The sequence below is a fragment of the Desulfosarcina variabilis str. Montpellier genome, from assembly GCF_048565275.1.
Lineage (GTDB): Bacteria > Desulfobacterota > Desulfobacteria > Desulfobacterales > Desulfosarcinaceae > Desulfosarcina > Desulfosarcina variabilis.
The window spans coordinates 8,532,359-8,647,701 of record NZ_CP159846.1; the positions used below are offsets into that span (position 1 = coordinate 8,532,359).

Sequence of the window (115,343 nt, forward strand, 5' to 3'; positions counted from 1 at the left end):
GGCGGCATCTGCTGGCGGGGGGCAAACAAGAGGGGGGCCGGCCTGGCCTTGGCCAGTGGGTTTGCCATCTGGTTTTACACCCTGCTTGTCCCGTCGATGATCAAAAGCGGACTTTTGAACTCAGACGTTTTGTCCACGGGTCTGTTTGGGATAGGCTTTTTGAAGCCTGAAGCCCTTTTCGGCATGGCGGTATTCGAACCGTTGACCCACAGTGTCTTCTGGAGCCTGCTGTTCAACATGGGCTTTTTTATTTTCGGTTCCTTGATTTTCAAACAAAGCGCCCAGGAAGAAAGCCTCGCCGAAGAATTCGTCGGCAGTCTCACGGCCGTTTCCAGCCTGCGACGCTCGCTTTCCCAGGATGCCTACATCGATCTGCCGGCCAAAGAACAACAGATCGAGGCACTGTTGACCCAGTATCTGCCCGAAGCGGAGGTCAGATCGAATCTTTGCGGCTGTTTCAAGCGACTGGGCATGGAAGGCAAATCCCGAATCACCATCCATGAACTGCTGATGCTCTATCAGGCCGTGGAAAAATTTCTGGCCGGTTCCATCGGCGCACCGGCAGCGCACAAGGCCATGACCCACAGCAATATTTTCAGTACCAGGGAAACCAATGATCTGATGGAAGTGTATCGACGGGTCCTGGCCGATTTTCGTGTTACCCCCCAGGAATTGAAGGACAAGATAGACTACTATCAGGAAAAGGAGGCCCTGCTGACCACCCATGCCAAAGAGCTGCAGGAACTCAACAGAGCCCTGGAATTGCGGATTGTCGAGCAGCACGAAATTGAAATGGCGCTGGCCCGCTCAGAGGAAAAATACCGCAGCATTTTTGAAAACGCCCCCGAAGGGATTTTCCAGTCCTCACCCGATGAGCGCTTCCTCAATGCCAGCCCGTCCATGGCACAGATTCTGGGCTACGATTCACCCAAAGCGTTGATGGAAACAGTGACCAACATCCGCAAGCAGCTGTATGTACATTCCCATGAGTGGCAAACCTTGGTCACACTCCTGGAACGTGACAATTCGGTCACCGATTTCGAATGCCAGTGTTATCGTAAAAATGGCACCGTCATTTGGGTTTCCATCAGGGCCCGGGTCATTCGCGACGAAGCAGGCCATATCCAGTATATCGAAGGGTTTGTCCAGGACATTGCCAAGCGCAAGAAAGCGGAGAGTGCCCTTCAACAGGCTTACCGCGATTTGGAAAAACGGGTTGAAGACCGAACAGCGGCGTTGCGTAAGGCCAATGAAGCCCTGCGCATCACCACGGAAGCAGCCGAAGCGGCCACACGGGCAAAAAGCGAGTTTCTGGCCAACATGAGCCATGAGATCCGCACCCCCATGAACGGCGTCATTGGTGCAGCAGAGCTGGCGCTCGGCGAGGAAATGCCACCCAAGGTCGCCAACTACATGAAAATTATTCATTCGTCAGCCTACTCACTGCTCAGCATCATCAACGACATTTTGGATTTCTCCAAAATCGAAGCCGGAAAACTCGAACTGGAAACTCGCTCCTTCCAATTGGATGAAGCACTGGACAAGGTGACCGATGTGTTTGTCAACAAGTCTGGGAAAAAACACATCGAACTGCTGGTGGAGATAGATGAGCAAGTGCCGCTCGCCCTGGTCGGCGACCCGTTCCGGCTTCAGCAGGTGATTAAAAATCTGATTGATAACGCCATTAAATTCACTCCCAGCGGGGGCGTTATTCTGTTGGGAGTCAAACCGGAATGGCTAAAGGCCGAGAAGGTCGTGCTTGCGTTTTCAGTCAAGGACACCGGACAGGGCATCGATCCCGAGCACAAACGGATTCTGTTCCAACCGTTTACCCAGGCGGATGCGTCCACCACCCGCAAATACGGTGGCACCGGTCTGGGGTTGACGATCTGCAAACAGCTTGTGGAGATGATGGGCGGCCGCATCAATGTGGAAAGTGAGTTGGAAAGGGGCAGCACATTCACCTTTACCGCTCGTCTGGGCCGTCAGCCCGTCGATCAGGAAGAGCGCTTCGTGGCGCCGATGGCCGTCCGCGGCCTGCGTGCATTGGTGGTGGATGATTGCGACGAAAACCGCAGGATCATCCAGAAAACGCTGGCCTCGTTTGGCCTGCGCGTTGAAACGGCATTGTCGGGGGTAGCAGCGCTGGAACGGCTGAAAAGTTCCGCAATGAAGGAAAAACCAATCAATCTGATTATCCTGGACTGGCTGATGCCGGGTTTGGATGGCATTGAAACGACCCGGAAGATTCGTGATGACCTGCATCTTAAAATTCCGATCATTCTGATGACGGCTTTCGGCCGTGAGATGAAACAACGCGATGCCGAAAAGGTCGGAGTTAATGGTTTACTGATCAAACCGATCTATCCGTCGGCCCTGTTCAACGCCATTTTGGATGCGTTTGGCGAACAAGCCCTGACAACCGGTGTACGGAAAGACAAGCTGGCCACCCGGGCCTCGATTTACAAAAAGCGCCTCAACGGTGCCCGCATTCTGGTGGTCGAGGACAACCCCACCAACCAGCAAATCGCCCTCGCGATTCTGGAGGATGCCGGTATCATCCCTGAAATCGCCAACAATGGCAAGGAAGCACTCGAGATTCTGCACAAACGATCGTTCGATGCAGTCCTGATGGACATCCAAATGCCTGAAATGGACGGCTACGACGCCACCCACTGCATTCGTGAGGATCCGCGCCTGGCTGACCTACCGGTTATCGCCATGACGGCGCACGCCATGAAAGGCGACGAGGAGAAGTGTCTGCGGGCCGGGATGGACGGGTACGTATCCAAACCCATCAACAGTGATATGATGTTCCACACGCTTTGGAAAGCCATTCGCCCATTCAGACGAGAGTATGCGCTGGAAAACGGGGAATCGATCAGCACGACAAAGCCGGAGGCTCCCGGAGCGGAAGATGTGATTTTGCCGGACGCGCTGCCGGGTTTCAATATCAGGGACACCCTGGCGACCCTCAATATCGATCCGGCCACGTTCAAACGCATCCTGCAGGGGTTTTACCGCAACAATCGCGATACCATGGCCCGGATCAAAATGGCCGTCGAGCAGGCGCAGTGGGATAAACTGCGCAAGATGGCGCATAGCCTCAAAGGCAGTGCGGCCAATATCGGTGCCGACACACTGCATTTGGCGGCCAAAACGCTTGAACGCACCTGTGCCGACGAAACCCTGTGCCCGCCGGAAGCCAAGTTGATCGACGACCTGGAAAGCGCCATGAATGAAATCCTTGAATCGCTCGGCGCTTTAGTGCCCCCTGATAGTGACATGATCGGGGTCGATCCAATGCCGACCATGGATCCTGCTCTGACCCTGCCGGCCATCCATCGGCTATCCGAAGCGTTGGGAATTGCAAACCCTGAAGAAATCGATCAGGCCATGCACTCGGTGCGGCAGTATCTGGGCAACGCTATTCTGCAGCCACTTGAGAATTACATCAACGATTATGAGTATGACAAGGCACTAGAAGAATTAAAAAAAATCAGAGAACAATGCCAAACCCCGCCGCTTGACAGCGGCAAAAGCAGTGGATGAGCCTTTTTATTCGATCCAAGAAAAAGCCTCCAACAAGTATCTTGGAGGCTTTTTGAGTCTACAATTAATAATTTACCGGTCAACGTTCCAGCTCAGTTTCCGAATAGTCCTCCACCCGCATGTGCTGGGTCTGCCAGACATTGTTTTCGTTCATATATGACGCTAAGTTGCGGTTTCCCAGATGGGTCACCATTTGGATGTCTTCCTGGGCCTTGTCCGTATCATACAGTTTTGTGTGCAGGGTTGCCCGGCTGTAATAGGCGGCACCGTATTCCGGGGCCAGTTCAATGGCACGGTCGAAGTCCGCAAGAGCGGCTGAAGTATCACCTTTTTTTTCGTTGACCAGTCCGCGCATGTGATAGGCACGGGCATAATCGGGATTGACGGCAATGGCGCGACTGAAATCATTCCATGCAAAATCGAGCATGTCCAGTTTCAGGTAAGCCGCACCACGACTGATCCTGGCCAGGATGTTGGCGGCGTCATCACTTAGCGTCTGGGTAAACAGTTCAATGGATTTTTCGTAGTCATTATCGGCAAAAGCCAGCATTGCCGTTTCGAACAATTCCTTGGGCTGATCTTTGGTTTTCGTCATTGGAGTAACCTCCTTTTATCGTTACACAACCTTGAGGTGATGGTTGGTACGATTGTGTATGCATAGCAATTAACTAGCGCACCACCCAATTCACAAGGCTGAGGCCAAATACGTGTGTTTTTTTGTGGTTATCGAAAAATTAATGCCTTGCGCCCGATTTTCAACCGTTGGCGAAGGTAGGCAACAGGTAGGAAAATAATAGTCTAGTGCCCGTCCAGAAATGGCTAATTTGCCCGATATCGGCGTTGCGCGAAAAATTTAATCCTCGGAATATCAACTATATGCCTGTGGTTAAATTTTTCGGGCGCCTTGATCTCGACCAAATTTTCCTATTTCTGGATGGACACTATTATAGTTCAACTTTCCGTGGATAGCGCGTACCCACGGAAAATTGAATGGAATCCGAGGTGAGGCCTAAAAAGCAAAGGATTAGAACGGCCAGAAGCCGCTATCGTTCCAAATGCGTTCCTTTAGTTCTGCATCGATGGCGGCCAAAAATGCCAGATGCTCCTTCTCCCAGTCGGCCAACCACTGGTATAGTTTCTTTTCCTCAGGATCCTCGCTTTCGTCGGCACGGCCGGTATACAGTGCAATGGCGCGCTCTTCCATCAGCATGGCGGCTGAAATGGCCGCCGCCTCAAAATCCGCCGCGGCAATGCGCGCCTTGACCTCCGGGGTCAACACATTCTGAGCGATGGTCCCCATTTTGGAAGTGTCCGATGCGTTGAACTGACCCGTCTGTTTAAAGGCTTTAAATTGGTCGGAGAGAATTTTTACGTGTTCGACCTCTTCGGCCGCCATGGTTTCAAAGAATTCCTTAACATCGGCGTGGGTCGATTGGCTGGCCGCTGTTTGATAAAAGGCCTGGCCTCGTTTTTCCAATAGGATGGCACTCTTCAGAATATCCAGCGAACGATTTTTTGTCATCAATTCCTCCTTGGTCGATTAGCCCTACTGAAGGTACGGTTCCGGCAACTTTTGTGGTGACGCTATGTATTTTAGGATTTCCAAAAATATCTTGACTTGGTTTTATCAGCCCAGTTACTATCCCTTTCAAAAATGTGTGATGGCGATCCTTTGGTTATGGGGATCGGTGATGTTGACGTCGATCAAATCCGATCCGACACGCTTGATTATGCAGTCAGGCCCGTTGGATTAACTTTCAACAGAGTTTGAACATAAGAGATGCCATGGCGAAAAGCAAGCCACTGAGCGCCAGCATGGAAGATTACCTGGAAACAATTTACCATATTGTTTCTGAAAAAAAAGCCGCTCGCGCAAAAGACATTGCCGTACGGATGAGCGTCAACAGTGCATCGGTTACCGGTGCCCTGCGGCTGTTGGCCGAAAAAGGCCACATCAATTACGCCCCTTACGACGTTATTACACTCACGCCAAGCGGTGAAATCCTGGCCCGGGACATCGTGCGCCGCCATGAAATCCTGAAGGATTTTTTCACCAAGGTGCTGGATGTGGAGGAGCATATTGCCGAGGATAACGCCTGCCGAATGGAGCATGCCGTTTCACCGGTAATCATCGACCGGTTGGTACGCTTCGTTGAATTTGTTCAAATCTGTCCCCGCGGCGGAGAGGAATGGATCAGCGGCTTCCGTCAGTTTTGTGTTAAAAACGATGCCCTTGCCGGATGTGAAAATGCCATTTCCAAATGTCTGGATGATTTGAAAAAACGTCAAAAACAGTTTCAACAGTCCAGCCGGGAGATCATCACGCTGGAAAGTCTCACCCCCGGTCAAGTCGCACGACTGATTCGGGTCAAAGGCAAAGGCTCACTGGTGGACAAACTCAAGGAGCTGGACATCACCCCTGGCAGCATCATTGAACTCGAGGAGGTGGATCCCGATAGCTGCAGAATCGGCATCAAGGTACGAGGCTACCATCTGTCCCTGCGCAAGGACGATTTTTCAAAGATAGAACTGGAAATCATTCCCCCCACCTGACGCCAATCTGCAGGATCGAGCCCCCCTTTTTTGGAATGAGAGGCTCAAGACAGATTTTTGTTTTGTTTTTCCTTAATCCGTCGATTTCTCAAAGGGTTGTAAAACAGCCTAAAGCTTTTAGCAATTAGCTGTTAGCCGTTCGGATGCCTGGATTCTGCTAATAAAAGCTAACAACTAAATGCTAATAGCGGCTCATCGTGATCTTCCACACAATTCCACGATGAGCCGAATGGAATTTCAGGACTTGCTCCGCTTTTTCCCATTCAGTCGCGAACGCAGCCGTTCTGAACATTTGAAAGTCACAACCCGTCTTGCCGGTAGAATCGTGCTTTCTCCCGTTGCCGGATTGCGTCCTTTGCGGGGCTGTTTTTCCTTCACGCAGAATTTCCCGAATCCGCTGACCAGAACATCATCGCCGGATGCCAGAGAGCCTTTCACGCTTTCTATGAGCGATTCGATGACCTGGAATGATTTGTCCTTGGGAAAACCCAATTGCGAATACACTTTCTCGACGATATCGGCTTTTGTCAGTGCCATGGTACCCTTTCACAGATCTTTTTGGGGATGACTTTCAATTGACCCCATGATTTTTTGTCGACACCTTACTTGACGACGTTTTGCGTTGTTCAGGCAAAAGCCTATCGCCGCGATTCAATCGCCATGCGATCCGATAGCTGAAGGAAAACGAAAAGCTACCCGTTAACAACAATTAAGCCATGGAAATTCGATACTGTCACACCCGATTGATAAAAAATAAGGGGCCGGGCGTTGAGACGGTCAATTGCTCTGAACTTTTTGGCAGGAGTTCCGCGCCGACCCCGGCGGACATATTGGAGGTGCCATAGGCATATTCCGCTCTCCATTTATACAATGGGAAATGGATCCGTGCAATACCACATCCCATTAAAAACCTTGTCGCATTTTTGGTGATGTCACGTTCGGAGGAGATAAAGATGAGAAATAATATCTGATATATCCGTCCCATTTATTTTTACGTCGACCCTGTTGGTTTGTCGAATGCGCACGATTACCACTCACTATGCAGTTGCCGTTCCACATCCGACCACCGGGCCTTCAGGTTGGCAACGGCGTCCAGGGCAATGTCCAGGTGGAGCGGCATGTATTTCTCATAAATTTCGTCGTGCAGTTTCTTGTCTTTGATGCCGCGGCGTTGCAGCGGCATATCCGACACCAGCATGATGGAACCAATGGGGACTTCATACCGATAGGCCACGGAAAAAAGCGTGGCCAGTTCCATCTCGATGGCCAAAATCCGCTGACAACGCAGATAATCCACAAAATTTTCGTCAAATTCCCACAACCGACGATCCGTGGTATAGACGATCCCGCATCGGGGTATGATTTTGTGCGCCTTGACCGCGCCGATACACCGCAGGTTCACGGACATGGCCGGCTGAGCGGGAAATTCAATGGGCAGGTAATGTCGACTGGTCCCTTCTCCGCGAATGGCGGCCGTGGGCACCACGAAGTCGCCGACCTCCAGAATATCGTCAATACCGCCACACATCCCGACCATGACCACGGTTTTCAGATTGTCCAGATAGGCCAAGCCGTTGACAACCAGGGCGGCCTGGGGTGATCCGATACCAAAATCGATCATGGTGCAGTCCAGGTCCGGCGCATTGACAATCCGGAAATTGTTTTCCAGTATCGGGCAGTCGGTGCGTTCGGCAAACGCCTTGATATATTGACGGAAATTGGTGATCAATATGTGACTGCAAATATCTTCGAGCTTGCAGTTGGTATAGCGCTCCAGGGTTTGGCGGATGTACTCGTGTTCTTTAAGTCCCATAACTCCCCAATTTGCGGATCACATCAAACGTAGCAAGATGAAAAAGCAACCCATTTATTAGGCATGGGTTGTAAAAAAATGTCAAATGACAAATTCAAAATAGCAAATGAATGGATTCCAGTTTTTTAAATCAGGCGCAGCGCTCAAGGAAGCTTAACGGATTCCACCAGATCCATCGACAGGTGGTAGGCATGCCGACTGCTACCGGCGTCAATGCCCATGCGGGAAGCGATTCCCTGGGAATTAACGGCATCGGCGACTGCACGGCGCAGCAGTTTACCATGCGCATCATATTGATGCATGGCCCATCCGCCGCCGTTTACTTCCATCAGATCCACGATGGTTCGGCCCTGGCCCTGATAACGGCATGTCCGTGTGCCGTCATTGATGGCACCAGCGGTAATCAAGCCCCCTTCAGGCATGAAAAACAAGAAACGGATATCGGCCATCACCCCTTGGGCGAAGTCCGGGTTCTCAAAGGGGCCAAAGGCTCGTTTAACGGTAATCGAGTGCCTGTCATCGACAGCTTCGAAAAGGACCATGCCCTCCAATGTCATCAACACGCAGTGGATGGATTCATTGTGAGTTGAGAGGACCACTACGCCAGTGAAAGTGGCCTGCCTGCCACCGTAAAACCGTGCACGAATGGTGTGCACCAACTGCCAGCGTCCCTGGGGGAAATGGGACCGGCAGTCCATTTCAATCGCAGGAATCCTGTTCGCCTCCATGGGCTCGATGGTCGGCAGCTGGGCACATGCGCCCATCAGCAATAACATGCCCGCCAGGAGCCACTTCATCGCGCATCCTGAAAGAGCCGGTCATCCAGGTCAGGATTGACATGGGTATCGCTGAAAACCATGCGGGTGAACGCCTTTTCACTTTCAAAAATCAGCACCTCCTGAATGACGCCCGGTGTGCCGGCCATGACCAGTTCAATACGCTGAATAAACCGCTGCATGCCCTCATCCTTGGGTACCATCAATATCCGGTTCCCTTCGCAGAGACTGGCATCGAAAAGGGGATTGTCCTGAAAACGGCCGCTGAGCCAGCCGCTGATCTCGGGCATTACCACCTGCATGGCCTGCATCCGGGCACTGGCATCTTCCACCAGTCGTCCCCCTTGCTCGGATTCAACGAACCGTCTGGTCTCACCATCGTGCATGATCAGCACGCTTTTAACCGGAGCGGTGTACTCCCATCTCAGGGCATCCGGACGCCGGTAGTAAAGACGCCCGGTGGACACCAGTGGTTTGGCCAGAATCGGCAGATGCTTTTCCTGAACAAAGTCGGCCTGTACAGCCATAACGTTGGCCGCCGCGCCCCGGATGCCGTCAAAGGAATCCGCCCAGCCCAGGCACAGTCCGGCGGCCAGGAGCATTATGATGGCCAGCCAGGCGTGTATCCCTCGTTTTCGGCCACGAACAATGAATTGCGCTGAAAAAAGCTTATGGAAGGAGGATCGTTGTAGCATGGATGGTATCGAGCGAAGCCTTTGGTTTCATGGATGTCAAATCAAACCGCCTGAGTATTGCAAGCATTGCAGGTTGGGTTGAGGCACGAACCCCAACAGATTGCTTTATTTGGTCCTTTTGTCTGGACCGTTTGGGGTCAGAAAGGGTAGCTCGGGGTTCAGGACAAGGCCGCAGGGAGGTCGAGACCGCAGGCGTAGCCTTCGCTACGTTGAGGATCTCGGCCGAGCGAGAACGCCGGCCTGGGCCTCGAGATGCCCTTTCTGACCCCGAACGGATTAGCACATGCCGCCGTTTACGCATATGGTCTGCCCACAAATATAGGAAGCATCCGCCGAACACAAAAAACGAACCACCCGGGCCACCTCCTCGGCTTTACCCACCCGGGCCATGGGAATCATGTTCTTGATGTTGGGCATGGGGATATCCTTGATCATATCGGTTTCGATAAACCCTGGCGCCACAACATTGACCCGGATTCCCATTCGGGCGACTTCGGCGGCCAGGCTGCGACTGGCGCCGATCAGGCCGGCTTTGGCGGCGCTGTAGTTGGCCTGCCCCCGGTTGGGCATCAACCCGGCCACCGAGGCGATGGAAACCACGCTGCCGCGACGCTGGCGGACCATTTTCTCGATCACCGGCCGGGTAACATTGTAAAATCCGTCCAGGGTCGTGTCCACCACCCGTTTCCAGTCGTCCCGGGACATCATCATAAACAGGCCATCGGCAGTGACCCCGGCATTGTTGACCAACACATCAAGGCGTTCCACCGTCTCCAGAAGGCCTTGGATGGCACTGGCACTCTGCTTGGCATCACGCACGTCAAAGCCCAGAATCCGGCCCCCGCCCCCTTGGGCGTTCACCTGTTGCAACGTTTCAAGGGCCCCTTTTTCATCCGAGTGAAAGTTGACCACCACATCAAAACCACTACGGCCCAGCTCCACGCAAATGGCCCGTCCGATGCCCTTGGACCCACCGGTTACCAGGGCTATGGGGCGATTGTTATTATCGTTCATTTAGCCTAATCCCCTTTTCCTGTCAGCTTTCGGCGATCTCCTCCGGTTGCGCTTCAACGATCTGCAGCACCACATCGGCCGCCAGCTGCCCACCAATGGTTGCCGTGCCCCGGATTTCACGTAAGTTGTCGAATACGAATGCGTTGGTGGTGGTCGTGGTAATGGTTTCACCGGAAGCGATGGACGCCACGTGGAACTGAGCGGATTTGACCCCCACCAGCCATCCTCGGGTAGGCTCCCCCTGGCCGTGTGGGTCGATCCGCTTCAGGCTGTTGTGGACGCCGGCGGCCTGGGCAACCAGTTCCACCAGAATCAACGGATTGATCGTCCCGTTGTCGTACATCGGCCACTGGTCGTGGGTCACGGACAATACCGTGGCCTGATCATCGGTGATGGAAAGAATCTCGTCCACCAACAGCATTCGACCGCGATGGGGGATGAGGGATTCAACATTCAATATATCGGTTGTAGACATGGTATGCGCAAAAAGGCTTGAAAAGAATATCGATCATTATTATGATAACTGTTTTCGGTAACAGGATACTACACGAATTAACAAGGCCTGTAAAGGAAATGCCCCATGGAAGACTTGATCAATGAACTTCGCCATAAAATCGTTGAAGCGTTGAACCTTCAGGATGTCTCACCGTCCGACATTGATGCCGACGAGCAATTGGTGGGTGGACGTTTGGGTATCGACTCCATCGACGTGCTCGAGATGGTGATGCTGGTGGAAAAAGACTACGGCCTGTCCATCGACAACCGCGACCTGGGCGCCAAGGTATTCGCCTCGGTGCGGGCGCTTGCTGATTTCATCAACAATCCGTCCTCTCAGCCGGCCAACTGACACCATCCATTCGTTTGTTCTCTCGATCATTGATGATAACAAAATGAAGATCCTGCTGGTCTCTGCAAATACATTGAAGGAACCCTATCCGGTTTATCCCCTCGGCCTGGACCATGTCGCTGCATCCATTCATGCCAGGCACCAGGTGTGTATCGAAGATCTCAATGCGTTGCCGGACACAGGCAGTCTTGCCCAACGGATTCGACAGTTCGAACCACAGCTGATCGGCATCTCGCTGCGCAACATCGATAACACCGATACAACGGACCCCGTCGGATTCATTGGCGGGTACCGGGAAGTGATCAAGGTCATTCGGCAGGTATCGCGTGTCCCCATCGTGCTGGGCGGCAGTGGGTTCACCCTTTTCCCCCATCGGGTCATGTCGGAACTGGCGGCTGATTTCGGTACTATTGGTGAGGGAGAGCGGTTTAACCTGCTGATCGATGCGTTGGAAGCGGGCATGGATCCAAGGGGCCTGCCCGGCATCATCCTGCCTGACGAAAAGGATGTTGCCTTTCCGGCCCCCTGGGCCGGCAGCCGCACCCCCAGACCCGACCAACAGGTGGCGCATCTTACGTGGTATATCGAGCATGGTGCCATGCTGAACCTGCAAACCAAACGCGGTTGCCCCTTTCGGTGCATCTATTGTACCTACCCGTTGATCGAAGGGCGCAAACTGCGCTTGGTGGCTCCCGACGAAGCGGCGCAGACAGCCCTGGCCCTTGAAACCGCCGGTGCCCGATACATTTATATCACCGATTCTTCCTTCAATGCCGACATCGACCATTCCCTGGCCGTGGCCCGGGCATTTAAAAATGCAGGGGTAACCGTTCCCTGGGGGACGTTTTTCACGCCCATGCATTTGCCGGAAGGGTATTTTGAGACACTGGCCGAGGCAGGGCTAAAGCATGTGGAGTTTGGTACCGATACGCTATCCGATACAGTGCTCAAATCCTACTGCAAGCCGTTTACGGTCGAACAGGTGTTCACGGCCCATGAGGCGGCGCTTGGCGCCGGTTGCCACGTGGCCCATTATTTCCTGCTGGGTGGGCCGGGAGAAACCGTATCGACATTGCAGGAAACGCTGGATCATATTGACACGCTTCGGAAAACAATACTATTTTTTTTCTGCGGGATGCGCGTCTATCCCCATACGGCGTTGTTTGACCGCTGCCTGGCAGACGGGCAGCTGGAGCATGGTGCCGATTTGTTGGCACCGTTTTTTTATCAAACCGATGCCATCGATAAAGAAACGATCATGCAGCAGGTCAGCCAAAAGGCTGCCGGTCGATTCAATTGGGTGTTTGGCGGGGGGGGAGACGTGACGGCGTCCATCATCCGGCGCATGTATGCCAAGGGGTTTTCCGGCCCGCTGTGGGAATATCTGGCCCGCTGAAACCTTGCAGGACTCCGCGGGTTTCAGCAATCGACTGAGCCACACCCCAAACAGACGTCCATGGGCCTCAAAGACATCGATAGAATGATTTATTTAACCTTAGCTTTGTTAAAAGTAGATTAGAAAAACAAATGCGTATGTGGTATAAGTATATGTCTGATAACCAGGGTGGGAAGGATGAAATCAGGGCCCGTATCCAGGTTCCGCCGGATTCGCCGTGGTTTGATGGCCATTTCCCTGAAGCGCCGTTGCTTCCCGGTGTCGCACAGCTGGGAATGGTTCATGACCTTTTGATCCGCATATTCAAGGAAAAGCGCCCCGTCACCCAAGTCAGCCGCGTGCGCTTCAAGCAGATGATCCGTCCCCATCAATCCCTGGTACTGACTGTAAAAATCGGCGCCGACGATGCAAGCCACAGCTTTCGCATCACTGGTGACGAGGGATTGATCTGTAGCGGTCAAATGCGGCTGGGTGCACAAAAAGGTATTCCGCATTCCTAAAAAATGGGGAATAATTTTCGTGTTCGATTTTTTTCCAAAGGAGACCTTGATACCATGGTAGTGGAAACCGATAAGATCATTCTGCGCATCGCAGAAATCATGATCAATGAGCTTAAACTGGAGGACGTCACCCCGCAAACCTTTGATCCGGACATTGATCTGGTGGACGAGGTGGGCATTGACAGTATGGATCTGGCCACCGTGGCCCTGGTACTACGTGATGAGTATGCAGTGCGGATCGATGAAGACGATTATCCAAAGCTGACCACGGTACGACTGATCGGTGAATATATCCAGGACAAGCTGGCCGCTTAGTTTGATAAACCACAGCAACCTTTAAGCGTAATGGTTTTTTCCATGGATGCCAAACCAACCTGGAAGTTCTCAGACCTGATTGATGATCCCGACGTCGGGAAGCGCTGGGAAAAAGTGCGCCGATATTTCTTTTTGCGCGAATCCACCTATGACATGACCCGGCGCTGTAACATCCGCTGCAACGGATGTTATTTTTACGAAGGTGACAAACAGCACACCACGGACAATACCAATCCCGAGGATTGGCGACAGTTGATGCAGGCGGAGAAAGCACGCGGCATCACCTTCGTGGTGCTGGCCGGCGCCGAACCGTCGCTGGTGCCGGACCTTTGCCAGGTCTGTTATGATGAAATACCGATGGGCTGCATTGCCACCAACGGTCTCAAACGGATTCCCGAAAAGGTGGGCTACCGTATCCATATTTCGGCATGGGGCAATGATGAAACCAGTTTGCGAACCCGCAACGCCAAACAGATGCTGGTTCGTCAGCTGGACAACTACGCCAGGGATCCGCGGGCGGTCTTTGTCTACACCTTTACCCGACATAACATCGACCAGGCCGAATCCGTGGTCCGCACCCTGGCCACGCATGGCGCCAAGGTGACCTTCAACATGTTCAGCGCACCGGTCGGCTACACCGGTAATCTGCGTCACACACCGTTAAGTCTGGCCGACACGCGCAGGACCATGATCGACCTTTTGCAGAGCTATCCGGATACGGTTCTTTTTTCCTGGTACAGTGCCATGGCCCATACCCATGAAAAGGGACTCCACGATCTGTTTAAATGCTCCTATCCCCGGTGCAATCCTTCCACGGACGTGGGGCTGGGACGTTCTTTTCGCCAATATCGAACCGACCTGACCTGGGATCGAAAAGCGGCCTGCTGCGTCCCCGATACGGACTGCGCGGATTGTCGTCACTACGCCGCGGCCAGTGCCGTGGTCACGGCCAGGCTGTTCCGCCATGCTGTGGATCCGCTCACATTCCGGTCATGGCTTGACTTTGTGGATACCTACCTGGCCGTGTGGGTAAAAGGGTACGTCAAGGGAAAGAACCTGTGCAATTCGGTTGTTTATCCGCCCGGTGCGAAGCAGACCGCCAACTGAAGGATCTTGATTTATGAAAACCGTCAGCTCTCTGCTGGACGACCAATGGTACGCCCGGTACAAGCGCATTTCCAAGCTCAATATCCGCAGCTCCATCTATGATGTGACCAACCGTTGCAACCTGCGTTGTAAAGGATGTTTTTTCTTCTCCTCCGGTGAGCACAAGGTGGCCGAAGAAGAGATGGACCTGTCCCGCTGGGAAGCCTTTGTGGACAAAGAAAAGGACCGCGGGGTCAATTTGGCCATTCTCATCGGCGGCGAACCGACCCTGTGCCTGGATCGAGTGGAAGCCTTCTACAAACGACTGCCCACGTTTTGCGCCAGCAATGGGATCATCAAGGTGCCCCGTGATCGCTTTCCGGACATGATGGTCGGTATCAGTCTGTGGGGCGATGAAGAAGACGAAAAACTCCTGCGCGGCAAGGATGCCTTTTCCATCTCCAGCAAGCATTATGAGGGTGATCCGTACACGTACTATCTTTATACCATTACCCCCAAACAATTGGGCAAAACCGAACGGATCATAAAGAAAATCCGTGACGTGGGGCTCAAGGTGCACATGCAGCTGCTCTCCAACGACGAGGGGGTGGATGGCTTCCACTGGCAACCCGAGGAACTGGTCCAAATCCGTGATGAAATGGACGAGGTGCTGGATCACTATCCGGACACGGTGATTTCTTCTAAATACTATCATGAGATCATCACCACCGGAAAAATGTTGGGCCGAACCTTTGGCTGGATGGAGTGCCCCTCGGTCACCGATCCGCTGGACAAACGTGATCCCAAACCCCGCCGGCTGACCAATTTTATCCGCTGGGCCTCGGATCTTCATACCATGCACCGCTGCTGCACATCGGAGACCCGCGACTGCAGTACCTGCAAAGACGGCGCGGCCCATATGAGCTGGGTGATGGTCAACAAACGGGCCCACATGCAAAGTAGCCAGGATTTACAAAACTGGATCGAAGTCTACGAAATGTTCGCCAAACTCTATCAATTCATTCCCTGGTAGGGGTAGTCGATTTTTAGGTTTTTCTCATGCCCAACGACCCCGTGGTAATTCTCGGATTTGACGCGGTCTCACCTTTGGGGATCGAATTTGAAAGCCAATGGCAAAGAGCGCTCGCCGGTCAAAGCGGTGTCGGTCCCTTGACCCGTTTTCGCATAAGCGACGACTTTCCCGTGCGCATTGCCGGTCAAGCACCGTCCATCGACCACCTGCCCTATGATTTTTTAACGCCCCGGCAGCAGGCCCGCTGGCCCTCCCCGATTTTCAAATACGCCTTGCTCACCGCCTCCCGGGCCCTGGATCACAGTGGATTGTCCATCACACCGGAGCTGGCCCCACGCACGGCTATCACCTTCAGCAGCGCCATCGGCGGCATGGATGCCGTTCTGGCGGCGGATCGCAAACTCATGGGCCAGGGTAAGCTACCGCCCCCTTTCGTCAATCCCAATGCCTGTATCAACATGGTCGGCGGCAAGGTGTCCATGCACACCGGTGCCACGGGACCGATCACCACGACCATCACCGCCTGCGCCACGGGGCTGACCTCCATGATCATGGGGGCCATGCTGATCAATGACGACCGGGCCGACGTGGCTATTTGCGGCGCGGTGGATTTCCCCCTGGTCGAACCCATCGTGGCCGGGTTCGGCACCATGGGCGGGGCGTTCATGCCCAAGGAAGGCGAGGATGCCGTGCCCCCCGAAAAAGCCAGCCGACCTTTCTCCCCAGGCCGCCGCGGGTTCGTGATCTCCGAAGGCGCGGGATGCATCATCATCGCAAGGCAATCCTTTGCCCGGGCCCACGGCCTTGCCGTGGCCGCTCAAATCGCCGGGTGGTCCATGACCGCCGACGCCTATCATCATGTCGCCCCCAATCTCAAGACCGTGCAGCGCTGTATTGCCGAGAGCATTACCAGGGCCGGCATTACGCCCGATCGCATCAGCGCCGTCAATGCCCACGCAGCCTCCACACGGGTAGGTGACCAGGTGGAAGCGGAGGCCTTGCAACAGGTATTCGGCAGTCGTATCCCGCCCATCACGGCCAACAAATCCATGATCGGCCACGCCATGGGGGCCGCCAGTGCCATTGAATCCATTTTTGCGATCCAGGGCCTTAAGGACGGCCTGTTGCCGCCCACGATCAACTATACCCCGGATCCGGCGCTTGGCCTTACCCGTGTGGTAACGTCGCAGCAGACGCTGGACCAGGAATATGTGTTGAAAAACGCCTTTGGGTTTGGCGGATGCAATGCGTGTATGGTAATTAGAAAAACATGAAACCACCCCTTAACCGACGCGTATTCGTGGTGGGTTACGATGCCGTGACCTGCCTGGGCAATACCTTTGAACACACCTGGCAGCGGGCCTTACGCGGGGAGGCGGGTTTTCGCCGTCTGACCCGTTGCGAAACCACGTCCCGCAGTAACGTGGTCGGAGAGATCCCCGACTGGCATCCCCAGGATTTTCCCTATATCGACAAAATGGACGGCCGCAATTGGAACGCAGCTTACGTACTGCTCACCATGGTGGGCTGCAAGCGGGCCCTGGAACATGCGGGGCTGGTCATGGACGATAGCATTGGCCTGCGCACCGCGTGTCTGGTCGGTTCGGCGCTAAACGGCACCGATGCCTACCGGATTGCCATGGATAATTACATTCATCATGGCCCGACCAAGGTCAGTCCCTACCTTTTGCCCAATCTGTGCGCCAACCTGCCGGCCAGCAAGGCCGGCATGCTGTTGGGCTTTACCGGCCCCATCTTCTCGCCCCAGGGCGCCTGCGCATCGGGCAACCATGCCATCGGCATCGGTGCCCGCATGATCCGGGATGGAGACTGCGACTTTGTTCTGGCCGGTGGTGTGGAAACCTGCCTGACCCCGGAAATCGTCCAGGGATTCGCCAACATGTGGGCCACCATCAAGGTGGGGGAAAGTGATCGGGCCTTTGCCGACCCGACCCAGGCCTCCCGTCCCTTTTCCGTGGATCGTCGGGGTATCGTACTGGGGGAAGGCTGCGGCGTGCTGGTGCTGGCCGCCGAGGAAGCGATCAAGGCCCACGGCCTGACCCCCCGGGCCGAGGTCCTGGGCGTCGGGTGGACCTCCGATGCCCATCATTTCACACTGCCCAACCAGGCCACCATTGTACGGGCCATCCGCCAGGCCCTGGACGATGCCGGCATTCCCCCGTCGGCGGTGGGATACGTCAATGCCCACGGCACATCCACCCAAAAAGGCGATGCCGTGGAGATCGAAAGCCTGCGCGAGGTGTTCGGATCGCATCTTGCGGGCATTCCAGTATCATCCAACAAATCCCAGATCGGCCATACCCTGGGTGCGGCCGCAGCCATTGAGGCGGCCCTGTCCATTGAAGGCATGCAGCAGGGCATCCTTTTGCCCACGGCCAATCATATCCCCGACCCTGCATTCGCCGACGTGGACGTGGTGCCCAATGCGGCCCGCCGCCACAGCTATGACACCATCCTGTCCAACGCCTTCGGGTTTGGCGGGACCAACTGCTGCATTGTTTTCCGGGGAGTACGAAATGCGGCCTAAGCCCTTTGTACCGGCGCCCCTTGACGACAACCCATCCTATGTCAAGGATCTGACCAGCGAGTTGGTCTGGCACTGCTGCGAAACACGGCCCTTATATGCCGACACCGACCGCAGCCAGGTCGTCTATCACGCCAACTATTTGAGATACTTTGAATTCGGACGTGCCTCGCTGATGCGCGAAGCCGCTTATCCGTACAAGGAAGTGGAGGAAAGCGGTTATGTCTATCCCATCATCAAAGTGGATATCGACTATTACCGCCCCCTGCATTACGACGAGGCCATGTGGGTATATACCCGGCCGTCGACATTGGAGCGCGTGCGTCTGCAGTTCGACTATGTGATCACTCACCAGGAATCGGGCGACATCGTATGCAAGGGTTTCACCCGCCACTGCGCGGTCAACCCCTCGGGCATCCCGGTGGAGGTGGACCCCAAAACCATTTACCTGTGGAATATCTTTCCAAAATCGTGAATGCCGACCCGACTGCCATATCTTTCGCCCTGCCACCGTTTTTCAAGGATCATCATGTGCAGGGCCGCCCGGTATTAGCAGCCGTGGAAGCCATGGAACTGCTCGTGGCCCATGCCGGGCGTCATTTTTCGGCAAGCACGGTCATAAATTTAACGAACATCCGCTTCGACAAATTCCTGTTTCTGGATACGCCCGAGCCACCGCCGACCTTTGCCCGCATCACCAGCAGCAACGACGGCACCCACCGCGCTGTACTGACATCACGCTTTAAACGACCCGGGGCTGCCATCACACGCACCCTGACCCATGTGTCGCTGACCATCGATCAGGAGTTGCCGCCGATTGATCCGCCGCCCGTGGATACGATTGCCTGTCTGACCGGCAGGCTCACCCGCGTGGATGTGGATCGAATTTACCAGGACATGGTGCCCTTTGGCCCGGCGTACCGCAACATCCGCCGACTGCTGATCTCGCCGGACGGCGCCCTGGCCCGGGTGGGATCGCCTGATCCACTTGACCCGCGGTCAGCACTTTGCCTGGGGTCCGGTTACGTGCTGGATGCGGCCTTTCACGCCGCCTGCGTCTGGTGCCAGCGGTATGGCAACACGGTGGCGTTTCCCGTGACCATCAAACGCCGCAGCATCGTTCGCCCCACCCGGCTGGATGAACCGTACACAGCCCGCATCGTGCCCATCCACAACGATGCGCCGCCATTTGTGTTCGATATTTTCATCTATGACAATACCGGCAGACTGTGCGAGGCCGTCCATCACATCGAAATGCGCGATGTCAGCGGCGGGCGCCGCAAGCCGCCGGCAGGATTCTGGCAGCCGGTCACGGGTGATCCCCTGTCCGCATTCAGTGGCCGCGTCAGCGGCATCGTCCTGCTTGAGCGTGAATCCATGGCCGAATTTGCCGCACTGGCCCTTTCGGACAAGGAAAAGCAGCGCTTGTCCCCTATGACCGCCACCCGCAGCAGGGGATATCTTTCGGCCCGACTGGCCCTCAAGCAGCTTAGCCGCAGCCTGGCAGACAGTGCGGACCGGCGCCCGGCCCAAACCATCGAAACCGTGGCCCCGGATGGGCAGCGTCCCCAATGCCCTTTGGCAGACGGGAGCATGCCTTATTGCAGCGTGGCCCATGACCATCGCTTTACCGTGGCCGTGGCCAGCCGTCATCCGGTGGGTGTGGATGTTGAACCCTTATCGGACAAGGCTAGCCGTGCCCCGGATCTTTTTATGACCCCCACGGAACAGGCCCTGGTCAAGCAAACATCTGTGGATGACGCGGCGGCAGCACTGCGGGTATGGAGCGCCAAGGAAGCCGTTGCCAAGGCAACAGGGCATGATCTGGCCGAGGTCTGGCAGCGGGTTCGGGTGACCCGGATCGTCACAGCGGAAAGCCGGCTGGTCATGGACGGGTGCACCGTGCTGATCGCCTGGCATATCCTGGTGGACAACCATCTGTTCACCCTATTGACCATGGAGGCACAGCCATGACCCATCCGGCCGTCTTTATCGGTGTCTTTGCAGCGGCCTACGTGGCTGGATCGGTGAATTTTTCCATCCTGGTGTTCCGGTTTACCAAACGCGAGGACCCGCGCCAACATGGCAGTGGTAATCCCGGCGCCACCAATGTGTATCGTCAGGCCGGCCTTGCCTGGGCGGCAGGTGTGCTGCTATTGGACATGGGCCGGGCCATGGCCGTGGCGTTTTTGGCCACTGCCCTGCTGCCCGTATGGCAGGTTCCCTGGGTGGGGCTGGGATTGATCATGGGTAATCACTGGCCCTTGTTTCATGGGTTGCGGGGTGGCAAGGGCGTGGCCAACTATCTGGGGTTTACGGTCATCGTCGCGCCGGTGTGGGCGCTGATCGGTGTATTGGCCTGGGGCGCGGCGCACCTGGTGTGGCGAACGCCTTTTTTGTCATCCTTTACCATGGTCCTGTGCCTGGCCGTCGGCACAGCCCTGGTTCAAGGAATGGGCGCTTGGGGAGGACTGGGTGTAGCAACCACCGTAGTGTTCATCGTGGTCTGCCACCATGCCAACATCCGTGGACGGTGGGGCAGTCGCAGCGGGAAGCGGTAAGTGGTAACGCCGAAGCAAGCGGATCATGCCCCGGGCCACAGCCCAGCGCATAAAAACATGGCTGTACTTGGCGCCGGCCAGGTACATCCCCAGCATGAACACCAGGTGAGAAAGGCCGTAGGCCACCGGCCCGCCGACCGCCACAATGACGGCATTGCCATAATACGCCGCGGCAATCCCCAGCAGGGAAATCAGCGGCCAACCAATTACATAGCTAAGGGCGATGGCCGACACCCCGGAAATCACCCTGAGGTCGGGGCGCTGGCGAAAGGCGCTCAAATCAGCCCGATCGACAATGGCCGATTGGACAAAACGAATCCGGGACAATTGCAGCACGATCTTTTTTATCGGCGTTTCGAAAAATTTCACGGGGACTTCAAACTCCTGGTGAATGAGGTGTATCTAAATCGTAACAACATAAATTAACCATCGAGAACCAACGGATCAAGGCAATTCCGAAACATTAATGATAATGAATAAAAAACGATCAACCCCACCATTGTCCGCCATCTGGCAGCGTATCGATCGGATTTACTGCATCACGCTCAAGGATCGAGGGGACCGTCAGGCCAGTGCAAAGGCGCAGTTTGCCCGTGTCGGACTGGATGGACAGGTTGATTTTTTCCTTGCTGAGCGGCACCCGAACAACTGTGAGCAGGGCATCTTTGAGTCCCATCTGGCCTGTCTGGCCATGGGATTGGAAGCTGGTGCCCGCCATGTTCTGGTTTTTGAGGATGATGTGATTTTTGGCCCCATTGATTACCGGCGGTTTCAGGCAGGCATCGACTTTTTCATGCAGCAGACCGATCAGGCCATGTTTTTTCTCGGCTGCTTAGTTGGCAAGAGTCGGCCCACCCACGCGCCGGGGGTACGCAAGGTTCGCTACCGGTGCCTCTCCCATGCATATCTGGTCAACGCCGCCCTGGCAGGACAAATTGTTCAAACGCCCTGGCAGGGTATTGCCTATGATGCCTTTTTGCGGGACTGCACCCGCCATCATTTTGCCCTTTACCCGTCGATTGCCTTTCAAAGCAATTCACCAACGGACAACGACCGCCAGCGCACCCTAGACATGATCCGCCGTCTGTTCGGCGGGCTGCGGATCATCCAGCTGGTCAACGAGCGCTACCACCGTTATCCAATCATCATCATCGCGGCGCATGTGTTGATCATCAGCGCCTTGATTCTTCTGTGGACCCTGATCCGATGACAACCCACTTTCATCATACCGGCCGACGCCGTCCGGAATATCCATTGCCATGCAACTGAAAACATCCATCAACCCGTTTACCCTTCTGGCAGTTGTGATCGTTGGTGCGGCTCTTCTGGCCATCACCCTTGCCCGTCTGACCATCGACACGGATATTGTCAGTTCTCTGCCCACAGGCGACCCGGTGATCGCCGACGGCGTACGATTGTTTGAAAAGAATCCCATCAAGGATAAGCTGGCCATCGATATCGGCTCGGCCGGCGGGGATTCATCCCGGTTGCTCCTATCCGCCGAAAAGGTGGAAGCTGCCCTGAAAAAAAGCGGCCTGTTCACAACGGTGGGCAACGCGTCCATGCAGACGGGCCTGACCGAACTGGCCGAACAGGTGGTCAGTCACCTGCCGCTACTTTTCACTGCCGAGGAACTTGAAAAGCAAGTGGCCCCCCGCCTGACCACTGATCAAATCCATAAGGCCTTGGTCCAGGTCAGGCAGGATTTGCTTCAAATGGACGGTATCGGCCAAGCCGCCACCATGGCCGCGGATCCGCTTGGGTTGCGGGCGATCGTCCTGGCCCGACTGGCCGCCTTGAATCCGGCACCCGGCGCCACCGTTCGTCGCGGCCGCATCTTTTCAGCAGACGGCCATCATCTGCTGGTACTGGCCACCCCCAAAGGGTCCGGCACCGACACCACCGTGGCCCGCAACCTGAACCAGTGCTTTGCCGACCTTGAAAAGATGTTGCAGGACGATTTCGGCGGCGACATCACCCTCACCCCCACCGGCGCGTACCGGGCCGCCCTGGACAACGAAACCATCATCAAGGGCGATGTACACCGGGCCATCCTTTGGGCCACCATCGGCATCGGCGTGCTGCTGCTGGCCGCTTTCAACCGCCCCCTGATGGGGCTCATGGCCCTGTTGCCGGCTTTGGCCGGAACGGTCACGGCCCTGTTCGTCTTCTCGCTGATCCATCGCAGCATTTCCGTCATGGTACTGGGATTTGGCGGGGCGATCATTTCCATCACCGTGGACCACGGCATCGCCTATCTCCTGTTCGTGGAGGACGGCAGCGGTAAGGCGTCAAGGGAAATCCGTGCCGTGGGCCTTCTGGCGGTGCTGACCTCCATCGGCGCCTTTGGCGTGCTGGCCTTCAGCGGGTTTGCCGTCTTCGAGCAACTGGGTTTGTTTACCGCCCTGGGCATCGGCTTTGCCTTTGTGTTCGTCCATACGGTGTTTCCCAGACTTTTAAAGGAAGGCATGCACCGTCAGCCTGGACCCAGGCGGCGGTTTTCGCACCTGGTGGACCGTCTGGCATCGACGGGCACCCCCGGATTGGTCCTGGCCCTTTTGGCCGGTCTGGTACTGGCTTTTTTCATCCGGCCCCAGTTCAACACCGAGCTGACCGCCATGAACAGCGTCAGCGAATCCACCCGGGCGGCCGACCAACTGATGACCACCGTGTGGGGTGACATCTTCTCCAGTGTCTACCTGATGACCGAGGCCGACGATCTGGCCGGGTTGCAGGCCAAAAACGACCGGTTGCTGGAACAGATCAACATGCAGGTACGCGCCAAGGCCATCGAACAACCGGTGACCCCGTCCCTGTTTTTTCCCGGCCCGGACCGCAGCGCACAAAATCTTGCAGCCTGGAAAACGTTCTGGACCACCGATCGCATCCAAACCGTTGCTACCGCCCTGAACCGTGAAGGTGAGGCACTGGGCTTTGCCGCCGGCGCGTTTAGCGGTTTCATCGACCTTCTTGCCGCACCGTCCATGCAGCCGGTCCCCATTGGCCCCGCCGTTCAGCCCCTTTTTGGAATCTCAAAGGATCAAACCGATGGCACCTGGCGACAAATGACGCGTATCAACCGTGGTCCCCAATTCGACGGCGAGCAATTTTTCCAGCGCGTCGCGCCTCTGGCCACGGTGTTCGACCCGGCCCTTTTTTCCCAACATATGGGCGATCTTTTGTTTGGCACGTTCATGCGCATGCTGGTGATCATCGGGATCAGCCTGGTGGTGCTGCTGATCATCTTTTTTGTCGATGTGCGGCTGCTGATCATCGCCCTGCTGCCCCTGGTTTTTGCCTTTGTCTGTACCCTGGGTACATTGGGAATCCTGGGGCGGCCACTGGATATCCCGGCCCTGATGCTGTCGGTAATCATCCTGGGCATGGGCGTGGACTACACCTTGTTGATGGTCCGGGGATACCAGCGCTATCAACGCTTTGATCATCCTTTTTTCGCCGTGGTGCGCACGGCCGTGGTCATGGCCGCCGCGTCGACCCTGGTGGGCTTTGCGGTTCTTCTGACTGCCGACCACAACCTGCTCAAAAGCGCCGGATTGATCTCGTTTCTGGGCATCGGTTACTGTTTGGTCGGAGCGCTGCTTATCCTTCCGCCACTGTTAAAGCACCGTTTCAAAAGGCCAACGTCTTCGTTCGCCAGCATCGAAGACCGTTATAGCCATCTGGAACCCTACCCACGCCTGTTTGCCCACTTCAAACTGCGCCTGGATCCTCTGTTTGCCGAACTGCCGGCCCTGCTTCCTGAAAAAGCCGACCTGGCCAATATCCTGGATGTGGGCTGCGGATACGGGGTGCCGGCCTCCTGGATGGCCAGACGCTATCCCAAGGCATTTGTTTACGGTATCGAGCCCCAGGCTGAACAGGTTCGCGTGGCCAGCCTGGTTTTGGGTGACCGTGGCAAAATTGTCCAAGGGGGCGCACCGACGCTGCCCTCAACCGATGTGCTCTTGGACCTGGCAACGCTTTTGGATATGAGTCACTATCTTCAGGATTGGGAATTGGAAAAAACCCTGGTACAAATCCATGCCCGTTTGATACCCGGCGGCCGGTTGATCATGCGATCGGTCCTGCCCCGGTCGGATGCCCCCCACTGGACCTGGCATCTGGAGGACCTCAAACTCAGATTCAGGGGAATAACGGTGTGCTACCGCGATCCGCAAACCATCGAAACCATCCTGTGCCAATGCGGATTCGAAGTACTGGACAGCCGGGCTTCGGGTGACCGAGAGGATATGTGGTGGCATGTGGCGGAAGCGAAGTAGGGTAAGGGACGGCCCTTGCCTTTCATCCCCTGTCCGTATACTCTTTGGTTCCTGGTCTTTGGTTCCTTCAAATTCTGACATTGCAAGCTCGACGTCGACAATCGCCTCATTTACCTTCATTTCATACTATCATTGTATCAGGCATAGATGAAGCACTTGACTTACCTGGCTAACAAAGTCATCCACATACTTTTTAGAGCAAGATAAGCAAAAGCAGCTTTTACAGTTGACAGGGGGCGGGTTACCGAACCGAGAAGGGATCCGTCTGACCAGTGACGAGCGCATCCTCGGCAGCAGCGAGTTTTTCGAACCTACGAGACAATGAAACAATGTCACGGAATCACTCGAAATCCCCGATTTATCTCTTGATTTTCTCTAACGCTATTGTTATTGAAATACTCAAACTTATACAATTCTAAAATTTATTAAATTACATTTATCTCATTGTTATTTTGGGCGAAAGATTTGTTTACTCGGAGGCCTAAAAAATTATGATAAGACGATTTTACAAGAAAAACTGTTTTTTTTACATTTCGCACTATTGTTTGTTACTTTGTTTTTTTATCCAACTAAATGGCTGCTTCAGCATGGCCCCAACTACCCCAACGCTTATTGCTGCAATTTCTTCAAATAATACTGAACAAGCTAAAAATTTGATAGAAAAAAACTACGATTTAAATACTTTTGATGAAAATGGGAATGCAGCTTTACACCATACCGCAGCAAAAAAATGTTCAATTGAAATTACGAAAAAGTTAATAGCTAATGGCGCAGATGTTAATATCAAAAACCTAAAGGGTTTGTCTCCATTATCGATCGCTATAAAATCCCATAACACTGAGACATTTAGTTGGCTCATTGAAAATGGAGCCGATATCAACTCTGTTGACTATCAAGGACATACGCCGATATTTTATGCTGCGTACTCAGGCTTCTCAGATATGGTGGCTCAACTTATCAACAATGGAGCTGATGTCAATGCAGCCGCCAAGGATGGGAGAACACCTTTACACGCGGCCGCTATCGGTGAACAAGTAGATTGTCTTAAATTATGTTTGCAAGCAGGTGCAATTCCCAGGCAAAGCGACAAAAGTGAGGAAGCTATCCTTGCGACTGCAATGCTATACAAATTAACAGCTGATTATCATTTAGAAAATTCTAATATCAAAAAGGCAAAGGAAGAACTTAATGTATCAGTATGTTTTTTTGAAAATGCTTCATCATTATTTGCCGATAGGGCCAGTTCAATTAAAACAAAACTATTTGTTGGCTATGCTTTGAGTGGGATTTGTCTTTTCCTATCAGCAACAAGTGCCAGTTTACAGGCTACAACGAATATGGTGCCAACTCCATCTGGAAATTTGGTGGGAATAGGTACGTCAGCTGTTTATTTGCCTGATTCATCAAATACGTCAAAAAACTGGAATGCATCTGATTTTTATAATTTACTTTCAACCAATAGTGAGAAAAAACTAAACGAATGTAGAAATCTTCAATTATGTCTTAACCAACTTTCTTTGAACGAAGATCCCAAGCAATGTTTAAATTAGAAAATAGCCTCTATAGAGATAGGAAAAAATGCAGCCTAATAAATCATCGATCTTTGTTGGATTAATCCTTACGTATTTAATCTTAAGTGGGTGTGCAAAACCAGTACAGTTAGCTTCTTTGGAAGCGGATAATGCTGCAAAAAAATTTTGTTCTGCGAAGGAATTCGGTGTTCTGTATATATATCGCCCCCATCATTTCGGCGACACGATACTCAACACAGTCCTATATTTGGATGATCAGGGCGTTGGTCGTCTAAAGCCTGATACCTTCATAAAGTTGCCCCTTGAGGAAGGAACACATTATGTTCGGACACTACTGGAAGAAGCAAACGGTGATATATACGAAAAGAGTGTAAAAACCAACCACAGGCTTGAAGTTAAAAAAGAGGAAATTTATTATTTAGAGATTGAGAATCGTGCTTACTGGACACAACATGGTTTTCTTATACATCAAAAAAGTGATAAAGTTGCTCAAAAAGAGATCTTAAAATTAAAACTTGTTGAGCAGGAGGAATTCGGCTATATAGCTCCGAAACTATTAGCTGACTAAAAGATAGTATTATATGTCCCAGGAATTAACACGCGAGCAACGACCAAAGACATTCTTGATGCAGTTAAAGAGTCAAGATCAAGAAGCTGATCATGCCGAACCATGCCTTGTGGGCATTGGGGTCACCCATTAAAGTTACATGAGTATTTCGAATGGTCAAGCCATAAAGGCTATTTTTCCAAGGCCAGGAAATGGGATTGGCTGCACAAGCAGTTCATCTTGTTCATACTTGTCAAGGCCCCCAAAGGTAGATATTTTTGCCGTGAGTCTGGTGAAACCCGGAATCTGTAAGTTTTCTCTGTCACAAATTCCGGGTTAATTTTCTCTGGCCGTGGGTCAGAAAGGAGCCGTCACTCCCAAATTAAAGCCGGATGTAATGTCATTTTGGGCACCGGCGGGATAATTATAGTCAAGATCCACTCGCTGAAATCGATATCCCAGGTTTAGGATAACGGCTGAAACCATCTTCTGGGTTAGGGGGAATACGTAATTTATTCCCAATTCTCCCAGATAATAATATCCATCGGCATCTCCATTAATGAAGCCATATGCGAAATTACTGTATAAATTCAATTTTCCTTTTATGGGAAAAACAGCCGAAAGACCTAAAATGGGTGCACTTAAAGATTCATCGAGCGGCGCTATGTCTATGTCTTCGTCCTCGAAACCAGCAGCACTAAAACTTGCCTGTGCGTCATAAGAACGGCTAAGACTTTTGTATCCAATGCTTAAAGCAATGTTGGGCGTTATCATATAGCCAAGATTCAGATCCCATTCCTTTCTTTCCGCAGACACATCAATATTCAAATCTTCTTTTATTTCTCTCCCATAGATATTATATCTGCTCGAAGGGACAGATTGCATCGAAAATTCATACTCTGTTTTCGGCATATAACTGCCACCAATGAAAAATTTGCGATACCGGACCATGAACGTCGGGATAAAGGTAAATTCAGAATCCGACTCAAACTGTAATATGGCAGAACCGTCAGTATTGTAACTTCCCAGCTTCATGGGGAGACTCCATTCGTTCATCCAAGTCTTCAACCCCAGGGCATATCCCCAATCCGCTCCGGAACGGTTTGAGCTCGCCAGCGTTTGCATTTTTCCCACGGGCGATACCTCCTCGCCCTTCTCATCAGCAGCATGAGCAACCACACATATTCCCAACGACAATAGACATGCCAACAAAACGAACATTTTTCCTGATTTCACACGAACTCTCCTTTCCCATTGGTTTGAATTTCCTGTCTCTGACTTTTTCCGGCATAACACCCGTGTTCCCGGGTTCCGGGATTGAACGATTAGCTGTTAGCTGTTAGCAAAATAATTACATTACAAAGAACGGTTGCACTTGTTCATTTCATTTAACCGGTGGCCGGCATCGAGTAAATGCCAAATGCCAAGCCGTTATGAGCGAACAGATGAATGCTAACCACTCACCTGGGGTACTTAATAACTCAACCGGCCCGCAACAGCAGCTTGAAAAACATCTCAAACAAAAGGTATCGATTTTTTCTTGGATTTCTCAACCTTCATAATGCGATGGGTTAACACTACAGACGGAGAAAAAATTATTTTTGTCGCTTTTTTGAGAAAAAAGTTGAGTTTTTAATTGCCGAAGACAAACGTGGGTTGATACGCAGGCGCTTGCGTATTCCGGGGGTTGGGTTCTTTCTCTGGTGGCTGCGGTTTAGCGAACCTTCTTTTTTGGGTCTCGACCTCGTAGTCACTCAACAGGCTGCTGTCTATCTCGCTCAAAAGCACTTTGGCGTTGGAGCTGGCAACGACTTCTCCGGTAACGATGTCGATCATCTTTGCTCGAATCTTCAAATATCTGCTGAGCTTATTCACCGATCCGGTGATAATGAAGCCGGCTCCCAGTTTCTTGAACATTTTCTTGTCCCATGTCATCTCTCCGCCGCTGTCAAAGGTGGCCTCCTTCTCCAGGGCCTGTATCCGATCTCTTTCCAGAACGACGATATTCCGATTTACTCGAAATGTTTCGATTACGATATCGACAAGTGTGTTTTCTACCTCACGGCATATCTTTTTGGGTTCTCGAGAATAACTATCAATAAACGAATGCACTACGATATAGTGCTTTGTGTTGGGGAAAGCCATACCGACATGGCGCTCGAAATCCTGTATAATCTCGGTAAGCTCTTCTTCCAATTCATCGGCGAAACATTCGCCCGAGACGAGTACGCTGAGCGGCATGATAAGAACAGCACACAGAATCAATGATAAATTTCGCAAAGGACGAAGCCAGGAAACAACCCAATCCGTGTTAATCATTATCCTCTCCAGTGGCCTGAGAAACCGGTGTGAATGGTTGTCCCGAAGATCGGCCGTGTCTTTGCGCTCGCAAAAACGGTGATACCGGATTGTACACCGCAATTCCCTTTCTTCCCCTCAGAAAAATAATCAGCAACAGCGTGAACCGTTTAGGCGTTATCATACGCCTTTCCCTCTGATTCGGGGGCGATCGATAAATGCGCCTTAGCCGCCTTTATCCGCCGTGTTGAGTCGGCCTCAATGCGTTTTCCGTCGAACCGCACCACCGTTCCAGCCGTTTACCACGCACTGCCCTTTTCGGAGCGGCGCTGCCGGGCACCGGCCACCTTGACGACCTTTACCTCGTTGCCGGACATGTAGAGTTGCCCCTCAAGGTTGAGCTCCTGAAGCATCTTATAGACGTTTCTCTGAAGCTTGGCCGAATTGATGGCGGACTTGTACAGGTACTCGTGATGCGTAGGCGTGTTCAGGCCGTTGGGTTTGGGGCGGTGGCTGTCGTACCCCGAAAAAAGGACCCAGTATGGCTCCATGTTCAGTATATCGTCTGCTGTGAACCCGTCGAACACGAAAATCCACTCGAGCAGACGCCCTCCGGCCTGGTCCACATAGCCAGCCAGCCGCTGCGCCAGTACAGCGCCCACGTCCATGCCTGTAACCCTTGATAAATCACCCACGGTCTCAAGAATATCGTTCCTCGTAAAGGGTCTCGGAACAAGCTTGGATTGCTGCGTCTCATACTCGAAATTGCCCATGCGCGAGCCGGAATGCACATCCAGAAGCCGGCCATCGGCTCTGGCCGTGACCCGTGCGCTGTTTTGCTCGATCTTTCCATTGGGGTATATGGAAAAAATGACGAGCACGTCGACGCCCACGTCCTTGCCGATCTGAATGAGCTCATCGTCGGCCCTGCGCACCCTGCCCTGCACATGGGTTTCATACGTATGAGCAGTTTCATCCTTAACGTCGAAGCCTTGATTGAGAAGCTGGTTAGATATGGCGTTCAGAACCCTCTTGAACACCCGCGAATCCCGAGGAATCGTGTTCGGGTCCACATCTTCTCCAACGATCATGATGCGCGGCAGATCCGTCGCAAACACAGCACCGCAGAAAGCGAAAACACAAAGAGCGGCACCCAGAGAGATGAACATCGATTTCCAGGCCACGTTATCTCCTCCTTCGGTCTTGGCTTCCAAACCGGCAAACGTTTCCCATTCAAGCCTTGGTGGTACCGCACTATGGTGGTGACAATGAGTCTGGGCAAAGCGTTGCTTCCCCATAATACGAAAAAATATTCGAGGGGACCACGACGGAAAGGTTACTAGAGAACTCCAGACACACAACGCACCTAACAAGCGCGTCCTTTTCCTATCCCAAATCACATGTTTTTTCAAGTCCAAGGGCCTCAATCCCCAGGGCAACCGCATTTGGAACCGAACCCTGCAAAAAGAGGGTCGCAGGCATGGCCAGCTCCTACAAAAAACCGCCTATGATTAATCTGTTGACGGTTGTAAAAAAGGATCTTTACGGCAACGATTGCCGTAAAGATCCTTTTTTAAAGTGACGACCGCATATGGAGTCTACCACTGCTCATCGGATGGTTGAGAACGATCCTTGGGCAGGCCCACTTTTTTCACGTTATATGTTCTTCCGTCAATGGTGATTTGCCCCTTCATATTTAATTTACTCAAGGCCTTATGAAGATTTCGTTCAAGTTTTGCAGCGCCAATCCGGGAGTTGTAGATGAATTCATGATGCGTCGCAGTGTTCATCGCGGCTGGGTCGGGGCGATATGATATATAACCTGAAAATATTTCCAGGTATTCTTCAAGTCCCATCATATCATCCTTGGAGAAGTTATCGAAAACCAGGTTGTATTCGTTGGCCATTCCACCTTGCGCACCGGTACCGTCGGCTCCATCAACGCGGTATGCCAGGTTGTCTTTCAAGGCCTGCCCAACGTCACTGGCCAATGTGGATGCCATTTCGCCCACTTTCTCTATAAAACATTCCCGGTTGCAATCCGCAGGAAGTCTTTCCTGCCTTGGTGCTTGAACATCAAAATTGCCCAGACGTTTACTGGCGTGAACATCCAGCATCCGGCCTTCCACTCTGCAGGTGTATTTTTTTGTATATCCCTTATCGATGACGTTATAGTAAATAGTAAACAAAACAGCAACATCCGCGCCTGCATCCTTGGCATTATCGACCAGGTGTTCCAGTGTTCGACGTCCTCGCCGACCAACACCGTCCAGCTTGGCCCGTTCTTCATAAACATCGAAGCCCTCATTGATCAGCGCGTTTGCAAAAGCATTCATAGCGCGTTTATGAACCCGGGTGCCTCGAGGAATTGTGTCTTTATCTTCATCTTCTCCCATGAGCATCAGACGCGGCAAATCTCCTGCCAATACCGGATTGTAAAAACACCCCACCAACAAAACCATAAACAAAACCCATCCGATCTTTTTCATGTCATTCTCCTTTTTATATAAGTTAATCTACTCAAAATGTGGGTGTACCCACTTGAATTTCAGGCTACGGCCCTCCAGCTTTGGCTTATATTTCCAATCCATTTCATCCAGAGCTTTTTTGATTTGTTTGAAGAGTTCATCGTCAGAGAGAAGTGACCAGTAGGAAACATTTAATCGTTTATCGGTATCTTTTTCCACTTTATGCCGCACATGACCGCTTAATACACTGACTTTTTCCTTGAAAAAGCGCTCAACGTTTCCTTTTGGAAAATCGATAAATGTAATGGAATATCTCATTCCCTTTTGTGCTTCAACTTCCCGCTGTAATCCCTCCACCATTTTTCGTGATAGAGACACAGAAATACCGAACACTTTTTCCTTTGCCTCATTGATGGTTAAAACAATTCTTTCATTTTCTTTTTTAGGGAGATAAGATGTTTTAAAGGCAGCAACTTCCTTACCGAGATAAAAGGCATCTGAGAGTCGAACAGCCTCGAGCGAAACCTCTCCTTCGATAATCTCATTTTTCGGTTTTGCGTTCAGCTTAACCATGACAGCCAACTCCGCGCCCACCCGCTTTGCAAACAATATAGCCGCTTTTTTGTTCAATTTACCACTTACATTCGGGTGTTTTGCGCGTAAGGTTGCCCAGTCCATTACATCAAACCGGAATTTTTCATGAAACACCTGGGTTACGGTTTTTTTCAGTGGTGCGAATTCATCGATGATACTGGATATGGACTGCATGTCATCATCTATTCCAAAAATGACGACCTTCGGATGTCCGGTCATTGTCATTAAAATTTCTAGGGCTTCAACATGTTGATTGATAAGGCCATTTTCCACGGTCGCATCGATCTCTGTAAAATACGTGCGGTCTGACTCCTTTTTTTCATTTAAAATTTTATAACCACTCACATATCCTCTGGCATAGGAAACTATTTCATCCTTGATTAATTCACCGTATTTCACATCAGTCCGTGTTTCGATAAAAACACCGGCCGCTTCCGCAACAGCCTGTCGGAATGCGTTGGTCAGCGCATTGGTACGAGATATACCAATCCCCTGAACGATAACGGCTTGGCTGATGGCGGGTATAAAAACAATATTACAGAAAAAATAGAGGAACAGATAGCTTCGTTTCATCATGACTTTTCCTCTTAGAGCTTGTTTGAGAATTATGGATCAGGCCCGATAACAAGGCGGAAAGCGTCTCAAAAGCGGAGCATATATGTAATATGTGAGCATTTTGAGACACTTTCCAACGCCGTTAGCAGGCCTGATCCATTATTCTCAAACAGGCTCTTATGCAATGAGAGCTTATGCCATCGAGCACTCACATAATAATCGTCATATTCTTTACTCGAAAACCTTAATTGTTCGTCAGTTTGTTTACCGTGAGCTACTCTTTCGGCCTGCTGGATTTCTTAGACGGAAAGGAAATGAGGATTTGTCGCAAAAAATTTGTACTTATTTTGTGTGGATTATGTTCGACAGGCTATAATGAGTCAAGGGCAGACTTGCCCCCTTTTTCTCTTTTTCTTTTTTTCTTTTTTTTCTGAAAATAAGATTTACTTACACCGCTTCTTTAGTAGATATCCAAAAGCATTTGAAATCGTTACGGTCATCCCTCCCAGAACAGTCTTTGTGATTCCCCGTACTTTTTCAACATAAAACTTCGCGTCCTGAGGATTGTCCATGTCCTGCAGCAGATAGCCCAGGTTGCTCAGACTTTTGGCTGTATCCGGATGGTTTTCACCCAGCACCTTCCTGTTGATCTCCAGGGCCTTTTCATAATACGGCTTTGCGGCTTGGTGGTCGCCCATGTCCTGTAGCAGATAGCCCAGGTTGCTCAGACTGTTGGCCGTCTCCGGATGGTTTTCACCCAGCACCTTCTTGTTGATCTCCAAGGCCTTTTCATAATACGGCCTTGCGGCCTGGTGGTCGCCCATGTCCTGTAGCAGATAGCCCAGGTTGTTCAGATTGTTGGCCGTATCCGGATGGTCTTCGCCCAGCACCTTCTTGTTGATCTCCAGGGCCTTTTCCAAATATGGCTTTGCGGCCTGATGATCTCTCATGTCCTGCAGCAGATAGCCCAGGTTGTTCAGGCTGTTGGCCGTATCCGGATGGTCTTCGCCCAGCACCTTCTTGTTGATCTCCAGGGCCTTTTCCAAATATGGCTTTGCGGCCTGATGATCTCTCATGTCCTGCAGCAGAGATCCCAGGTTGTTCAGACTGTTGGCCGTATCCGGATGGTCTTCGCCCAGCACCTTCTTGTTGATCTCCAGGGCCTTTTCCAAATATGGCTTTGCGGCCTGATGGTCTCTCATGTCCTGCAGCAGGGACCCCAGGTTGTTCAGACTGTTGGCCGTCTCCGAATGATCTTCGCCAAGTACCTTTATTCTGATCTCCAGAGCTTTTTCCAAATACGGCTTTGCACCCTGGTGGTCACCCATGGCATTCAGCAGGGCCCCCAGGTTGTTCAGGCTCCTGGTCGTATCCGGATGGTCTTCGCCCAGCACTTTCTTGTTGATCTCCAGGGCTTTTTCATAATACGGCTTTGCGGCCTGGTGGTCACCCACGGCATTCAGCAGATAGCCCAGGTTGTTCAGACTGTTGGCTGTATCCGGATGGTCTTCGCCCAGCACCTTCATTCTGATCTCCAAGGCTTTTTCATAATACCTGAATGTTGACTCAAACTTGGCAGTATTTGTTGCAACCACTTTTTTCATGGACGTTTAAGAGCACTTTCCTTTGTAATGCTAAGGGTTCGCGCAAAAATAGATTCACAAATTGTCAGTGTTCAGGCGCCCGCTCAGCAAGGCGCGAAGACAAAGGAATATCAGGCATATTCCGTGTTTTCGCAACGCCGCTGAGCGGGATGGATGGGCGCTGAAAATGTGAAGTTATTTTTGCGCGAGCCCTTAGATATAGGCTTTGACGGACACCTGAAAAGGGTCTCACCGCTGTTGGATATCCACCCAGACTTCTCTAATCGTTAATCTAATCTCAAAATCAGCGAGAATATTTTGCGAATTTCTCAATTAAGAAAGAAGCATCCTGTAATTTAGCTATTTTCTAAAACAAAAACAACTGAAGAGAAAGGAACATTTCGAGTGAAAAGGACTTTTGGCGGGCCACGCCAACCAACTGTAATCGATGTTAAAATATGTCAATACCAGGCGAACCAAGCCAAAATGCTGAAATAAAAGCAGGAAATGGTTAAAAGAGCAGGGCTGTTTGGGGGCAATATCGCAATTTTCGGCCAAAAGGACGGTTTAAGAATCATCCGGAAAAGTTTTCGAAACTGGGGAGATCGAGTTCCTCCAATTCAGTTCTTGACAATAAGATCTGGTCTGGTCAGACTATATTTAGTGCCCATCCAGAAATGACTAATTTGCCCCATATCGGCGTTGCGCGAAAAATTTTATCCTCGGAATATCAACCATATGCCTGTGGTAAAATTTTTCGGGCGCCTTGATCTCGACCAAATTAGCCTATTTCTGGACGGACACTATCTAATCGTTTTAAGCGAACAGAAGGGGTGATGACATGCAAATCGCCAATATATCAGAGGCTAAAGCACAATTATCCCCGCTTATCGAAAAAGTGATGGCTTAGGAAATTAAACATGTCATTGAAGTTGTTGTGGAATTCATTGAGGCTGATGATCTGCCTGCTGCTTTTGGGAGGGTGTGCGACAAACCAACTTGTCAAAAACATGGAGGTTACCGCCTACTGTGGATGCGGAGAATGCTGCAACTGGGAGAGAGGAAGCTGGAAATATCTGAAACTTAATTTCTGGAATCGCTATATCAATGCCGGGCCCCAAAAAGGCCAGCCCTACTCCGGTCTTACGGCAAGTGGCACCAAACCCCATGAACCCCAGCCGGGTCTTTTTTCGTTGGATAGTCTCAAAAAACCATGGATGATCCCTATTCGCATTATTTTCTTTCCATGGCTTTTATTGCCCGAAGACGGAACCCTCGCGGCAGATACCCGCTACTATCCATTTGGAACCCGCATATATGTTCCCGGTTATGGCTATGGTGTGGTTGAAGATCGTGGGGGCGCCATCAAAGGCCAATATCGTTTGGATGCCTATTTTAATTCTCATGGCAAAGCGCTGAAATGGGGGCGACAAAAACTAACTGTTGAAATTGAGAGGTAAGGGCGCAGGAAAAAAATAAGGCTCATGTTGTGTTTCAGGGTCTTATTTGACCAGCAACTCAATTAAGGAATGGAGCAGCGCTTTTCCGCGTTTGCCGACGTTATGAACAAACTCAAAGAATCCAAGATAAACAGGTAGCTTCTCTTGTGAGATCCCACGGTGGGGAGGCAGCCAGCTTCTCAACAAGGACCAAAATCCTTCCATCGTGTTAACATGAACTTCACAAAAGCCATCGCCATCATCATCTCTGGCATATTCGCCGGCGGCGTGATTCACGCTTCGTGCCCATAGCCCCATTCATCCAGACGGTTGTAAATGGCATACTCACTGGCGCACCTCTTAAACGATAGTCTCGGCGGTTTAAACAAGTAGAATTCCGTCACCCCCTCACCCCCTTCAGCCTTCGGCCTAAACCGCTTTTTTGGGGTGTTACTTTCCAACACCCTCGATAAAATGCCACACATTGGATTTTGAAGCATTGACTCGCGGACCGGGCTGCAAACATTTCAATGCGGCGCATGCAGTGGCAAACGTCATCGATGTTCGCTGATCGCGTTTTTCGAGAAACATGGCATGGATGAATCCAGCGATAAATGCATCTCCGGCCCCGGTCGTATCCCTTGCTTCAACACAAAAGGCAGGTACGGACAAGCCGTCATTTCCGTCAACCCATACTGCTCCGCCCTTGCCCAGGGTGACAATGATCCCCAACTCGGGCCGGTAGCGGTCATACAAGGATGCCGCCGCCGTCATGAGATCACCATTTCCGGTCTGTTGGATCACTCCCTCTTTGAACGTGACCAGCAGACTGCATAAAGACAGCATTTCCTCAAAAAGCGGCGTGGTAATTCCGCATTGATTCAGAAAAGCGGGCTCCACCTGGAGATTATAGATAACGGGGATTTCTCTTTCTCGACAAAGGCGGGCCAGTTTCAGGGCCGGTGCGGCAAGCTGCATGTCGGTGTAAAAGACCTTTACACCATCGAGCATTGCAGCATGGACATCCGTTTCACTCAGGGTCAGCAGACTGTCGCCCATATTGCAAAAAATGGTTTTCTCTCCGTTGCGGTCCACCGCGACATAGGTGTGCATGGAAATACCGCCATTTTTGATGGATACATACCGGGTCTCCACATCGCAGGACTGCAGATCATCGAGCAGTTTCCGCCCCACCGTATCGTTTCCCAGTTGAGATACCAATCCCGGTTTTGCTCCCAATCCGGACAAGGTCACGAGAACATTGGCGCAACTGCCACCGGGCATGAGGGTTTCCGTTTGAATGACCGCATAACCGTCTTCATTGGGCAGGTGATCACAGGTCAAGACCATGTCCATTGCCACCGCTCCCAGACCGAGCACATCGATGCTCATGGGGTATCTCCTTTACCGGTTAAATTCCGGCGGGCGATCCGTTCCAAACCCGAAGCGATTTTCTTCAGTTCGATATCATTGGCCTTTTTTATTGCCTGGAAAAGGTCCGCTGGGACCCTGTCGAAACCGTTCAGCGCGCCGGCCAGGGCACCGGCCATGGACGCGATGGTATCCGTATCGTACCCTACATTGGCGCCGGCGATGACGCAGCCCCGTGGATCGCCACCCGCCGCGACGAATATTCCGATGGCGGTGGGAATGGATTCGTAAGCCGGAAGCCCGGTCCCGATGATGTTGGCAAAAAAGCGATTGGCGGCGGCAGTGTCCTCGGCCTTCAAGGCCAGGGATACGGCAAGTTCAATTCGATCGGCCACGCAAGGCAAGGGAACGGTCCTTGATTTCTGCATGCCGACCACCTCTCCTTTTCGCGCACCGGCCAGCGCCGCCCGGACTACGGAAAACACATCGGCGTCGCTTCTCAATGCTTCGGCCACGCCGGCTGCCATGGCACAGGCCGACCCGATGGCGGTCTGAGTACAATGGGATGGCAGACAAACGTCTACCGCATCCTGGATGGCGGCATCGATGTTTCCGGGATGGGCCAGACCCACAGGCGCAATCTTCATGGCACCGCCATTGGAAGCACCGGACATGGGGTGGTTTTCCCTCAGGCAATTTTTCACAGGGTCTTTCCCGTCCGCGATATTTTCCATAGCCTTGCGCGTGCTGGGGCCGAACATGGTCTGGTTTCCGGCATGGACAGCGCGGTTGTACGCTTTGAGCAAAGCTGCCGCGATCAGGGACGGCGTGATGTGTCCATCGTTTTCAATATAGGCCTCGGCTACCGCCAGGGTCAGGATCGTATCGTCCGTGATTTGGCCTGCGCAAAGCCCCCGGTGAACCCGGGTGTCGGCAAAAGGCGGATGAAATGCTTCGACCGGACCTTCGAACCGCTCGCGGATTTCATCAATAGTCATGTCGTGACAGGGCATCCCCAGCGCGTCACCGATGGCGACCATGCTCAAGCAGCCCAGAATTTTCTTGTATAAGTCGTTTTCCATATGTTTCCTTTTTTACGCTTTCCCGAGAAACATCATTCGGGCCAGTTCATCCGGAGTCGTGTCTTTGAGGATTCCCTGCCAGATGGTTCGCCCTTCCTTTAGAACCGCCGCCCGGTCGGCCACCTGAAACAGCTCCCGGAGGTTGTGGGTCACCATGATGACCGATTTTCCCCGGTCTTTGAGCGATCGAATCAGGTCCAGTATCTTTTTTTGTTCCCATGCCGCCATACTGGCTGTGGGCTCATCCAGAAGAACGATTCTGGATTGGAACAGCAGGCATCGGCATATGGCCACCGCCTGGCGCTGCCCCCCGGAAAGATGTCGCACCGGCGTGTTGATATCGGTCAGGGTAATCCCCAATTCCGTCAAAACGTGGGCCGCCTGCCGGGCCATTTTGCGTTTATCGAGAATCGAAACCAACGGTTTGAGTAGCTTTCGGGTTTCATAGCGTCCCAGATAAGCGTTCTCCCAGACCGACAGGCTTTCGCAAAGCGACAGGTCCTGGTAGACCATTTCGATGCCCAGGTCTCTGGAGTGGGTAGGCGCGTCGATACGAACCGGCTTGCCGCCGATGATGATTTTTCCGGCATCCCGTCGAAGAACGCCGGAAAGAATTTTCAACAGGGTGGATTTGCCGGCGCCGTTATCCCCGACCAGTCCCAGGATTTCTTGCCGATGAAGAAACAATTCAGCACTGTTCAGGGCAATTTTGCCGGCGAACTGCTTTTGAATATCTTTCATATGAACAATCGTATCGGACGTTTCACCCGAACCATTCCAGGGCTTTGATTGGGCAAGCGACGGCATTTGCGCTACTTCCAGTCTTCGAGCAGATGAATATTCTCTTTGTTGGCCAGTACGCTGATCACCCGTAAGTTTTCCGGTATGCGTTTGCCCTGGGACGCTGCAATGGCCGTGCGGGTGACGATTTCTCCAATCACGAACGGACTGAAGGCCACTGAACAGGCCAGTCGTCCGCTGGCTATGGCCTCCTTGGCCTGGCCGATCAAATCGATGCCCCCGACCAGGATCTGTCCGGTTTTCCCGGCAGCGTCAATGGCTTCCAGCGCGGCCAGCGCCATGATGTCATTGGCGCACATGATGCCCTTAAGGTCCGGGTGGGCCTGGAGCAGATTGGATGTCACCTCGAACGCTTTGTTGCGGTCCCAGTTTCCCGGCTGCACGGCAACGAGTTCAATGGAGGACTCGGTCTGAAATCCTACCCTGGCACCGTCTCTTCTCCCTTCGGATTGAGGCGCGCCCGGCAGTCCTTCGATGATGGCGACTTTTCCCCCGCCGTTTTTGGCAAGTTGCCCTGCGATGTATTGCGCGCCGATTTTACCCTGGACATAATATTCCACAAGCCCCAGTGTAATGGGATTGGCGCCGGCTTCCTGGGCGGCCTTCATGTCCACCCGCCAGTCTGTCACGGTCGTTATGCCTTTTTTCTCCGCTTTTACGAATCCGGGAATCAGGTTATGGGCGGTGATCGTGTGCGCAGCGATGGCATCATATCCCTTGGCCACCATGTTTTCCAGGATGTTCAATTGCGCGGTGGTGCTGTTCTCCTGGGGTGCGGCCTGAATATCAATGGTGATGCCGAATTCTTTGGCCGCTTTCTCATACCCGTTTTTCATGGACACCCAATACGGATTCGACAGCGTAATCAGCACAACCCCCATGCGGAATCCGGGTTTGGGTTTAGGGACGTCTCCCAGCATGGCAAAGGACTCGGATCGAGATTTTTCAAACAGTGTTGTTTGCACTTGCACAGCCGATAACGCGGTGCCGGCAAGCATAGCCATGGCAAGACAGATAACTACCGGTTTCAAAGCGAGTTTCATAGTCAACAATTCTCCTTTTAGAATGTATTATTTTCACGCCGCTTCATTCTGTCAGCCAGAACCGCCAGAATGAAAACGATGCCGATAACCAGTTGCTGGTAATAGGACGGCACGTTGATGATGGTCAGCCCGTTGGCCAATGTTCCGATAATGAGTGCGCCCAGAAATGTGCCGCGGATACTCGCTTCACCGCCGAAAAAGGATGTTCCCCCCATGACCACGGCGGCAATGGCTTCAAGCTCCAGACCGAGTCCGGCGATGGCCTCCGCCGTGTTCAGTCGCGCCGTGACCACGACGCTTGCCAGTGCCGCCGCGGCACCGGAAAGCATGTAAACGGCGATTAATACCCGCCGGACGGGAATGCCCATGCGAAAGGCCCCTTCCGGATTGTCTCCCACCGCTCGTACATTGATGCCGAATCGGGTCCAGGAAATCATCAGATAAGCCAGGCACACGACGGTAAACGCAAGAATCGCCGACAGTGGCAAGGAACCGAGACGACCGGTTCCGATGGTGCGAAACGCCATGGGCAAACCGTAGATGGGCCGGGCGTCGGTCAAGATGAGTGACAGGGCACGATAAATGCCCGCAGTTCCTAAAGTTACGATAAATGGAGAGATGCCGAAGGTTGCCGACCCGAGGCCGTTGAACAGTCCCATTAACGCCCCGGAAAGGATACCCAGCACCGCGCCTGCCGGCACGCCGAATCCGGCCTTCATGGCGGCCGCCATGACGATCCCACTGAGCGCCAGGATGGAGCCGACGGACAGGTCTATTCCGGCGGTGGCAATGACCAGGGTCATACCGGTACCGGCGATGATGAGCACGGCCGACTGCACCAGGATGTTCGTAAAATTTTCCCAGGTGAAAAAATACGGCGACATGAGGCTGAAAAAAATACCCAGCAGCAGAAGGAACACCGTAAGCCCGAAGCGCTGAAACCGGTCAATTCGCATCATGTAACAACGTCGCTCAATATTGATAGGGATTAAATTGATTTCTCAATTAAAACAGAAACTTCTACTCCAACACAGTTTAGTATGTCAAATATTAATTATCGATATCATCATAAACCGTTATTGGTACTAACTCTGTTGGTCAGAACTTCGAGGTTCCCGCTCCCGCTCCCGTTCCAGAACCTGCAACAATGGTCTTGCTTGGCGTTGGATTGGTTGGCATGGCAGGTGTTTCGCGAAAAAGATTTTTGAAAAAGCAACAATAGCTTGTCAATAGGCTTTACCGATTAGAAAGTAACCGCCCTACCAGTAGTAATGTTAGGGCGGTTCTTTTTTCATTTGGGCGAAGCCCATACAATCTATTGTTTCTCTCTGTAAACTCCGCGACTCTGAAATAACGGAATCGATATATCAATGCCGGCCCCTATTTTTGTTCATTCAGCCGTATCAATGTGGAGTTATACACACTGCCGAGAGGCACCGCATCGCCTTCTTAGGACACGGTTCTGACAGGCATATAATTCAGCTCATCATTCAATGAGACCTCATCTTCCATAATCGCGTACATATTCAATGTGGGACTTTTCATCAGCACCCGCATCCACAAAATACCCTGCCTCAACGCCATGGCCTGGATGGTATAGATCCAGTATTTGGCTGTTTTTGCGTTCAGTGCAATCCGGCCCTTGAGACTGCCGTTTTCCAAAAACAAATGCAGCGTCCCTGTAGCGCTACCGCCCATGACAGATGCATAGCGGCCCACCAGTCTCTCTTCAACGGGTCGTGTGTCCGGCGGCGGCGCCTGGGCATCGATGATAAAACGGAAAGTATCCCTGGCCTCCATATTGCCGCATTCGAATAAAGCGAAAATCTGGTACTCGCCTTCCTCCCTCGCCGCAAGCAGGTCCACACGTCGCTGCTTGTCTTCACCGGACGCCACAACAATTTTGGCGGGACGGGAGCTGAACAGGACCTGCCCTTCCTTTTCAATGGAATAGGAAAATAAAAGCGGTGAACCGGCGTATTGCGGATCCTCGACGACACGATAATCCACCAGAAAACGAAAGGCATCCCCCGGCCGGACCCGCTTGGGATAACAGCGGGTCTCCAATATCTCAAGGCTGGGCTTCAGAGCAGCCTGCTTCAAATGCGCCAGTTCTCGATGATAATCCTCTGGAAAATCCAGCTTGATCACCGTCAGAACCACATCCTTGACTTCAGAGCGCATCAGCACCTGTGTGTCTGAAATTGTTGTGACACTAATTGGATAGGGTGGTTTTCCAAAATAATACATCGTGGATGTTGAAATAAATATGATGCGACTTCCCAATCTTTTTCATTATAGCAGAACAGGGTTTTGAACAGGCCAAAAAAAATTTGACTATGCAAAAATACTGTCAGATCTGATTTTGACTCTGCACAACATACTGTATTCATATATGTATTGACACAAAAGCGCCGGGCGGGCATACTCGATTCCACAAAAAACAAATGCTAACCTTTTAATGTTTCAACACCCTGACCATTCCCATATAATATGAAAACGGCCCATGCTGATGAGAAACCCATGATCGCAGGTGCGACCAGAGCTCACAGGCACCGGAAGTGACGACTTAAAATGTTTTTTATCAAACCTTATCGAATCGTTGCATGGCTTTTGCTTTGTGTTTCATGGTCATTCACAACGGCCCATGCCGAGCTGCCCAACTCGGCAGACAGACCCTTCTGGACGCAGAAAACCTGTTACCGGATGGATGACATCGTTTTTGGCGTGGGGCTTTCCATAGGACAACGCTCCCTGGAAAAGGCCCGTAAGGAATCCTTCCGAGCCGCTTTGTGGGAAATCTCCAACTATGCCCAGATTAAAGACACCACCCTTTTGCTGGTGGAAACCCAAATGACCTATGAAGAACAGCGCCCGGATGGCGCATACTCGGTCTGGAGGCTGGTCAAAACCCCCTTGGCCCAGATCATTAAAGCCAAAGAACTGATGGCTCAAAACAGTGCTGATACCCAAAAACACGTCACCCGGATTCGAAAACTGGAACATGAAAACAGGGAGGGCCTGGCGGATGAAATTCGCCGGGCCCTGCTCGAGGGCGAGGATGTCAACCGGACATGGTCTCCCCCCACACCTGTTGATAAAACCTTTCCCACAGGATGGATCAAAAGCGTAAAAGATACATACCGAACCGACGAGACGATCGATTTATCCATCAGGGCCAACGACAACCATGCACTCAAAACCCTTGTATTTTCCATCAAGCACTCCTCAATAAAAAAACGATGGTCCATCAACGGCAACACGTTCGAGAGACGGATTTCCTTTCCCGCCGCGGTCCTTTCAACCGGTAAACAAGTCTATTCCATAACCATCACCGATGCGGCTGGGAACACGGCATTGAAACAAGGGGTATTCCGCATCATTGACCTTCATGATGAGCTTTATGATATATTGTCAGGCGATTAGTTCAGACAAGGAGAAACCCGATGAAAAGATGCGTCTATGCAAGTATTGTATTCTTGGTTTTCGGATGCTGCACCGTCTTAAACGCCCAGGCCGGCGAGGTGGTGGGCATGGTCACGGGAGCCAAAACCGGCACGTACATCCAGTTTGGGAAAGATATCGCCAGGGCAGCCGCTAAACACGGCCTGAATATCGAGGTCAAGGAATCCCAAGGCAGCCTGGATAACATCAAACGGTTGAACAGTAAGGAAAACGCAGCCTTCGGCATTGTTCAATCCGATGTACTGGGTATTTTGTACGCCAACAAACCCGAGGTGGCCAGACGCCTGCGCATGGTGTACCCCCTGTACAATGAAGAAGTGCATCTTCTGGCCCGCAAATCCATCCGCAGCATTTCCGATCTTGAAGGAAAAACCGTGGCCACGGGGACCAAGGGCAGCGGCAACTGGCTGACCCTGGCCAATCTGCTGCATCAGACCGACATCAAACCATCCCGTAAAATCACGGACTTGAAACCCATCGATGCCGTCATTGCCGTCCTTGAAGGAAAAATCGATGCCATGATCTATGTTTCCGGAAAACCAGTGAAATTGTTTTCAAAACTTGAACAACTCAAGAAAAATCCGAAGTTCCAAGATCTTATGGGCACGATTCATTTTGTCCCCTTGAATGATCCCAAACTTCTTGAAGAATATTATGTGGCCTCGACCATCGGTCCTGGCGATTATGCCTGGCTTTCCGAAAAGGTCCCCACCCTTGCCGTCAAGGCCCTTTTGATCTCCTTTGATTTTTCGAGCCGGCATACGGCCTATTACCGGTCCCGATGCGGCAGTTTAAACATCTTAGGGAACGCCATTCGTGAAAACATCAACGATCTCAAGAGAAACGGCCATCCCAAATGGCAGTCCGTGGATCTCAATGCCGCTGTCGGGCGCTGGAAATGGGATACCTGCTCCCACCCTGAATCCTCGAAGCCTTCCTCCAACGACCTGTATGATGAACTTCAGGACCTGTTTAACAACGACTGACCCAAACGACTTTTTCAATGTTGACGGCTGCTAAGACGCAAAAAGTGTAACGCTATCTTTCCCGTTACTTGAGGCTTCACACAAGGAATAATCATAAAATTTTAGTACCTTAATGCGCCCGAACCATTTTTTAGGCGTGGTAAAATAATGTCACGTTTCCATCGTATTTCATTATTTTAAATCACTTTATGCCGTTGCGCCGTTAGTGGTTATTAGAAAAACGATGCATCGTTACGTAATCGGCTACGCGAACGCGTTTAACAAAAGGTAAGATGTCGGTTTGATAGGTTTTGGGGGAAGGCTAATATGCCGCAGAGTGAAGGAAGAGATTATTTTTTGGAGCCTACATGGGATGAAGATTGGCGAGAAAGTCGACCACCAGATTTAAATCGACGAAGCTATGGCCCAGTTCTTTGGCTTTGTCGCGGCAATCCGTGCAAATCTCCTTGAACTTTCTCATATCTCCCCTGGTGGCAACGTAAATCTGTTCGATGGCTTCAGATTCAAAATCTTTATATTCCAGAATGAAATCCTCGACAACGATGGGATAGAGAATCAAGGTTTTCAATCGGCTGAGGATATCCGGATGCTGGCTGGTTAAATAGGTTCTCACCTTTGGCAGTCCGGCCAGAACGATGGGTACATGCGCGTCCATGATTCGCTTCAGGTAAGGCCAAACCCTTTTGCCGATGTCATTGGCCTCGTCGATGACGATGTAATAGTCGGTCAGGCTTCTGATCAGTTTCAAATGGTGGTGGGTGCGTTGGTAAGTAGCCACCGCTTCGTAGTTCAGCCCTTGAAGGATGGAAGCCAAAATTTCATGCACATTGCAAAGCGACTCGACCCATACGCCTTGAAGCTTTTTGGGTTTGAGCAGTTCAAGAAAACGGGTTTTCCCGACGCCATATTCGCCCTCGATCAATACGCTCTGTCCCCGGTAGATCCGGTTGTATACCGCGGACAGATAGGATACTCGGCGCTTGTCATTTATAAAACTTTGTTTTCGCTGCATGGGGCATACTCAACCAAAGGGTTGTTTGACAATTGTCTTTCGCAATCCAAAATGAACGCATTGAAAAGCGCCTTGCCGGTGATGGCGTCAGGCTGGCGTAGTTTGATCGCGTAAGCGATATATCGTTTTCGATTCTGTCGGTAGATGGCTTTGGCGGCATCGAGGGTCAAGCCCCGAAGGTGGATGTCAATCAATCGTGGCCTATCCACCGCCATCTTTTTCTCCTGCAGATAAGCGCTGATCAATTCGACCGCGTTGGGTTCGGCAACTGCCTGGTTGACCGGCTTTTCGTAGGGTTCCCGTCGCAGCGCTTCACCCAGCAAGATACCGTTTTCTTTATGCTCGAAGATGAACAGCTTGTCGCCAAGATCGGAGATATACACCTTGGTACTCTTGTGGCGGCTGAAGTGTTGTGCACCAACGGCCACATGGTAGGTCTGATTATTGAAGGTGATGATGCCTTTCGCTCCCACGGTGGCCTTGATCTTGTCATAGCCGTATTTGGCGAAATGGCGTACGTCATCCGCACCGAACGTTAACCGTTCGCACTGGGCAAGGCCGGCGTCAAATTTTTCCTTCGGCACCCAGGCCGATGTTTTACCGTTCACAGAATAATAGTGCTTTTGCTCATTGTGCTGCCGGCGATAGGATTCGAGCAGGTCGCTTTGGCGCAGCGTTTCAAGATCGATGTCAAGATAGGTGACGGTGATTTTTTCCTTCTTGCCGTTTCTGTAGATATAGCCCGGTTCCGTCTTGGCGATGCGATCTTCAAAATGCTTGATGATCCGCATTTCAAAATGATGAATGCTGCGATGGGATGACTCCAGATGTGCTTTGTCCTTGGGCGCATGGATGCGTGAGAAGTCCGGTTGCAGATAAAACCCGCCTGGCAATGAAAACTTGATGTTCAGTTCGTTGATGGGGCGTTTCAGGTTGACAAAACCCTTTGCATTGTCCGGTCTCAGCCGTATCTTTTTTTGCGGGAAAGGGGTGCTCACCAAAAATTTCTCGAACAGGTCCACCGCGTTTAGACTGCTTTCGCTAAAATAGGCTTCAAGCACGAGCATGAAGCGTGATCCGGTGTCAAAAAACTCGATCACCTGGGGCTTGGCCCAGGCGCCCTTGCCCCAGCGAATCTTTAAATAGCGAAATTTGCACCCGTCCATCTGAATCAAGTCGAAAACCGGTTCGTCCTGAAAGCAGACGCCGGGATCCGCCTCTTCCTCGAAGTCCGGTTTTTCCAGATAGACCTTGAGGTGGGCTTGCCTGGCAAAACGCCTTAAAGCGCCAAGTGAAATTTTGCGGTTGAACTCTTGTTCGAGCCAGGCGTGGTAATTTTTGATGGTTCGTCCATGGCGGGTGATAAATACAAAACGATCGTCCAATGGATCGCTGGAGGCCTTGACCATCTCGATGAAGCGTTTTTGGATTTTTTCGGTTAAGACCCGGCGGCGGCCGCTGCACTTTCTGCCTTCCATGATGCCTTGGCTGGCAAGCAGCAGTGGTTTGGGAATGACGCCGGTCTTACGGTACTGATCCATGTAATATTTTTTGGCCCTGCGTTTGGCGCTGCCGGTCTTGTCCATGATCTTTTTGTGCAGCAAGATCAGAAAACGTTCGTCCATGGGCAGCCGTTCAAAGTCTTTGTCTTTCATGATGTATGATTTTCTCTTTCATCACTTTCAGCCAGAATAAAGCAGTTTGTCTGGAGGTCGTTTGCCAATCGTCGTTTTGCGCCGACCGAATCTGTTCCAGCATGGCCATTACAGCCGCTTTATAGTCAGCGCTGATGATATCGACCATGGGCGCATTCGCTTTTTTGACGGGCTTGTTTTTTGAGGCTTGGTAGGCCAACTTTCGAATATTTTTGGCCGTAAGCGCCATGCCGGATGCGATAAATGCACGCCAAATATTGCGTTGATCCTCTTTTGTAAAACGCGCTAAGACCCTGGCTTGGTATTCATTTTCCGGAAGGATGCCGTCGCCAATTGGGGACAAATTGTCGATGACATTTGCGGCCTTAATCAGGCGATATGCCTGGGATCGGGCCATATCCCATCGTTGTTTGACATAGGCTTCAAACGACTCGAACAGCAAATCGCGAAATAATCGATCGTCACGAATCTGCTTTAATGCCTTACCGGTTTGGTAAAAATGGTGTTGATTGGCAGCGATGATATCTTCCAATTGGATGAGTCGATTATCAGCCATCTGTTTACCCGATGCTCATCCGTTTCCCGATATCGCCCAGCAGTTGATTCAATTTTAGCCGCTGGTCTGTAGGTGTATCCGGTGTGTCAGGCAAAAGGGTATGCAAATATTTAACGCTGTCAACGAATCCAAGACCTTTCACGGTCATGACCAAATCAATCGGGTTGAAGTTTTTCTCGCAAAGAAAGCACCTGGCAAGATTGGTCTTGGGGTTGGTCGCGGTTTGAAATTCATTGCACAGCGGGCATAGGAACCGGAAAATACCTTCGATCACTTTAGATGGAATATGAAGCTGTTCTTTGATCAGCCAGTCAACCGGGATTCGATTGCGCAGTTGAAACAGCTCTCCCCCTGTAAACCGTCGTTTCATGATAATGCCTCCTTATCTGCGTGAAAAATTCTGTGAAAAAGATCTTACCCATAGCCACGGCGAGGAAAATGGCTGACAATTTCACCTGTTCGACCGCAAAAATGGCAGCGGCATCGAGAACCTATGCGAAAATGTACTGGATTTTCTTCCCGTGACAGGACCGTACCCCATTGCCAAGGGCCTGTAGTAGTATGATCATCCATATTTTTTGAAGGTGGATTGATTTTCCGATGCCGCCGGCGGTTTTCGGCCAAACAGTGGGTCTTTTTGCCTTTTGGGGTTTGACGGTAGCGTCGCTGCGCTTTTCGGCGGGACTGGAGACGACCGGCGATGCGGCATGCATCGCAACAATAAGCATGCCCACGAAAGCAGCGCCGGCACATACAAAAAACGTTTTTGCACCAACGACAGGATATTTGGATCAACTTTAACATCCGGCCTTGAACGTCGCCGGAGTTTAAAGTAATTTACATATTGAACATCCGGCCTTGATACGGAGTTCACCTTGAAAGCCCGGAAGGGATAGTTCCGGGCTTTCTCTTCATTTTCCTGGACCATACGAATGCCCCATTACGGTTTACAATAGAACTGCAGAAAAGACGATTGCCAACGGGAGCTTTTACAGCGGGGTAGGCGGGGTACGTTTATTCATTTTTGGGGCGGGGTATCGCTGCGGGATAGTAGAACCAACCGTTACACTTTTGCCGCATAGGCGAGGTAGGCCGTTACACTATTTTTGTCTTAGCAGACGGCACTTCACGATCCTTATAAAAGTGCCACCATCGCTCAGGCCGAACCCCATAGATGGAATGTTAACATGAAAATTCTTTTTGTTTCTCCGGAAATTACCCCCTTTGCCAAAACCGGAGGCCTTGCCGATGTGGCTCAGTCGCTTCCCGAGGCCATAAAGGCGGCCGGGCATGATGTGCGCACGATCATGCCCAAATATCTCAGCGTGTTGAAAGAAAAGCCGGCCATGAAGCGGGTTGCCGCTTATACGGTCCAGACCCATAATGGACTCCACAGCGCGGTTTTGTGGCAAACGGAGAACAATGGCGTCCCCACTTATTTTGTGGACAACGAGGCATTCTTCAACCGTGAAGACTTTTACGCTATCGGGGATTGGAACTATCCGGACAACCTGGAACGGTTTGTTTTTTTCTGTAAAGCGGCCCTGGAGTGCTGTAAAGCGCTTGATTTCCTGCCTGATGTGATCCACTGCAACGACTGGCAGACGGCCGTTTTGCCGGTGATGCTCAAAGCCATATACGCGGGGTATCGCCAGGACGCGTTTTTCCATCCGATTCCGAAATGTGTGTACACGATTCATAATATCTCGTATCAGGGCCGGTTCCCGGAAGACCACTGGCCGATCCTGTCCCTGCCCCGCGGCTATTACACCAACGATTTTGAATTTTTCGGCCAGATCAACCTGACCAAAAGCGCGATTCACCTGTCCGACGCCGTCACAACGGTCAGCAAAACCTACGCGCAAGAGATTCGGAAGACCGATTTCGGATTCGGATTGCAGGATATCCTTCAGCGCAACAGCGCAAAATTGACCGGGATTCTCAATGGTGTGGATTATCGCAGTTGGAGCCCAGACACGGATCCCGATACATACGGCATCCACTACTCAGCGGATGATCGGTCGGGCAAATACCGGATAAGAACCCGGCTGCGTGAGGAATATGGCCTGCCGGACAAGGGCGATGTCCCTTTAATCGGTGTGATCAGCCGTTTGGTCGAGCAAAAAGGGATCGATCTGATCAAAGCCTGTGCGGAGCAGATTCTACAGCTGGACACACAGATGATCGTGCTTGGATCCGGGGATTCGATGTACCATGAATTTTTTGAATGGCTGCGTCGCAGCTACCCGGACCGCGTTGGCGTTTACATCGGCTTCAACAACGCGTTGGCCCACCGAATCGAAGCCGGGGCGGACATGTTTCTCATGCCGTCCTTGTTTGAACCCTGCGGATTGAATCAAATTTACAGCCTGAAGTACGGCACCCTGCCCATTGTTCGGCAGACCGGCGGCCTGGCCGACACGATCCAGGACGGCGTCAACGGATTTACCTTCTTTGATTTCAATGCGCATTTTTTCTTTGATGCAGTAAACCGTGCCGTTGATGTTTACCGAAACCGCCCCGAAAAATGGGAAGAGATGATGGTGACGGCGATGGCCCAGGATTTCTCATGGAACCGGTCGGCTGAGAAATACATCACTGTTTACAAGCAGTTGGTAGGAAACTTTTCGTCTCTTACTTGAGCTTTGTGGGGAGCCGCAAAACAAATATCTTATAGGAATCACAAAATGATACAAAATCAAACACTGACATTCATCCTGGCCGGCGGCGAAGGCTCCCGGTTATACCCGCTGACGGCAAGACGCTCGAAACCATCCGTTCCTTTCGGAGGCAAATACCGGATTATAGATTTCACCCTGACCAATTGCCTCCACTCCGGCTTACGCAGGGTTCTGGTCTTAACGCAGTACAAGTCCCACTCCCTGAACAAACACCTCCGCGACGGCTGGTCTGTCTTCAATCCGGAACTTGGAGAATACATCACGCCTGTTCCGGCGCAGATGAACCGGGGCGAGCACTGGTACGAAGGCACGGCCGATGCGATCTTTCAGAATCTGAATCTGATTGAACGCAGCAATTCAAAGTACACCATGATCCTTTCCGGCGACCACATTTATCGGATGGACTATGAGGCAATGCTCATCGCTCATGAAGATTCGGGAGCCGACGTCACCATCGCCTGCATGGAGGTTACCAGAGAAGAAGCCAGGGCATTTGGCGTGGTCGTTATCAATGAAAATCAGCAGATCATCGCCTTTGAGGAGAAGCCCGAGCAGCCAACCCCTATTCCTTCAGATCCTCAAAAAGCGCTGGTCTCCATGGGCCTGTATGTGTTTTCCACGGAGCTTTTGACAGAAGCCCTGATGCACGATCAGCAGATGAAAGCGTCGAGCCACGACTTTGGAAAAGACGTTCTGCCGCGACTGGTGCAGGGTAAAAAGGTGTACGCCTATCAATTCGGCGGTGAACGGGGCCGGGTCACCCCTGATCGATACTGGAGAGATGTCGGCACCATCGACGCCTACTACAAGGCAAACATCGATCTGCTCGCGCCCGTTCCGCCCCTGGATCTTTATCAGAAAAACTGGCCCGTCAGAACCTATCAGCCCCAAACCCCGCCGGCCAGAACCATTCCCGGAACATCGGGAACCGAGGGTGTTTTCATCAACTCCATTTTATCCAGCGGCGTGGTCATCTCCGGCGGAAACATCAGGGATTCTATTTTGTTTGCCGGTATCTATGTGGATGATAAAGCGACTATAGAAAAATCCATATTATTTAATGACGTTCAGGTTGGCGCCGGCGCCAGATTGAAAAACTGTATCATCGACAAAAGTGTTAACATTCCCCCTGGAGAAGAAATTGGTCACGATTTAGCCAAAGACCGGCAACGGTTTACGGTTACCGAAACTGGAATCGTTGTCGTTCCGCATGGTTTTGTTTTTTCCGGTTATCTGGAAAGCTCCAGTTGATATCTGCTCCGGCATAGTAGCATGAATTTAACTGATCTATGGGGCAGTGTTAAGTGTTAAGTTGAAAGTGTTAAGGGAAGGAATCCTATCGATTCCTATATAAAATTAGATCCGATCCACGACTTAACACTTAACACTTGAAACTTAACACTGTTAGAAAACAACCTTGTCGGGAGCTCTTCGTCTCCAACTTGAGCTTTCTGGAGAACCACGTTGTTTTTTAATATGGCTATGCTCAGGCAAGTCGGCAAAGGGGCATTATTTAAGGGCGCAGAAAAGAAATAATGCCCCTGGTTGATCACACCTTTTTTACAACACCGAGGATCGACCGGGCGTCGTCGGGCGTTGCAATTTCCCGGCTGGCCTCATGGGCGATCCGTTTGACCTGCTCGATGAATTCCACGTTGGACTGGGCCAGCACGTCCTTGCGCAGGAAAATGTTATCCTCCATGCCCACCCGTACGTGGCCGCCCAGGGCGATGGCGGCCAGCATGATCGGCACGGCCCCTTTGCCCACACCAAAAGTACTCCAAGTAGCATCGGCCGGAATCAGACTTTTCAGATGCAACAGGTTCTCAACGGTGGCTGCCGTACCGCCGGGAACCCCCAGGCAGAACTGGAAGTGCAGCGGCGCTTTGAGGATTCCCCGCTTCAGATAGTACAGGGCATTGTAGATCATACCGGCATCGAACACCTCGATTTCCGGTTTGACGTTTACTGCCTGCATCTTCAGTCCGAGATTTTCCAGAAACTGGGGCCGGTTCTCAAATACAGTGGTGTGGGCCCAGTTCATGGTACCGCAGTCGTAAGAGGCCATCTCGGGCAACAGTTCCGCAAAAGGTTTCATGCGCTCCTCATCCTTCAGCCCGATGCCGCCCGAGGTGGTCAGGTTGATGGCGATGTCACAGTCGCTCGCCCGGACGCGTTCGACCGTTTCCCTGAACTTGTCGAAGTTCATGGATGCCTTGTCCTCATCGTCGCGGACGTGAATGTGGGCCATGGCCGCACCGGCCTCCCAGCAGTCGTAGATTTCCTCGGCGATCTCCTTGGGCTGCAGGGGCACGTAGGGCGTCTCGTTTTTGGTCGGCCAGGCCCCGGTGGTGGCCACGGTGATGATGAGTTTGTTTTTTGGATTGGTCGTCATAATGGGTAGATCCTTTCTCTAAGAGCCTGATTTAGACTTCTCAAACAGGCGCTAACATTATCAGTCACGGGACATTGCTTACCATCAGGCCCTTCCGATCACGTACCCGTATGGGTCGACCTCTTCCCGCAGGATTTTCAGCTCCTCCCGTGTCGGCGGTTTGGTCTCTTCGAGTTTTTCGGCCTGGAGAAGTTCGAACCCGCAGTTCTCTTGAATGTCCTTCATTGTATAGCCGGGATTGACGGAAATCACCCGCATGCGTTTGGATGTCTCTTCAAAATCCATGATGGCCATGTTGGTAATGATTTTATAGGGCCCGGCACCAAGCGGCAACCCGGACTCCGCCCGCGACGTGCCCCCTTTGAGCCAGCCGGGGGTGGTGACAAAGTCGACATTTTCAACAAACCGGCGCTTGTCCTGGGGCGTCATCACCATCATGCGCCAGCACAGGGATCCGAAATCATTTGCCCCGCCGCTGCCGGGAAGCCGCACTTTGGGGTTATGGTAATCCCCTCCGATGATGGTGGAATTGAGGTTCCCGTACATGTCGATTTGCGCCCCGCCTAAAAAGGTGTAGTCCACAAATCCTCTGGCGCAGGCATCCATGATATTGGCCATGCTGCCCGCCATGGCGGCCTCGTTAAAGGAACGCGAGTCGCCCACGGAGATGGGCATCTCAGGAAGCCGGGGATCCACGCCGCCGGCCTCGAACAAAATCATCAGATTGGGGGCGTACAGCTTCTGGGCCAGCATCGCCGCAGCGCACGGGGCGCCGGTGCCCACCGCAATACTCACACCGTCTTCCAGTTCCCTTGACGCCGCGGCGATCATCAGTTCCATTGAATTGTACTCGGTCATGCGTTGCCCTCCCTGTGCAATAGCAGCTCCATTTTGCGGAGTTGTTTGACTTTTTCCATCCCCCCGTTGCAGTCGATGTATGCCTGGTGATCCTTGCACCCGTATATGTTCCTATCGATGAAGGCCTTGAATGTGTCCGGGTCTTTTTCCGCATCCAGCCAATCTTTCAGATGGTCCTCATCGGAAAAGTACTCTCCTGGCATGGTTCCCGGGTAACCGCCATAGGGCACATGGCAGACCGCATCCACGAGATAGTAGGGAATATGGGTCTGGTGAGGATTTTTGCGGATCTCCTTGTTGCTGATCAATCGTTCGGCCGTGATGATGACCCGTTTGGAAGCGCCGGCAAGCTCAAGGTCCGCAACCGAAATACCGGAAAAGCGTGCATTGCCGTAAACATCGGCTTCATGCACATGGATGACGGCCACATCCGGATACAACGCGGGAACGATGACCGTTTTTTTGCCCGTATAGGGACAGGCCACAATCTTGGCGGCACTGTATTTGAACGTGTCGGTGCCCATGGAAACCCGTGCCGTGAGAAAAGGTACATTACGCGCTGCCGCCTGCAGACGGATCGCCAGCAGATAGTTGGTCCATTCGGTCAGCTGGACTTTTCCGCTCTCGATATATTTTCGGGAGCATTTGGACAATCCCCTGGCCTCCAGGCCGACAACGTAGGCGATATCCAGTCGGTTGTATACTTCTCCGGCACTTAAAATCTGCATGTCATGGGTGGCGGTATGGCCGGCAAAGCCCATGTTCTTGCGTCCCTGGCGGACAATTTCATGACAGGCGGCGATCGGGGTGCGGTTGGCGCCGAAGCCGCCGATTCCCAGGTAGTCCCCGTCGTGTACATGGGCGGCAATGGCATCTTTCAGCGCCATTTCCTTGTTGGTCTGACGTCGGGATTTGGTGCGGAAGTATTCCCGCGCATGATCCGGATCGGGGCAGGTAAACAGCCGTCCGTTTCCCTCTTCTAGTACTTTCACTTTCAAAGCCCTCTTCTACAATGATAGATGACGCTCCCCGGAAAGTGCGCCGGGCGCGCAAGGCCTGCACCGGCGCCGACCCGGGGATAATGACGCCCTGTATTGGTCTATGCCTCGGGCGGATAAGGCATCACCAGCAGCATCGTGGCCACGGCATTGGTTTCGTTGCGCACTTCACGGGTGACATCGGGGCCGATCCAGATGGAGTCGCCCTTGGCCAGCGTCTCGATGGTGCCGTCACTGAATTCGACCGTCAGTTCCCCCTCAAGCATCACATAGACCTTATCCAGGCCGATGGCACTCATCTCGGCTTTGGCCCCGGGCAGATAATACGAAGATCCCACCCAGTAGGGTGCCTGGCAACCATGATCCTTGTGCTGCAGATGCATGGCGTGGACGGTTTGGTCGTGCTTGGGCGGAAAATACTGTTTACATTCGTTAAAACGGGTTACCTTTACTTTCATTGGTCGCTCCTTGGGGTTAGGCTTGTTCCTTTTCGCTGGCCGTGGTTTGTTTGACAATGGTCATAAGATGCGTCTGCAGGTTGCGGTGACTGGCCGCCACCTGATCCTCGGACCAGGCCTGAAAGCCCCGACCGGACTTGAATCCCAGGTCGCCGGCGGCAACCAGCTGCTTCAACAGCGGCGAGGGCGCCGGTGCGCTTTCGATGTGCCTGAGAATGTAGTCGTGAATCGCCAGGGTCAGATCCGTACCCACCAGATCGGCATTTTCCATGGGGCCCAGCACCGGCAGGCGCAGGCCGAATCCGAACTTGACGCACTCGTCCACCGTGGCGGCATCGGCAATACCGTTCTCGACAATGGAGATGGCCTCCCGCCACAGGGCGTGCTGAAGCCGGTTGGCCACAAATCCGGGAACATCTCTTTTCACCTTGACGGGATGCTTTCCAACCCGGTTGAGCAGTTGCCAGGTGGTCTCAACAGTCTCCAAATCGGTGTTGTCCCCCGGCACCACCTCCACCAGGGGGATCAGATAAGGCGGATTCCAGAAATGGGTGCCCACGATGCGATCCTGACCCTTGGATTTGGCCGCGATCTCGGTAATGCTCATGACCGAGGTGTTGGATGCCAGAATTGTCGACGACGGACACACGGCATCCAGCTTGCTGAATAGCGTCTGTTTCAACTCGAGTTTCTCGACGACCGCCTCCATGACAAAATCGGCGCCGGCCACGCCTTCCGCCATGCGGGTAGTGGTGGCGATGCGGTCCAGGATGACATCGATGTCGTCCCTGGAACCGATGCCGTTGTCCGCCATTAGCGAAAGGTTCTGGCGAATGCCGTCCAGCGCATGGTCTAAAACCGTCTGGTCCAGATCAACCAGCGTGACCGCATGGCCGCTTCCGGCAAAGATTTGAGCAATGCCATGGCCCATGAGCCCGGCACCGATGACTGCAATTTTTTCCATTGCCAACTCCTGTGTTTATCCGGCGGTATAGCCGCCATCCACCGCGATTACAGCGCCGGTCATAAAGTCGGAAGCCTTGGAGGACAGATAAATCACCGTGCCGATAAAATCCTCCGGCTCGCCCAACCGTCCGATGGGAATGCGCTTTAAAAAATTCTTGTAAAAGGCGTCGTCATCGAACATCCACTGGGTGAGATTGCTTCTGAATACGGTGGGCGCAATCACATTGACGTTGATTCCATACCCGCCCCACTCACAGCCTAAATTTTTGGCCAAGAGATGAACCGCGCCCTTGGAGGTGCTGTAGGCCGAGTAGTTGGCCAGGCCCAGTTCACCGCGGGCCGACCCCAGCAGGATCACCTTGCCGCCGCGGCCCTGTTCGATCATCACCTGTCCGGCCGCCTTGCAGAAATGCCAACTGCCATGAACATTGGCCCGCTGCACGCGATCGAATTCTTCTTCCGTCATTTCGGTAATCGGCTTGACAATGCTCAGCCCGGCAGCGGTGACAAGAATATCGATGCCGCCGAATATCAGTTTCGTGTCGTCGACAACCTTTACCACTTCCTCGTAAACCGCCGGGTCGGCGGCTTTATAGGCGGCATCGCCACCCTCTGCCTGAATCTTTTCGACCAAGGGCTTCAAGGTTTCATCCGTTCTGCCGGTGGCCATCACTTTTACGCCGGCCCTGGCAAGCCCGAGGGAAACGGCCCGGCCAAAACTACCCGTGGCGCCGGTGATCAAGGCAACTTTTCCGCTGACATCGAAAATCGAAGATACATCCGTCATTTAAGGTTCTCCTTTCAAACGCTTTTATTTCTCAACTTCTTATCCATCACCTGCAAGCATCTCTTTCGGCAATCGGGCCGCCGATCACAGACTATCGTTCGCAGGCCGGGCCGTACCCCGTGCCGCAGTAGGTGTAGGTCCGTTCCGGCACGTCGTTGATGTCAGCTTCGTCAATCTCCGCCACGCAGCGCACCATGGAGCCGTCACCCATGTACCAGCGGATCGGGAAACAGTAGAACCGGAAACGCTTGCCGGACACCTTGTCCAGGTCTCCGCCAAGGTTCTCGACGCCGACGATGCCGTGACCCAGCATCTCTTTGTGGCAGGGTTCCCAGGTTCCTTCACATCCAATCTCTTCCAGGTCACCGAATTTGGCGTCATACGCGGCTTGACCATGCAGATTGATGTAGGCGTCTTTCTCGAATTCGGCATAGGCCGCTTCACCGAACTGCTCGGCGTATTCTACCGTGATCGGCTTTCCCGAATTGCCGATCAGATTCATCTTGGGCGGGCCGTTCAGCCCCATTGCCGTATGCAGCGGATGATCCAGCGCCTGCATGTCCATGGCCACGCACTTGACGTGGTGCTTGACGAACCACTTGCCGGCCTCGACACCGGTACCGCAAGAATAATGATAGTACTCCTTGGAGTCGTCGAACTTGCGATGCATGCCGGTGTTCAGGCAGACCACCATACCCTTGAGCGCTTCCGGCTCGATATTCGCCCGCTGGCAGGCATCCTCAAGATGCTCGGGCATGATCAGGCCCCAGCGGTGGATATTGATCTCCAGGCAGATGGCATCGCCCGTGTAGGCGTCGACAGGCATTTCATGGGTATAACGTGCTCTTTTACCGTCGAATTCGCGTTCCATGACATGACGCGGCGCATCGGCATGGGTGCCGGTGTGCTGAACACAATCGATGCGCTGGGTAAGGACGCCGCCCTTGGCCATGGTGTGCATGGAATCGATGACCGGTTTCACGAAATAAGGCCAACGGGGAATCTCCGCACTAAAAGGATGCGTCAAGTCAACAAATACTTTCTTTCCCATAATAATTACCTCCTGGTTTGCTTCTATTAAAATGATGGTCACTCAGGGTTGACACCCGCCAACGCCAAGGTCAGTCCTGTTTGAAAACATCGGGGGTCGCTTTTGCCCCGTAACAATGCAGTTCTCAACGGCTGATCACGAAATTCTTCTATTTCCAATATCGTGCCAAAAAACAGAGTCATCGGATTCATCGGTGTGTCTGATTGATCGGAAGCCATTATCCTGCCCACGGCAAGACGCCTTCATGATCTTACCCACCGTAATTGCAACTCTTTTTCTATTTCTCTGCCATCAACCTGAACATCGGCTGAGCACCGGCAGAAAGACCCGTCGCGGGCCCTGCTTTGCCTCTAACACATGCGATTGGGAATTTGACGGTTTAGCGGCCCCGGCATATTGGGATTTTCCCAATTTTTCGGGAAATCACAATTCAGCCGGCCTTCATGACGGGGTCACGGGGCCCCCAAGGTTGCAGAAAAAGGTAGAGAAATTATTTTTCAAGAAAGGGATCGGTCGATGAAGGGGACGGGAGGTTGGCTATACCGGATGGAATGTTTATGATGCCCTAGTCAAAGCACTCACCACCATATAATTTTTGTTTGTTGCGGCACAGTTCTTCGACCATGTCGACGCCGGAGGTCTTTGATACCTGTTGGAAGAGCAGTTCAGGGGGCGCGGTGGAAAAATCCATGATTTCAATCAGCTGGTGAAAAATGGGAGAAAGAATATGTCTCTCCATATTCTCTTTTGTGTCCCATCTTTCAATCAACAGGATTTCATCATCACCTTCAGGCATACTGATATTGCTGTAGACCTTGCAAAACCGGCATCCGGCAAGAACAGACGTCTGACTGCACAGGGCGGTTAAAACCGTTATTGTATCGGCCATTTTTTCAGGCTGAACGCTGAACCTCAATGTGGCCACATACATAGGTATTCTCCCCATCAACTAGTTAGTGTCAAACAATCATGAAGGCCGTTTAATACCCAGCTTTTTCATCCTGGCTTCCAGTGTGGTGGGCTTGAGCCCCAGGATCAGGGCGGCGCCGCTTTTTCCGCTCACCCGCCACCCCGTATCCTTCAAAACCGCCAGGATGTGATTTTTTTCGACCGCTTCCAGGGTGGCCTTCATCCTACCCGGTCCATCGGCACCCGGCTTATCGGCAGCGGTCGCTGCCCCATGCGGCGTTGTCCGCTCGTTGCTATCGAGGGTCATGGCCTGTTCGATCACCCGTTTCAATTCACGCACATTTGCAGGCCAGGAGGCGTCGTTTGCAGGGCTGGTATTGGTTTTCTCGCTATCCGCACGCAAGCCGATATCATCTGCGCCCGACTCCAGCCCGTGAATCTCCAATCGATCGCCGTTGCTGATAATCATGGCCCGTTCAATCACGTTTTTCAATTCCCGCACGTTTCCCGGCCAGGGGTAGCTCACCAACTGGTCCATGGTTGGTTTGGAGATGTGGGAGACCTGTTTGCCCATGCTTTTGGAAAATTCACTGACAAAGGCCCAGACCAAAAGGGGGATATCCGTTTGACGACTTCTTAAGGGCGGCACATTGAGCGGGAACACATTCAACCGGTAATACAGGTCCTTGCGAAACTTGCCGTCACCGATCATCTCACTAAGATTCTGGTTGGTGGCGGCCACCACGCGAACATCAACATCGATGGTTTGTGAACTCCCCAGCCGTTCAAACTGCCCTTCCTGCAAAACCCTGAGCAGTTTGGCCTGCAACTCAAGGGGCAGATCGCCGATTTCATCCAGAAAAATGGTCGAATTGTGCGCGGCTTCAAAGCGTCCGGTTCGGCGTGACAAGGCGCCGGTGAACGCGCCCTTTTCCCGTCCGAAAAGCTCACTTTCGATCAGTGTGGCGGGAAGGGCGGCGCAGTTGACTTTGATCATCGGACGGTTGTTGCGATCGCTCATGTTGTGGATCGCATGGGCAAGCAACTCTTTTCCCGTGCCTGTTTCACCGGTAATCAGCACGCACGTATTTTGGCGGGCCACCTTTTCCGCCAGATTCAGGATCTGTTTGATCGAGTCGCTTTCCCCGATAATCTGCTCGTGGCGGTAATTCAGCTCGATCTTTTTCCGCAGATAGGTATTTTCCTGTTCCAGCTGATCCTTGAGCGTTTTTATCTCGTTAAAGGCACGTTGCAGTTCTTCGTCCTTTTTTAGCCGCTCGCTGATATCCCGGACAAAAGAGAGCAGAACAGGACCTTCGTCTAAATCGACGCGGCCCAGCCGCACCTCCACGGGAAACGTGCCGCCATCCTTGCGCCGGTGTCTGCCCTCAAAGGTAATATAGTCGTAAGGCGCCAGCTTTTTCCAGTATTTCAGCCGGTGTTTTTTGTCACGAATTTCAATATCGATATCCGTCAGATTCAGTTCAAGCAGTTCTTCGCGGCTGAAGCCCAGGCTCACACAGGCCTGACGGTTGACGTCGATAATCTTTCCTTTGTAGTCGTGTAAAAAAAAAGCCTCACTGGCCTGGGTCACCAGTTGTCTGAAACGGGTTTCACTTTCACGCAGGGCATTGAGCGCTATTTTTCTATCGGTGATATCGGAAAGGAAACCTTCATAGGCTTTTCTCCCGTTCTGATCAACAGATTCTCTTCCACGAATATTGACCCATATCATCTGGCCGTCGGGCTTCTTGAAGGCCACTTCCGCATTTTCAATAAAGCCGTTCTGATCAATGTGTTGAATCAAATTGCGGCGGTCGTTGATGTCCGCGTACAGCATTTCGATCGTCGGCACGGCATCGATAAACGCCTGGGGTGAAGAAAATCCAAAAATAGTCGCGATTTTTTTATTGGCATAGATAAACGCCCCCTTCGGATCGGTTTTGTAAACGCCCAGATGCGCATTTTCGACAAATTCGATAAAATTGGTCATTCGATCCAACTTGCGACACAAGCTTTCCCGGCTGTCTGCCTGGTCATAGGATTCGAGCAGGGCGTCATCAATATTCGATGAAGCGTTGATGCGGGTACTTTTCTTTCTCATTCTGGTGCCTCCCAAGCCTTGCGATGGAGCCCCTCCGTTAAACGGAAGGCGCTGGGATTGTACGCTGCCCTTTTCATCAGACACGGATATCATTTGAAACCTTGAGAAATATAAAGTTGGCACCATTTTGTCAAACACCGGCATGTTTACCACCAGTTACCCCACTGTTGCATCCAGTGGGGGATTATACTTGAGCCAAAATCGGCGGGCGCGGTGTATCTGTTTGTCCAACCGCAATCCCGCCCGACTTTAGCGCCTGTTTGAAAAAAATCGATTGATCCTGGCCACAGGCCGTGCCTTGCTCAGCGTTTGGCCTTCTTGAGAAGACCAACCAGCATAATTGCACCATAGACAAGCATTACCCCCATAATCATAGCCATCCAAGCTTCAGCAACAATCATTTTTCACCTCTCACTTCTCTTTAGCCTGCTCTGGTTATTAATCATCGACAACCACTGTCCCAGGGCAACAATGATGAAGATAAATGCGGCGGACTGCAAAAATAACTTCCAGAAAAGCATATTAGACCTCCTTTGCTAAGTGTTTACTCTGAAGGCATGGGCACTAACTGGTTACGGTGACCGTTGCCATCCCGCGGCCCTCCCCCTTGATCCTTAACAGCCCGGGTTTTCCCTTTGTTATCGCAGTGAGCACCACGCCCAAAGCGATGCCCGAGGCCAGTGTGACATACACGTTCGGAATGCCCTCCAGTCCCACGATTCCTGGAAGGGATGTAAAAGACCACAGCCCGTTGAGTATCCAGGAAACAACCATGGTCCATACGGCGGCCGTGTTGGATCGTTTCCAGAACAGTCCAAAAATGATCAGCCAGAAAACCGGGGCCATCCAGGCAAAGAGCCAATTGATGGCCGATACAATGGGAGGCAGATAACCGGCAACGGCCACAGCGAGAACCCCCAGAATCCATATGGCGATGCGGGTGACTCTTTTTTCGTCATTCTCGGTGGCTGCGGGATTGAAAAGATTCTTGTAGATATCGATGGTAAATATGGTTGCCGGCGCCATCACCGCCATGGCAAAGCTGGAAAGTACCGCTGCCAGCAGTGAAGCAAACAGCCAGGCCACCAGCCAGGGAGGCAGACTTTTGAGAAGCATTGTGGTTCCCGCCATTTTGGGACCCAGCGGGTTGAATTCCGGGTTGGCCTTGGCGGCCAGTCCCAGGCAAACGATAAAAATGCCGAAAAGACCGTTCACCGGGGCGGCGATCCAGAGCGCCTTCTTGATCGTACCTTCGCTTTTGGCCGCCATGGCCGGCTGCATGAGTTGCTGGCTAATGGACTGGCAAAAGACCACCGACAGCACCGTACCGAGCGCAAACGTAAAAAGCAGCTCCGGCGTTCCGATCAGCGAGAGCATGTATGCCTGGTCCTGATGGGTGTAGAATTCGGCCACGCCGGCCCACCCGCCCCCGGGCAATTGGAGGGTCATAAAAATCATAGCGATGATCAGCCCGACATACATGATGAAGCAGTTGATCAGATTGACCCACCCGATTTCCTTCATGCCCGCCAGGCAGACATATAAAATTCCCAGCACGCCGCCGATAATCGCGCCTTTTTGAATCGAAATCCCCGTGACCGTGGCAAAAACAATCCCGATGCCCTGGCTCTCCAGCGTCAGGATGCCCCATATCAGGCCGGCCATGACACAGGCGACCAGCAGTCTGGGGGTCTCGCCAAAAATCTTGGCGATCATCTCAGGCATGGAGGTAATGTTGAGCCGCCGGGCCCACAAACCGGTGGTGGTGCAGGCAACGACCAAAAGCACTACATGGGCCAGCCCGAACCAGATACTGGTGGCACCGATGTGCCAGGACATTTCAAACAACCCGAAAATGTGCGGGGTTCCCAGCACGGTCAAGGCCAGGGTTACAGCGACCACCGCAACCGGCAAATCCCGGTTGGACAATAAAAAGCCCCCGTCCGCCTCTTTTTTTTGCTTTTTGGCAAAATACAGACCAAGCCCAACGATAACGATAATTTCATAGGCCAATACCGCAGTTAAAATTCCCCAGTTCATCAATCCTCCTCTATTTATCCTCATTCAGCATTATGGGGTTAAGTGATTGACGCTTCCTTTGCCAGATGAAAAAAGCGGTTCCCTTGGTTCAGACATCGCAAATAGGCATAACAAATAATGTGCCAAATTAAAGAAAAACCAATCTATAAGACAATATGCTGGTTTTATGGAAAATCGTTCATTAGCAACGCAAAAGAAGCGTCTCAATTTCGCACAGTTCGATCCCCGATATATTGGGAATTTCCTAAAATGGTAGGTTTTTCAAAGACTGGTTACACCGCCTTGGGTAAAAAGGGGTCGATTTGATCAAAGCATCTGATGCGCACGCTTGGATTTGGATTTTTTAATACTGCACAACATGCTGTATCCATATATATTGACACACAAGTACCTGGCGGGCATACTCGATTGCTCAAAAACAGGGTCTTGTTTTTAGATCATCTTCACTTCATGAGTTCAAAAAGGCACGGATCAGACGGACACACAGATAATTGTAAGCGGAGCGGAAAGGAGAGAACAAATGCTTGAAGGTGAGAAAATATGAAAATTCACAAAATCGGTTGGCTTTTTTGCGGGCTTATCCTTTGCCTGCCATTTTTTCTGCTCACCGCCAGGGGGTGGGCCCAAGATGAGGAAGATTACATTTATCAACTCACCCAATCCACTGGAAGTTACACATTTTGGACAACCCTGCCGGCGCAGCGGGTTTTTAAAAACGATGCCGTGCCGGCCGATACCGGGTCGAGTGTACTGGTGTATGCGGCCAAAAATGAATTCGAGCCTTTCCAAATCGTTGTCAGGCCCGCATCTTCAGGCAGTGTCACGGTAAGTGCGGATGATTTCGGCTCAGGGATCGACGTTGAGATCTACCAGGTCAAGTATGTCAATATCACCCAGGCCACCGATAGCCTCGGCAAAACCGGCGATTACCCGGACCCCTTGTGGCCGATAGAAGCAGGGGATTCGGTAGACGTGGTATCGGGTGAGAATACGGCTTTCTGGTTCGATGTGCATGTGTCTGAAACTACCACTGCAGGTGATTACAGCGCCACAGTAACCATTGGCGGGGTCGATATTCCGGTTACCTTGCACGTGTTTAATTTCTCCATCCCGGAAGCGCTGCATGTGAAATCACAGATGAATTTCTCCCATCAGCGTTTTCTCGATCAGTACAGCGTCGATTGTTGCGGCAATGCATACTGGATGGTTGTGGATAAGATTAAACAGTACTTCATCGACCATCGCTTGACGCCCAAAAGTGTGCTCTGGTCTGGCGGGCTGACATCCAGCGGCGCAGGACCCTACATTGACTATGATTGTTCGGGGACGCTGACGGACAATGACGGTATTTGGGGATTCGAGGCGCCGGCTGAAAGGTACATAGACGGAACCGGCCTGATGCAGGGAAAATTTTCCCAACGCTTCAACGCCGGCACCGGATTTCCATCCTTTATGGCCGCCACATTCAGGAACAACGATGCGTCTGCCGATCAACGACCGTCGACCTTCTGCGGACAAACTAGAAGCGCAGCCGATTGGGTCGCCGGGGATAATCCCAGTACACCATACAACCAAAGCTGGTTTCAGTATATGACAACGGTCCAGGACTATCTGGATTCAATGGGATACCTGGACAAGGCCTATTATTATTTTGCCAATGAGCCCCAGGATCAGGCCGATTACGATGCGGTGGCCTGGTATTCCAGGCACATGAAAAACGCCGCCCCCGCTTTCAAGCTGATGGTCTCCGAGGAACCCAAACCCGAAATCTTCGATCACCCCGATTATGTTCAGGACGGCCAGGTGGATATCTGGTTGCCGGTTTTGAATAATTATGATCCTGCCATCTCCCATGATCGCAAAAAAAACCATGGCGAAGACACCTGGATCTATTTCCTGCATGGCACCCGTCCCCCCTATTTCAACCCGATCACTCTGGACCATCCCGGTATCGAGAGCAAATTGACCGGCTGGTTCCTCTGGAAATACCGGCTGGGCGGCATCGCCTATTACTCATTGAACAACTGGAGCCAGAATCCCTGGACCGATCCCCTGAATTCCAACCATAACGGGGATCTGTTCATGCTCTATCCACCATCACCATCAAACACGCCCATTGCCTACGGATCCAACAACCACCGCTTTGTTCCCTCCATCCGCTTCGAGCTGATGCGCGACAGCCTGGAGGATTATGAGTATTTCTATGTCATGAACGGCCAGACCCAGCCTCAGGTGGATGTTGCCAATGCGCCTGATGCCCAGGTGGACAAGATCATCAAAGGCGTAGCCAGTTATACCCGGGACAGTGGGTTCATGTACAACCTGCGGCGCTTGATCGGACTGTATCTTGGCGGGGAAATTGCCAGCATTCCTGACATAACGCCACCGCTGGAACATCCGCGGGCAGACGGCACCCCGGGCAATTACTATATCAATTTCCAGGACCCCGATGGCATTCCAGCGACAACCTATACCGAGGAAACCTATGCTAACGGTTATGCATACCGCTACCTGACCTATGCGGGGCATGATTACCTGCAGGTGGGTACCGACGAGTATGATCAGACTGCCGGTTTCGGTTGGCTCGACGACACGGACCATTTTTTGGCTGGACGGGACCCGTGGGGCGATGAACAGGATGAACGTAAAATCACCTGTGTGTATGATGATTATGCCCACCATCCGAGTATTTTCGAGTTCGACCTGCCTAACGGCACCTACACTGTGGAAGCATCGGTGGGCACTCCCAGAAGGGTCCGCGCCCATAACCGCCTGGTGATCGAAGGGGTCACCTTTATCGATGACGAAGCATCCGATTATTATACCGTTCGCACAGATACGGTCACGGTCACCGACAACAAGTTAACCCTTGATATCGGTATTTGGGACGAATACACCATGATCAACTACATCGACATCCAGGCGGAGCTTTCGGGCGGGTGCCAGGGCGACCTGGACCAGGATGGTCTGGTAAACCAGGCCGATCTGGCACTGCTTACCGACGTTTTTGGTACGGCGTGTGAGACGGAACCGTATTGCATGGGCGATTTTGACGGAAACGCTTACATCGATGGTGCTGATCTGGCTGTCTTTGTAGAAAATTTCAGCAATCCTGAGTGTTATTAAGTGCCAATGCCCAAAATAGGTTTATTGGGTTTGCTGGTTGAATTGGTTAGTTAGTTGGTTTGTTGGGTTGGTTGGGTTGGTTGAGTTGGTTGGCCAGAAAACGATAGAATTCCGTTAACCCTAAAATCCTTCAACCTTCAGCCTAAATCGCTAACCTCTGGTTTGGAAAAATGACTGTTCACAAGAACAGAAAGATATTCATTACGCGCGTCCTTTCCCCGGCCGAACGTATCGGGTTAATCGCCTTTGCCGTGGCTGTCCTGCTGGGCGCCGTGGACCTTCGTCTGGCCACGGTACCGCTGACCCTGTTCGTAATCCTTTGCGCCATGGCGCCTTTTTTTCCCGGCACCGGTTTTTTCTTTCCCGTGACAAGCAGGGGAAATACAGGGAACCCAGTGGTTTCGCTGACCTTTGACGACGGGCCGGATTCGCTGACCACGCCGCACTTGCTGAAACTGCTGGCCCGCTATGACACACCGGCCACGTTTTTTGTCACCGGCCAGCGGGCAAGCCGGTATCCGCATTTGATTAGCATGATTATCGCCAACGGCCACAGCGTGGGCAATCACACCTTCAATCACGACTGTTTCCGGATTTTCTGGCAGCCCTCACGCCTGGCCCGGGAAATCGATGACACCCAAAACGCTCTTTCGCGTTTGGGCGTGGTGCCCCGGGTATTTCGACCACCGGTTGGTATCATTACCCCGGTGATGGGCAAGCTGCTGGCCAGACGGGACCTGACCCTGGTCAATTTCAGTTGCCGGGCACGGGATTGGGGTAACCGTCGCGTCAATGGCATGGCCCATCGGATTCTTGAAAAAGCTCGGCCGGATGACATTATCCTGCTGCACGATACCCCAGGTGGTGATCCCGCGCATGTGGATCCATGGCTTCGGGAAGTAGAGGCTGTTCTGAAAGGGTTGCGGCATAAAGGGTTGACTGTGGTGCCCCTTGAAAGGCTCATCGGGCGGCCGGTGATGAACAATACGCGCCTGCCCTGAAAACTCCAAATCAGACCCGATAAAGTCGATATCGGCCAAAGCTAATATTGGCTTGGCCACTTCTGGATGGACACGAACGCTACCGTCCTTTACGAATGGCCAGTACTACATTAGCCCCAAAAATCAACAGCGCCCCCACCCAGCCGGTCGGGCCCAGCCGCGGATCAGACGCCAGAACAGGCCCCAGCAAGGCCGCCAGAAGGATCCTTGAGGAAGAAACTACGCTGCCTTCCACGGCGGTGACATAGCGAAATCCCAGGGTGATAAGAAACTGGCCCACAATCCCTGCCCCGCCGCAAAGGGCCAGGTAGTAGAATTCTGTTGGGTTGGGCCAGAATATGCTGGTGCGGAAAAAAGCGTACATCAGTATTGTGCCCAGACCAAACATGTAAAACAGCACCGTATTGGCATCGTGGTACTGCCGGCTCAGATTCAGGTAAAAAATGGCCATGGCCGCACTGACACCGGAGCCGATTCCCCAGAAGCTGTAAAGGCTCAGGCCCATACGCCCGGGCTGCAGGATCAGCCACACCCCGCAAAGGGCCGCCCCCACCATGATCAGTGCCACCGGGTCCCGCTGATCGGGCAGCACAATCCAGGACAGGATGGCGATAAAAATGGGATATGTCATATTCAGGATATTGGCTTCGGCCAGGGAGGTGTACCGGACCGCCTGATAGAAACAGAAAACAGCGATGCAGTTTCCCACGGTGCGGCCGATGAGCAGATCATAGCGCTTGGCCAGCGGCCCCTGGCGTTTAACCACCATGACCGTACAGACAACAAAAAATCCGATAAGAAAACGAAAAAAGGCAAAAAACGCCGAATCGATGGCAACCACTTCCCGGGACCAGCGGATCACCACCGTGGAGAAGTAGAAGCAAAAGGCGGAGGCAAACACGGCCAGGCAGCCAAGAAGTCCCAGCATGGCGGCCGATCTGGTTTTAGCGCTTGGAAACGTGGTATCGGGCATGGAGCGGTTCGCTTATTTCAATGTCGTCCGGAAAACAGTTGGGCACGCGTTTAGCACAAGTTTAATTCATATCTTGTTCATGGCGCCAGCACAAGGGATCTGAAGCCAAATAATCACCGGTAAGCTGATAGGCGGCGCCGCGACAACCATAACAGCCATCGGCCATGTCGCAGCTGTTGCAGGGACCTTTGATGGTGTGACGATAATTCTTCAGGTCCCTGAGGACGGTACTATTTTCAACGATCGTCTTCAAGGACTGCCGGCGAACGTTACCGATAGACAGGTTGACGCCCACACAAGGGGTCACATCGCCTTTAGACGTCACCAGACAGGAAAACTGGTGCCGCAGGCAGCGATTGCCCACCAGCGGCGGCTGAATATCCCAGGTTCGATCGTAGCGCTCACGATCGATGCGCGCCAGCTCCTCAAACAAAATTTTAAGCCTTGGCGGCTCTACAAAAAGCCATTGGTTGTCACGTGCGTTGGCCTGCGGAGTGATGATCTCGAAATAGGGCGCGATGCCCTGGTCGCGCAGCCAGCACCACAGGCGCGGGAGTTCCGCAAGATTCTGGCGGCAAATGATGGTGCTCACCGCCATGAAGGCTGTCTCGGACGGATAGCCGGCCTGTTTGAGCCGTTCAAGGGCCGCTGCAATGATGCGGCCAGCCCCGGACCTGCCGGACAGGCGGTCCTGCAACGCTTCATCAAAGGTGTTCATCTTCAACACCACCCTCACCCGCCGCTCAAACAGCCACGCGGCAAAATCAGCGGTGATGCCGCTGCCATTGGTGAACATCTCCACATCCATGCCTTGACCCAGAATAAAATCGATCATCTCACGAATATGGGGATAAATGCTGGGTTCCCCGCCCAGGATGATAATACGCCGCGCCCCCAACGCCTTTGCCTGAATCAGAACATCCTTACTTTCGGCAACGGACAGTTCATCTTCAAAGTAACGCTCCGCGGGAACATAACAATAGGGACAGCGGAAATTGCAGCGCAGGCTGAATTCGATCTCCATGGTCAACAGGCGGTTTTCAGCAGCCGCCTTGGCAATGGCCGTTTTGTCGAACTCGAAATCGCATAACCGATGGGCAGGGCTTAACATAATTTTTCCCTTTTGCTTAAAATCCTTTTTGAAATCCGGCGGGCAAGACCGGCTATTGCCGCCTGTAACTATTACCGGTTGCTTGCATCCAATAATCTGCAGGCCTTTGTTATCATGCCATTTTCAGTTGGGTAACCGGATCTGCGCCAAGAATTTCCAAATCGAATGTTAAGCCGCGAGAGAATGGGAAACAAATAGATATAATTATTTGAAATATCCTTTTCTGTCAAGAAAACCATTGAATGCCTTGACCCCGGCGCCGGGCTGTACTAACACATTTTTTTTTATTAATTTTGCAACCGACCTGGATCATTCTGCTGGCATGCGAAGGTTCAGGAGAACCGAAAAGAAGGCTTGATTAGATGGCAGATTCAACAAAAACAAAGCACATTGTTGCAGGGATGATCACTCGTTTATTGGCGGGACCGGACAGACCGGGCCAGGCATTCACCATGCCGGGGTTGAATTACGGTGAACTCTACCGGTTGGCCCGGAAAATCAAATATTTCTTTGACAATCAACCGGAAAAGGAGGCTCCCGTTTGTCTGTGCACCGACGATCGCGGGATCATGGCCGCCGCCATGCTGGCGTCTCTGGCTGGTGGTCCGCCCCTGTTGATCCCCCATGCACTGTCATCCGCCGCCCTTTTGGAAATGCACCAGGCAACGGATTTCAGCCTGGCCATCGCCTCCTCAGCCGACCTGTTGCCATCCGGCGTAACCGCCATCGATCTTGATAAGCTTACCGACGAAGTGGAAACGCTGGCATCAGATGATGAGCCGGATCCGGTACGGCCGTGGGTGTTTTTGTTTACCGGTGGTTCCACCGGTGCACCGCGCATGTGGTCCAAAACCGCGACCAATCTTCTGGGTGAAGTCGGCTATCTGGTCAACCGCTTCGAGGTGACCCAAAACGATCGTATTCTGGCCACGGTTCCAGCCACGCACATTTACGGCATGCTCTATTCGCTTCTCACGCCCCTGGTCGCATCGGCCCGGGTGGTGGGCCCGACGCCCTCTTTTCCCGAAGAGATCAAACAGCAGATGGCCGGCACCTCGCCCACGATCTTCATCAGTGTGCCCATTCACTACCGGGCCCTCAAGGAAAAACCACCCCAACAAGGGGCCCTGCGCCTTGCCTTTTCCTCAGCCGGACCGCTTCCCGAGGCAGACGGCACGGCCTTTTCCACTGCCACCGGTGTGGATCTGTTCGAAATTTACGGTTCCACGGAAACCGGCGGTATCGCCACCCGTTGCCGGGCCCAAGGAGAAGAAGGCCTGACCCCTTATGACTGCATCCAGTGGCGCGTGGCCGGCGACAGCCTGGATATCCGCTCTGACTTTCTATCCCGGGAGCTGCCCATCCGCGAAAGCGGCTGGTTCACCATGTCCGACCGGGTCAAGCCCCACGGCAGCGAGGGGTTTATGGTCGTCGGCCGCGTCGACAATATCGTCAAGGTGGCCGGCAATCGCGTGGACCTGGAAAAAATCCGTCAGGCCCTGCTAGGCGTGGATGGCGTCGAAGACGCCCTGGTTCTGTCCAGATCCGTCGAAACGGGCCGGGACAGCGAAATCGTGGCCGTGGCCGTAGGCCACCTTCCCGCCGTTGATGTGCGCAAAGCACTGGGCAATGTGCTTGAACCCCACGAGATTCCCCGTCGTCTGCGCATCGCCGACGAGATTCCCATGGCAGCCACGGGCAAGATCGATCGCCGCGCCATCGAAGCGTTTTTCACCGATCACCAGCTCAAGTTCGAACCGGCCGGCCTGCGCGTCAGCGTGGATGAAAGCAAAACCCTGCAGGAGCTGGCGGGCGATCATGGCATCACCATCCGCGCCGATTGCGGGGGAGCTGGCGTGTGCGGCAAATGTCGGGTACTGGTATCCCCCAAAGAGAGTTTCTCCCCGTTGACGGACAGCGAGTTGGATGTGCTGACGCCGGCCCAGCTGGCGGATGGCGCACGGTTGGCCTGCCGGGCGCGCGCCATCGGCTCGGGGACGGTCACGATCCCCGAATCCCTGGCGGAAAGTGCCGAGACCCGGGGCAAAACCGGCATCACCGGTACGTATGCGGTGGATTCCATGATCCAGCGACGAATCGTAAAAGATCGTTCACCATCGCTCAACCAGGATAACACCCCGGAAAGCTTACTGGACTGGCTTGCCGACCAAGCCGGCGTCCCGGGGGCAGCCAAGGCCGATCTTGCCTGCCTGCGTCACCTGAGCCGGTATGCGGACAGTCTGAAAAATTTTACCCTGGTGGTCCACGAAGAAACCGGTATCCGCCGTATTCTCGAGGGAGAACATTCGCGAAGCCTCGGGTTTGCCGTGGATCTGGGAACCACGTCGGTGGCCGGTTATTTATGTGATCTGAAAAGCGGGAAACTGCTGGCGGCCGACTCCTGCGTCAACCCTCAGCGGCGCTATGGCGAGGATGTGATCAGTCGCATCGGCCATGTCAACGAGAAAGATGAGCACCTGTCTCAGCTTCAGCATCTGGCTGTCGAGGGAATCAATCTGCTCATTGAGCGCTGTCTGGAAACGGTCGGCGCCTCGGTCGAAGACATCGATGAAGTGGCGCTTTGCGGCAACACCACCATGCAGCAGATCTTTGCCAACCTGCATCCGCGCACACTGGGCATGTTTCCCTATTTTCCCTTGACCCTTATCCCACCCCTGCTTGATGCCGGCAGCCTGGGCCTGGCCGTTGATCCGGCCGTACCGGTTTTTCTCATGCCGGTGATTTCCGGTTTTGTAGGCGGCGACACCATGGCCGCGATTCTGGCGGACCGGCCCCACGAGCGCGATGACACCACATTGATCGTTGATATCGGCACCAATGGCGAACTGGTCCTGGGTAACAGGAAAGGATTGTGGGTCACCAGTTGCGCCACCGGTCCCGCCCTCGAGGGAGCTCAGATTTCCTGCGGCATGCGTGCGGTAACCGGCGCCATTCATCGCATGTGGCCGGACCCTGCCAATCATCACGTTGCCTATGAAGTGCTGGGCAACCAGGGGCACAACCGCCCCATGGGCATCTGCGGCTCCGGGATCATCGATGCCATCGCTTCCATGCGTCAAATGGGAATCATCCTGCCCAACGGACGGTTGGACGAAAAGGCCGACGGCGTAACAATGGACGATAAAGGGATCGGGCAATCTTACACCATCGCCGACAGTGAGCACAGTGCCACCGGCAGTGCGGTGTCCGTCAGCTTGAAGGATATCCGCCAGATCCAACTGGCCAAGGGCGCACTGGCCACCGGCATTGAATTTCTCATGCGCAAGGCCGGAATCGAAACCATCGATCGCACCATCCTGACCGGCGCCTTTGGCGCGCGTTTCAACTGGAAAAACGCCCTGGCCATCGGCATGCTGCCCCCGGTCGTGGGCCAGAGCCAGGTGATCCCCAAGGACAACCTGGCTGGCGTGGGCGTGGTCATGGCCCTGTTGAACAAGGAGCTCAGAGCAGAAGCCCGCAGTCTGTGCCGCTATATCCGCTTTTTGGAGCTGGCCTCGGAAACCACGTTTCCGCTGGCCTTTGCCAAGGCGACGGGATTTCCGGAGATCAAGGGGTAGATCGACGGGTGATGGGTGATGGGTGATGGGTGATGGGTGATGGGAATTAGGATCGATTTGGGCCGGATGTCAATGGGGTTGTGCCTTGCTCATGTCCTGTGTGGGAACGCTGTGTGGTTTTTACCTTATTGATGGTGGGTTGATGAAGCCCCTCAAAGGGGGCTGAGAACCCGATCAATGAACTTCGAACACTGAACTTCCAACATCGAACATCGAATATGAAATTCTATCGCTGGTATCAGCCCTTAAACGCGACAACAAATGAAGCAACGCTTTTTCCTTTGTCAAACGGCGGAGCAAAGCGATCTCATCATTCAATGTTGATGAACTCGTAAAAAGTCACCGGACCGTCATGCCGGACTTGATCCGGCATCCAGAAAGTATTGAAATTTATGAGCAAGATCGATCATATGGATAAAAGTTTCTGGGCGGCGATTAACAACAATGGAGATAAAGAGTTTTCACTGGGTCTGATGGAACGTCAACGCGTGAAAGCATGATTGCGTCATGCCTATTCTGAGTTTGAGCGCATCGGTCTCTAAATCTCATAGTCAACAAAAAACATCGCAGCGGCACCCTTCATCCGCGGATTGGCGGGATAATGCCTTGTAAATCAAGGCGCCCAACGCTTGCAACTGATAATGATTTTCTGATCCGGCATCCAGTCTTTTCCCGGCATTTAACCGATTGCCCGGGTTATATCGGCAACCAGATCGTCCGGATGTTCGATGCCCACGGAAAGGCGCAGCAGCGCGTCACTGACGCCGATTCGACGGCGCTCCTGGGCCGACATCTTTGCATGGGACGTTTCGCACGGTGCGCAGATAAGCGTTTCCACGCCGCCCAGGCTTACGGCCGGCCGGATCAGCGAAAGGCGGCGTAAAAAATCCGCAGCCGGCCTGTGGTTCTCATCCAATTCAAAGGAAAGCATGGCGCCGAAACCGCTCATTTGGGATTTGGCGATGTCATGATCCCTGAAATCAGGCAATCCAGGATAATTGACGCGGCGCACGGCGCTATTCTCAGATAGAAAACGGGCAATGTGCCCCGCGTTCTCGGTCTGCCGTTCCACCCGCAAGGCCAGCGTTTTCAAACTGCGCTCCAAAAGATAACAGGTCATGGCGTTCAGGCTGCCGCCCAGATGCCGGGCCATGGTCAGGATGCGCGCGGCATGGGTGTGGGATGTGATCGCAACGCCGCAACACAGGTCACTGTGACCGCCCAGATACTTGGTGCCGCTATGGACGACCACGTCAATCCCCAGGGCGATGGGCGTCTGGTTGACCGGTGACGCGAAGGTATTGTCAATAATGGTCAGAATCCCCTGCTCTCTTGCAAACCGGCTGACTTCACGAATGTCGATGACATCCAGCAAGGGATTGGTGGGCGACTCGATGACAATGACTTTGGTAGTCGGTGTTACGGCCTGCATCACCGATTCGGCCTTTGTGGCTGTAAATGTATACCCGATGCCCAGCCGGTCGAAGGTGTCAGTGACAAAGGCATGCGTGCCGCCATACAGCGCATCGAGCATCACCACATGATCGCCGGCCCCGGCAAACGCCAGCACCGTGGTGGTGATGGCCGCCATGCCCGAACTGAACAAGACGCCATTTTCTCCGCCTTCCAGCGCGCAGAGCTTTTCAACCACCGCTGTCTGGTTGGGCGTATTGAAATAGCGCGGGTATACGGTCTCCTCCCGGTCCAGATATTCATACGCGGATGAGGTGAAAATGGGCGTGTTCACGCCGCGGGTCACGCCGTCATGGTAGGTGCCGGAATGGATGCAAAGGGTTTCTTTTTTCATGGGTGTTTTCTTTCATTGGTTTTTCATTGGAATAGCGGCCCGATTATATGATCACGGTTTCTTGTGTAGCTGGCCATGCCTGCGACCATCCTTTTCCATAGACTGATATTGAAAGTGTCCTAAATCAAGGATTATTTATGGATCGATCGCCCTGCCCTCAACCCACCGCTCAAGCGGACCGGGAAAAACAGTGCCTTTATTGACACTTGACCTCAGAATATGTACTGTATATCTGTACAATTAATCAGGAGGCATATATATGACAATACAAACCACTTACACTCAGGCTCGAGCAAACCTTGCATCATTGCTGGACCAAGTGACTAAAAATCGGGAGGTAGTTATCATTCAGCGGCGTGGAAGTGAGGATGTTGCGATGATATCAGCTGACGAATTGACTAGTATACTCGAAACGGCACACTTGCTTCGATCGCCCAACAATGCAAAACGCCTTCTTTCGACATTAGAAAGAGTCCAGGGCAAATCAGGCAGCCCACAAACGATTGATGAGCTTCGAACCGAGGTTGGGCTTGAGTAAGCCTACGAAAAAGTCCATTAAAAAGCGGGAATCTGTATTCCAGCCAGAATTTAGGGAGGATTTACGTTACTGGGTTGAATCGGATCGTAAGACAGCACTTCGAATTTTCATGCTAATTGAAGCGATTATGAGAGACCCTTTTCAAGGTATCGGTAAACCCGAACCGCTTAAATTTCTTGGTCCAGGCGTTTGGTCTCGAAGGATCACCCAGGAACATCGACTTGTTTATGTTGTCGTACAAGAGCGGATAGATTTTGTACAAACCCGCTATCATTATTGATTTAACGTAGCGTATTTTTAAGGACTCGAATTATCGGGGAAGATGGGGATGATTTTATGCGTTTTGTCATCTCTCGTTTAAGAAACGCATAATTTCATGACCGTCCCCAAAAAACCCCAATTATTGAATAAATCTATTCAATCCACGTTTCATATTTTGGGATTTTCTTTTTTTATTGAAAATTTGCTCATTTTGTCTTTTACTTGTTGGAGTTCTTGCCGTGCTTCTTTTTTTATTCTTGAATTTCGTAATAAATTGCAATTGCACCTGATGTTTGTTTGATCTGTTGCGAAGATTTTTTCTTTTCCCTGAACTTTTGACGGAACGGGAAATGAATTACCAAGGTACCAAGGGTCGCACCAAATCAACCCTTTGCAATTAAGCCAAAAAGGATATTTTTCCCAATCATTATTGTAGGTTAAGTGGCAAGTTTGGGCTGCAAAAACATCATTTTAAGGCTATGACTTAAGATCCAAAGGGTGTCTATAAGCGGGTTCCATCGTTAATATTGGCTTAAAATAGGTTTTTTACACCCAAATGTGACCGGCTAAGGCGCTTTCAGGGACCATTTTTTCTACTTTTATATTTTAATGTCAATTACTTAGTTTGGTGCGACCCCGGAAGCCCACGGTTGGTGGTGAAACCTTTGTTGCTGAGGTAAAAAGAAAGCTTGGTGCAATGTCAGTTGGAAGACGTGTTCGACCATCAAAGGATGGCTTCGAGTTAAAAGAAACCATCGATCCCTATAATGCCCGTTTTGAGGCCGAAAAGTGCGATATTGATGCGAATAACACCTGGTCTTGGGATCTAAACCATTGAATTTCAGCATGATAGCTTGGTGCGACCCCGTTTACCTAATGGTGTGGCATTCATCGGTCTTAACTCAATGGAATCGGCTATTTCTCGAGACTATTATTTAGGAGCCCAAGGTAAGATAGGGAACCCACAAATGATACGATTAAAGAACATGCTTGAGTCAGAGGAAGTGAAAAATGCATCCGCGCGCGTGATATATTTGCATCATCATCCATTCGATCCAAAGGCCAACATGCAACTCCATGATGCTGACAGATTGAAAAAAGCCCTTGGCGGAAGAAATGTGGATATTCTTCTTTTTGGTCATAATCACAACGGCTGGAAATGGAACGGTTGGTGGAATATTGAAAGGTGCTACGACGCTGGTACAAGTACACGAAAGGAAGGCAAAGCAGGATATCATCGAATCATGGAACATAACAGTAACAGTTCTAAGGACTGCTAAGACAAAAATAGTGTAACGGCCTACCTCGCCTATGCGGCAAAAGTGTAACGGTTGGTTCTACTATCCCGCAGCGATACCCCGCCCCAAAAATGAATAAACGTACCCCGCCTACCCCGCTGTAAAAGCTCCCGTTGGCAATCGTCTTTTCTGCAGTTCTATTGTAAACCGTAATGGGGCATTCGTATGGTCCAGGAAAATGAAGAGAAAGCCCGGAACTATCCCTTCCGGGCTTTCAAGGTGAACTCCGTATCAAGGCCGGATGTTCAATATGTAAATTACTTTAAACTCCGGCGACGTTCAAGGCCGGATGTTAAAGTTGATCCAAATATCCTGTCGTTGGTGCAAAAACGTTTTTTGTATGTGCCGGCGCTGCTTTCGTGGGCATGCTTATTGTTGCGATGCATGCCGCATCGCCGGTCGTCTCCAGTCCCGCCGAAAAGCGCAGCGACGCTACCGTCAAACCCCAAAAGGCAAAAAGACCCACTGTTTGGCCGAAAACCGCCGGCGGCATCGGAAAATCAATCCACCTTCAAAAAATATGGATGATCATACTACTACAGGCCCTTGGCAATGGGGTACGGTCCTGTCACGGGAAGAAAATCCAGTACATTTTCGCATAGGTTCTCGATGCCGCTGCCATTTTTGCGGTCGAACAGGTGAAATTGTCAGCCATTTTCCTCGCCGTGGCTATGGGTAAGATCTTTTTCACAGAATTTTTCACGCAGATAAGGAGGCATTATCATGAAACGACGGTTTACAGGGGGAGAGCTGTTTCAACTGCGCAATCGAATCCCGGTTGACTGGCTGATCAAAGAACAGCTTCATATTCCATCTAAAGTGATCGAAGGTATTTTCCGGTTCCTATGCCCGCTGTGCAATGAATTTCAAACCGCGACCAACCCCAAGACCAATCTTGCCAGGTGCTTTCTTTGCGAGAAAAACTTCAACCCGATTGATTTGGTCATGACCGTGAAAGGTCTTGGATTCGTTGACAGCGTTAAATATTTGCATACCCTTTTGCCTGACACACCGGATACACCTACAGACCAGCGGCTAAAATTGAATCAACTGCTGGGCGATATCGGGAAACGGATGAGCATCGGGTAAACAGATGGCTGATAATCGACTCATCCAATTGGAAGATATCATCGCTGCCAATCAACACCATTTTTACCAAACCGGTAAGGCATTAAAGCAGATTCGTGACGATCGATTATTTCGCGATTTGCTGTTCGAGTCGTTTGAAGCCTATGTCAAACAACGATGGGATATGGCCCGATCCCAGGCATATCGCCTGATTAAGGCCGCAAATGTCATCGACAATTTGTCCCCAATTGGCGACGGCATCCTTCCGGAAAATGAATACCAAGCCAGGGTCTTAGCGCGTTTTACAAAAGAGGATCAACGCAATATTTGGCGTGCATTTATCGCATCCGGCATGGCGCTTACGGCCAAAAATATTCGAAAGTTGGCCTACCAAGCCTCAAAAAACAAGCCCGTCAAAAAAGCGAATGCGCCCATGGTCGATATCATCAGCGCTGACTATAAAGCGGCTGTAATGGCCATGCTGGAACAGATTCGGTCGGCGCAAAACGACGATTGGCAAACGACCTCCAGACAAACTGCTTTATTCTGGCTGAAAGTGATGAAAGAGAAAATCATACATCATGAAAGACAAAGACTTTGAACGGCTGCCCATGGACGAACGTTTTCTGATCTTGCTGCACAAAAAGATCATGGACAAGACCGGCAGCGCCAAACGCAGGGCCAAAAAATATTACATGGATCAGTACCGTAAGACCGGCGTCATTCCCAAACCACTGCTGCTTGCCAGCCAAGGCATCATGGAAGGCAGAAAGTGCAGCGGCCGCCGCCGGGTCTTAACCGAAAAAATCCAAAAACGCTTCATCGAGATGGTCAAGGCCTCCAGCGATCCATTGGACGATCGTTTTGTATTTATCACCCGCCATGGACGAACCATCAAAAATTACCACGCCTGGCTCGAACAAGAGTTCAACCGCAAAATTTCACTTGGCGCTTTAAGGCGTTTTGCCAGGCAAGCCCACCTCAAGGTCTATCTGGAAAAACCGGACTTCGAGGAAGAGGCGGATCCCGGCGTCTGCTTTCAGGACGAACCGGTTTTCGACTTGATTCAGATGGACGGGTGCAAATTTCGCTATTTAAAGATTCGCTGGGGCAAGGGCGCCTGGGCCAAGCCCCAGGTGATCGAGTTTTTTGACACCGGATCACGCTTCATGCTCGTGCTTGAAGCCTATTTTAGCGAAAGCAGTCTAAACGCGGTGGACCTGTTCGAGAAATTTTTGGTGAGCACCCCTTTCCCGCAAAAAAAGATACGGCTGAGACCGGACAATGCAAAGGGTTTTGTCAACCTGAAACGCCCCATCAACGAACTGAACATCAAGTTTTCATTGCCAGGCGGGTTTTATCTGCAACCGGACTTCTCACGCATCCATGCGCCCAAGGACAAAGCACATCTGGAGTCATCCCATCGCAGCATTCATCATTTTGAAATGCGGATCATCAAGCATTTTGAAGATCGCATCGCCAAGACGGAACCGGGCTATATCTACAGAAACGGCAAGAAGGAAAAAATCACCGTCACCTATCTTGACATCGATCTTGAAACGCTGCGCCAAAGCGACCTGCTCGAATCCTATCGCCGGCAGCACAATGAGCAAAAGCACTATTATTCTGTGAACGGTAAAACATCGGCCTGGGTGCCGAAGGAAAAATTTGACGCCGGCCTTGCCCAGTGCGAACGGTTAACGTTCGGTGCGGATGACGTACGCCATTTCGCCAAATACGGCTATGACAAGATCAAGGCCACCGTGGGAGCGAAAGGCATCATCACCTTCAATAATCAGACCTACCATGTGGCCGTTGGTGCACAACACTTCAGCCGCCACAAGAGTACCAAGGTGTATATCTCCGATCTTGGCGACAAGCTGTTCATCTTCGAGCATAAAGAAAACGGTATCTTGCTGGGTGAAGCGCTGCGACGGGAACCCTACGAAAAGCCGGTCAACCAGGCAGTTGCCGAACCCAACGCGGTCGAATTGATCAGCGCTTATCTGCAGGAGAAAAAGATGGCGGTGGATAGGCCACGATTGATTGACATCCACCTTCGGGGCTTGACCCTCGATGCCGCCAAAGCCATCTACCGACAGAATCGAAAACGATATATCGCTTACGCGATCAAACTACGCCAGCCTGACGCCATCACCGGCAAGGCGCTTTTCAATGCGTTCATTTTGGATTGCGAAAGACAATTGTCAAACAACCCTTTGGTTGAGTATGCCCCATGCAGCGAAAACAAAGTTTTATAAATGACAAGCGCCGAGTATCCTATCTGTCCGCGGTATACAACCGGATCTACCGGGGACAGAGCGTATTGATCGAGGGCGAATATGGCGTCGGGAAAACCCGTTTTCTTGAACTGCTCAAACCCAAAAAGCTTCAAGGCGTATGGGTCGAGTCGCTTTGCAATGTGCATGAAATTTTGGCTTCCATCCTTCAAGGGCTGAACTACGAAGCGGTGGCTACTTACCAACGCACCCACCACCATTTGAAACTGATCAGAAGCCTGACCGACTATTACATCGTCATCGACGAGGCCAATGACATCGGCAAAAGGGTTTGGCCTTACCTGAAGCGAATCATGGACGCGCATGTACCCATCGTTCTGGCCGGACTGCCAAAGGTGAGAACCTATTTAACCAGCCAGCATCCGGATATCCTCAGCCGATTGAAAACCTTGATTCTCTATCCCATCGTTGTCGAGGATTTCATTCTGGAATATAAAGATTTTGAATCTGAAGCCATCGAACAGATTTACGTTGCCACCAGGGGAGATATGAGAAAGTTCAAGGAGATTTGCACGGATTGCCGCGACAAAGCCAAAGAACTGGGCCATAGCTTCGTCGATTTAAATCTGGTGGTCGACTTTCTCGCCAATCTTCATCCCATGTAGGCTCCAAAAAATAATCTCTTCCTTCACTCTGCGGCATATTAGCCTTCCCCCAAAACCTATCAAACCGACATCTTACCTTTTGTTAAACGCGTTCGCGTAGCCGATTACGTAACGATGCATCGTTTTTCTAATAACCACTAACGGCGCAACGGCATAAAGTGATTTAAAATAATGAAATACGATGGAAACGTGACATTATTTTACCACGCCTAAAAAATGGTTCGGGCGCATTAAGGTACTAAAATTTTATGATTATTCCTTGTGTGAAGCCTCAAGTAACGGGAAAGATAGCGTTACACTTTTTGCGTCTTAGCAAAGGACTATGACGGAGATTTTTTCGGGAATCTGAAAAGATTTGAAGAAACGGATTAACAGGATAAGGAGGCACCGGGGGTCGCACCAAATCAACCCTTTGCAGTTAAGTCAAAAGAATATTTTTCTCACCCATTATTGTAGCTTAGGCGGCATATTTGGACTGCAAAAACGTCATTTTAAGGTTATGATTTAAGAACCAAAGGATGTCTATAAACGAGTTCCATCGTTCATATTGACCTAAAATAGGTTTTTTACCCCCGAAAGTAAACGGCTAAGACGCTATCGATGGCCATTTTCTCTTCCTTTATCATTTAATGTCAGTTGTTTGGTTTGGTGCGACCCCGGAAACAACCCCGGAAACAAACAATCTTATTTAGAATAGACACGATCAATCAGAGCAAAAAGGATTCATATGGATTTCGTCGCAATACAAGAACAAATAGACTCCAATAGAAGGTCTGTAGCCTTTGATAGTTACGATATAACTATTAGACAGTTGTATGACATGATTCTTGAAGGCATGATCGATATTGCTCCGGAATATCAGCGTCATTTTGTTTGGGATCCAAAACGTCAGTCTGCTCTAATTGAGTCTTTGTTTTTAGGAATTCCAGTGCCAAGCTTGTTTATGGCCACAAACAAGGATGCAACATGGGAAGTTATTGACGGTGTTCAACGATTGACGACCATATTAAATTTCATTGGCACTGACAAAGGTACAATTATAAAGAAGTTAAAACTATCAGGATTAGAGAAACTTGATTCGATGAATGGTTTAGTATTTGAACAACTACCTAAATCTATGCAGTTAATGTTTCAAACAAGATCTCTCAGGATAACTGTTCTAAATGATCGTAGTGATTTTGGCGTCAGATATGATCTCTTTGAAAGATTAAATACAGGGGGTGTAACACTGCATGAGCAGGAAATAAGAAACTGTGTCTTTCAGGGAGAGTTCAATGATTTATTGAAGGAACTGTCTGAAAATGAAAATTTTAAATCAGTTGTAAAAATGACAGAAAAAGCTAAACGAACGGGTAGCTATGAAGAGCTCGTATTGAGGTTTTTTGCATACTATGAAGATTCTGAAAATTTTGTACATAGTGTTAAGGGATTTCTAAATGACTACATGGAAAAAAAGACAAAATCATTTAAAAATAGAAAAGAATTAAAAAAGTTATTTTTCGATACTTTCAACCTTCTCAGTTCCAGCCTACCAGATGGAATTGTCCGTGGATTAAGAAAAAACATTACTCCAATTGTACTATACGAAGCTATAGCAGTCGGAACAGCATTCGCCATAGATTCAGGGAAAATAATTGATTTGGAACAGTTAACTCCCCTATTAAATAATAAACAACTAAAGAAATACACAACAGGGGCGACTAATAGCAAAAAAATGCTGATGCAACGAATTCGTTTTGTAAAGGACACAATAATCAATGCCATATAGTACGATAAGAGCTAAAGTGCGTGAAATGTTTTCTGAGGTTCTTATCAATTTAGCACAGATTGAGTCTTTCGAACCAAAGAATCCGACGGAGGTAACGCCCCCCTTTGTCAAAATACAGAGAGGGCTGTATTATGTTCATCTTTATTCTGTGTTAGAGAGAACTGTGAACGATGTCGTTGAGCACACAATACTCTCGATAAAAAGTAATAATATTCGCAACAAACATTTCGAATCGGTTTTGAATGTCATTTCACTGAATCCGAAAATGCAGGCTTTTAAAAGTTGCGGATACAAAGATTATATAAATAAATCGATTGCTGTCTTTAGGTGTATAGATTCTGATGACTGCTACGAACTCCATAATACAATATTCTCAAAAAACCTACAGAATATTTGGTTCAAAACGATTCAAGAACTGTTGTCAGCTTTTGGAATTGCCCCAATAGTTATTGATCCAAGAATAAGATACACAGTTGATGAAATAACCCAAAAGAGAAATGCTGTTGCTCATGGTCGTGAAACTCCATTAGTTGTTGGTCAGACCCATAGAGCGAATATTTTGCGACTCAAGACAAACGAAATTCAACTGGTAGCCAATATTATAGTAGACTTATTTGAAGATTATATAAAGGTAAGCGTTCACGGGATAGGCACGGCAAGGATCAAATCCACGCAAGATCAGGAATCGATTTTTGGAAATAGGCTTTGACGCAATCCACAAGAACAGGAAAAGTTGCCTTTGCTTTGATACGGCAAGTTTCTCTTAGAGATAAAACACGTTCCACCCAGCGGTTTCCTTTTTCGCTTTGTGTGCCAAGGCTGCGTTTTCTCCACAGCACACCAAAGCGCAACGCTCTTTCGGCACGATTGTTGGTGGGCTCAACGCCTTCGTGATCCATGAAAACCCAGAGGTTATCAATTTCCCGGATGATTTGGCGTGCGAGTCTACCGGCATCGGTCTCATCAGATTCCCAAAGGGTGACGGTAAACAGAAAGAAGGTATAAAAATCCGACCACTTCTTTGGGGCGGGAGGCTCTTTGGCAAAATGGACCAGTTGCCTCAACCAGCCAGCGATGATTTCTCCAAAGCGTCGCAAATCGGCCTTTTTCCTTTCCGCGAGTGCGTCGGCTTTGCGAATCAGATGGGCCAGACACGTTTGGCGGTTGACCCATTTACGATACAGACCATATCCATCGCTGACAAGGATTCCTTGCCAGTCCTGGATCAGGTGATCGAAGGCTTCTTTGGATCGATGAGGATCGATGCGATAAAAGGCGACCCGCTCATTGACCATGGCCCACAGCCAGTGCAAATCGTTTTCCCTGAACCATGAGGTCTCGTCGATATAGTTGCACCAGAAGCTGCGGGCGATCCGCCCGATCTCATCATACACCGGCAGCAGCGCTTCGGCGTTACGGTCGACGAGTTTTTGGATAGTTCCTGTAGAAATAGGGATTTGCAGTACGGATTCGCAAAACTGCTTGACGTCGTTTCTGCTCATCGCCTTGATGCCGCTCAGTTCTCCGACCAGGGCGGTAAAACGCGGGCCATAGCCGGTGGCCTGTTCCGGTGGAAGCTGGGCTTTGACGGTTTTGCCGCAGTTGGGACAGTCGCATTGCTGGAGAATAAAGTGGCTGACTTCCATCTCGATCTTAGGCAGTTCAATACGTTGGTGGACGTAAAACGGCTGCATTTGCTTTGGATCAAAGTGTGTATTTCCGCATGAGCAACGTTTCGGCATTAACCATTTGGAATCAGTCGGATCCAGTATTTGCTGCTGATGCGCCTTGTGACCTTTTTGTCCGCCCTTGGAACGATTGCTCTTTTTCTGTTTGCGTTGCTTTTTAGCAAAAGGCGGGTCTGAAGATGGCGGTTTGCTGGAATTATGAGAATTTTTTTGGGTACTCACTTCAAGCTTTTCAATGCGCTTTTCGTGGGATTCGACCTGCTTCTGCATATCGTCCAGCGTACGTTCCAGGTACATAATGTAATGCCGCACCATCTCTGGTGTCTGTAGCCAATCGAGCTCTGAGAAGGGTCTTTTGAGTGCCATGAAAAGCACTTTATCATAGGTAAAATAAAAAATCTAGCGATTTTTTCAATTATTTCAGACAGTTGCTGATGGCTTGTTTTTTCTTTTGTTTTCTGATGGTTACGACTGGAGGGTAAACATCCAGAATACCCCCTGAACGCTTACATATAAAGAATCAAAATTATATTCGTACCGAGTATAGAGATGCCTATGCATAATTTTTTATTATATCCATGGAATAGGTTCTGATCCGTAAATAATTATGCATTGACTCATAGGTCATACCAAATTTCCGGTGTATGTATTTTTAGTAAAGGGTTAGTTACGAATATTTCAACAATACCAAATAATAGAGGCAACATTATTACCATTAATTGCCTTTTTAGATTATCCGGTTCTCTATGAAGCTCCAGTGATAGCCAAAAACTTAGATATTGGGTCCAGATCCCAATGGATTTTTCCCCAGGTAACAGGGACAGAATTTACCGCTTGCTGAACAATACGCATAAACTTCTTTCCAATGTTCAACGATTTGCGGCGGTTGAATCGAAAAACATACTCGTCCAAGTAGTTCTGAAGGTATTTCGGTTCAAATCGTCCCTGAAAAGTACTTCTTATCAAGCGCTTCACCAACGTGGTTATCAAGTGAGCGCCATAGAGCTTGTCGTAATCTTTGCTCTTGCTTTGATTCGTTATTTCACGACCATATTGCTCTTTATCAATGACATTATAGCTGGACCATTTATCCGTTGCGATCAACGCGCCGGGAGCAATGTTGTCGAGAATGAATTTCCCCAGTGACGCTCCGGAGAAGTTTAGAGCGACATGCATGCGTATACGGCCAATCTGTTTCTTGGTATCGTTTTGTTCAACAGCTATAACGACAATGGTCTTGCCTTCAGCACCCCGCCCACGTTTGCCGGAACGCTCACCGCCGATGGTAAACTCATCGACCTCGACTCGGCCGGATAGCTTTTCGCGATTTTGGCGGATGGTACACCGACGGAGCTTTTGGAGCCAGGTCCAGGAAAGTTGGGGACGGGGATGTTTTTAAGGAAAGTTGGGGACGGGGATGTTTTTATGCGTTTCTTTTCATCGGGTACGCCTGCAAATTGATCTTTTTCCTCACCAATTTATGAATCTTTTGATTCAATTATCCTGTTTTTTATGGCTGTTATGGAAACGCATAAAAACACCACCGTCCCGCTATTTACCCTTCGCGCATTGACGACGATGGTTTTCTTTTTGGCATAAAGGATCGCCGCAAGTTTTTTGTCTGCCGATCTGCCGCGGATCCGGCAGGAACCATTTGCGGCAGATCTTACACGGCCGCTTACGGGGTCGCGCTCGTTGCATCGTGCCCTCTCATACAAAAGGTGGAATGGATGGCACGATATTATAGGGAATTGCCTTCTGGGTGGGTCCGAAAATCTCCCTTTCGGTCGTTTTAGAAATGGCGGTGTAGTGGGTTCAGTTTCCGCCGGAAGGTGGGTTCATTTTTTACTGGCGATAGCACAGGGCCCTTTGATTGGCCGGGAAAAATGGGGACATTCTATATTCCTTATGTCAATAAAAAAATTAATACTGTAAAAACAATTGTTTATAAGCGGACTGGTTTAAAATACGCACCTCTCTTGTTGATTTTATAAAAGGGTTGGCGAGGTATTCTCTTCCTTCGGCGAACTTTTGATCTGATCGTTACGTTTATCCGGCATGACCCGAACCTGCGGATCCGCCAATCATTCCTTATCCAGATTCTCAAGTTCGGAAGAGAGGCCCACTGATTGTCCCTCACGAGGTTCTTTCGCCTCTACGTCTATGGACGGGCTCTCTCGCCGAAAATGTTAAAGCGGTGCTTGTGTCAGCTGTTCAATCTCATCCTCACTTCATCGAGATGTATTACTTCTTAGATGGAGCTGGCAGGCCCAGGATTGTCCCTCCCGAAATCAATGTTTCAACGGGGATGAACGGGCTCTGCCAGCAGATAGTTTGGATTGAACGGTTCGTTATTTTTCAGCATGGTCCAGGCAATCACCAGCATTTTGGCTGCGATCTTTACGCGGGCCTTTGTCTTGATTCCTCGCTCCCCTTGGCGGCCTTCCAGCATGCGGTTGTAGATACGGCGGAAGGCATCATTGTGATAGGAGGCGATTAACGCAGCCTGATACAGCCCGTAGCGCAGCTCAGAATCGCCTCTTTTGGAAATCACCGGAACCTTCTCCTTACTTTTTTTGCCGCTGCGGCTGGCGTTGAGATCCAGACCGGCCAGCCGGATCACCTGCTTGCGACTTTTAAACCGCATTGGATTGGCCAAGGCAGATAGTACCAGGGGCGCAATATAAACACCGAACCCGGGAATGGTCAGTAACAGCTTGTATGCGGGCAAACGATTACATACGGACTTTACCTGATCCATGACACTGGCAAGTTGTTCCTCGACAGACTTGAAACGCTCCACCAGCATTGTCGCTTCATATCGGGCTGCGTCATCCACGGGAAGCCCGATGGTATGTTCAGCCGCATTGTAGATTTTTCTCAAACGACTCGCCTGACGTGCGCCCCGGTCGGTGGTCGTGACATGGCGGACAAAAACGTCGAACTCGGTTGCGGCAATCTGACGCGGGTCCAGATACCACCGGACGATGGCCAGGTTTTCAGTTATGCACGATCCCCAGTGGCGATCCATTTCAGGGAAGTATTTGGCCAGCAGACCGTTGCGGATGCGCATTCGTAGGCGATGATCTTCTTTTTTCAGCTGCCGGCGGACTGACAAAAGGTTGCGCAGGGCCAACATGTCGGCCTCTGGATTTTCATAGAACAGGCACTTGCCCTGACTGATCAGATCAGCCACATTAGCGCTGTCCTTGGTATCGTTTTTGTCCCAGCGCCCATCGAGCAGTTCCCGGTTGTCCTTCACCGCCTTGCCACCCACAAGGACAACCAAATGACCTTGCTCGGTAAGCCAGTGGATCAGCGGTTTGTGGTAGTTGCTGGTCGGTTCCATGCCGAACACGGCCGATTTCAGGTTGTGCTGGGTCATGAGTGTATCCGCCTGTTCGATGAGCCGGTTAAACCCTGTCAGATCGTTGGTAAAAATCAGGCGCCGCCACAGTGACTGGCCTTTGGGGGTGCCGAAAAAAGCATGGTGCTTGTCCTTGGCAATATCGATTCCGACGATCAGGTGGTTGTCCGAGCCCCGAATCTGGCTACGGAGTTTACAAAACAATTCAAAGCGGGCAATGTCGTCCATTTCTTTAACCTCCTGTAATCCTATAAGCCCAATTTTTTCTCATTATCTATCAGGAGGTTTTCTCTTTTTCTACGCGAAAAAGATTCTATTTTTATACTACTTGTGGCGGTGTATTCTGTAATGATTTTAATATATAACGGTGATGTTTTTAGGGGAAAATGAGCGTATCCTGACCGGTCCAAAGGAGGCTCATCGGTGGGAAAAATTCGGAGGAACCATAGCGCTGCATTTAAAGCGAAGGTCGCCTTGGAAGCGGTCAAAAAGGAAAAAACGATTGCCCAGCTGTCCAGTGAATTCGGGGTTCACCCAAACCAAATTACTCAATGGCGAAAACAGCTTTTAGACGAACTACCTGATATTTTTTCAAGAAAACGTAAAAAAAAGGAATCCGACGCCGAATCTTTGCAATCCGAGCTTTACCGCCAAATCGGTCAACTAAAGGTTGAACTGGATTGGCTCAAAAAAAAATCTGAGCGTCTCCGTTGAACGAAAACGGGGTGTTATCGACCCTGAACACCCCCGGATCTCAATTACGAGGCAATGCGAGCTTTTGGGGTTAAGCCGGTCCGGATATTACTATCAACCGTGTCGGGATGATACATACAACTTGGCCCTGATGCGATTGATCGACGAGGAATATACCCGGCATCCCTTCTGCGGGGTTGAACGCATGACAGCTGTCTTACAGCGCAAGGGGCATGTGGTCAATCCCAAACGGATACGGCGTTTGATGCGGCTGATGGGAATAGAGGCGCTCTACCCGAAGCCGAATCTGAGTAAACCTGGAAACGGGCATAAAGTATATCCATACCTGTTGCGGGGGGTAAGCATCGACCGGCCCGATCAGGTCTGGTCGACGGATATTACGTATATCCGGCTGAAACACGGTTTCATTTATCTCGTGGCGATAATGGACTGGTACAGCCGCTATGTCCTGAGCTATGAGTTCTCCACAACACAGGATGTGGACTTTTGTTTGAAGGCCTTACGTGAGGCCCTGAAGGTGGCCACGCCAGAGATCTTCAACAGCGATCAGGGCAGTCAGTTTACCAGCAATGCATTTACAGGCATGCTCCGAGGCGCCGAGATAGCGATAAGCATGGATGGTCGTGGTAGAGCGCTTGATAATGTATTCATTGAGCGGCTCTGGCGGAGCGTGAAATACGAATGCGTGTATCTTCACGACTATGAAACCGTCCGGGAGGCAATTCGGGATATCGGAGACTATTTCGAATATTATAACAACGAGCGGCCTCACCAGTCTCTTGAGTACCAGACCCCGGCTGAGGTATATTTCAATGGCTATTTTGAAAGGAAAGGATTATCGTAGGCCGGTTTCGCTACGCGACTAAGCACTGGCTTACATTTTTATTTCATTTTTTCAGGGTCGGTACGGGTCTGAAAATCCACCTTAAAAAAACCTGATTATAACGGATTTAGGGGAGCTGGATGAACATTAGTGTAACATGTTGATTTTTCGTAATATTTAAACAACTAGACTTTTTATTAATGATTTTGTATAGTTAGAGACCATACCCTGGCAAGGAGGTCTCTAACTATACATGGGAAAAGCAGATGCAGCAACATCCACCACCCGACTCAATAGAACCATATGTTTACCATTTTCTCAAGAACCCTATGACAACAAAATCAATTCGGCCGTCGATTTCAGAAAATTTCTGGATGCGCAATATGAGCTTTTCCCAGAACTGTTTCCGCCTTCATTTTCCAAAGGCTATCGGATGAAAGATAAGTATCGTTCGAAAAAGCTGTCGATTTGGATCCGCCGTATTAAAGTTGATGGCATCGCCTATACGATACGTCCAGCCTTTGCTATGCCCTATATGACTGGGTTTACAAAGGATGTTGAAAAACCTCTCATGTTGCGCAAGGCTGCTGTTCCCTTCTGGATGTTAGCCTACGGCTTCGGAAAAAACCCGATGTATTGGTACCGAATGGAGACGTCTCTTGGCAAAAACAGCCTCATCGGCACCTCCATTAAAAACCCTGAATACCTGCCCCAGCATATCAGCGCGGATGAAAAACACAGCCGAATCAAGGGCGAAAAGGTCTATGTGCCCTGCACGGTCGGCAACGATTGCATTTTAGGCGTGGCCGTGAAGAAAAGTGCCGGCCAACAGGACCTTGAGGCCGGCTATGGTGTTTTTAAAAAGGAAGCGCAGGACTTGAACCCGACTTACTCTCCGCAAACCTGCAACACGGATGGCTGGATGCCAACCATGAACGCATTCAAGTCATTATTCCCGGCTATGGTGCTCATCTCCTGCTTTTTACACCTTTACATTTCCATCCGAGATCGATCACGGAAAAAGTTCAAAGATATCTTCCGGTTGGTTTCAGATAAGCTGTGGAGCTGCTATCAGGCTAAAAGCAAAGCCTCTTTTGCTCAACGGGTGAGGCGTCTTCACGAATGGGCTTCCTGCCGTGAGATGCCATCTGTCATCATGACCAAGCTTGAAAAGCTGCGCAATAATCTTCCCTCATTTTCAATTGCTTATAACCATCCCGGCGCGCATCGGACAAGCAACATGGTCGATAGGCTCATGCAACGATTGGATCGTTACCTATTCTGCACCCAATATTTCCATGGAAGTCTTGAGGCAGCCGAGCAGGGTATTCGCGGATGGGCACTCATCCAGAATTTTGCGCCTTCAAATCCGAGGACGGTCGCCAAGTATCATGGCTTGCAAAGTCCGGCAGAAAGACTGAATGGCTTCCGATATCATGAGAATTGGTTGCAAAATCTTCTTATTTCGGCGTCACTCGGGGGGTTTAGAGGACCTCCCCAAAATCCGTGATAATCAGAAAAAAACCTGATTTTTGTCTTGACGATGGGGAGTACCATAAAGGGAAACAGCGAAAACGTCGTTTAAACAAATAATATTGGCCAAGCGAAAAAAGTCTATTTTTTCGTACGGGGAGGTGTTTTTTTACTTGACCCGCACTTTAATGGGCGTCCCCAAAAACTCGTGTACTCAATGATGAACTTCGGGAAATATTTCAACAGTGGTATCCAAGGTTTGTTCAGCAGGAGCAGCAGCTAAAAAAAGCGGCTTAGCTCCCCCGGTTTTTTCCGCTCTCGTATCCACTTTAGGTAAAATCTATGGTGCAAAATTCAGTTTATACATCTATAAAAACTTTATCAAAAACCATCACATGAATAAAAAAATCTTTTTCTGCGTCAACATCGTAGCTTTGTCTAATGCATTTTGCTTTCAATTTTTTTTCTAAATATGACAAATTATCCAAAGAATGCTGCTTTGCTACCTCCATTCTAGCTTTTCTTACAAATTGAGAGCCTTTAAGTTTTTGTGCAATATATTTTTCCGGTGGACTCAAAATCTTTTCAGCACGAAAAATAAGCATATCACTCCAAATAAATATCTTAAAATTTTCAGCAGCTTGACCTAATTTGCTTTTAAAATATTTCTCCATATAAATTTTTATTTCATGCTGCAATTTCTTTCTATCTTTATTAGTTAATGGGTATTTATCAGATTCAAAACTGCCTTCTATCTTCTCATTTGATAGTAAATCAGGCATTATCTCCTCTCTTTCTACAGCTAAATATTTTTGATATTAACTCAGCAATTACTTCTACTTTGTCATATTAGAAATCCCCAAAAAACAGTGGCGCCGAGTTAAGCTGTAAGGGGAATTATTTGGTATTCTTGCGGCGTTTCATAATCAAGCACTTTTTTGCCTTGACAATGCTCCACCTCCTGTCGCCCATTTACATTAGGATTTCTGAGGTGTCCACTAAATTGTGGGAAATCTATTTCATACCTTACCACATTTGCCTATTATTTTTGGATGTTTCTGTACGATGACTGAATTATATTTTTTTTATAAGCGCTATTATTTTTTTCTGTTGACATATTAGCTAATTCTGTATAGGTATGGCTAAGAATTAGTTGGTGGTTTAAAGGAAATCCTTATTTGGGACGGCCTTAAAAAGACCAACGTTTACGTGGGCTCAGTTATGAGTCTCTTAAACGTTGGTCTTTTCTTTTTTGTAACTATGTTTAAGTGCCAGTAATGAATGATGCTGCATGGCATGAAAGACCTTTGTAGTTTTTTTATGTAGTTATTGGTGGTTAAAGGAGTATCCGATAAGGTTGCTCCCATAAAGACCAATGAATTTACAACCGGTACTCATATACTTAGTCCGGGTGTATATGCATTGGTCTTTTTTTATCATAAATCAAGGATGACCTGAACATCTAATAAATCAAGGAGAAATCTAATGAAAGAGATGGTAAATTTTATTGACACAACGACACGTGATGGAGCTCAAAGTAACTGGGCGTCCGGAATGCCGATTGGCATGATGGCAGAGATTATCAATGATGTAGACAAAGCTGGCTACGCAGTAATTGATGCGCCATTTGTGCCGGTTAATTTTAAAAAATATACTCGTGATTTGAGAGAAAATCCATGGGAAATGGTAAAGTTATATGGGAAAACAAAAACACCAAAAGCCATAATGAGTCAGGCAAGCACAGACCTATGGGAGATGTGGGCTATTCCTCGATCTATGGTAGAACTGTTCCATCAATTACTTGTAGACTACGGTGCACTACAACGTGTTCAAGTTATGGGTAATGTCTATGGGGATATTGGGTATGACTGGTATATTCCTATGATCAAGAAACTTGGTTTAGAACTCAATTTCGCACTTTGTTATTATATATCTCCGAGACATCAAATGGAAGGATATTGGAAAAAGAAAACAAAATTTATGGCTTCTTATAAGCCGGATCTAATGTATCTAAAAGATGCAGGGGGGTTGTTAGATATTGACTCGATAAGAGGGGTATGGCCCATTCTTGAGAAATATTCGAATGGTGTGCCTCTCGAACTTCATGGACATTGTACAACAGGTTTAGCTGATGTAGTCTATGTGGAAGCAATGAAGTTAGGATGCCGTGCATTCCATGTTGCAACACCGCCAATGGCCGAAGGGACTGCGCAGCCAAGTGTATTTAATATTGCGGATAACGCAAAGCGCTTAGGATATGAAGTAAATCTTGATCTGGAACGAATTGAACGTATTTCAAAACGAATTTATTCAATGGCGAAACAAATGGGTAAAGAAGATGCATTGAGAGCCGTTGGAAAATTTCCCTTGCCAACTGATTTTGGGCCCACACGCTTTAATGTATACCATTACAAACACAAAATACCAGGTGGTGTTATTTCTAATACAATACATCAGTTAAATGAACTCCATATAAAGAGTCAAATTAGTGAGGTTATAGAAGAAGTTATCAAAATTAGCGAGGAAACTGGCTATCCACACTTGATTACGCCTTATTCACAATTTGTTTGTACGCAAGCCGCTCTTAATATAGCCTCGGGTGAAAGATATAAAGTTGTTATAGATGAGATGATTAAAGTTGCGATGGGCCAGTTTAATGAGGATTCTGGTTATCTTGATATGGATCAAAACTTAAAAGACAAATTTTTGAATTTGCCCCGTGCTAAGCATATTAAAGAAATATGGAAAGACGCAAAAGAAAATGTACAGCATCTATCTCTTAAAGAAGTAAGAAATAAATTAAATGCGGTTAATTTGTCAGACGAGGATTTCATGCTACGCTTTATGATGAACGGAACAAAAGAAATAGATACTATGAATAAGGTAACTATGAAGCGTAATGGGATAATGAAATTCTCCGCTTCCGAGACACCGATTCAGGAACTCATAAATACGCTGCTTAATGAGACTAAAATCACAAATATTCAAGTTAAAAGTCCGAATGGTTCATTAATTTTGAAAAAAAATCATTCGGTTCTCCAGAAAACTCCAGTGACGTCTGATTAAGCAAGTATCGCATAAACCAAATCGTTGGTAGGTTAGTGGTGTTAAATGCAACGTTTAAAGTGTTAAGGAAAGGAAATCTGCCGATTTGGTTACCAAACGGATCCAATTTACTGCTTAACATTTGAAACTTAACACTATATCGAAACGCATTCTTACGCATTCAAAGCGACCCACAACTTAATCTTTTTAAAGAACCGCAAAAAATTAAATGGAGGAAATCAAAAATGACACAAAACATATTTGATGTATTTGACGTTGATAAAATTGAAAGTATTACTGATTTGATTCATAAGTTAGGAGAGTCTTCTTTTGACTTCTTAAAATTGGAAAATGGTGTAACTTCGATTTTAATTAGCAAAAACGGCCTGTCGGATGATGTTGAAGTTAACGTATCGAATAAAGAGCAACCTATCAGTGTAAGTAGTGTGGCGTTAAATGCTACGCAAGAAGAGATTTTAGATAAAAAAAATGCAAATGTAGAAGAAGCTGCCGTTACAATATTTAATAAAGAGGTTCAAGAAGAGGTTGGGTACGAAATGGTTAAATCTCCTTCACATGGGTTATTTTATGCGCAATCATCTCCAGGCGAGCCTCCATATGTTGTAGTCGGAACGAAGGTACAAGAAGGTCAGACTGTTGGAATATTTGAAGTAATGAAAGTATTCAGTAGTATAGCAGCACCTGTTGATGGCGAAATTGTCGAAATTTATATTAAAGATAACGAAGTAATTGAAACTGGACAACCTTTAATGAAAATAAAAATTTAAAAAGCTTTCGAAATTCCATTCAATGTAGATATAGAACTTTTCTAAAATCAATACAATTTGGACAGTATTCGGGAGATGAATATGAAAATAATCAACAAAATATTAATTGCAAACAGGGGCGAAATAGCTGCCCGAATAATAAGAACTTGTCGGGTAATGGGGATCAAAACCGTCCTAGTTGTATCAGAAGCAGATGTAGATACCTTAGCCACTAGATTGGCAGACGAAACTATCATAATCGGAGGACCTGGTGTTACAACGTATCTAAATATTCCAGTCATTATTAAAACAGCAAAAGACACTGGAGCAGATGCTATTCATCCAGGTTATGGATTCTTATCAGAGAAACCTGAATTGCCACAAGCTTGCGCTGACGCTGGTTTAATCTTTATTGGTCCTAAAGCTGATCATATGATTAAATTGGGGAACAAGTTGACAGCCCGGGCCATAGCTGAAGAATGTGGCGTGCCATGTTTACCTGGTTCACAAAAAATTGGTACTTATGATGAAATACATAAAGTTGTTGATGAAATCGGATTTCCAATAATGCTTAAAGCCGCTTCTGGTGGAGGTGGTCGAGGAATGAAGATCGTCACTGAAGCAGAGAAGAATAATCTTAAAGAGATTTTTGATTTGGCAACTGCTGAATCCAAATCCGCATTTGCTGACGGAACGCTTTATATAGAAAAATATCTTCCACACGCTCGCCACATTGAGGTTCAAGTTATAGGTGATAAATATGGCAATATAGTTCATTTAGGTGAACGCGATTGTTCGGTTCAGCGCCGACATCAAAAAATGATTGAAGAATCTGGAGCACCAAATATTTCCAATAAGCTGCGCAACGATCTTCATACTTCTGCTGTAAAACTGGCAAATTATATTAATTATGAAAACGCTGGAACTGTAGAATTTGTAGTTGATCAAGATACCGAAAAATTTTATTTCTTGGAAGTAAACACCAGGATTCAGGTTGAACATCCAGTTACAGAAATGATTACCGGTATTGACCTCGTTCAAGAACAAATTAACGTAGCAAATGGTGAGAAACTTTCATTCGTTCAAGACGACATAAAGTTTACAGGTCATGCCATAGAATGCCGGATCAATGCTGAGGTAGCAGAGGATAATTTTCGGCCAACACCTGGCAAAATAACAAGATGGGATACACCACAAGGCCCTGGAATTAGGTTAGATTCACATTGTTTTAATGAATTCGTAATATCGATATACTATGATTCATTAATTGGCAAATTGATTGTTCAAGGCAAAGATCGCCAACATGCTCTTAAAAGGATGTTAGCGGCCTTAGATGAGTTTACTGTTCAGGGCATTGGTACAACTATTTCATTTTTGCAAAAAATATTGAAGAATCAAAACTTTGAACTTGGTAAAGTAAATACGCGTTTATTAGAAGAAATAAGAGTATAATTTCGAAAGCTACAACTTTTTATGGAGGAAATACAGATGGATTAGCCATAATATACGATGACAAATGCGTAAATCAAGAATATTAAAAATTTATAAATATAGGATCAATCCGTAGAAATGGTGTTATCGGATTAACGCCCAAATGGGCAAGAGCCTTAGATTTTTTTTCTTGCTCTTTTATGGTGGAACCGACATTCACAACACTGCAGTTGTTTTGAACTGACACTTATGTTGGCATCATCGCCGACTAATGGCAAAGCCTTTGAAATTTTTCCATGTCCAACTGACATCGTTTGCCAGAATTCAGTAAACTTCACAGCATTCTACTGTAAAAGCGTAAAGGAGTTATCGTGGAGAATAAATACACCCCTTATGTTCTTGGAGAATTAATAGAAGATCGAGCCAAAAAATATAAAGATAAAGTTTTTTTACGATTCAAAGATGATTGTTTTTCTTACGAACAGATTAACCGTTTGTCTAACCGATATGCCCAAGCATTTCAGAAAATAGGCATCCAAAAAAATGACAAGGTCAGCTTCATGCTTCCTAACAGTCCTGAACTCCTGTTGCTGTGGTTTGGGGCAGCAAAAATCGGCGCGGTTGAGGTTCCTGTCAATATTTCCTATAAAGGCGAATTCCTACGTCATATCGTAGATCAATCAGATTCAAAAATACTAGTAACGACTCCGGAATATATTGAACGGGTAAAGATGATTCAGAGTGACCTGAAGAAGCTTGAGAGACTCATAGTCATTGGAGACGTTGATCCAAAGGATCTTGAGGAATTAATTATCCCGATGCTCCGCCTTGAGGATTTTCTGGATGTTCCAGACACTCCGGTGGATGTTAAGGTATATCCTTCTGACCCTCACGCTATCATTTATACATCGGGAACGACGGGGCCTTCAAAAGGGGCCTTGGGCCCTCATAAGTTCTGGATTGTATGCGCTGAAAAAATGCTTGAATACCGAGAAGGCACGAAAGACGATATTTTTTATACATTCTTGCCGCTTTATCACTTTAATGCCCAGTGTCTGACCACGGTGACCACCTTGATTGCAGGGGCAGAGATGGTTCTTTCTGATAAATTCAGTGCTTCTCGTTTCTGGGACGACATTCGGAAATACAAAGCGACACAGTTCAATTATCTTGGTGCAGTCATCCCGATCTTGACTAAACAACCCGAAAAGAAAAACGACCTCGATAATCCGGTACGTATAGCTTTAGGAGGGGGATGCCCTCAAAGTGTAATGGAAATAGCAGAAAAAAGATTTGGAATCAAATGCCTGGAAGGATTTGGAATGAGCGAAATCGGCATCCCCCTCCATGTAAGATCTAACGACAGAAGGCCGGGGACCTGTGGGAAACCAATGGATATTTACGAAATAGAACTTTTCGATGAACAAGACAAGCCTGTGGATATAGGAGAGCCAGGAGAGATTGTATTCCGACCGAAAGAACCTTTTACAATGATGCTCGAATACTACAATATGCCGGATAAAACACTCGAGGCATATAGAAATCTTTGGTTTCATACTGGAGATTTAGCAAAGCAGGATGAGGACGGTTATTATTATTTTGTCGATAGAAAGAAAGATTCTCTCAGAAGAAGGGGTGAGAACATCTCCTCCTTCGAAGTTGAAAGGGTCATCAATTCACATTCCTCGGTCCTTGAGTCAGCAGCGGTTGCGGTAGCTTCGGAACTCGCCGAGGACGAGGTTAAAATATGCGTTGTCTTAAAATCTGACTGCGACATTACACCAGAAGACTTAATAAAACATGCTAACGATAGAATGCCCTATTTCGCGGTTCCTCGTTATGTGGAATTTATGGAACGTCTGCCCAAAACACCAACAGAGCGAGTTCAGAAACACAAACTCAGAAAAGCGGGCATTAACGAAAATACGTGGGATAGGGAAGAGGCAGGTGTTAATGTAACGAGATAAAAAAATACCTGTCCTTCGCAAAAAACCGTACTTTCCGAAATTATTGACAAATAGACCTCTGTCTGTCAGCCTGTCATAATGATGAAAACGCTACGAAATCTTGTTGCGCTCATGTGGCCGAAGATCAGAATCATCGCGAATCTTGTTGCCGAGAATATTGCACTTCGCCAACAATTGGCCGTAATGAAACGGGGAAAGATGGGGACGGTGATGTTTTTATGCGTTTCTTTCCATCGGGTACGCCTGCAAATTCATCTTTTTCCTCACCAAATTGTGAATCTTGCAATTCAATTATCCTGTTTTGTATAGCTGTTATGGAAACGCATAAAAACACCACCGTCCCGCTATTTACGTCCCGCTATTTACACAAACGCCCCCCTTGCCCCCTACCCCTTGCCCGCTGCCACAAGCCTTGGCAATGTCAAGGGCGCGGAGCACAGCGGAGCGTTTATCTCGATCCTTGATATTGCTGAGGCTGGAGGCTACCCCGTAAGTCGTCAGGGAAACCGCCTCCGAATTAGAAAAGTTTTTTCTAAACGATGCGACATCAATCTTGAAAGACAGCGGCCCGGCGCAGCCGCCGGCTGATGCGCTCGGGCCCGATACAGAGCAGCACCTCGATGAATTCTGGGCCCTTTGATTGGCCGGTAACGGCGGTGCGCACGGCATTGATGAGTTTTCCGGGCTTGAGGTTATTGGCCTTTAGAAATTCCCGCAGGAGGGCCTCCACGCTTTTGGCGTCAAAGGGCGTTAACGTGTCGATTTGATCGGCAAGATCCCCTAGCCATGCCGGTGCGGCGTCCTTTCCAAACAGATTTTTGCGCACGGCGGTTTCATCCATAGGAAACGCATCACTGAAATAGGCCGCGCCCAGAGTGGTAAAATCGCTCAGTACGTGAAAGCGTTCGCGGATCAACGCGACTGTTTTGAGAAACCACTCTTTTTTTTCTGATTCAAACAAAGTGTCCCACATACCGGCTGAGAAGAGCTGCTGCTTGACAAAGGGAAACAGTTCTTCCACGGGCATGTTCCTTAAGTAATGGGCATTGATGTTGATCAGTTTGGGATCAGTGAAAAATTTAGGGTCGTTGGGCTGGATATTGAAGACCGAATTGGCGCGGCTGATCCCTTGGAGATGAAAGGCTTGGACCAACTCCTGCGGATTGAATATCTCTTTGGAATCCGTTGTGGCCCAGCCCAGCAGTGTAAGAAAGTTAACCATGGCCCAGGGCAGAAGACCGTGTTCGCGATAGTAGTGAATGGCTACCTGCTCACCGTGTCTGCGTTTGGAGATCTTGGCCTTTTGGGGATCCAGGGTCAGGGACATGTGGGCAAAAACCGGTAGCGGCGCGTCCAAACTCTGATAGATCAGAATCTGTTTGGGCGTATTGGCCAGACCGTCCTGCCCCCGAATAATGTGGGTAACGCCGTCGCGAATGTCATCCACGGCATTGGCCAGCACATAGAGCGGCTGGCCGTTGGCGCGCACCAACACAAAATCTTCGATGTCCTCGTATCGCTTTTCGATGATCCCGAAGACCTTGTCTTCAAATACCACCGCATCCGGCCGACGCGGGACCTTCAGCCGGATGATATAGGGCTCTCCGGCGGCCTCCCGTTTTTTTACCTCTTCCGGTGTAAGATTCCTGCAGGCGCCGTCATATTGATAGGTCTTCTTCTCCTTTCGGGCCGCCTCTCTTTTACGATCCAATTCCTCTTTGGTGCAAAAGCACTTGTAGGCATGGCCGCTTTCAAGTAGCTGCTCGGCAGCGGCCCGATGGGCCTTTACATGACGGCTTTGAAAATCCGGGCCTTCATCCCAGTCAAGGCCCAGCCACTCGAGCCCTCTAAGAATGCCCTCAATGGCATCTTCGGTGGATCTTTCGGCATCCGTATCCTCGATGCGCAGGATAAATTTCTCCTCATTTTGGCGGGCGAAGAGCCAGTTAAAAATGGCGGTGCGGGCGCCGCCGATATGCAGATAGCCCGTGGGAGAAGGGGCGAAGCGGACAACAACAGGTTTCATTATAATTTTCCTTTCATCGACAACCCCATCAACCCGAAACGGGCAAACAGGGGTTTTTATACAGGCTTGTTTTGCCTCTTCCTTCGGGCTATAGTCAAGCAAAGTTTCTGAACCGATGATCCGGGGGAAAGATGGGGTACGGTGATATTCATACGATTAGGATTAGGACAACAAAGGATCTCGTCTATTTGACCGGTGATTATTGACAAGACTCGGCATATTCAAAAGCTCCAATATCAAAACCAATTCCAATTGGTCTAATCGTCTCGTCAAAATCAACAAGCGGGGCATCAACAGGAGTACCGGAATCTATTGCTTTTGAATTCTCATTTAAATGAAAATCTCCACCAGTGGCATCTAAAAAATCAGGACTACCTGAAACGTAGTCTGTGCCATAGTCAACAGAGTCTCCATCAATCAGATTATGATCCAAATAAACACTATCAATTGATGATGAATTTGCATCTATTTGACTGATAGTATTTTGGCTGCAGATGTTATTTCCTAAACTGGGCGATTCAAATGCTGGTATGCATGAAAATCGGTAAGCGTGGTAACAAGGTAGGTCATTATTGCCTCCCAGAATTTGAACCCCTGACGGGGTTGCCGATCTCACCGCATCTCCCCGGCGGCGGGATCTTCGACCGGCGTTAGATGTCTTCCCGCATAGGCGACTATAGCGGAAAGACATCTGCCTTGTATATGCGGCAAGCTCGACAATCGCCCAGTTTAGGTAAAAGATGAGAACTTGCTTTTTGTTGGACCGAGCATGCCAAGGTGTCAACTGGGTGTCAAGGACTATGATGACACAATGTGTAGTGCACAGCAAGATTTGACGAATTTGGCGATTGAGAACGTGCCACCCAATGAATCCCTCCATACCTCATTTTGGGTATTATAGCTGTCCAACAAGGCTTTTTTGAGAAAATTTGGACGCAGATAGACTGTCCGCCCCGGTAAGCGCGGGCGGATACGTTCCCGAGGCCGTTGGGACTTGGTCAACCGGTTGCCCCGTCCGGTAGTTTCTGCGGATGGTCAAGGATGCCGTTGATGGCAACCTGCCGTTCAGATCTCCCCGGATAAGGACGTGAACTGTCACTGCACAACCACGCCATTTACCGTATTTCCCGAACCCTGGGCTTCGTTATGTTGTGCGAACTCATATCGCGCCCTTTCTACCGCCTTGAAAGCCTTGACATATTGAACAACTGTTGTACAATTGTCATGTTTAGAGTCGGAAAGGAGGCAAAATGGACATAGTGATTGACACTTCAGCATTAGTTGCCGTGATTGTTGCCGAGCCAGAACGGAATAAACTTATTGAAATAACAAAAGGAAATACTCTTATTGGTCCAGGGTCTATTCCATGGGAAATAGGCAACGCCTTTACGGCGATGTTCAAAAAAAATAGATTGTCGGTTCAAGAGGCGCAAAAGGGATTTTTGATATTCAGCAGTATTCCAATTCGGTATATTGAACCTGATTTTGTAAAGGTGCTGCACTTATCCAAGGAAAATAACATGTATGCATATGATGCATTTTTTCTCGATTGTGCTATTCGATACAAAGCACCACTATTGACACTGGATAAAAAGCTAAAAGCAATTGCGAATAGTCTCAATCTCGATACATTGGAGGTTTAAAAATGCAAGTATATTCATATTCGGAAGCCAGACAAAAACTAGCAACGGTTCTTAAACAAGCAGAAACTACCGGTAAAGTAATAATCCGGAGAAAAGATGGACGTACTTTTGCTTTAATACCAGAAAAAATCCCTGATTCACCATTAGATGTTCCCTCGATTAAAGCTAAGGTTACTACAGATGAAATTGTTGATATTATCAGAGAAGGCAGAGAAAGGTAGAATCATTTTCTGGGGAAAGATGGGGACGGAAATGTTTTTATGCGTTTCTTTTCATCAATTACGTCTGCAATTCATCTTTTTCCTCACTAAATTGTGAATCTTGTAATTCAATTATCCTGTTTTGCATAGCTGTTATGGAAACGCAAAAAATCATCACCGTTATCCGACTGCCAAGCAACGCAACAAGCGGGGTTGCATCGGCAATTGAATGCCATCGTATTCCGACACCGGATAGCCTTAAGGGCTCTCAACCTTTCAGCAGTGCATCTACCTGTTCCCGTGTCAATTCCTCCCAGTCAGGGTCGGAAAATTTTTCACCATCCCACTGAAAAATTACTCTGTCAAAAGTTTCTCTGTAATTCTCAAGCTTTGATCCGCGGTCGGGAGTGTGTTCAATAAATACAAGTTTTGAAGGATCAAGACTGCGTTCTCGGCAAATCATGGCAGCTATATGACAATTCCAGTAATTTACTGATGTCCCGGGATTATCATCGTATAATTCCGAGGCAATAACAATGTGCGCGTCATTGTTCATTTTTATCATAAGACCGCATTTTGAAGGGACATCCCATTGTCCATTGTAGTCATAAATTTCTTTAATGTAATCAGTGCTTGTTTTACTGTTTATTCCGTTTATTCCAGACATAATTTGCTCAGATATTTTTCAGATATTTTATACTCTATCGGAGGTAGAACGATATTTAGTATCTCAGCCTCTAACAACTTTTTTACTAAAACTTCTGTTAATGAGATCTCTTCTTCTGGGACGGTATGTTCCCAGAGAATACTCTCGCTCAGTAACTTTTCTTAACAGTTTATACATTTTTAATGACTGATTCTCATCTTTATAGAAAGTATCCCAGGCATAGTAATAAAGTTCCTGAAGACGTCCAGGGCTCATGTGCTTCGGCTGGTATACTACCTTTCCCGCATTATAATCATCCCAGTCTGTGTTGAAAATACGTTTCTGTTTTCTTAGGTCGTCCCATGCTTTTGTATGCGGAAAAGGAGCAAGAACTGTGAATTCTGCAAGGTCAAGATCAATTTCAAGTAGAAAATCAATCAAACGCTTAATATAATCTTCAGTATGATCATCAAGCCCGAGAAGAATTGTTCCTTCAACGCCAATGCCGTAATCGTGATATCTTTTAATTCTTTCTTTGATATAATCAGAAGTATTAAAAACAGCCTGATAAACATACCATGAACCTGCCTGGGCTGCAAGATCAAGAACATCAGGATCATCCATAATTGTATGACTGCACCAGCTCACGTTGAGAGGAATAAGCTCTTTAAAAAGGTCCATCAGCCATTGTTTATCCTGTGCCAGTGAATTATCCACTAAAAAAAATCTCTTGTTATCCGCAAGCGCTATCTCCTCAACCGCTTTATCAATAGGACGCGGCCTGAATTCCCTGCCGCCCAGGTAAGCAACAGCGCACGGATAGCAGTTGAATTTACAGCCTCTTGACGCGTGTACAAGATCCACCATCTGCACGCCTTTATGATAATAAAAATCCCTGTTATAGATGCTCCTCCGCGCGGGACCAACGATCTCAATAGGAGGACGGTCATTCATGTAGTTATATAGAGGTTTAAGTTCATTGTTCTTAAAATCTTTAAGAACCTGTTCCATCCTTCCTTCAGCTTCTCCGAGAAAGACAGAGTCAGCATGCTCCATTGTTTCTTCAGCATGCAGCATTGTTGAAATTCCGCCGAAAATAACTTTTTTACCCATGGCGCGAAAACGGTCAGCAATTTTCCAGCCTCGTTTAACCTGCGTGGTCAGCATCATCGAAATGCCGACAATATCAGCATTATCAACAAATTCAACAGATTCCAGATTTTCATCAATAAATTCGATCTCTACATCGTCAGGAAGTGCTGCTGAAAAAACCGCAGGGCCATGAGGCGGAAGATTAAAAGTCGTCTGGCCATCAAGCTTTTTCCATCGCGGATATATTAACTTAATCTTCATTCGTTCTCCTGCTAAAAGGGACAAGATCTTGCTTTTTCCAAAACGAAATATAGTGAGCAGCCCCTTGTAAGTCAAGAGCATCATAAATACAAGAGGATACAGACGACTTGACCAGTGCAGGGACCTTTTCATCGCTACCCGCCTTTTTCCGTATGCCGCGCGATTTGTTAGATTGCGAATACCATAAAAACCACCCTATTTTATAGGGCAATATCGCCTTTTTGGGCATTAAAAAGCGCGATATAGGGGGGGCGCCTTTGGCGCGGACACACCTGCATTACATACCAGGGCATATTTGGCATATCACCCACCGATGTCATAAAAGGGAATTTTTGCTCAAGTATGTCAAGGATCGTCATCGCTGGTTGCAGTGGCTTTTTAAGGCATACCAAATGGACTCGATCCATAGCGGTTGGCAGCGAAACTTTTTTGGAAGAGGCAAAATGGATAGAGGACTTAACCTTGTGCATCCGGCTGGTCCAACAAACGCGCGCCTGCTGAAGATCCCGCTGTCGGGTACTCGGTTTCTGTTCGTAACCCCGTACCTTCGCGGCTGCCCTACCGCAGCAAGGCGGCTTCCTCCCCAGGCACCGTTACCGGAGACCCAGTTGCCATACCGCTACACCCTTCGCCTCAATCGGGCTGGGTCTAAGACTTGCCAAGCCGTACAACCTACTGATATGCTTGGCTCACTTTTAAGACGTGTGCCGTGCCCGGCACACAACCTTTGCTTTAAGCGGGACTTTTGCTACGCTGCCGCTACGCAAAAGCTCCTTAAGCATTCGTTTTGACGAATTGCTCCATTTTTAATTCATGAAACGCATGGTTGATACAAGCGAAATCCAAGCTTCAAAGTAAATCTGAATTTTATCCGATAAGCAAAAGTGGTCAAATAAAAAATACTCAGAAAACTAAAACTCTCATCTGTCAAAAGTTTTTATAGCGGTCCAATTTTTTATTACTATTGTTTCTCAGGGCAATATAAATTTTTCCGATGGCAAAACTTTTATCAACCTGCAAATATTTCTGACGTCTCTTCACCTTTATTCCATCGGAATCGCTGTCCGTAATATTTTTACCAGCCGGATTCCAATCCCTTTTCGACTCATAGCGGCAGCACCGTTCCTATTGACTATTTGCACGGATTCTTCCGTAAACACTGATGATTGCGGGTTCCTCATCCAGATTGGATCATACGCAATCGACTACCATTCGATCTCTCACTTTCTGGCAAGGCGCAGGTTTTGCATTTAAGGGTTGTGTCGGTTTGACGGCGGGCATGTCGTTCACCGTCTGCCGGCCCCCCTGTCCAAGCTCCCCGGGGAATTGGAACGATCAGAATTCGTGTGAACCGATCATCGTTTACGGACAGCCATGCAAATCCATTCCATACGGTTCAAATTGATCGCCAGCCTGATTGCCGTTTCGCTGCTCGTCGGCCTGATATCGATCCTGGTCGGCGGCAATCTGCTATACCAGTCGGTCCTTGACGAAGCCAACAACCGCATTCGGCAGGATCTGAATGTCGCCCGGGTGATCTACGACGATCGGGTCAACACCGCCCGGCTGGTCCTGGAGGCCATGACATCCGCACCGGCCCTGACGATGGCCATGCAGGCCGGCGCCCCCGCGTTGGTTCCGGCCTCGGTCCAGGCCCTGGCCGATCGGATTCAAATGGATTTTCTCGGCATCGCCGACGATCAGGGCCGGGTTATCTACCGCAGCGCATCCGGTGCGGCACCGGATGGCATGCCCAGTGACAATCCGCTGGTTCGGCGTGCGCTGGAACACCGCCGAACCATTGCGGGTACCGTTGTCTTGAATGGCGAGCAATTGCGGGCTGAGAATCCACACCTGTCCCTTGACGGTGGCAGCCCCATCGCCGGGAGCCCGGTCACCCGGCTGGCTGCACATCCGGATGAAGCCGGTTTGACCATCGGTGCGGCCGTTCCCATCACCCTCGATGACCGCATGATCGGCGTTCTGTATGGCGGCTTCCTGCTCAATGGCGACACCACCATTGTCGACAAGATCGGCGAAACCGTTTTCAAAAACGAAATCTACAAAAATCATCATGTGGGCACGGCAACGATCTTCTTTAATGACCTCCGGGTGGCGACAAGCGTTAAGGACCCGTCGGGGAAGCGCGCGCTGGGAACCTTTTCCTCATCCGCGGTCGCCCGGCAGGTACTGGGCGAAGGGAAAAAGTGGACCGACCGTGCCCAGGTCCTGGAAGACTGGTACATCACCGCCTACGAGCCGCTTGCCGATATCGACGGCTATCGGGTGGGGATGCTGTATGTGGGGGTGCTGGAGTCCAAATACGTGGACATTCGCAATCAAGCGATTGCCATTCTCGCAAGCATCACCCTGGCGGGGGTCATTCTCGCGATTGTACTCAGCTGGCTGTTCACCGGACGCATCATGCAGCCCGTGAGCTATCTGATCCGTGCCAGCTCGGAAATCTCTAGCGGCAACCTCAACCCGGATATCGGACCGATCTCCAGCGATGACATCGGTCAATTGCAAAAGAAGTTCATGGTCATGGTCGAGGCGTTGCGTGAGCGGGAAAAGCTGCAGCGCAAGGAGAGCGAAACCCGTCTGATTCAATCGGAAAAGCAGGCCACCGTCGGCAAGCTGGCCGCCGGGGTAGCCCATGAGATCAACAATCCCCTGACCGCGGTGCTGACCTTCACCCATATGATTCTGCGCCGGCCGGACCTGCCCGAGGCGGTGCGCGAGGATCTGGCAGTCGTTGCTGAACAGACCGAACGGGTCCGCACGATCGTTAAAAGCCTGCTTGATTTTTCCCGCCAGACGGAACTTACCCCCACGGCCATGGATATCAACCTGCTGGTGGAAGACAGCGTCCGTTTAATGGAAAACCAGGCGCTGATCAAGGGAATCGATCTGGTTTTCAAGCCGGGGACAGATCTACCGATTCTGGTCCTCGACCGGAATCAGTGCCAGAGCGTGCTGATCAATATGCTGCTCAATGCCATCGATGCCACGACCGCCGGTGACCATATCGAAATCCAGACCTGCATGGCCGGTGCAAATCACGACGGCAGTGTTCAGATCAGTGTCACCGACACAGGCAGCGGTATTCTGCCCGATCACATGGACAAGCTGTTCGATCCCTTTTTCACGACCAAAGCCGTGGGAAAAGGCACGGGATTAGGGTTGGCCGTATCCGCAGGAATCATTCAGCGGCATGGCGGAACCATCACGGTCAAATCTAAACCCGGTTCGGGTGCCACCTTTACCATCTGGCTGCCTATCCACCCCGTGGAAGATGAGTCGGGCAACTCCTGGAGGTCCAGCGATGAGAGTGTTGATCGTCGATGACAATGCCATTGTGATCAAAAGCTGCCGGCGGGTGCTGGAGGCAGAAAGCATTGAAATCCATACAGCGAGCACTGTCGAAAAAGGAACGGCGCTCCTTGCCGGCATTGATTTCGATCTGATGCTCACCGACATCAAAATGCCCGGCCGGGACGGGTTTGAGATGATTACCCGTGCCCGGCAGATACGCCCAGATATGCCGATCCTGATGATGAGCGGCTATTCGACCGTTGAGACCATCGCCAACGGCCGTCGTCTGGGAGCGGATAACCACATCGCCAAACCGTTTACGCCGGAGGAGCTGCTGCTGGCAGTGCACAATACAAGCAGGTAAGACCGTCAATATTTGCTAAATCGGGAAGGAGAGGAAAATGGCACAGACGATGTTGATCATAGACGACGATACGGCGGTGCTGGCGTCCTGCCAGCGCATTTTTACTCAGGAGGGATTCGAGGTGACGACGACCACGAACCCGCTGGATGGCCTCGAACTGGCAAGAAACAAGGCCTACACGGTGATCCTGTGTGACTGGCAGATGCCGGAGCTGGACGGCATGAACGTGGTCTCACAGCTTCAGACCCACGCACCCGAATCGGCGGTGGTGATGATCAGCGGCTACCCTTCCGTGGACCGCGCTACCGAAGCCATGAAACGGGGCGTCATGGACTACCTGCCCAAGCCGTTTACACCCGAAGAGATTTCGGCGGCCGTGACCAAGGCCATTTCGGCAAAACTGCTTCAAGAGAAAAAGGCCTTGGGGCTTTTCGAAAAATTCATGGAGAAATTTCCCACCCAGAGCCTGGATGACAAAGGGCCCAAAATCATCGCCGAGACCGTAGCCCAGACGGTAGGCGTCGCCAAGGCGACATCCCCGTGGCTGTCATTGTTCGTGCTTGGAGTAATGGCGGGAGCCTATATCGGCTTCGGTGGCCTGTTCTCCGCATCGGTAACGTTCGACATGGCGCCCTCCATGGGGCTTGGATTAAAGAAGCTGGTCACCGGGGCCGCCTTCAGCCTCGGTCTCATGCTGGTAGTCATCGCCGGAGCGGAACTGTTCACAGGCAACAATCTGATGGTTTCCAGCGTCATTACCGGGCGTACAACCTGGCAGAAAGTGCTCGGCAAGTGGGGGCTGGTCTATTTCGCCAACTTCATCGGCTCCATTCTACTGGCGCTCCTGTTCTACGCCTCGGGGCTCTGGAAGACGGGCAATGGCGCATTAGGCATGGTCGCGCTGAAAACCGCCTATGCCAAGGTGAATCTGTCCCCCACAGAGGCGTTTGTACGCGCCATCGGCTGCAATTGGATGGTTTGCCTGGCAGTGTGGATGGCACTGGCGGCCCGCCAGACGATCAGTAAAATTTTTGCGATTTTCTTTCCTATTATGGGATTCGTGGCGATCGGCTTCGAGCACTGCATCGCGAATATGTATTTCATCCCGGTGGGCATTTTCCTCAGCCGCTGGACTGGCCTGGCCCCGGATGGAATCGATGCGTCAAGCATCACCTGGGGGGCGTTTGTGGTCAAGAACCTGATTCCCGTGACCATCGGAAATGTCATCGGTGGGGCTGTCTTCGTGGGTCTCGGCTATTGGGGGGCGTACCTGCGGCCGTCGCGCTGATGTGTCTGCTGCCCGGCCTTTGAGGGCGCTGAAAAATCTAATGGTATCGAAGCTGGGCAATGTGGTGGATTGCGTCGTCTGAAGTTTTCTACACAAACCGATGTTCATCATCGATTCGGCGGGACCAATATCCTGAGAGGGCGTGTTTGATAGGTGAACAGCGGTGCACGCCCCGACGCTCCAGCACTGGAGCGTCGGAGCCAGTGGAATGGGGAAATAGCGTGACGTTACAGGATGAGGGCCACCAAATTGACCGAGACAAGGTTCATCGATACACCTAACGTTGCATAAAATTCAGTTTTTTACCTGCGCTCAATTGAGCCAAGGGCGGACTTGTCCCCTTCCGGGGATAACTTTACCACAACCCTATTTCGCCCCGCCGCCTTGGCCTGATAAAGCAGATCATCGGCTTCTTTTAACATGTCTTTCAGGGAAGTTCCCAAGCGTGTCGTCAGGCCAGCAGAAATGGTCGCTTGAATGTCTCCGGAATTAGTCTTCGCCGGACTTCCAGCAATTTTTTTTCGGAGTTGCTCAAAATGAACAGAATATCTTTCTGCAACCATATTGGCGGTCAGCACGATAAATTCCTCACCACCGTAGCGGGCCACGATATCGGAAGCACGAAAACTGGATTTCAATATCTGTGAAAGGTGTTGAAGCACCTGATCTCCGGCAGCATGCCCGTATGTATCATTAATGGTTTTGAAATGATCAATATCGATCATTCCGATGCCAATGTATAGGTTTTTGCGTTTTGCGTTTTCATAGAATTTTTCTGCAGTGTTGAAAAAGTATCGCCGGTTGTATAGGCCGGTCAAGTGATCCTTAATGGCGGCATCTTTCAATTTCATGATGTTTTCGAGCATTTCTATGTTCTGGTTGATGCGCCATGCGAATTCTTCTTCATGGTAGGGTTTGCTTACGAAATCATTCGCGCCGTTTTGCAGAAATTTTGCGGAAAGCACCGGGTTTCCCGCAGCTGACATGCCGATAACCGCCATCTCGTCTTTGGGGATTTTCTTTCGTATCTCGGCGGTAAGCTCGAAACCATCCATGGCGGGCATTTGATAATCGGTAATCACGAGCCGTATCTGAGGGTTTTCCTTCAGCCTCTGCAGTGCTTCTTTTCCATCACCGGATTCTATTACCTGATAATTCTGTTTTTCAAGCATCCTTCGTGTAAGCGACCGCGTTACTTTGGAATCGTCCACCACCAGTATGAAAATCGCCTGATTCCTGACGTATCGCCGGATGGTATCCGTCAGTAGTCCGATAGATTGGGGCCCCTCCTTGATGATATAGTCGAAGACCTCTTGAGACATAATCTGGTCCCGGATATCGTCGTTTATCAGGGCCGTCAACACGATTGCGGGAATACCCCTGGAAACGACGAGCTCAACGATCTCACCGTTGGGTGCATCAGGCAGGTTCAGATCTAAAACAGCCATCAGGAACGGGTCGGATTGTTCCTCCAAAATTTGCCTGGCAGCCTCAAAGGTGCCGGCGGTGACACACTCATAACCGAACTTACCGGTAATGTTTTTACTAATAAGGTTTAAAAATACCCGGCTGTCTTCAACAATCAGAATTTTTTCCATAGGAGTCCCTTTCGATTGCAACGCCTGAGGAATTTTAACACATTCCATTGTCGATCGCATCCCATTATTCCTTAATGGAAACAAACCGGTATTTTTGCAAGCTGTCAAATTGATTGCTTTGATTCTATTATTGTAAGATTCAAGATCTATCTTATTATTTTCCAGTTGAAAATTCAAATATTCACAAGCTTCATCACGACATACATTTATTATTTTATTTGACACATTTTTTTCCGAAATATAGTTATTGAATAGATCCCAATCGTTTGCAGCTATCATTCTCCATAGATCATTTATTTGATTGTATTGTTCTTTATTGTAAGCTGGAAAACGGCTTGTGACATCAAACAATACGCTTAAATTTTTTTCAGGCGTGTCATCTATAATACCGCCGCCTGAACTAACAATAAAATTAGGAAAATTTTTAATCTTTTCGTTCAACTCAATTACTTGTTTTTCTATTTTCTCAACATCATCCAATGCCATTGAAATTGTATCTATGTTTCCAAGCGTTACAATATCTGGAGGAATTGTGTAGGCGACTGTTTTCATGTCAACATGATGATCTAAACTCAAACATTGCGCTCCAGTTTTTACAAATTCATCAATTAGGTGATTTGTCTCTCCTGGAACATGTAGAAAGCCCGGCAAAGGAGTATTACCAAAAATTTTTTTTACATATTGAGCTGACGCTTCGAAATGTTTCTGAGATAACATCACTACGACTGGTTCTCCAACCCACAAAAAATCTGCTCCATTTCTTTCACCTTTGTAAGCAATTTCTATAATTAATTCTGCAAAAAAGCTTATGATTTCCTGTATAAATACAGGATTTTTTATGCATTCTCTTAAAAACCGATCTACCCCCAACACATAACTCGTCATCGTTATCGGCCCAAAACCGCCTGATCCTATCGCAGTTGTGGATAACTTTTTAAATTCTTTTACAGCTTTTATATATGGGTTTGCCATGAAAGCTTCGAAGGATCTGGAACCCTTGATTTTTAACAAATCATTCCTGCTATTGATCTGGCCCAAGCAGACATGTTCAGTTTTGAATTTGTCAATATACGTTTTTAAACCAAAATATTTACAAATATCGATATAGGGTATACTGGAAATGACAAAATCATGCCCATATTCTTTAGTCTGGAAATGCAGCCATTGAGCAATTTCTTCTTCAGGAGTCATATTAGAGGTGTCAATTTGCGCATGGAACCTCTTTGCACTTCCTCCACCAACAGGAGAAACCAATCTCCTATTATGACTGACCACATAATCAATTAGTTTCATATGATTTTCTAATCAATTTGGTAAAATCTGATAATCTTTTGCCGCAGCGATAAGATGTTTATCATTGGATGCAATTCGATCAGGATCTAAAAGACTCCAAATGGTTCGTACCATAGTCATTGACCATGGTCAATTATATACATTCTTTGCAAGATTCTGCGGCAGGCAGGATTGTCAAGGAATAGGAAAGTGAGAAGTAAAAGTATTTTTTGCTTGCGCTTACAAACAAAAACGCAGGACTTCCTGAGTAATGTCGTCCAGTGGCATCACCTTGGCGGCGGCGCCACGCTTGATCGCTTCCGCAGGCATGCCGAATACAACACAGGAAGCCTCGTCCTGGGCAATGGTATAGGCGCCGGCTGTTTTCATTCCCAATAGCCTCTGTGCGCCATCGTCGCCCATTCCAGTCATGATCACGCCAACGGCATTGGCCCCCGCATAACACGCTGTCGAGCGGAAAAGAACATCTACTGATGGCCGGTAGCGGCTAACCAGGGGTCCTTCTTTTGTCTCTACATAATGCCGGGCACCGCTCCATTTGAGAAGCATATAACGATTGCCGGGCGCGATCAAAGCTCTTCCCGTGATGACCGTGTCGTTGTTCTCCGCCTCCTTGACAATGAGAGAGTTATTATGACCGGAGGAAATGTTGTAGCTGAGAATAGCCCTTCAGCAAGTCACAGGTCAGCGACCAGAGGATGGTGAACGAGTAGTCCAATCCGCTGAAGCGGTTGCTAAAGAATTGTCAAAGAGTGAGCCAAACACCGGTTTCCTTAAAATCACCATAGAAGGCCTGAAAGAGGCGGCAAAGGCCGTTGGAGACATAACGCCTAATGTCTTGAACACAGCCATCAAGATTGCCAAGTTCCTATCCGCCATACTTTAGGGCCTGTTTGAGAAGTCTGGATCAGGCCCGATGACAAGGCGGAAAGTGGCTCGAAAGCGGAGCATATATGGTATATGTGAACATTTTGAGACAGTTTCCAACGCCGGTAGCGGTCCTTAGACGGATTTATCAAACAGGCTCTTAGCAAAGGGATGGCCAGGGTCTATCCCACCAGCGCCGTGCATTTGATCTCAACACGCGCCCCCTTTGGCAGAGCGCTTACTTCAATGGCCGCACGGGCGGGTTTATGCATGGTAAAATATTCCGCATAAATGGCGTTGAAAGCGGCAAACTGTTCCATGTCGGTGAGAAACACGTCCACGGCTGTGGTTCGCTCAAGGTTGCTACCGGCGGCCAGCAAAATCTGGTTGAGGTTTTCCAGGGCCTGTCTGGCCTGTCGCTCCAAATCCTGGCTCACCAGGTCACCGGTAGCTGGGTCCAACCCCAACTGTCCACTGACAAAAACAAAGGGTGGTGCTACCACAGCCTGAGAATAGGGGCCAATGGCTGCAGGGGCTTTATCGGTTTGCACGGTTTTCAGACTCATTGCGATAACTCCTTTAGCATTTAAATGATACGTTGCGCAGGCGGCTTTTATTTTGGCTTTCAGCCGCGTGGGAAGGAACTCTCGTGGTTGACCCACTTGCATTTTTTCTGCATATTCGTTTTTATAACGTCTGCAGAAAAAAAGGTAACGGGGAAAACATATTAATGTCAAGGAGGTGTTTCGATCCAATCATGTAAACCAGTTCCAGAAGTAAATGAATCAATGGGCAAGCGCATCCTTATCATTGGTGACCCTGTTTCTAAATCCTATGAGAATTGACACACCTGCTACTTGATGATTAAATCCATATATTTTCGTTTTATTTCCACCGAACGAAACACCGTTTTTAACCGTCTTTTAAGGACATCATTCACGGCCATCTATAAATCGGCAGGATTCGCCATTTGCAGAGCGGCACCGAATGCCGTCCATCAAGCCATTTAGAGAGGCCCCATGCTGAAAATCATCCTTGGTTGCGCCATCGCGATTGTCCTGGTTGGTGGGTTCGTTATCTACTATCTAAGAAAAAAAGGCAAATCCAAGGAGGCGGCGGCGGCGGTTGAATCGATCCTGACACCACCGCCACCACCGGTCCGCCCTGAAGATGCCATCGAAGGGCTGGTCGCCTTTAACGTTTTTGTGCGCGATCAAATTCACCTTGTCAGCGATGAGGTGGTTCAGCTTTGCGAACAAATTGTAGACACGTTTCGCGATATCGTTCCCAAAATGATGGAACGTTACCCGGACCATGCCCTGACCTACGAACTGCGCCGGGCCAGCGAAAGCCACCTTTTTCGAAAACTCAAAGAGTATTGTGACATGTCGGAAACCAACCGCCAGGAGCGCGAACCGCAGCTGATCAATCTGCTCAAGGAACTGAATGATCATGCGGTGCGTGGCGCGGACATCATCGAACGCAACGAAATGGATGAATTCGATACGGTGGCCAATTTTATTAAAATGAACCTTAGCGGCGTATAATGGCGCAGGAAAATTCATCGACATATTTATGTAAGGGAGAAAGTCAATCCATGCCAACAGCAGGCGAAGCAACTGAAATCAAACAGATTAAACAGACCGTCGACCAATCACAAGTCCCCGAAACACTGGAAGTGGCCGAGTATGATGGACAGGGGCCGCTGACCCAGGTCCAGACGCCCGATCACATTGTGCCGGTGCGACCTGCCCATCTCGATGACGCCAAGGATCAGGAAATCGGCCAGGATGCAGGCCAGTTTGCCGAAGCGGTGGTCAGCGATCCCTCCAATTTCGAGCTTGGCGACCGCATTTTCGACCTCGGATCTGGTGCCCGCAACCTGATCGACACCCAGGTGTCTCTTTTCGATACGGCGATCGGTACGGTGCTCAAGGATATCAACACCGACGGCGATGACACGTTCCAGGGCACCATGATGCAGCTCAAAATGCAGATCGACCAGATCAATCCTGCCATGGTGGCCCAGGAGGAGTGCATCACCGAAAAGGTGGGCCGAATTTTCAAGAAAACCATCAAACGCCTGCCCAAAGGCGAAGAAATTCTCACGGTGATCTACGAGCGCCGGGAGACTACCCGTTCTACGATTACAGGGCTGCAAAACCACCTGCGCAAACACGGCGAGGCGGTCAACCTGCATGCCGCGGAACTGATCACCATTTGCAACACGCTCAAGGACTGCCAACCGCCGCTGCACGAAGAGATCTATTGGGGCCAGTTGGCCTGGAAAGCGATCATGGAAAAGCTGGAATCGGTCACCGATCCCATGGCCCGCGAGAACATCACCATGCTGACGGCGGATCTGGCCACCGCGGTGGTCGACAACCAACAACTGGACAACATGAACCTGCAGACACGGTACGGGGGCGGCCTGACCGTTCGCAATGCCCGCCATGTGGGACGGGTGATTCGCACCACCAGCACGTTGCTCGGCGGGGTGGCCGGTGCACTGGCCGTGCGGGCGGCGGCGGCACAACAGATGCAGACCATGCAGGTGGCCAATATGATGCAGGATGCCATCGGCCAGACCATGGTCGACACGGCCGAGCAGGTGGGCCAGGCCGTTGTGGCCAGTGCCCAGCAGGCGGCGCGTATGGATAAGAATATCGCCTTTTTACAGGAGGCATGCAACAAGTATGAATTTGCCGCCCAGGCGCTGACCGAGGTGTGCACCAACACCATCAAGGTGGCCGGTTTGTCCTCCAACAAGCTCAATGAGATGAATGCGGTGCTTCGCTCACGCGCCGATGCCGCAGCCGCTTTCCAAGGGAAAAAATCATA

99 protein-coding genes and 1 pseudogene (2 of these 100 running past the window's edge) are annotated in these 115,343 nt (G+C 50.2%); 49 read left to right on the forward strand and 51 right to left on the reverse strand.

Annotated features, from left to right (window positions below):
• Positions 1 to 3,552: the 3' portion of a response regulator gene (locus Dvar_RS38485; protein ID WP_419658770.1), read on the forward strand. It extends 1,281 nt beyond the left edge of the window; the window shows 3,552 of its 4,833 coding nt (coding positions 1,282-4,833); its start codon lies beyond the left edge, outside the window; it ends in the stop codon at positions 3,550 to 3,552.
• A gap of 79 nt (positions 3,553 to 3,631) precedes the next feature.
• Here Dvar_RS38485 and Dvar_RS38490 read toward each other — a convergent pair whose 3' ends face one another.
• Both Dvar_RS38490 and Dvar_RS38495 read right to left on the reverse strand, forming a co-directional pair.
• Positions 3,632 to 4,147: a tetratricopeptide repeat protein gene (locus Dvar_RS38490; protein WP_419658771.1), complete on the reverse strand. Its 516-nt coding sequence runs from the start codon at positions 4,145 to 4,147 to the stop codon at positions 3,632 to 3,634.
• Between the two features lie 429 nt (positions 4,148 to 4,576).
• The gene (locus Dvar_RS38495; RefSeq protein ID WP_419658772.1) at positions 4,577 to 5,074 is read right to left on the reverse strand and encodes a ferritin-like domain-containing protein; all 498 of its coding nucleotides are present in this window, start codon (positions 5,072 to 5,074) and stop codon (positions 4,577 to 4,579) included.
• A 263-nt stretch (positions 5,075 to 5,337) separates the two neighbouring features.
• Here Dvar_RS38495 and Dvar_RS38500 point away from each other — a divergent pair, with 263 nt between their 5' ends.
• On the forward strand, positions 5,338 to 6,105 hold the full coding sequence (locus tag Dvar_RS38500) for a DtxR family transcriptional regulator (protein ID WP_419658773.1): 768 nt from the start codon (positions 5,338 to 5,340) through the stop codon (positions 6,103 to 6,105).
• Between the two features lie 237 nt (positions 6,106 to 6,342).
• Here Dvar_RS38500 and Dvar_RS38505 read toward each other — a convergent pair whose 3' ends face one another.
• The 6 genes from Dvar_RS38505 to Dvar_RS38530 all read right to left on the reverse strand — a co-directional run bounded on the left by Dvar_RS38505 (position 6,343) and on the right by Dvar_RS38530 (position 10,878).
• Entirely contained in the window at positions 6,343 to 6,642 is a 300-nt protein-coding gene (locus tag Dvar_RS38505) for an integration host factor subunit alpha (protein WP_419658774.1), read from the reverse strand.
• Between the two features lie 490 nt (positions 6,643 to 7,132).
• Positions 7,133 to 7,918, reverse strand: a complete 786-nt coding sequence (locus Dvar_RS38510; RefSeq protein ID WP_419658775.1) for an AMP nucleosidase — start codon at positions 7,916 to 7,918, stop codon at positions 7,133 to 7,135.
• A 143-nt stretch (positions 7,919 to 8,061) separates the two neighbouring features.
• Positions 8,062 to 8,715 carry a hypothetical protein gene (locus tag Dvar_RS38515; RefSeq protein WP_419658776.1) on the reverse strand — a complete coding sequence of 218 codons (654 nt, stop codon included), beginning with the start codon at positions 8,713 to 8,715 and terminating at the stop codon, positions 8,062 to 8,064.
• Complete coding sequence (locus Dvar_RS38520) at positions 8,712 to 9,389, reverse strand: outer membrane lipoprotein carrier protein LolA (RefSeq protein ID WP_419658777.1); 678 nt, start codon at positions 9,387 to 9,389, stop codon at positions 8,712 to 8,714. The genes Dvar_RS38515 and Dvar_RS38520 overlap by 4 nt, the downstream gene beginning before the upstream one ends.
• A 276-nt stretch (positions 9,390 to 9,665) precedes the next feature.
• A complete protein-coding gene (gene fabG / locus Dvar_RS38525; RefSeq protein WP_419658778.1) occupies positions 9,666 to 10,403 on the reverse strand; it encodes a 3-oxoacyl-ACP reductase FabG in 738 nt (245 codons plus the stop codon).
• 22 nt (positions 10,404 to 10,425) lie between these two features.
• Entirely contained in the window at positions 10,426 to 10,878 is a 453-nt protein-coding gene (locus tag Dvar_RS38530; protein WP_419658779.1) for a hypothetical protein, read from the reverse strand.
• A 105-nt stretch (positions 10,879 to 10,983) separates the two neighbouring features.
• Here Dvar_RS38530 and Dvar_RS38535 point away from each other — a divergent pair, with 105 nt between their 5' ends.
• The 15 genes from Dvar_RS38535 to Dvar_RS38605 all read left to right on the forward strand — a co-directional run bounded on the left by Dvar_RS38535 (position 10,984) and on the right by Dvar_RS38605 (position 27,066).
• Entirely contained in the window at positions 10,984 to 11,250 is a 267-nt protein-coding gene (locus tag Dvar_RS38535; protein ID WP_419658780.1) for a phosphopantetheine-binding protein, read from the forward strand.
• Positions 11,251 to 11,293: 43 nt separating this feature from the next.
• Entirely contained in the window at positions 11,294 to 12,646 is a 1,353-nt protein-coding gene (locus Dvar_RS38540) for a lipid biosynthesis B12-binding/radical SAM protein (RefSeq protein ID WP_419658781.1), read from the forward strand.
• Between the two features lie 152 nt (positions 12,647 to 12,798).
• Positions 12,799 to 13,146 carry a hypothetical protein gene (locus Dvar_RS38545; RefSeq protein WP_419658782.1) on the forward strand — a complete coding sequence of 116 codons (348 nt, stop codon included), beginning with the start codon at positions 12,799 to 12,801 and terminating at the stop codon, positions 13,144 to 13,146.
• A gap of 54 nt (positions 13,147 to 13,200) precedes the next feature.
• Positions 13,201 to 13,461, forward strand: coding sequence for an acyl carrier protein (locus Dvar_RS38550; protein WP_419658783.1), 261 nt, complete (start codon positions 13,201 to 13,203; stop codon positions 13,459 to 13,461).
• A 42-nt stretch (positions 13,462 to 13,503) separates the two neighbouring features.
• Positions 13,504 to 14,568: a radical SAM protein gene (locus Dvar_RS38555; protein ID WP_419658784.1), complete on the forward strand. Its 1,065-nt coding sequence runs from the start codon at positions 13,504 to 13,506 to the stop codon at positions 14,566 to 14,568.
• A 13-nt stretch (positions 14,569 to 14,581) separates the two neighbouring features.
• A complete protein-coding gene (locus tag Dvar_RS38560; protein WP_419658785.1) occupies positions 14,582 to 15,580 on the forward strand; it encodes a radical SAM protein in 999 nt (332 codons plus the stop codon).
• Between the two features lie 26 nt (positions 15,581 to 15,606).
• Positions 15,607 to 16,854, forward strand: a complete 1,248-nt coding sequence (locus tag Dvar_RS38565; protein ID WP_419658786.1) for a beta-ketoacyl-[acyl-carrier-protein] synthase family protein — start codon at positions 15,607 to 15,609, stop codon at positions 16,852 to 16,854.
• On the forward strand, positions 16,851 to 18,128 hold the full coding sequence (locus Dvar_RS38570) for a beta-ketoacyl-[acyl-carrier-protein] synthase family protein (RefSeq protein WP_419658787.1): 1,278 nt from the start codon (positions 16,851 to 16,853) through the stop codon (positions 18,126 to 18,128). Before Dvar_RS38565 ends, Dvar_RS38570 begins: the two co-directional genes overlap by 4 nt.
• Positions 18,118 to 18,600: an acyl-CoA thioesterase gene (locus tag Dvar_RS38575; RefSeq protein ID WP_419658788.1), complete on the forward strand. Its 483-nt coding sequence runs from the start codon at positions 18,118 to 18,120 to the stop codon at positions 18,598 to 18,600. The genes Dvar_RS38570 and Dvar_RS38575 overlap by 11 nt, the downstream gene beginning before the upstream one ends.
• Positions 18,597 to 20,099, forward strand: a complete 1,503-nt coding sequence (locus tag Dvar_RS38580) for a 4'-phosphopantetheinyl transferase superfamily protein (protein WP_419658789.1) — start codon at positions 18,597 to 18,599, stop codon at positions 20,097 to 20,099. Before Dvar_RS38575 ends, Dvar_RS38580 begins: the two co-directional genes overlap by 4 nt.
• Positions 20,096 to 20,686, forward strand: coding sequence for a glycerol-3-phosphate acyltransferase (locus tag Dvar_RS38585; protein WP_419658790.1), 591 nt, complete (start codon positions 20,096 to 20,098; stop codon positions 20,684 to 20,686). Before Dvar_RS38580 ends, Dvar_RS38585 begins: the two co-directional genes overlap by 4 nt.
• A 472-nt stretch (positions 20,687 to 21,158) precedes the next feature.
• Positions 21,159 to 21,896, forward strand: a complete 738-nt coding sequence (locus tag Dvar_RS38590) for a glycosyltransferase (RefSeq protein WP_419658791.1) — start codon at positions 21,159 to 21,161, stop codon at positions 21,894 to 21,896.
• 49 nt (positions 21,897 to 21,945) lie between these two features.
• Complete coding sequence (locus Dvar_RS38595; protein ID WP_419658792.1) at positions 21,946 to 24,966, forward strand: methyltransferase domain-containing protein; 3,021 nt, start codon at positions 21,946 to 21,948, stop codon at positions 24,964 to 24,966.
• Positions 24,967 to 25,553: 587 nt separating this feature from the next.
• Positions 25,554 to 26,516, forward strand: coding sequence for an ankyrin repeat domain-containing protein (locus Dvar_RS38600; RefSeq protein WP_419658793.1), 963 nt, complete (start codon positions 25,554 to 25,556; stop codon positions 26,514 to 26,516).
• A gap of 28 nt (positions 26,517 to 26,544) precedes the next feature.
• Entirely contained in the window at positions 26,545 to 27,066 is a 522-nt protein-coding gene (locus Dvar_RS38605; RefSeq protein ID WP_419658794.1) for a hypothetical protein, read from the forward strand.
• Positions 27,067 to 27,402: 336 nt separating this feature from the next.
• Here the strand turns inward: Dvar_RS38605 and Dvar_RS38610 are convergent, their stop codons facing one another.
• The 6 genes from Dvar_RS38610 to Dvar_RS38635 all read right to left on the reverse strand — a co-directional run bounded on the left by Dvar_RS38610 (position 27,403) and on the right by Dvar_RS38635 (position 34,564).
• Complete coding sequence (locus Dvar_RS38610) at positions 27,403 to 28,281, reverse strand: hypothetical protein (RefSeq protein ID WP_419658795.1); 879 nt, start codon at positions 28,279 to 28,281, stop codon at positions 27,403 to 27,405.
• A 396-nt stretch (positions 28,282 to 28,677) separates the two neighbouring features.
• A complete protein-coding gene (locus tag Dvar_RS38615; RefSeq protein ID WP_419658796.1) occupies positions 28,678 to 29,364 on the reverse strand; it encodes a CsgG/HfaB family protein in 687 nt (228 codons plus the stop codon).
• 278 nt (positions 29,365 to 29,642) lie between these two features.
• On the reverse strand, positions 29,643 to 30,527 hold the full coding sequence (locus Dvar_RS38620) for a hypothetical protein (RefSeq protein ID WP_419658797.1): 885 nt from the start codon (positions 30,525 to 30,527) through the stop codon (positions 29,643 to 29,645).
• A gap of 414 nt (positions 30,528 to 30,941) precedes the next feature.
• Entirely contained in the window at positions 30,942 to 31,832 is an 891-nt protein-coding gene (locus tag Dvar_RS38625; RefSeq protein ID WP_419658798.1) for a hypothetical protein, read from the reverse strand.
• A gap of 27 nt (positions 31,833 to 31,859) precedes the next feature.
• A complete protein-coding gene (locus Dvar_RS38630) occupies positions 31,860 to 32,981 on the reverse strand; it encodes a hypothetical protein (protein ID WP_419658799.1) in 1,122 nt (373 codons plus the stop codon).
• Between the two features lie 422 nt (positions 32,982 to 33,403).
• Positions 33,404 to 34,564: a tetratricopeptide repeat protein gene (locus Dvar_RS38635; protein WP_419658800.1), complete on the reverse strand. Its 1,161-nt coding sequence runs from the start codon at positions 34,562 to 34,564 to the stop codon at positions 33,404 to 33,406.
• Positions 34,565 to 35,463: 899 nt separating this feature from the next.
• Here Dvar_RS38635 and Dvar_RS38640 point away from each other — a divergent pair.
• Positions 35,464 to 36,003: a 3D domain-containing protein gene (locus Dvar_RS38640; RefSeq protein WP_419658801.1), complete on the forward strand. Its 540-nt coding sequence runs from the start codon at positions 35,464 to 35,466 to the stop codon at positions 36,001 to 36,003.
• Positions 36,004 to 36,045: 42 nt separating this feature from the next.
• Here the strand turns inward: Dvar_RS38640 and Dvar_RS38645 are convergent.
• The 6 genes and pseudogenes from Dvar_RS38645 to Dvar_RS38670 all read right to left on the reverse strand — a co-directional run.
• A pseudogene (locus Dvar_RS38645) lies at positions 36,046 to 36,329 on the reverse strand (transposase); the annotation flags it as partial.
• Positions 36,330 to 36,432: 103 nt separating this feature from the next.
• The gene (locus Dvar_RS38650) at positions 36,433 to 37,374 is read right to left on the reverse strand and encodes a carbohydrate kinase family protein (protein WP_419658802.1); all 942 of its coding nucleotides are present in this window, start codon (positions 37,372 to 37,374) and stop codon (positions 36,433 to 36,435) included.
• On the reverse strand, positions 37,371 to 38,435 hold the full coding sequence (locus Dvar_RS38655; RefSeq protein ID WP_419658803.1) for an ADP-ribosylglycohydrolase family protein: 1,065 nt from the start codon (positions 38,433 to 38,435) through the stop codon (positions 37,371 to 37,373). Before Dvar_RS38655 ends, Dvar_RS38650 begins: the two co-directional genes overlap by 4 nt.
• A gap of 12 nt (positions 38,436 to 38,447) precedes the next feature.
• Positions 38,448 to 39,242 (reverse strand): ATP-binding cassette domain-containing protein, encoded by a 795-nt coding sequence (locus tag Dvar_RS38660; RefSeq protein WP_419658804.1) that lies wholly within the window; start codon positions 39,240 to 39,242, stop codon positions 38,448 to 38,450.
• A 5-nt stretch (positions 39,243 to 39,247) separates the two neighbouring features.
• Positions 39,248 to 40,279, reverse strand: a complete 1,032-nt coding sequence (locus tag Dvar_RS38665; protein ID WP_419658805.1) for a substrate-binding domain-containing protein — start codon at positions 40,277 to 40,279, stop codon at positions 39,248 to 39,250.
• A 17-nt stretch (positions 40,280 to 40,296) separates the two neighbouring features.
• Positions 40,297 to 41,238, reverse strand: coding sequence for an ABC transporter permease (locus Dvar_RS38670; RefSeq protein ID WP_419658806.1), 942 nt, complete (start codon positions 41,236 to 41,238; stop codon positions 40,297 to 40,299).
• Positions 41,239 to 41,357: 119 nt separating this feature from the next.
• Between Dvar_RS38670 and Dvar_RS38675 the strand changes: the two genes are divergently transcribed.
• Positions 41,358 to 41,501, forward strand: a complete 144-nt coding sequence (locus Dvar_RS38675) for a PEP-CTERM sorting domain-containing protein (RefSeq protein ID WP_419664222.1) — start codon at positions 41,358 to 41,360, stop codon at positions 41,499 to 41,501.
• Positions 41,502 to 41,728: 227 nt separating this feature from the next.
• Here Dvar_RS38675 and Dvar_RS38680 read toward each other — a convergent pair whose 3' ends face one another.
• A complete protein-coding gene (locus Dvar_RS38680; RefSeq protein ID WP_419658807.1) occupies positions 41,729 to 42,463 on the reverse strand; it encodes a hypothetical protein in 735 nt (244 codons plus the stop codon).
• 390 nt (positions 42,464 to 42,853) lie between these two features.
• Between Dvar_RS38680 and Dvar_RS38685 the strand changes: the two genes are divergently transcribed.
• Together Dvar_RS38685 and Dvar_RS38690 are read left to right on the forward strand one after the other, a co-directional pair.
• Positions 42,854 to 43,705: a hypothetical protein gene (locus Dvar_RS38685; RefSeq protein WP_419658808.1), complete on the forward strand. Its 852-nt coding sequence runs from the start codon at positions 42,854 to 42,856 to the stop codon at positions 43,703 to 43,705.
• A 20-nt stretch (positions 43,706 to 43,725) separates the two neighbouring features.
• Positions 43,726 to 44,730 (forward strand): TAXI family TRAP transporter solute-binding subunit, encoded by a 1,005-nt coding sequence (locus Dvar_RS38690; RefSeq protein ID WP_419658809.1) that lies wholly within the window; start codon positions 43,726 to 43,728, stop codon positions 44,728 to 44,730.
• 343 nt (positions 44,731 to 45,073) lie between these two features.
• Here Dvar_RS38690 and Dvar_RS38695 read toward each other — a convergent pair whose 3' ends face one another.
• The 5 genes from Dvar_RS38695 to Dvar_RS38715 form a co-directional block, all read right to left on the reverse strand.
• Positions 45,074 to 45,742, reverse strand: coding sequence for an AAA family ATPase (locus Dvar_RS38695; protein WP_419657314.1), 669 nt, complete (start codon positions 45,740 to 45,742; stop codon positions 45,074 to 45,076).
• Entirely contained in the window at positions 45,718 to 47,397 is a 1,680-nt protein-coding gene (locus Dvar_RS38700) for an integrase (protein WP_419657313.1), read from the reverse strand. Before Dvar_RS38700 ends, Dvar_RS38695 begins: the two co-directional genes overlap by 25 nt.
• Positions 47,378 to 47,953: a DNA methylase gene (locus Dvar_RS38705; protein WP_419657312.1), complete on the reverse strand. Its 576-nt coding sequence runs from the start codon at positions 47,951 to 47,953 to the stop codon at positions 47,378 to 47,380. The genes Dvar_RS38700 and Dvar_RS38705 overlap by 20 nt, the downstream gene beginning before the upstream one ends.
• Positions 47,954 to 47,957: 4 nt before the next feature.
• Positions 47,958 to 48,323 carry a hypothetical protein gene (locus Dvar_RS38710; protein WP_419658810.1) on the reverse strand — a complete coding sequence of 122 codons (366 nt, stop codon included), beginning with the start codon at positions 48,321 to 48,323 and terminating at the stop codon, positions 47,958 to 47,960.
• Positions 48,324 to 48,444: 121 nt separating this feature from the next.
• A complete protein-coding gene (locus Dvar_RS38715) occupies positions 48,445 to 48,681 on the reverse strand; it encodes a hypothetical protein (RefSeq protein WP_419657311.1) in 237 nt (78 codons plus the stop codon).
• A gap of 459 nt (positions 48,682 to 49,140) precedes the next feature.
• Here Dvar_RS38715 and glgA point away from each other — a divergent pair, with 459 nt between their 5' ends.
• Together glgA and glgC are read left to right on the forward strand one after the other, a co-directional pair.
• Positions 49,141 to 50,595: a glycogen synthase GlgA gene (gene glgA, locus Dvar_RS38720; protein WP_419658811.1), complete on the forward strand. Its 1,455-nt coding sequence runs from the start codon at positions 49,141 to 49,143 to the stop codon at positions 50,593 to 50,595.
• 3 nt (positions 50,596 to 50,598) lie between these two features.
• Positions 50,599 to 51,885, forward strand: a complete 1,287-nt coding sequence (gene glgC / locus Dvar_RS38725; protein ID WP_419658812.1) for a glucose-1-phosphate adenylyltransferase — start codon at positions 50,599 to 50,601, stop codon at positions 51,883 to 51,885.
• A gap of 298 nt (positions 51,886 to 52,183) precedes the next feature.
• Here the strand turns inward: glgC and Dvar_RS38730 are convergent, their stop codons facing one another.
• The 10 genes from Dvar_RS38730 to Dvar_RS38775 all read right to left on the reverse strand — a co-directional run bounded on the left by Dvar_RS38730 (position 52,184) and on the right by Dvar_RS38775 (position 63,200).
• Positions 52,184 to 53,029, reverse strand: a complete 846-nt coding sequence (locus Dvar_RS38730; RefSeq protein WP_419658813.1) for a 3-keto-5-aminohexanoate cleavage protein — start codon at positions 53,027 to 53,029, stop codon at positions 52,184 to 52,186.
• 84 nt (positions 53,030 to 53,113) lie between these two features.
• Positions 53,114 to 53,887, reverse strand: a complete 774-nt coding sequence (locus Dvar_RS38735) for a CoA-transferase subunit beta (RefSeq protein WP_419658814.1) — start codon at positions 53,885 to 53,887, stop codon at positions 53,114 to 53,116.
• Positions 53,884 to 54,879, reverse strand: a complete 996-nt coding sequence (locus Dvar_RS38740) for a CoA transferase subunit A (RefSeq protein WP_419658815.1) — start codon at positions 54,877 to 54,879, stop codon at positions 53,884 to 53,886. The genes Dvar_RS38735 and Dvar_RS38740 overlap by 4 nt, the downstream gene beginning before the upstream one ends.
• A gap of 107 nt (positions 54,880 to 54,986) precedes the next feature.
• Positions 54,987 to 55,343, reverse strand: a complete 357-nt coding sequence (locus Dvar_RS38745; RefSeq protein ID WP_419658816.1) for a cupin domain-containing protein — start codon at positions 55,341 to 55,343, stop codon at positions 54,987 to 54,989.
• Positions 55,344 to 55,359: 16 nt separating this feature from the next.
• Entirely contained in the window at positions 55,360 to 56,307 is a 948-nt protein-coding gene (locus Dvar_RS38750; protein WP_419658817.1) for a 3-hydroxyacyl-CoA dehydrogenase family protein, read from the reverse strand.
• Positions 56,308 to 56,322: 15 nt separating this feature from the next.
• On the reverse strand, positions 56,323 to 57,096 hold the full coding sequence (locus Dvar_RS38755) for an SDR family NAD(P)-dependent oxidoreductase (protein ID WP_419658818.1): 774 nt from the start codon (positions 57,094 to 57,096) through the stop codon (positions 56,323 to 56,325).
• Positions 57,097 to 57,187: 91 nt separating this feature from the next.
• On the reverse strand, positions 57,188 to 58,147 hold the full coding sequence (locus tag Dvar_RS38760; protein WP_419658819.1) for a cyclase family protein: 960 nt from the start codon (positions 58,145 to 58,147) through the stop codon (positions 57,188 to 57,190).
• Positions 58,148 to 58,712: 565 nt separating this feature from the next.
• Entirely contained in the window at positions 58,713 to 59,078 is a 366-nt protein-coding gene (locus tag Dvar_RS38765; protein ID WP_419658820.1) for a putative quinol monooxygenase, read from the reverse strand.
• A 36-nt stretch (positions 59,079 to 59,114) separates the two neighbouring features.
• Positions 59,115 to 61,160, reverse strand: coding sequence for a sigma 54-interacting transcriptional regulator (locus tag Dvar_RS38770; protein ID WP_419658821.1), 2,046 nt, complete (start codon positions 61,158 to 61,160; stop codon positions 59,115 to 59,117).
• Between the two features lie 564 nt (positions 61,161 to 61,724).
• Positions 61,725 to 63,200, reverse strand: a complete 1,476-nt coding sequence (locus Dvar_RS38775; RefSeq protein ID WP_419658822.1) for a sodium:solute symporter family protein — start codon at positions 63,198 to 63,200, stop codon at positions 61,725 to 61,727.
• 540 nt (positions 63,201 to 63,740) lie between these two features.
• Between Dvar_RS38775 and Dvar_RS38780 the strand changes: the two genes are divergently transcribed.
• Positions 63,741 to 66,326, forward strand: coding sequence for a glycoside hydrolase domain-containing protein (locus tag Dvar_RS38780; protein WP_419658823.1), 2,586 nt, complete (start codon positions 63,741 to 63,743; stop codon positions 66,324 to 66,326).
• Between the two features lie 170 nt (positions 66,327 to 66,496).
• A complete protein-coding gene (locus Dvar_RS38785) occupies positions 66,497 to 67,327 on the forward strand; it encodes a polysaccharide deacetylase family protein (protein WP_419658824.1) in 831 nt (276 codons plus the stop codon).
• Positions 67,328 to 67,406: 79 nt separating this feature from the next.
• Here Dvar_RS38785 and Dvar_RS38790 read toward each other — a convergent pair whose 3' ends face one another.
• Positions 67,407 to 68,300 carry a DMT family transporter gene (locus Dvar_RS38790; protein ID WP_419658825.1) on the reverse strand — a complete coding sequence of 298 codons (894 nt, stop codon included), beginning with the start codon at positions 68,298 to 68,300 and terminating at the stop codon, positions 67,407 to 67,409.
• Between the two features lie 61 nt (positions 68,301 to 68,361).
• Positions 68,362 to 69,411: a radical SAM/SPASM domain-containing protein gene (locus tag Dvar_RS38795; RefSeq protein WP_419658826.1), complete on the reverse strand. Its 1,050-nt coding sequence runs from the start codon at positions 69,409 to 69,411 to the stop codon at positions 68,362 to 68,364.
• A gap of 362 nt (positions 69,412 to 69,773) precedes the next feature.
• On the opposite strand from Dvar_RS38795, the gene Dvar_RS38800 reads away from it, so the two are divergent.
• On the forward strand, positions 69,774 to 72,989 hold the full coding sequence (locus Dvar_RS38800) for an ASKHA domain-containing protein (RefSeq protein WP_419658827.1): 3,216 nt from the start codon (positions 69,774 to 69,776) through the stop codon (positions 72,987 to 72,989).
• 679 nt (positions 72,990 to 73,668) lie between these two features.
• Here the strand turns inward: Dvar_RS38800 and Dvar_RS38805 are convergent.
• Entirely contained in the window at positions 73,669 to 74,796 is a 1,128-nt protein-coding gene (locus Dvar_RS38805) for a trans-sulfuration enzyme family protein (RefSeq protein WP_419658828.1), read from the reverse strand.
• Between the two features lie 259 nt (positions 74,797 to 75,055).
• Between Dvar_RS38805 and Dvar_RS38810 the strand changes: the two genes are divergently transcribed.
• The 10 genes from Dvar_RS38810 to Dvar_RS38855 all read left to right on the forward strand — a co-directional run bounded on the left by Dvar_RS38810 (position 75,056) and on the right by Dvar_RS38855 (position 83,343).
• On the forward strand, positions 75,056 to 75,334 hold the full coding sequence (locus Dvar_RS38810) for a type II toxin-antitoxin system Phd/YefM family antitoxin (RefSeq protein WP_419658829.1): 279 nt from the start codon (positions 75,056 to 75,058) through the stop codon (positions 75,332 to 75,334).
• Positions 75,303 to 75,614 carry a Txe/YoeB family addiction module toxin gene (locus Dvar_RS38815; RefSeq protein WP_419658830.1) on the forward strand — a complete coding sequence of 104 codons (312 nt, stop codon included), beginning with the start codon at positions 75,303 to 75,305 and terminating at the stop codon, positions 75,612 to 75,614. The genes Dvar_RS38810 and Dvar_RS38815 overlap by 32 nt, the downstream gene beginning before the upstream one ends.
• Before the next feature lie 886 nt (positions 75,615 to 76,500).
• A complete protein-coding gene (locus Dvar_RS38820) occupies positions 76,501 to 76,875 on the forward strand; it encodes a metallophosphoesterase family protein (protein ID WP_419658831.1) in 375 nt (124 codons plus the stop codon).
• A 383-nt stretch (positions 76,876 to 77,258) separates the two neighbouring features.
• Entirely contained in the window at positions 77,259 to 77,495 is a 237-nt protein-coding gene (locus tag Dvar_RS38825; RefSeq protein ID WP_419657311.1) for a hypothetical protein, read from the forward strand.
• A 121-nt stretch (positions 77,496 to 77,616) separates the two neighbouring features.
• Positions 77,617 to 77,982, forward strand: a complete 366-nt coding sequence (locus tag Dvar_RS38830; protein WP_419658810.1) for a hypothetical protein — start codon at positions 77,617 to 77,619, stop codon at positions 77,980 to 77,982.
• A gap of 4 nt (positions 77,983 to 77,986) precedes the next feature.
• Entirely contained in the window at positions 77,987 to 78,562 is a 576-nt protein-coding gene (locus Dvar_RS38835) for a DNA methylase (protein ID WP_419657312.1), read from the forward strand.
• On the forward strand, positions 78,543 to 80,222 hold the full coding sequence (locus tag Dvar_RS38840; protein ID WP_419657313.1) for an integrase: 1,680 nt from the start codon (positions 78,543 to 78,545) through the stop codon (positions 80,220 to 80,222). The genes Dvar_RS38835 and Dvar_RS38840 overlap by 20 nt, the downstream gene beginning before the upstream one ends.
• Positions 80,198 to 80,866: an AAA family ATPase gene (locus tag Dvar_RS38845; protein WP_419657314.1), complete on the forward strand. Its 669-nt coding sequence runs from the start codon at positions 80,198 to 80,200 to the stop codon at positions 80,864 to 80,866. Before Dvar_RS38840 ends, Dvar_RS38845 begins: the two co-directional genes overlap by 25 nt.
• A 727-nt stretch (positions 80,867 to 81,593) precedes the next feature.
• Positions 81,594 to 82,634, forward strand: a complete 1,041-nt coding sequence (locus Dvar_RS38850) for a DUF262 domain-containing protein (protein WP_419658832.1) — start codon at positions 81,594 to 81,596, stop codon at positions 82,632 to 82,634.
• Complete coding sequence (locus Dvar_RS38855) at positions 82,624 to 83,343, forward strand: MAE_28990/MAE_18760 family HEPN-like nuclease (protein WP_419658833.1); 720 nt, start codon at positions 82,624 to 82,626, stop codon at positions 83,341 to 83,343. The genes Dvar_RS38850 and Dvar_RS38855 overlap by 11 nt, the downstream gene beginning before the upstream one ends.
• On the opposite strand, the gene tnpC is transcribed toward Dvar_RS38855, so the two are convergent.
• From tnpC to Dvar_RS38870, 3 genes are all read right to left on the reverse strand, one after another.
• Positions 83,297 to 84,688, reverse strand: a complete 1,392-nt coding sequence (gene tnpC, locus Dvar_RS38860) for an IS66 family transposase (protein ID WP_419655468.1) — start codon at positions 84,686 to 84,688, stop codon at positions 83,297 to 83,299. The two genes, Dvar_RS38855 and tnpC, sit on opposite strands and share 47 nt — an antisense overlap.
• A gap of 378 nt (positions 84,689 to 85,066) precedes the next feature.
• On the reverse strand, positions 85,067 to 85,660 hold the full coding sequence (locus Dvar_RS38865) for an IS1595 family transposase (RefSeq protein WP_419664223.1): 594 nt from the start codon (positions 85,658 to 85,660) through the stop codon (positions 85,067 to 85,069).
• Between the two features lie 961 nt (positions 85,661 to 86,621).
• Entirely contained in the window at positions 86,622 to 87,917 is a 1,296-nt protein-coding gene (locus tag Dvar_RS38870) for an IS110 family transposase (RefSeq protein ID WP_419657888.1), read from the reverse strand.
• A gap of 195 nt (positions 87,918 to 88,112) precedes the next feature.
• On the opposite strand from Dvar_RS38870, the gene Dvar_RS38875 reads away from it, so the two are divergent.
• Both Dvar_RS38875 and Dvar_RS38880 read left to right on the forward strand, forming a co-directional pair.
• A protein-coding gene (locus Dvar_RS38875) for an IS3 family transposase (protein ID WP_419658834.1) occupies positions 88,113 to 89,247 on the forward strand; the annotation gives its coding sequence in 2 pieces (ribosomal slippage) (positions 88,113 to 88,376 and positions 88,378 to 89,247; 1,134 coding nt in all).
• Positions 89,248 to 89,479: 232 nt separating this feature from the next.
• Positions 89,480 to 90,736, forward strand: a complete 1,257-nt coding sequence (locus Dvar_RS38880) for a hypothetical protein (RefSeq protein ID WP_419655564.1) — start codon at positions 89,480 to 89,482, stop codon at positions 90,734 to 90,736.
• Between the two features lie 322 nt (positions 90,737 to 91,058).
• Here Dvar_RS38880 and Dvar_RS38885 read toward each other — a convergent pair whose 3' ends face one another.
• Positions 91,059 to 91,481, reverse strand: a complete 423-nt coding sequence (locus Dvar_RS38885) for a DUF2294 domain-containing protein (protein WP_419658835.1) — start codon at positions 91,479 to 91,481, stop codon at positions 91,059 to 91,061.
• Positions 91,482 to 92,184: 703 nt separating this feature from the next.
• Between Dvar_RS38885 and Dvar_RS38890 the strand changes: the two genes are divergently transcribed.
• The 4 genes from Dvar_RS38890 (at position 92,185) to Dvar_RS38905 (ending at position 97,909) form a co-directional block, all read left to right on the forward strand.
• Positions 92,185 to 93,765, forward strand: a complete 1,581-nt coding sequence (locus tag Dvar_RS38890) for a hypothetical protein (protein ID WP_419658836.1) — start codon at positions 92,185 to 92,187, stop codon at positions 93,763 to 93,765.
• Positions 93,766 to 93,989: 224 nt separating this feature from the next.
• Positions 93,990 to 94,532 (forward strand): acetyl-CoA carboxylase biotin carboxyl carrier protein, encoded by a 543-nt coding sequence (locus Dvar_RS38895; protein ID WP_419658837.1) that lies wholly within the window; start codon positions 93,990 to 93,992, stop codon positions 94,530 to 94,532.
• Positions 94,533 to 94,613: 81 nt separating this feature from the next.
• Positions 94,614 to 95,963, forward strand: coding sequence for an acetyl-CoA carboxylase biotin carboxylase subunit (locus Dvar_RS38900; protein WP_419658838.1), 1,350 nt, complete (start codon positions 94,614 to 94,616; stop codon positions 95,961 to 95,963).
• Positions 95,964 to 96,313: 350 nt separating this feature from the next.
• A complete protein-coding gene (locus Dvar_RS38905) occupies positions 96,314 to 97,909 on the forward strand; it encodes an AMP-binding protein (protein ID WP_419658839.1) in 1,596 nt (531 codons plus the stop codon).
• A 547-nt stretch (positions 97,910 to 98,456) separates the two neighbouring features.
• Here the strand turns inward: Dvar_RS38905 and gltX are convergent.
• A complete protein-coding gene (gltX, locus tag Dvar_RS38910; RefSeq protein ID WP_419658840.1) occupies positions 98,457 to 99,935 on the reverse strand; it encodes a glutamate--tRNA ligase in 1,479 nt (492 codons plus the stop codon).
• A gap of 199 nt (positions 99,936 to 100,134) precedes the next feature.
• Complete coding sequence (locus Dvar_RS38915; RefSeq protein WP_419658841.1) at positions 100,135 to 100,551, reverse strand: choice-of-anchor Q domain-containing protein; 417 nt, start codon at positions 100,549 to 100,551, stop codon at positions 100,135 to 100,137.
• 634 nt (positions 100,552 to 101,185) lie between these two features.
• Here Dvar_RS38915 and Dvar_RS38920 point away from each other — a divergent pair.
• Together Dvar_RS38920 and Dvar_RS38925 are read left to right on the forward strand one after the other, a co-directional pair.
• Complete coding sequence (locus Dvar_RS38920; RefSeq protein WP_419658842.1) at positions 101,186 to 101,578, forward strand: type II toxin-antitoxin system VapC family toxin; 393 nt, start codon at positions 101,186 to 101,188, stop codon at positions 101,576 to 101,578.
• Positions 101,579 to 101,580: 2 nt separating this feature from the next.
• Positions 101,581 to 101,799 carry a type II toxin-antitoxin system Phd/YefM family antitoxin gene (locus Dvar_RS38925; protein ID WP_419658843.1) on the forward strand — a complete coding sequence of 73 codons (219 nt, stop codon included), beginning with the start codon at positions 101,581 to 101,583 and terminating at the stop codon, positions 101,797 to 101,799.
• 247 nt (positions 101,800 to 102,046) lie between these two features.
• Here the strand turns inward: Dvar_RS38925 and Dvar_RS38930 are convergent, their stop codons facing one another.
• Both Dvar_RS38930 and Dvar_RS38935 read right to left on the reverse strand, forming a co-directional pair.
• Positions 102,047 to 102,445 (reverse strand): hypothetical protein, encoded by a 399-nt coding sequence (locus tag Dvar_RS38930; protein ID WP_419658844.1) that lies wholly within the window; start codon positions 102,443 to 102,445, stop codon positions 102,047 to 102,049.
• Positions 102,446 to 102,508: 63 nt separating this feature from the next.
• Positions 102,509 to 103,777 carry a B12-binding domain-containing radical SAM protein gene (locus tag Dvar_RS38935; RefSeq protein ID WP_419658845.1) on the reverse strand — a complete coding sequence of 423 codons (1,269 nt, stop codon included), beginning with the start codon at positions 103,775 to 103,777 and terminating at the stop codon, positions 102,509 to 102,511.
• A 1,374-nt stretch (positions 103,778 to 105,151) separates the two neighbouring features.
• Between Dvar_RS38935 and Dvar_RS38940 the strand changes: the two genes are divergently transcribed.
• From Dvar_RS38940 to Dvar_RS38950, 3 genes are read left to right on the forward strand one after another with little or no spacing between them, the layout of a single operon-like run.
• Entirely contained in the window at positions 105,152 to 107,125 is a 1,974-nt protein-coding gene (locus Dvar_RS38940; protein WP_419658846.1) for a sensor histidine kinase, read from the forward strand.
• Positions 107,103 to 107,456 (forward strand): response regulator, encoded by a 354-nt coding sequence (locus tag Dvar_RS38945; RefSeq protein WP_419658847.1) that lies wholly within the window; start codon positions 107,103 to 107,105, stop codon positions 107,454 to 107,456. The genes Dvar_RS38940 and Dvar_RS38945 overlap by 23 nt, the downstream gene beginning before the upstream one ends.
• 37 nt (positions 107,457 to 107,493) lie before the next feature.
• Positions 107,494 to 108,744, forward strand: a complete 1,251-nt coding sequence (locus Dvar_RS38950; protein WP_419658848.1) for a formate/nitrite family transporter — start codon at positions 107,494 to 107,496, stop codon at positions 108,742 to 108,744.
• Positions 108,745 to 108,832: 88 nt separating this feature from the next.
• On the opposite strand, the gene Dvar_RS38955 is transcribed toward Dvar_RS38950, so the two are convergent.
• The 4 genes from Dvar_RS38955 to Dvar_RS38970 form a co-directional block, all read right to left on the reverse strand.
• Positions 108,833 to 108,931, reverse strand: a complete 99-nt coding sequence (locus Dvar_RS38955; RefSeq protein ID WP_419664224.1) for a type II toxin-antitoxin system YoeB family toxin — start codon at positions 108,929 to 108,931, stop codon at positions 108,833 to 108,835.
• Positions 108,932 to 109,046: 115 nt separating this feature from the next.
• Complete coding sequence (locus tag Dvar_RS38960; protein ID WP_419658849.1) at positions 109,047 to 111,635, reverse strand: diguanylate cyclase; 2,589 nt, start codon at positions 111,633 to 111,635, stop codon at positions 109,047 to 109,049.
• A 219-nt stretch (positions 111,636 to 111,854) separates the two neighbouring features.
• Positions 111,855 to 112,298, reverse strand: a complete 444-nt coding sequence (locus Dvar_RS38965) for a chemotaxis protein CheB (RefSeq protein WP_419664225.1) — start codon at positions 112,296 to 112,298, stop codon at positions 111,855 to 111,857.
• Between the two features lie 386 nt (positions 112,299 to 112,684).
• Complete coding sequence (locus Dvar_RS38970) at positions 112,685 to 113,068, reverse strand: Rid family detoxifying hydrolase (RefSeq protein ID WP_419658850.1); 384 nt, start codon at positions 113,066 to 113,068, stop codon at positions 112,685 to 112,687.
• Positions 113,069 to 113,521: 453 nt separating this feature from the next.
• Here Dvar_RS38970 and Dvar_RS38975 point away from each other — a divergent pair, with 453 nt between their 5' ends.
• Positions 113,522 to 114,049 (forward strand): hypothetical protein, encoded by a 528-nt coding sequence (locus tag Dvar_RS38975; RefSeq protein WP_419658851.1) that lies wholly within the window; start codon positions 113,522 to 113,524, stop codon positions 114,047 to 114,049.
• A 50-nt stretch (positions 114,050 to 114,099) separates the two neighbouring features.
• Positions 114,100 to 115,343, forward strand: partial view of a tellurite resistance protein gene (locus Dvar_RS38980; protein WP_419658852.1) — the 5' portion only. The gene runs 1 nt beyond the window's last position; only the first 1,244 of its 1,245 coding nucleotides appear in the window; it begins with the start codon at positions 114,100 to 114,102; only part of the stop codon is in view: it crosses the right edge, with 2 bases visible at positions 115,342 to 115,343.

Coding starts and splice junctions, on each gene's coding strand:
- Dvar_RS38780 (WP_419658823.1), top strand. CDS start 63,741: ATGAAAATTCACAAAATCGGTTGGCTTTTTTGCGGGCTTATCCTTTGC.
- Dvar_RS38940 (WP_419658846.1), top strand. CDS start 105,152: ATGCAAATCCATTCCATACGGTTCAAATTGATCGCCAGCCTGATTGCC.
- Dvar_RS38975 (WP_419658851.1), top strand. CDS start 113,522: ATGCTGAAAATCATCCTTGGTTGCGCCATCGCGATTGTCCTGGTTGGT.
- Dvar_RS38665 (WP_419658805.1), bottom strand. CDS start 40,279: ATGAAACTCGCTTTGAAACCGGTAGTTATCTGTCTTGCCATGGCTATG.
- Dvar_RS38550 (WP_419658783.1), top strand. CDS start 13,201: ATGGTAGTGGAAACCGATAAGATCATTCTGCGCATCGCAGAAATCATG.
- Dvar_RS38895 (WP_419658837.1), top strand. CDS start 93,990: ATGACACAAAACATATTTGATGTATTTGACGTTGATAAAATTGAAAGT.
- Dvar_RS38670 (WP_419658806.1), bottom strand. CDS start 41,238: ATGATGCGAATTGACCGGTTTCAGCGCTTCGGGCTTACGGTGTTCCTT.
- Dvar_RS38520 (WP_419658777.1), bottom strand. CDS start 9,389: ATGCTACAACGATCCTCCTTCCATAAGCTTTTTTCAGCGCAATTCATT.
- Dvar_RS38765 (WP_419658820.1), bottom strand. CDS start 59,078: ATGTATGTGGCCACATTGAGGTTCAGCGTTCAGCCTGAAAAAATGGCC.
- Dvar_RS38825 (WP_419657311.1), top strand. CDS start 77,259: ATGCTTATTGTTGCGATGCATGCCGCATCGCCGGTCGTCTCCAGTCCC.
- Dvar_RS38650 (WP_419658802.1), bottom strand. CDS start 37,374: ATGAGCATCGATGTGCTCGGTCTGGGAGCGGTGGCAATGGACATGGTC.
- Dvar_RS38770 (WP_419658821.1), bottom strand. CDS start 61,160: ATGAGAAAGAAAAGTACCCGCATCAACGCTTCATCGAATATTGATGAC.
- Dvar_RS38635 (WP_419658800.1), bottom strand. CDS start 34,564: ATGAAAAAAGTGGTTGCAACAAATACTGCCAAGTTTGAGTCAACATTC.
- Dvar_RS38805 (WP_419658828.1), bottom strand. CDS start 74,796: ATGAAAAAAGAAACCCTTTGCATCCATTCCGGCACCTACCATGACGGC.
- Dvar_RS38545 (WP_419658782.1), top strand. CDS start 12,799: ATGTCTGATAACCAGGGTGGGAAGGATGAAATCAGGGCCCGTATCCAG.
- Dvar_RS38685 (WP_419658808.1), top strand. CDS start 42,854: ATGTTTTTTATCAAACCTTATCGAATCGTTGCATGGCTTTTGCTTTGT.
- Dvar_RS38815 (WP_419658830.1), top strand. CDS start 75,303: ATGAGCTTCGAACCGAGGTTGGGCTTGAGTAAGCCTACGAAAAAGTCC.
- Dvar_RS38690 (WP_419658809.1), top strand. CDS start 43,726: ATGAAAAGATGCGTCTATGCAAGTATTGTATTCTTGGTTTTCGGATGC.
- Dvar_RS38495 (WP_419658772.1), bottom strand. CDS start 5,074: ATGACAAAAAATCGTTCGCTGGATATTCTGAAGAGTGCCATCCTATTG.
- Dvar_RS38925 (WP_419658843.1), top strand. CDS start 101,581: ATGCAAGTATATTCATATTCGGAAGCCAGACAAAAACTAGCAACGGTT.
- Dvar_RS38560 (WP_419658785.1), top strand. CDS start 14,582: ATGAAAACCGTCAGCTCTCTGCTGGACGACCAATGGTACGCCCGGTAC.
- Dvar_RS38605 (WP_419658794.1), top strand. CDS start 26,545: ATGCAGCCTAATAAATCATCGATCTTTGTTGGATTAATCCTTACGTAT.
- Dvar_RS38750 (WP_419658817.1), bottom strand. CDS start 56,307: ATGGAAAAAATTGCAGTCATCGGTGCCGGGCTCATGGGCCATGGCATT.
- Dvar_RS38960 (WP_419658849.1), bottom strand. CDS start 111,635: ATGAAACTAATTGATTATGTGGTCAGTCATAATAGGAGATTGGTTTCT.
- Dvar_RS38710 (WP_419658810.1), bottom strand. CDS start 48,323: ATGAAACGACGGTTTACAGGGGGAGAGCTGTTTCAACTGCGCAATCGA.
- Dvar_RS38855 (WP_419658833.1), top strand. CDS start 82,624: ATGCCATATAGTACGATAAGAGCTAAAGTGCGTGAAATGTTTTCTGAG.
- Dvar_RS38935 (WP_419658845.1), bottom strand. CDS start 103,777: ATGAAGATTAAGTTAATATATCCGCGATGGAAAAAGCTTGATGGCCAG.
- Dvar_RS38695 (WP_419657314.1), bottom strand. CDS start 45,742: ATGCAGCGAAAACAAAGTTTTATAAATGACAAGCGCCGAGTATCCTAT.
- Dvar_RS38715 (WP_419657311.1), bottom strand. CDS start 48,681: ATGCTTATTGTTGCGATGCATGCCGCATCGCCGGTCGTCTCCAGTCCC.
- Dvar_RS38570 (WP_419658787.1), top strand. CDS start 16,851: ATGAAACCACCCCTTAACCGACGCGTATTCGTGGTGGGTTACGATGCC.
- Dvar_RS38790 (WP_419658825.1), bottom strand. CDS start 68,300: ATGCCCGATACCACGTTTCCAAGCGCTAAAACCAGATCGGCCGCCATG.
- Dvar_RS38530 (WP_419658779.1), bottom strand. CDS start 10,878: ATGTCTACAACCGATATATTGAATGTTGAATCCCTCATCCCCCATCGC.
- Dvar_RS38970 (WP_419658850.1), bottom strand. CDS start 113,068: ATGAGTCTGAAAACCGTGCAAACCGATAAAGCCCCTGCAGCCATTGGC.
- Dvar_RS38945 (WP_419658847.1), top strand. CDS start 107,103: ATGAGAGTGTTGATCGTCGATGACAATGCCATTGTGATCAAAAGCTGC.
- Dvar_RS38490 (WP_419658771.1), bottom strand. CDS start 4,147: ATGACGAAAACCAAAGATCAGCCCAAGGAATTGTTCGAAACGGCAATG.
- Dvar_RS38835 (WP_419657312.1), top strand. CDS start 77,987: ATGGCTGATAATCGACTCATCCAATTGGAAGATATCATCGCTGCCAAT.
- Dvar_RS38930 (WP_419658844.1), bottom strand. CDS start 102,445: ATGTCTGGAATAAACGGAATAAACAGTAAAACAAGCACTGATTACATT.
- Dvar_RS38890 (WP_419658836.1), top strand. CDS start 92,185: ATGAAAGAGATGGTAAATTTTATTGACACAACGACACGTGATGGAGCT.
- Dvar_RS38590 (WP_419658791.1), top strand. CDS start 21,159: ATGAATAAAAAACGATCAACCCCACCATTGTCCGCCATCTGGCAGCGT.
- Dvar_RS38800 (WP_419658827.1), top strand. CDS start 69,774: ATGGCAGATTCAACAAAAACAAAGCACATTGTTGCAGGGATGATCACT.
- Dvar_RS38705 (WP_419657312.1), bottom strand. CDS start 47,953: ATGGCTGATAATCGACTCATCCAATTGGAAGATATCATCGCTGCCAAT.
- Dvar_RS38595 (WP_419658792.1), top strand. CDS start 21,946: ATGCAACTGAAAACATCCATCAACCCGTTTACCCTTCTGGCAGTTGTG.
- Dvar_RS38555 (WP_419658784.1), top strand. CDS start 13,504: ATGGATGCCAAACCAACCTGGAAGTTCTCAGACCTGATTGATGATCCC.
- Dvar_RS38745 (WP_419658816.1), bottom strand. CDS start 55,343: ATGAAAGTAAAGGTAACCCGTTTTAACGAATGTAAACAGTATTTTCCG.
- Dvar_RS38660 (WP_419658804.1), bottom strand. CDS start 39,242: ATGCCGTCGCTTGCCCAATCAAAGCCCTGGAATGGTTCGGGTGAAACG.
- Dvar_RS38565 (WP_419658786.1), top strand. CDS start 15,607: ATGCCCAACGACCCCGTGGTAATTCTCGGATTTGACGCGGTCTCACCT.
- Dvar_RS38600 (WP_419658793.1), top strand. CDS start 25,554: ATGGCCCCAACTACCCCAACGCTTATTGCTGCAATTTCTTCAAATAAT.
- glgA (WP_419658811.1), top strand. CDS start 49,141: ATGAAAATTCTTTTTGTTTCTCCGGAAATTACCCCCTTTGCCAAAACC.
- Dvar_RS38585 (WP_419658790.1), top strand. CDS start 20,096: ATGACCCATCCGGCCGTCTTTATCGGTGTCTTTGCAGCGGCCTACGTG.
- Dvar_RS38810 (WP_419658829.1), top strand. CDS start 75,056: ATGACAATACAAACCACTTACACTCAGGCTCGAGCAAACCTTGCATCA.
- Dvar_RS38615 (WP_419658796.1), bottom strand. CDS start 29,364: ATGATTAACACGGATTGGGTTGTTTCCTGGCTTCGTCCTTTGCGAAAT.
- Dvar_RS38795 (WP_419658826.1), bottom strand. CDS start 69,411: ATGTTAAGCCCTGCCCATCGGTTATGCGATTTCGAGTTCGACAAAACG.
- Dvar_RS38630 (WP_419658799.1), bottom strand. CDS start 32,981: ATGATGAAACGAAGCTATCTGTTCCTCTATTTTTTCTGTAATATTGTT.
- Dvar_RS38885 (WP_419658835.1), bottom strand. CDS start 91,481: ATGCCTGATTTACTATCAAATGAGAAGATAGAAGGCAGTTTTGAATCT.
- Dvar_RS38535 (WP_419658780.1), top strand. CDS start 10,984: ATGGAAGACTTGATCAATGAACTTCGCCATAAAATCGTTGAAGCGTTG.
- Dvar_RS38640 (WP_419658801.1), top strand. CDS start 35,464: ATGTCATTGAAGTTGTTGTGGAATTCATTGAGGCTGATGATCTGCCTG.
- Dvar_RS38680 (WP_419658807.1), bottom strand. CDS start 42,463: ATGCGCTCTGAAGTCAAGGATGTGGTTCTGACGGTGATCAAGCTGGAT.
- Dvar_RS38830 (WP_419658810.1), top strand. CDS start 77,617: ATGAAACGACGGTTTACAGGGGGAGAGCTGTTTCAACTGCGCAATCGA.
- Dvar_RS38880 (WP_419655564.1), top strand. CDS start 89,480: ATGGGAAAAGCAGATGCAGCAACATCCACCACCCGACTCAATAGAACC.
- Dvar_RS38775 (WP_419658822.1), bottom strand. CDS start 63,200: ATGAACTGGGGAATTTTAACTGCGGTATTGGCCTATGAAATTATCGTT.
- Dvar_RS38840 (WP_419657313.1), top strand. CDS start 78,543: ATGAAAGACAAAGACTTTGAACGGCTGCCCATGGACGAACGTTTTCTG.
- gltX (WP_419658840.1), bottom strand. CDS start 99,935: ATGAAACCTGTTGTTGTCCGCTTCGCCCCTTCTCCCACGGGCTATCTG.
- Dvar_RS38850 (WP_419658832.1), top strand. CDS start 81,594: ATGGATTTCGTCGCAATACAAGAACAAATAGACTCCAATAGAAGGTCT.
- Dvar_RS38785 (WP_419658824.1), top strand. CDS start 66,497: ATGACTGTTCACAAGAACAGAAAGATATTCATTACGCGCGTCCTTTCC.
- Dvar_RS38735 (WP_419658814.1), bottom strand. CDS start 53,887: ATGACCGAGTACAATTCAATGGAACTGATGATCGCCGCGGCGTCAAGG.
- Dvar_RS38900 (WP_419658838.1), top strand. CDS start 94,614: ATGAAAATAATCAACAAAATATTAATTGCAAACAGGGGCGAAATAGCT.
- Dvar_RS38820 (WP_419658831.1), top strand. CDS start 76,501: ATGGAATCGGCTATTTCTCGAGACTATTATTTAGGAGCCCAAGGTAAG.
- Dvar_RS38655 (WP_419658803.1), bottom strand. CDS start 38,435: ATGGAAAACGACTTATACAAGAAAATTCTGGGCTGCTTGAGCATGGTC.
- Dvar_RS38700 (WP_419657313.1), bottom strand. CDS start 47,397: ATGAAAGACAAAGACTTTGAACGGCTGCCCATGGACGAACGTTTTCTG.
- Dvar_RS38760 (WP_419658819.1), bottom strand. CDS start 58,147: ATGGGAAAGAAAGTATTTGTTGACTTGACGCATCCTTTTAGTGCGGAG.
- Dvar_RS38755 (WP_419658818.1), bottom strand. CDS start 57,096: ATGACGGATGTATCTTCGATTTTCGATGTCAGCGGAAAAGTTGCCTTG.
- Dvar_RS38920 (WP_419658842.1), top strand. CDS start 101,186: ATGGACATAGTGATTGACACTTCAGCATTAGTTGCCGTGATTGTTGCC.
- Dvar_RS38540 (WP_419658781.1), top strand. CDS start 11,294: ATGAAGATCCTGCTGGTCTCTGCAAATACATTGAAGGAACCCTATCCG.
- Dvar_RS38845 (WP_419657314.1), top strand. CDS start 80,198: ATGCAGCGAAAACAAAGTTTTATAAATGACAAGCGCCGAGTATCCTAT.
- fabG (WP_419658778.1), bottom strand. CDS start 10,403: ATGAACGATAATAACAATCGCCCCATAGCCCTGGTAACCGGTGGGTCC.
- Dvar_RS38515 (WP_419658776.1), bottom strand. CDS start 8,715: ATGAAGTGGCTCCTGGCGGGCATGTTATTGCTGATGGGCGCATGTGCC.
- Dvar_RS38625 (WP_419658798.1), bottom strand. CDS start 31,832: ATGAAAAAGATCGGATGGGTTTTGTTTATGGTTTTGTTGGTGGGGTGT.
- Dvar_RS38730 (WP_419658813.1), bottom strand. CDS start 53,029: ATGACGACCAATCCAAAAAACAAACTCATCATCACCGTGGCCACCACC.
- Dvar_RS38505 (WP_419658774.1), bottom strand. CDS start 6,642: ATGGCACTGACAAAAGCCGATATCGTCGAGAAAGTGTATTCGCAATTG.
- Dvar_RS38575 (WP_419658788.1), top strand. CDS start 18,118: ATGCGGCCTAAGCCCTTTGTACCGGCGCCCCTTGACGACAACCCATCC.
- Dvar_RS38500 (WP_419658773.1), top strand. CDS start 5,338: ATGGCGAAAAGCAAGCCACTGAGCGCCAGCATGGAAGATTACCTGGAA.
- Dvar_RS38510 (WP_419658775.1), bottom strand. CDS start 7,918: ATGGGACTTAAAGAACACGAGTACATCCGCCAAACCCTGGAGCGCTAT.
- Dvar_RS38950 (WP_419658848.1), top strand. CDS start 107,494: ATGGCACAGACGATGTTGATCATAGACGACGATACGGCGGTGCTGGCG.
- tnpC (WP_419655468.1), bottom strand. CDS start 84,688: ATGGCACTCAAAAGACCCTTCTCAGAGCTCGATTGGCTACAGACACCA.
- Dvar_RS38870 (WP_419657888.1), bottom strand. CDS start 87,917: ATGGACGACATTGCCCGCTTTGAATTGTTTTGTAAACTCCGTAGCCAG.